This is a genomic window from Mucilaginibacter sp. 22184, from assembly GCF_052045695.1.
GTDB lineage: Bacteria > Bacteroidota > Bacteroidia > Sphingobacteriales > Sphingobacteriaceae > Mucilaginibacter.
The window spans coordinates 115,344-230,686 of sequence record NZ_JBQEPI010000003.1 but is presented as its reverse complement, the minus strand read 5'-3'; the positions used below and the strand labels follow the sequence as shown (position 1 = coordinate 230,686).

Here is a 115,343-nt window from a genome sequence, read left to right as displayed (position 1 = left end):
CTGCATAATAGCATGGCGCAGGCAGTCGTTGTCGTTTTTTGAAAAATCGATGGTTATGGCTATGTGTTTATAAGTAATGGCATCAAGCTCGGTGATGGCACTGGCAATACCATGAGGTGCATAAAATGGCTGATCTTTATGTTTGTATAACATCGGTCTGAAAAATACATATATCAGCAGTAACGCTACAGCAAGAACAATGGGGAAAACCAGGGCATAGATCCAGGCGGCGGCGGATGGGTATTCTTTTATCCAATCAAATAATTGTTCGTATACCAATTTGCCGTTTAACGCAACAATAAGGATGGCGCAGGCCCAGGCCAATACTTTTACTTTAAGACTGATGGCAAATTTACCCATCCGTTTTTTGTCAGATGTAAAGTGGATAAGCGGGATAACCGCAAAACCCAGTTGCAGGCTCAGCACCACCTGGCTTAATATAATCAAGCTACCCAATCCCTCTTCTCCAAAATATATGATGGTGAAAACGGCCGGTACAATAGCCAGCACACGGGTAAGTAAACGGCGCAGCCAGGGCTCAATACGCAGGTTGATGTGGCCCTCCATAATAATTTGTCCGGCAAGTGTCCCCGTGATGGTAGAGCTTTGTCCTGAGGCTATCAAAGCGATGGCGAAAAGTACCGGGGCAACCCTGCCAAAAATATGCTCAAGCAGCTTATAGGCATCCTGTATTTCGGCAACTTTAAAATAGCCGTTTTTATAAAAGGCTGTAGCTGCCAGTATCAGGATTGCGGCGTTTACAAAAAAGGCCAGGTTAAGTGCTATAACGGTATCAAACAGGTTGAATTTAATAGCCGATTTAATACCCGCGTCTGTACGGGTGATTTGCCGGGTTTGCACCAGCGAGGAGTGCAGGTACAGATTATGCGGCATCACTGTAGCTCCAATAATACCTATGGCAATGTAAAGCGCGTCGCCACTTAAATTGCCGGGCGCAAAACCTTTGGCTATTTCAACTACGTTGGGCTGCACAATGAACATCTCTATTAAAAATGAAAGCCCTACAATAAATATCATGGATATGATAAAACCTTCCAGTTTACGCATGCCTTTGTTCATTAAATAAAGCATTAGGATGGTATCGGTTATGGTAAGCGATACGCCCCATATCAATGGCAGGTTAAATAGCAATTTTAAGCCGATGGCCATACCGATGATCTCGGCCAGATCGCAGGCTATAATGGCTATTTGCGCTAATACGTACAGCCAGAAATTCACAAAGCGGGGATAAGCATTTTTGGATGCCTGCGCCAGATCGAGCCCGCGAACAATGCCCAGGCGTGCGCTGAGCGACTGCAGCAGCAATGCGATGAGGTTGGAGGCAAATAATACCCATATTAGTTTATAACCAAAAGCGCTGCCCCCGGCAATGTCGGTAGCCCAGTTGCCCGGATCCATGTAACCTACGCTTACCAGGTAGGCCGGACCCAGAAAGGCCATTATTTTACGCCAGCCTGTTTTATTTTCGGTGCTAACCGAGCTGTGTACATCTCCTAATGATTGGTTATGGGTATCTGTCATAAAGCTATCAGTAAATTATTAGCCACTTCGCGGCTGATGTGTATCTCTTTTTTATTTTCTGTTTGTAAGATCACAGAATGATCAAACTCCACGATTTCTGTGATCGATATTTTTTTTCCCAGCGTAAGCTGTTGCTTTTCGAGGTATTGCAAAAAAGATGAGCTGTGATCACGCACCCCGGCTACGGTTCCGCAATTGTTTACACTTAATGTAGATATGGCTTTTAATTCAGAAGCGTTAAACCTGCCATTACAATCGGGGATGGGTTCGCCATGCGGGTCGTGCTGCGGATAATCCATAAATTCATCAAGCCGGTCAATCAGTTCGGCCGATGATATGTGCTCCATTTCCTCGGCCATATCATGTACCTGGTCCCACTTAAATTTAAGCTTTTCTACCAGGAAATACTCCCAGAGCCGGTGTTTGCGGATGATATTAACAGCGATCTTCTCGCCTGCGGGGGTTAAGCTTACGCCCTGGTAACGCGTATAATTGATCAGCGCCTTATCGGCTAGTTTTTTCAGCATGTCTGTTACCGAGGAAGCCTTGGTATTTAATGACGCGGCAATTTGGTTGGTGCTCACATTTCCGGCATCAATTGACAAATGGTAGATCGATTTTAAATAGTTTTCCTCGGCTAACGTATTCATTTATACAAATCTAATAAAAAATTTAGACTTATCTAAATTATGAAAATCGTGGGAAATATATTTTTGCTGAATTACTTTTAAGAGAAATATAATTTTGTGAACAGAGGAAAACTGTATATTTGCGTACATTATTGTAACCTAATGGCTGCGGAATTAGATAAAATCGATCTTCAAATACTTAAGATATTACAGGAAAACGGAAGAATAACCAACCTTCAACTTTCAAATGAAATAGGCCTTTCACCGGCCCCAACCCTGGAGCGTGTACGCAAGCTGGAGAACGCTGAGTACATCAAGAGTTATCATGCCCTGGTTGACGAGGAAAAACTGGGCCTGGGTATTAAAACCTTTATACAGATATCGCTTGATTTTCACCAGAAAAATACCATTCAAACATTTCTGGATGAGATCAAACACATTAAAGAGGTAACAGAGTGCCACCATGTAACCGGACAGTGCGATTTTTTGCTGAAAGTATACGTACGCGACATTAAATCATACGAACAACTGATCATGGAAAAGATAAGCCGTATCACGGTTGTAAAAACTTTCCAAACCATGATGATCATGTCAACCAGTAAAAAGGAACCAATAGTTCCTTTGGAGTATTAGTCCGAAAAGATGCAAGAGATTAGAGTCAAGAAGCAAGATCAAAACTTAGCTTCTTGACTTTTTTGTTTTACAACCGATCAGCAAGACTCTTGCTTCTTGACTCTAATTTCTTGATTCTCTTTTCAACTTATCTGCCAATTGATCTCTGCTTTTCCTTCTCTTTTTAATATCTCATTGGTTTTTGAAAATGGCTTGCTGCCAAAAAAGCCACGATCGGCAGAAAAAGGTGAGGGGTGGGGCGATTTAAGGATAAAATGTTTATTCTCATCAATTAATGCCGCTTTTGATTGCGCGAAGGCTCCCCAGAGTATAAATACAATGCCTTGTTTTTTGTCGGATATGGTTTTGATCACTTCGTCGGTAAATTCCTCCCAACCCTGTTTCTGGTGCGAACCTGGACTGCTGGCCCTAACCGTCAAGGTAGCGTTTAATAATAGCACTCCTTGTTTGGCCCAGTCTTCCAGGTTACCATGAGCTGGTATCTTAAATCCGGGAATATCGGTTTGCAGTTCTTTATAAATATTAATGAGCGAACGGGGAGTGGCGATGCCTTTTTGCACCGAGAACGAAAGCCCATGCGCCTGGTGTGCACCATGGTATGGGTCCTGGCCAAGTATCACCACTTTTACATCATCAAAATGGGTGGTGTTAAATGCGTTAAAAATTTCGCTGTTTTTAGGGTAAACCACCTGGCCTGCTGCCTTTTCTTTCTGTAAAAAATCCTTTAGTTTTATCATGTAGTCTTTCCCAAATTCGTCTTTCAGAACTTCCATCCAGGAGGGGTCTAATGCATTTGCCATAAATATTGATATAATGTTGATTAAGCGTACAAATTAACGGATATTTGCACTCAATATATAGTATCATAAATTATGTCAAATATTGTTAGGCTAATTATAGCCTGTGTACTGTTCGGTGCGGCGGTTGCGCTTTGTGCCTTCGGGTTTTGGGGCTGGGGAATTTTAGTTTTGTTTTTGGGCGGTATTGTGCTATTGAGCTTCTTCTTTAACGAGAATATGATCGTATCACAATTTTATCTGCGTAAGGAAAACTCTGAAAAAGCCGAAGCCTGGTTAATGAAGATCACTGATTACGAAAAACAGCTGCATAAAAACCAGCATGGCTATTATAACTTACTGATCGGTTTGATCGAATCGCGCAAGGCGCCAATGAAATCTGAAAAATACTTTAAGAAAGCGCTTCAGTTGGGTATGAAAATGTCGCACAATACGGCTTTGGCTAAATTGAGCCTGGCGGGTATCTCTATGGCTAAACGTAATAAACGCGAGGCGCAAATGTACCTTTCTGAGGCTGCCAAGGATGATAAGAATAAGTTACTGGCCGAGCAGATCAAGATGATGAAAACACAGATGGCTCAAATGGATAAGCAACAGGTAGTAAGGGGCGGATATCGCCAGTTCTAACAGGACAAGAAAATAATAAGGATAAAATAAAAAAGGGACGCGAAAGCATCCCTTTTTTATTTCTCGTCGATAGCGCTGAAATAATCGGCAGTAGCAGAATGGTTCTGGTAAGGCGATACTACACGGTCGCTATAAGAATAGTCGCTTTCTTCGGTCGGGTTGGCCACTTCGACCATCTTTAATAAACTCCTGATGAACGATAAGTTGAAGTTACTTCTGTTCAGTTTGATCAGGTATTCGTTCTCGGTGATCTCCAAAATTGAATTGGTCATGACTTTTTTTAATAGTTGTTTATTGCAAGTATAACCAACATAATTAAACACAAAGTACTGTTTATTTTAAGCTTTTATTAATAAATTGTTATTAAATTGCTGATACAGAGTTGGGTATCAAAATAGCCCTGATTATGGCCTCGTTAAGTGCTTGGCCGGGACAAAAGTAGCATAAAAAGGAGCACCAACAAGCGTCCTTTTATTTTTATTTTCAGAACACCTGCATTATAAATAATTCCGGCAACAGACCGACAGCGTTTATCTGTGATACTATTCTTATTTAATGTTGTTTACGATAAGCTACCGGGCTAATACCTGTTTCTTTTCTGAAAAGCCTGGAGAAATAGGGTGGATTTTCAAACCCAAGCTGATAGGCAATCTGCGCTACGGTAAGGTCGGCGCCAATCAGCAGGTTTTTTGCTTCTGTGATCAGATAACTATGGATGTGGTCGATGGCTGATCGGCCTGTTTCCTGTCTTAACAGATCACTGAGATAATGAGGCGACATTTTGAGTTGGGCGGCAATTGCTGTAACGGTTGGCAAGCCATTGGTTTGTAATTCGCCATTCTCAAAATACTGCCGGATAGCTTTATTAAATTTAGAAATTACCTTACCCGTAAGTTCCGCCCTATTCAGGAACTGGCGTTTATAAAAACGCTGAGAATATTTAAGGATAGCTTCAATATGTCCCAAAATGATCTCCTTGGTATACTCATCCTGATTGTTGTTGTATTCCGTCTCAATCTTACGGAACAGCTCCCACATAATTTCTTCCTCTCGGGGAGAAATATGGAGGGCCTCATTGGTTTCGTAATCGAAAAAACTATATTTTTTGATGGTTTGGTGCAACGATTCGCCATTCAGGAAATCAGGATGAAACATGATCGTAAATCCGCTTCCTTCCAGCTGGAGATTTTTAAGTTCGACTACCTGACCAGGTTTAATATAGATCATAGAACCCTGGTTGTGATCATACTTGGTGCGTCCGTAATAAAGACCGCCAGACAGTACCTTCTTAAACGCGATTATATAAAAAACCGTTGTATATTCATTTGAGGCCGTGCCGCATGAAGCCGGACATGTATTTACACACGTCATCAAACTAAGTAAGGGGTTTTCCGATATGGGCCAGCCCCGGGCTTTATGCAGATCGCTTAAATTTTTGAAATGCTTCATTTTGATAAAGATACGGCATCCGGCCAACGGAATGCCGTATCATTTTTTAATTTAACTGATTAATGACCATGTGCTGCCGCTGCAACTTCTTTCCAGGATTCCCAAACCGCCAGCCGGTCGGCATAAACCTGTTGCACACGCGGTAAAGCTACTTTTCCTAAAAGTAAGCGCAATGGTGGCTGATCACTGTCAACCAATTTAATAATAGCAGGTACAGTTGCCTCGGGGTTGCCGACCATTTCAGGGGTAAAGTAGCTATTGAATGTTTCCTTAATACCATCGTACACCGCTATAGATTGTGTTTTGATAGCCGAATCTCCGCTCCAGTCTGTGCCAAAGGCATTTGGTTCAACAAGACTTACATTGATGCCAAATCCTTTTACCTCTGCAGCAAGGCTTTCGCTTAATCCTTCAACTGCCCATTTAGAGGCTACATAGATACTTATAATAGGTGCACCTGTGTGACCCGCCAAACTTGATACTTGTATAATATGCCCATGACCTTGCTCCCGCATAACCGGGATAACGGCCTGGGTCATCCACAACAAACCAAATACATTGGTTTCGAATTGATCCCGGGCTTCCTGCTCGGTAGCCTCTTCAATGGCACCAAACAAACCATAACCAGCGTTATTGATCAGCACATCAATGCCGCCAAAATGTTCATTAGCTTGTTTAACAGCAGCAAAACATTGCTCGCGGTTATTCACATTCAGTTTAACAGGTAATATCGATTCTCCATAAGTGGATACCAGATCACTTAATGAATCAATATTTCGGGCGGTAGCGATTACTTTATCACCACGTTTTAAAAATGCTTCGGCCCATATTTTTCCAAGCCCCCGGGATGCGCCTGTTATTAAAATTACTTTAGATTTCATATCAATTATTTTATGATACAAAATTACAGGCAGCCGGTACCGGCAGACTTATACATATCGCTGAATATCGGATACATATTTTGCCCGGTGTAGAGTTATATTTTCAGTTTCAATAGCTTATCCGCATTGCTATGGGCAATTTTAGCCACTTGCTCATCGGGAAGGTCAATCGCGTTCAGGAATTCAATACCCATTTCGTTGGTACTAAATGGATAATCGATAGAGAACATAATATTATCAATACCGAAAGTATCTAAAGCGATTTTTAAAGGTGGCTGCGTAAAAAAACCACTGGTAGTGATATGAACCTGTTGATGGAAAGTATCGCTAAGGGAACGCTGGTTGGCACCTCCATTGCCGGGTTTAAATGCCCGTTCAGATCGAGCCATCATCATAGGTAGCATTTCGCCCATGTGTCCAATAATCAGGTTTAGTTTCGGATACTTATCGAAAACGCCGGAATATAGCAGGCGTAAAACATGCAAAGCAGTTTCTGCGTGCCATCCCCAGCCGTAACAGGCCAGTGCTTCGGCCATCCCCAAATGATTGGGCGATCCACTGTAATAAATATCGGCTATCCCTTTTGGCGGCAATCCGGGGTGGAGGTAAATGGGTACATCCAGCTTTTCGGCCCTTTCAAATATTGGGGCAAATTCGGGTTGATCTAAAAATTTGTCATTAGTCAGTCCCCTGATCATGGCTCCGCGGAAATGGTATTCTGTCACAGCGCGTTCCAGTTCATCAGCCGCGGCAAGAGGAGCTGTCATAGGGAGATGGGCAAAGGCTGCAAAACGGCTCTCAAAACCGGCTATCCTCTCAGCAATCAGGTCATTATATTGTGTAGCAAAAGCCGGGCCTTCTTCCGGGCTTAAAAGATTGGCCCCAGAACTATCCACAGAGAGTACCTGCATGCTAATGCCATTATCATCCATTGATTTTAATCGCTCGCCGGTAATATCAGCCAGCTTGGGAACCAACTGCTGCATCCTTTCTGATTGACCAAAGCCACCCAAAGCAGCTTTGGGTATTTGATCAGCCATTTCCGGAAAAGAAATATGTTCTTCAAGTGTTACTATTCTCATGTTAAATTGATAAAATGTTTGTCGGGATAGGAGAAACTATTGACTACCAGGGAACCTCGCCTCCGTCTTTAAAAAACTTAGCGGTAGTGTTTGGATGGGATTGTGTTGCCAGTTGTACAATAGGCACTGCGCCTTGCTCTACGGTTTTTGCTCCCTGAAATTGATTTAGATCGGTAGCCGTATATCCTGGTGTAACACTGTTGACGCTAATACCTGCGTCACAAAGTTCATTGGCCAGCATTACCGTAAAAGCGTTTAATGCAGTTTTAGAAGAACCGTATGCATTGTATTTATCCCGGTTTGTGTTTCTTCCTGCGTCAGTGCGCAGGGAGATAGAACCAACTTCACTGGAAACATTGATGATGGATGGTTCAGTTGATTTTCTCAGTAGGGGCAAAAATTCCTGCGTAGTTTGTATAGGGCCAAAAAAATTAACATCGAATACCTTGCGTAGGTTTTCCATGTCACCTGTAGAAAAATCTTGAGGTTGGTCGCCAGAAATACCAGCATTATTGATCAAAATATCTAAAGAATTAATTTTATTCTCCAATTCCTGCTTTGCCTGTCTAACTGATTTAATATCAGCTATATCAATTACAATAGTTTCTACGTTAGTTATACCCAGATCATTTAACTTTTGAATTGCTGCAAGTCCATGTGCTTTATCCCTGCTGCCTAAATAAACAAAATAGTTCAATTGTGCCAGTTGTTTGGCGGTTTCAAAACCGATCCCTTTATTGGCTCCGGTGATTAATACTGTTTTCATAATAATAGTTTTTGACAGATGTATCTTTCTCTGGAAAGAAAGCCCGTTACATTTAGGAAACCCTCCCTGAAATACATCAGCACAAAGAAACGCACACGTGTTTTAAACCGCAATGCATCATTAATGGTACTTATAGGACTATTGTGGGTAACACCATCCCGATTAAGTCCCATTTAAAAGAATTTTTAAATAAAATTTGCGAAACCGATCGGTTGCTTATATATTTGCAACTGATCGGTTTCTTATTTAATTAAAATAACTCATTATGAAAAGTAAAATACTCTTTGTTTTATGCCTGTTGGCTGGTTTGATGTTTATGAATGCGGGCCTGGATAAATTTTTACACTACATGCCCGTGCCTAAAGATATGCCCGAGAAAATGATAAAACACGGGAAGGCATTTATGGAAATTGGCTGGCTTTTGCCCTTGGTTGGTTCGGCCGAATTTGTTGGCGGTTTGTTACTGATCTTTGGCAGAACCAGGGCACTTGGCGCTGTTATTATCGTGCCGGTTTTAACTGGTATACTACTGACCAACATCAGCGTAGCCCCCTCGGGTTTACCTATTGTGTTTGCCTTGATAGCGATTATTCTATGGGTAATTATTGAGAACAGGGAAAAATACCTGCCCATGATCGGGAAATAATTTTTTTCGATGAGGAGAGATATTTTTCAAGCTATAGCAGACCCAACACGCAGGGCTATTATCGCTTTAATTGCCATACAGGCTATGACACCTAATGCTATTGCCGAGCATTTTGATACAACAAGGCAAGCTATTTCAAAACATCTGAGGATATTAACCGAATGCGAACTGGTGGAACAGAAACACCAGGGCCGGGAAATATACTATCAATTAGAAATTGATAAGATGAAAGAAATTGACAAATGGCTGGAACAATTCCGCCAGATCTGGGAAACCCGGTTTCTGCAACTCGATGAACTTTTATCCATTATTAAAAAAACATAGGAATGAAACACAATTTGTACTTTGACTTTATTACTGATAAACAAAAAAATACACTGACCATCAGGCGTGAGTTTTTAGCGGGCAGGCAATTGGTTTGGGACTGTCATACCAAAAGCGAATTGCTTGACCGCTGGTTTGCCCCCAAGCCATTAACCACCAGGACAAAATCGATGGATTTTCGTGAAGGGGGGCATTGGCACTATGCTATGGTAGAGCCAAACAGCACAGAATACTGGGGTTATACATCATACTTAAAAATCAAACCGATCGACTATTATACAACGCTGGATGCTTTCTCTAACGCCGATGGGGAGATAAATGAAGACCTGCCCCGTGCAGAGTGGCTGGTAACTTTTACAGATAAGGGCGAGAACGCCGTTGTAGAAACTGTGGTTACCTACAAATCGCTTTCGGATCTGGAAGCTGTTATACAAATGGGTATGGAGCAGGGGATGCTGGCAACGCTGGAAAAACTGGATGAACTGTTAGTAATCCTGAAAAAATAAAATGAACCATTTGCTGGGGTATGCATGTCGCATATGCCAGCAAATAATCATTATGCTTTAATAATTTGAGTTTAAAAGCTATTTAACGGATTTTAAGAATCGTTGATTCACATAACTCAAAACCGAACGGCCAAACGTTCGCTTTTGTTACAATTTACTCAATGGGTAGTCTATAATATATTATCTGTCAATATATTAGTAAATTGGAACAGCGATTGCGCTATTTAACTCATTGAACCCTTATATATTCCATATCAACCTGTATGATCTGTTCTTTCTCGGAACGATATTTATCGGGCTAACTTTTATCCTGCTGTTAGTAACTACTAAAAGATCCAATCAAGGGGCCAGCCGCTTTCTGGCCCTTGGCCTTGCCACTGTTGTTTTGTGGATGGCCTGGCTATTAGGCACCGACATCCGTTTGGAGAACTATTTTCCACATTGGAGCTGGCTACCAATGCGGTTTTCGTTGGCATTTGGTCCGCTGATTTTTTTTTATGTGCTTAAAATGACCCGGCCGGAATTTAAGTTCCGGTATAAGGATTTGCTCCACTTTAGTCCGTTGTTGCTGGAACTGGGGGCACACGCACTGCAGATAAAGGAGAGTTTGAGAACAAGCCTGGCCACCTACGATACCATGACCTTTCGGCAGTTGAACCCGGTATTGCAATTCCTTGCTTTTATCTCGGTTATTATCTACCTATACCAATGCCATAAGCTTATCCAAAACTACTATCAACAGCTAAAATTTACTGAGGGCGACCGGTACCGGTATGAGTTACGGTGGCTGCAACGCTTATTGATGGGTTTTGGCTTGATATGGCTATTGTGGGTGCCGTATACTGCCATCGATTATTTTTATTACCATGGTGAATTGGACTTACCGGCTTATTATCCTTTGTATCTCCTTTTAGCGGTCGTCTTCATCCGGGTAGCTATTGTGATATACTTAAGACCAGAGGCTGGCGCACCGGCTGAAATACCTTTACTTTCAAAGCCATTGCTCCCGGCAGAACTAAGGCAAAAAGCCACCTGGTTAAAGAAAACTATGAAAACCGGTCTATATTACCAGGATCCGGAACTCAGCTTAAGCTCATTGGCCGGAAAGCTTGATCTAAGTCTTCATGAACTATCGCGCATTATCAACACGGTATTCAAGAAAAGCTTCAATGATTTCATCAATGACTATCGCGTCGCGGATGTTGTTCGGAAAATGCAGGACCCGGCTTATGCCCATCTTACCCTGCTTGGTATTGCATTTGAATCGGGGTTCAATTCCAAAACTACTTTTAACCGCATTTTTAAACAAATAACCGGGAAAAGCCCCGTTGAATATAAAAATGAACTTAAAAAAGAGCGCCCATCTTATAACTTGGGACGTCAATCCCGTTTTGCGCCGGTAATTTCGTTGCATGAAATCGCCCCTAAGTGGTTTCATTGGAAATCAAATCGCAACTTTATGTTTAAGAATTATTTGAAAATAGCACGGCGCAACCTGATGCGTAATAAAAGTTACGCTGCTATTAATATTACCGGCTTAGCTGTTGGCATTGCCGTTTGCATGGTGATATTTATCATTATACAGTTTCAAACAGGCTTTGATAACTTTCATGAAAAGAAAGATCGTATCTATCGTGTGCTAACCGAATATCATCGTTCGGAATCAGCAAATATTTCTTATGGTAAAGACGTCCCTTTGCCAATGCCTACAGGACTGAAAACATCTTTTCCGCAAATAGAACAAGTGGCCCCTATTTTTGCAAGCCGCGATGATGAGTTGCTGATAGGTGATAATAATGGAACCCCAATAAAAACATTTAAAGAACAACGGGGGGTATTTTTTACAGGGCCCTCATTTTTTAAAATATTTGATTTTCCTTTGCTTGCCGGTTCGTATACCTCATTAGAAGATCCGAACAATGTATTGCTTACAAAAGAGATCGCGGAAAAATATTTTGGCGACTGGAAAACAGCAATAGGCAAAACTATTAAACTAAGAGCTGGCGGCTATATATTTGAACATGGCACCGAAGTATTGAAAGTTTCGGGCATTCTTGCCCCCGTACCTGCAAATACAGACTTTCAGCTAAAAGTTGTTGTGGCTTATGGAACAGGTTTTACCGGAAGTATTATAGAAAAATCTACCAATTGGGAGGATAGGACAGGGACTGATTTTGGTTGCTATGTTTTGTTACCGCCGAATATTTCGGTTGATAATTTTAATCAGCAATTAAGAGCTTATTCACAAAAGGTGCAATCTCCGGAAAATAAGGATAGTCATATTGTGCAACCATTAAGCGCGGTGCATTATGATACCCGGGTGGGTAATTACAGTAATATAACCATCAGTCATCAACTGCTCAATGTATTGTGGCTGATAGCGGCATTCATCCTGTTAATTGCCTGTGTAAATTTTATCAACCTCTCTACGGCGCAGGCTGTTAATAGGGCAAAGGAGGTTGGTGTAAGAAAAGTGTTGGGGAGTAGTAAATCTCAATTGCAGATCCAATTCATCGTTGAAACATTTTTGATAGTGATAAGCGCGGTAATGTCTGCAGTGGTTATAACCATATTGGCATTGCCTGCTGTAAGCCGACTTTTAGAACTTTCGCTTTCATTCAATATATTCAGCAATCCGGCAATTATTTTATTTCTTTTGATTGTAACCATTGCCGTAACTGTGCTCGCCGGTTTCTATCCCGCTATTGTTTTGTCGCGTTTCAATCCGGTAAACGCTTTAAAAAGTAAACTGACAGCAAATACCGGAAACGGAATTTCATTAAGAAGGGGGTTGGTGGTTTTTCAATTCATCATTGCCCAGGCACTCATCATCGGGACGCTCATCATTGTAAAGCAGATGGATTATTTTATGGATCAACCCTTAGGCTTTGATAAAGACGCTATTGTAAACGTCCCTTTCCGTACAGATAGTCTTCGTCTTAGTAGAATGGATTATTTGAAAAAACAGCTACTATCGATAAGCGGGGTGCAGGTAGTAAGTTATAGCTCCAACACACCGGTTGAAAATGGTAATGATATGTGGAGTACGCTTAGATTTGACCATGCAACAAAAGAAACAGATTTTAAGGCAATCACCAAATTCACCGATAACGAATATGTTCCCGCTTACAAGCTGACTTTAATAGCCGGAAGAAATTTGCAACCTTCAAATTTAACAAAGGAGTTTTTAGTGAACGAGTCGCTGCTGAAAAGTCTGGGAATAAAAAATCCTGAGGATATATTAAATAAAGAAATAAGCATCTGGAACGACCAGATAAAATGCCCGGTTGTTGGAGTATTGAAAGATTTTAATGACCGATCTTTTCGTAATGATCTTGCACCATTACTTATTACCACAGACGTTGTAATGTACAACCAGGCGGGAATAAAACTGGCAACCAAAAACATTTCCTCCACAATGGAATCTGTTAAAAAAATGTTTGAGCAAACATTCCCGGATTATGTTTATGAGTACAAGTTTTTGGATGATAAGATTGCCAGTTTTTACAAACAGGAAAGTCAGTTAGCGGCTTTGTACAAAATTTTCGCGGTAATTGCCATATTCCTTAGCTGCCTGGGCCTGTATGGTTTAGCTTCATTCATGGCCGTGCAACGGATAAAAGAAGTTGGCATCCGTAAAGTACTTGGTGCCACTGCAGGGAATATTGTCTATCTGTTTTCAAAAGAATTTATAATACTCATTACCATTGCGTTTGCCATTGCCGCGCCCATCGCGTGGTATTACATGCACCAATGGTTGCAGGCTTATGCCTATCGTATAAGCATCAGTTGGTGGTTATTTGTAGTGGGCGGGCTTGCTGCAACAATTATTGCACTGGTAACTATAAGTTTCCAGGCAATAAAAGCGGCAAAAGCAAACCCTGTGAAGAGTTTGCGAAGCGAATAATATAAAAGCCGCTTCTGCGGTAAAGAGCTTGGGTCAAATAAGGTGAGATCTGAGGTTTAGTTGACACGTTAATGTGGTGCGTTCCGGGGTGAGATCCGGAGCGCATTTTTATATTTTAACAGATAGATTTCCAGCTTTATGCCGGCAGATATTTCTGGAGTATTTTCCCGTTTTTGAAGGCGGTTGAACTCTCTAATCGCAGCACTTTTTTATCCTTAAAAATAGAAAGGCCAGTTCCGATAGCAACCGGGTTCCGGATAATGTAATATTCATCAATAAGGTTATGGCTGATGAGAGAGCTTGCAAAGTCGGCGCCTCCATAAACAATAATATCTTTACCCGGTTGTTTTTTCAATGCTTGCACTGCAGTAGCCAGGTCCCCGTTCTCCACTTCTACGTTTTTGCCCTTGATGGTGGTTTGTGTACGGCTGAAAACGATCTTGCGCATACTCACCATACGTTGCGCTAAAGATTGGTGAGGACTGACGCCATCGACAACTAATCCGTTCTCCCAGTGATCAATGAAATCGCGGGTCATTTTGCGGCCCAGCAAAATGGTGTCGCAACTGTCGGCCAGCTCAATCGCTTTGTTGAAACCTGTTTCATCCTGGTCGCCCGGAATCCACATCCAGTCCAGCTCGCCATTTGGCCCGGCTACAAAGCCATCAATGGTCATTTGTACCTGTAATTTTAATTTTCGCATAACATTCGTTTTTAAATGTGATGATGTTTGTTTCCATTATAAATGTCTGTAAACTGCTCTGGATGTTAAGGGCATACACGATATCATTCATAAGCAGTATATAGAAAAGTGAGGCAGACGCTGTTCATTTATTAAATTACAGACAATTATGTAGGCACACGCGCTATGCGTGTACCTACATCAGGGAAGATCATTTTTTCAGTGGCCCAAGATGCTTATAAGTGTTCACGAGCAAGCCAGTAGGTGTGGTTTTCGAATCGACAAAGGCAAGTTCCCTGGCGTCAATACTGTCGGCCAATAAGCGTTTACCCCGACCCAGCAAAACAGGGTAGGTGATGAGTACCACCTCGTCGGCCAGCCCCTGGTCAAGCAATAGAGAGGTTAATGTTGAGCTTCCTACAACGATCAGATCGGGACCGTCTGTTGATTTAAGATCACGGATGGCCTTTATAGTGTCCTCATCCAAACTCTTTACCGGGCCCCATTCCAGGCTGTCGGGCCGGTGGGTTGCAATGTGTTTTGTTGCAGCGTTTATAGCATTCGCCATTGGAAAATCACCAGCAGTAGGCCAAAAGTTACTAAATATATCGTAGGTATGGCGGCCAAGCAGTAGGTCAAAGTTTGGCCCGTATGCTTCAAATAGTAAGGCTGCTCCGGCAGGGCTTCTGTAAGGTGTGGTCCATGCGCCATAGGTGTAATTTCCATCGTGCTCTATCACGCCATCCAGCGAGATGTGTTCGAAAATTCTGATCTTTCTCATGTTGTATCTATAAGTTTTAGTTATTAATCAAATTTAAAGAGTATAAGATACAAACATGCGGTGCAATCGCGACAATATAAGGGGGTTTTTAGCCATTTTCTACCATAGGGGGAATATTTGCAGAGTAAGCGGAGATCAAATACAGGTTGTTTAAATACCAGTAACATTTACCTAAAACATCCCTGTAAATTTTACAGGGGTGTTTTATTACAGATCCTTCAATCTAAAATTAGCTGAGTCGCTAAAATAACTTCCCGCTCCACCAGCAATGGAACTATCTGCCCAATAACAAGCGTTTGAAAATGTTCCGAATTTCGGTGTTCTGCCACGGCTTGTTCATCTGTGTAGCCTTCAAATAATAACAAGGTGTTTACATCTGAATTGCTTTGGTTGATATTGTAAAAGAGGTTCCCTTCTTCCTGGATGCTTTTTTTCGCAACCTCCCGAAGTAAGTTGAGTACTATGCTTAGCTGGCCTTCTTTAACCTGCCATTTGGCGAATACATGAATGGGTTGTTTGCTCATCTTTTTATAATTTTGGTACTGAACCATTTAGTTATACGCTCGGTTAGTAAATTATGCTTTAGTGGCTTCTAAAAGTGCGACTACTTTTTCGCCTACGCCCTTTGCCGAAGCTGGATTTTGCCCGGTTACCAGGTTACCGTCCTGCACACTATTGGCAGACCATGGCGCTGCAACTTGATAAATGGCACCCTGTTGGGTCAATGCGGTTTGCAAATCAAAAGGAACATCCTGCCTGGCGTAATTATCTTCTTCCTCGGTGGTAAAAGATGCGATATTTTTGCCATCCACCAGGTAAGAACCATTGCTCAGTTTTACATTAAGCAAAGATACCGGGCCATGACAAACGGCACTTACAACAGCATTGCGTTCGTAGGTTTCTTTGATTACTTGTTTAAGTAGAGGCGCTTCGGGCATGTCAACCATGGGGGCAAGGCCACCGGGCATAAATATGGCATCATAAGCGCTTACATCTACGGTATCCAGCTTCGACGCCTTTTGCATATCGGCCCAGCCATTACCTGTAAGAAATTTTAAATTATCCGGATCATCGGCCAGATTAAGGGCATCCAGGTAAGGTGTATCGCCCGATAAACTGGCAAAATCTATCTGGTAACCGGCTTTATCAAATTCGGCGTAGGGGTGGGCTACTTCGGGTAAAAAGTTGCCTGTTCTTCTGTTATGCGGGCCAATGGTGTTAGCATTGGAAACGATGATTAAAATTTTCTTTTTCATGACTTTAAATTTTAAATGATCAATTAGTTGTTTTGATATTTCAAATTTCAACATTTGAGCAGCCCCGCCGCGAGGAGGCAAGTCACAAAAAAAGTGTGACGGGAATCACACTCGTTAATGGTTATTTGTTTGCAGAATAGAGCCGGCTTAAGGTTTCTCGACTTACTCCCAGGTATTCGGCGATATATTTTTTGGGGATCTTTTGCATCAGATGCGGATAAAGTTTACCAAACTCTTCATACCGTTGTTGCGGGTTACCGGCAAGCAGGGAGATGATCCTCCGTTGTTGTGCTACGTATCCTTTGGTGAGTTTCACCCTGAAAAAATGCTCCATTTTATGCAGATCGGCCGACAGCTTTTCCCGGCCTTGAAGCGTGAGGTATAATACCTCGGCATCCTCCATACAGGTGATGTACAAGTCGGCCTTTTTTTCATTGAAATAGGCCTGATAGTCGGCCATCCACCAGTTTTCTCCGGCAAATTGTACAATGTGTTCCTTGCCTTCACTATCGAGGTAGAACATCCTGAAAATACCCGACATGATCAAATATTCGAAATTGGCCTGGTCGCCCTCCTGAATCAGGTATTGATGTTTTTTAACCTTTTTTAGCGTGAAAAAGGTTTTAATATGCGCGAACTCTTCATCACTTACCGTAATTATCTCTTCTATATGTTTCCGTAGTTTATCCATGAATAGCAGATGGTTCTGTTTGCAAATTGAATGTAGGAAAAATTAGCAAATGGTAGATAAGAGATATAAAAAAGATGGTTATTCCCATAGTTGCACAGGCACATAGTGCGTGTTTTCCGGCACATAAATATTGATCAAGTGCTTAATTATATCACCCGGTACGGGTGTGTCTGGTGGGGATCTTGAAAGGGCTAATCTGATATGTACTGTTACCGTACACCTGTGATAATTAAACTGTTCGTATTCGCACAACTGACTGTAAAAACGCGTTCTATCCAACTGTAAAACAGTCCATAGGGCTACTGGCATAGTAATTGTCCGGGTCGATAAGCAGATTTAGCGCACTTTTTGAAGTTCGACAAGCTCTACAACTATAAATCAAAATCATAATTATGTTTTCGAACTACTTAAAGATTGCCTTTCGTGTTCTTTGGCGTAACAAAGTTTATGTTATCCTTAACGTAGCGGGCCTTGGCTTTGCTATCGCCTGCTGCATATTGGCTTATCTCAATTATAACTACCGGGCCAATTTCGACCACAATCATACTGGTACCGAGCGGATTTACCGGCTCAATAGTATGCGGTTGGTTGACGGGAGTAAGCAACCCTGGGGTGTTACACCCCTGCCATTAGCTAAGCTCATTGAGAAAGATATATCCGGAGTAGAAGAGGTTGCCCGACTCAGCAGTTCTGCCGTTGTAGTAAAGCATGAGGAAAATACATTTGATGAACATATCCATTACGCTGATAAAAACCTGTTTGATTTTTTTAAATTCCCTGTGAAAAACGGAAGTCTGTCTGGTTTTGACCAACCTGATCAGGTAGTTATCAGTGATGCATTTGCCGGGAAATGTTTTTCTAAGGGAAATGCTGTCGGTCAGTCTCTGACAATCATTGGTTCAGATGGCAGTCCTAAGGTGTATATGGTTGCTGCTGTAGTTCAAAAGGTTCCGGCTAATTCAAGTATTCAGTTTGATATCATCACCTCATTTGAGAACGCGCCTGTTAATAAACTAACAACATTTAATAGCTGGAAGAATCCCGGTCTTGTTACTGCATTTCTCAAATTAAAAGATAAACAGTCTGCTGAATTAATGGCACGCACTTTTAATTCATATGTACAGATCAACAATCATAACAACACCGATTGGCCTGTATCGGGCTTTTTCCTTCAACCCTTCGCTGATTTAGCTACGAGCTCTGATATTGATATGCCAGGATACGTTTATGGTAGTCAGCTTACCGTTAATCCCCGGGGTGTACTGGTCATTGTTCCGGTTATTATGTCTCTTTTTATTTTGCTGATCACTTGCTTCAATTTTACTAATATTTCGGTGGCATTTGCCAGTGGAAGGTTAAAGGAGATCGGCATCCGTAAAGTAATAGGTGGACTCAGGAGGCAGCTGATCTGGCAGTTTCTTACCGAGAATATTGTTCTTTGTCTTTTGGCATCGGTATTGGCGTTGTTTTTTGTGCGATTGCTATTGCCAACAGTTATTCAGCTTACCGGTATCGACCTTTCACCTAACTTTGCCAGAGACTATGGTTTTTGGCTGTTTTTGATACTTATTCCTGCTGTAAGCGCGGTTTTTTCGGGTCTGTACCCCGCTATGTATATCAGCTCATTTGAGCCGGTTAAAATTCTCAAAGGCAAAACAGCCCTGGGTTCTTCCAATCGTTTTACTCGTTTTTTATTGATCGCACAATTCAGTTTGTCGTGTTTTGCGCTGGTAGTTGGTATCGTGATGTCCCAAAATGCCTCATTTCAGAAGAAAGCAGATTTTGGATACGCCATTAATGAGGTAGCTGTGGTAGAAATAAACAGTCCGCAGGAATATACCGCCCTCAGTCAGGTAGTTCAGCAATACCCCGAAATAAAAAGTGTAGCAGGATGTATGCAACAAATTGGCGACGGGACTTATACGCAAACGGTTAAAACCCCGAATGAAAAAATTCCGGTACAGGCCGCAAAAGTTGGCGGAGAAGCCTACCTCAAAACTATGGGTATACAGTTAATTCAGGGACGCCATTTTTATAATACGGGTGCTGATGCTGAGGAATCAATTCTGGTTAACCAAACCTTTGTGCAGCGGTTAGGGTTGAAACAACCACTTGGTAAGCGCATAAGCCTGGATAGTGCCCAATATACCATTGTTGGCGTTGTTAACGATTATAAAGAGTATGGCTTACACGACCTGGTGCCGCTATGTGTTTTGCATATGGCTAAACCTGCCGACTATAAATTTATGGTGGTGCGGGCAGATGAAAATAAATTGATTCAGGTAACCAAGCTCTTGCAAACAGCCTGGCATCAGGTTGCTCCGAATGTTCCATACCGGGGCTACCTGCAATCAGATTTGATTGAAAAAGAGCTCAGGATGACGCAAGGTTTTAAGTCGATTGCGTTTTTCCTGGCTGTAGTTACGTTGCTGCTGTCGGCATCAGGCTTGTTTGCTCAAATTGCGTTGAATATTGATAAACGAAGCAAAGAAATTGGTGTGCGCAAAGTGCTTGGTGCTTCTGTAATGCAAATTATCGGATTAATTAACCGGGAATTTATACGCATTATCCTGATCGCGTTTGTAATTGGCTCGGCATTGGGGTATTTGTTCACCAGTAAATTTATTTTTCAGGTTATCTATAAGTATCACCCCGATGCAGGGCCCGAACCATATATTGGCACATTATTGATCGTCATGCTTTCATGTATTGCCATTATCGGGACTAAGGTTTTTCAGGCGGCTAAAGAAAATCCAATAAAGAGATTACGTGCCGAATAGCTTTTTTTTTTCGTCTCCGCTCCCGCAAGCGCCCCGCTTGTGGTATTTATAAACGGAATGGAAATATTGTACGTCCTCAGCATGGTAACCGCAAGCTGGACGAATGAAGTAGCAAGGCTGTATATATAGAACTTCTATGTTATTTGAATGTAAATACCGTGTTTTCACCTATTGAATTAAAAGAAAATTAATTTCATCTTAAGGCTGTAGTTTATAAAAAAAACAGATCATTAACCTTTAAACCTTAAGCTCATGTTCAAGAAAGCTCCTCTGCCAATACTAACTGCCTGTTGTTTTATCGTTGTTCTTATCAGTAGCTGTCGTAAGGACTTACGGAATCAAAATGTTTTAAAACAAAATGAAATAGCTGTAGAAATGCAAAATTGGTTGCGTACTCAAAGATTCGATACACTAACCAGAATGGCTGTTAATAAATCCCTGAATAATATCAATTGGGAGCAAGCTATATCTCTAACTGGGGATTCATCAATTGTATATGAACTTGTCCCTATAAAGCCAGACACCATTGCCAAATTTGATGATCCACAGCTAACCCTTAGTAAATACTTTGTCTTAACTAAAGTTAACGGGAGCATAACAACAAATGCTTTAGTAAGCGTATTGGGCAATAAAGCCAATATAGAAAGCTTCCCGGCTTCAATTGTAAATTTTAGCCATGACAAACAAGAGAGCTTTACTGGAACAATTTCGTTAAACAGTATTACCGGTGTTTTTAAAGAAAGTAAAACATACGAATTTGGAACAATGAAACGACACTCGGTATTGCAGGCCATAGGTAAATCAACTAACAAAACAATACAGAGTACTAACGGCAAAGTTCTGCACAGTTGTTATAACTATTATTTAGTTACTTTTGATCAATATGGTGGCACTATAAGTGAGCAGTATCTATTTCAGGTTTGCGATCCTAATGCCTGTAATACAACTGCAATCTTTGGCCGAAAGGCTACGTTAAGCTTAGTTTTAAATTGTGGAAGTGACGGTACTGCCAGTGGGGGAGGTCCTCCATCTCGGATTGAAAGTGATGTTAACATCGAAGAATCCGAAAACACAAATGAACCAAGTAATAATCCTGCAAAAATAATGTACGATGCAGTTCTTCATTGTTCCTCTGATCCCAATGGCGGAGGAGCAATCGTGGAATCAGTTTCAAATATGCTAATGTGGGTGGTTAATGGCTCTTCAACAACGTACCTGCCTGACGGCACAGAAGATACCTGGTATACAACATTTCGGAGCCCCCCATCTTATGGTCATAGCGCTTACGGACTTCCAACGATTCAATTAACCTGGAGTGCGACAAAGATTACTAGACATACAATTAATAAACCTGGTCAGCCTACGGTTTCAACAGTTACGCAAAGAGTGGTGAGTAAAACAAAAACATTTAATGCATATTAAATCGTCTATCACTGAAAGGCCAAATCAAAGCATTTTTATTCGGACGGAACACTAAAACGGAAAGAGAATTGTAGACGAACCGTATCTAAACTTACAAAATGATTTTAAAACCAGGTCTAGTAAAAGAACTGGTTTTAAAATTTATCTTCTCGCAAACTATTAATTGCCGTAAGCGCACTCGACTCCAATCCCCTAACAAAATCATTCTCCTTTTCTATTTCTTGTATCGTCTTGAATCCATACTGTTGAAAAAAAACTTCAGTATGCACATAGTATTCCTTTAAAAATTGCTCTATGGACCGCACATCATGCTCAAACCCTTCACTCTCAAAATTAAACCGGGAATGGCTTTCGTAAGAAAGAAGTAGCTCATCATTCTCACCGGCGCAGTAGGTAATATCAAATGTAATGATGAGCGTATTTAATAATTCAACTTTTTTACCGGTATAACCAAAACCAGACTCATAACTACGCTCAATTAAGCTTTTAGCCAAATGCTCTTGGTTGAATATGTATTTGGTTACTTGAAAGGGGCTTATATTAAATATTTTCATTGAAATTTACTTATATTAAATATGTCTTTATAAAGCGTTGTTAATGTGATTAATATAGAGCAAGTTACATAATATTGTTAAAAATATGAGAGTTAATATCATATTTTTAACAATCTAATTACCCATGAGTTCAAAGGTCTACTCTTGAACTTTTGATAGGTGAGCGTCGACGCTCACCGTTTCTTGTTTAAGCGTGGATTCTTAAACAGGCGAAGTTTTAAAATTGCAGTTAAACAAAAAAGAGACGCACATCATGCGTCTCTTCAAAAATCATATCAATCCTTAAATCAAAGTCCGGAATTATGCAAACCAGGCCATTACCTCTTCTTTGGTAGGCAGGGTAATATCCAGTTTTAATTTTTTGCGCATGCCGCCCAGATCATTGAATACCTTGTTGGGGTTGGCGGCTTTGAGCTCTTCAACCGTGTTGAAGCCCATTTTGTTGAGTACGGGTACCCATTCGGTTGGTACGCCAATGTTTACAAAATCCTCGGCTGAAGGCGCTTTCGCTTTTTTCTCGGGGCGCATCTGTGGGAAGAACAGTACTTCCTGTATGGTGCTTTGGTTGGTCATCAGCATCACCAAACGGTCGATACCGATACCCAGGCCCGATGTTGGCGGCATACCATATTCCAGGGCGCGTAAAAAGTCGTCGTCCATGGCCATTGCTTCGTCATCGCCGCGGCCTGCCAGTATCAATTGCTCCTCTAAACGCTCGCGCTGGTCAATAGGGTCGTTCAATTCAGAGTAGGCATTCGCTATCTCCTTGCCGTTCACAAACAGCTCAAAACGCTCTACAAGGCCATCCTTGCTGCGGTGTTTTTTGGCCAGCGGGGTCATTTCGATAGGGTAGTCGGTAATGTAGGTCGGCTGTATCAGGTTGGCTTCTACTTTGGCGCTAAAAATCTCGTCGATCAATTTGCCTTTACCCATAGTTGGGTTAACTTCTATTTTGAGTTCGGCACAGGTTTGGCGCAAAGCAACTTCGTCCATAGCCGATACATCGATACCGGTATATTTCAGGATAGAATCATACATCGACAGTTTTTCGTACGGACCTGCAAAGTTGATCTCGTTGCTACCTACCTGCACTACTGGGATGCCATGTACTGCACGGGCCACGGTTTCCAGGCATTCCTCTACCATTTTCATCATCCATATATAGTCTTTGTAGGCTACATAGATCTCCATGGCGGTAAACTCCGGGTTGTGGGTGCGGTCCATGCCTTCGTTACGGAACATCTTACCAAACTCATACACACCGTCGAAACCGGCCACAATTAAACGTTTCAGGTAAAGCTCGTTGGCGATGCGCAAAAACAGCGGCATATCCAGCGTATTGTGATGCGTAGCAAACGGACGTGCCGCAGCGCCGCCATGTACGGGCTGTAGTATCGGGGTTTCTACTTCCATCCAGCCTTGCTCATTGAAGTAACCACGCATAGCGCTGATCACCTTAGAGCGGCTGATGAATATATTCTTGTATTCGGGGTTAACCGTTAAATCTACATAACGCTGGCGGTAACGCAGCTCCGGATCGGTAAAGCCATCATGTATGGTGCCGTCTTCCTCGCGTTTTACAACCGGCAGGGGTTTCAATGATTTGGAAAGCACGATCAGCTCACGAACGTGAACGGAGATCTCGCCGGTCTGTGTTAAAAATACATAGCCTTTAACGCCAATGTAATCGCCAATATCCAGCAGCTTTTTAAATACGGTATTGTACAGGGTTTTATCTTCATCCGGACAAATATCATCGCGTTTCAGATAGATCTGCACACGACCGGTTGAATCCTGGATCTCGGCAAATGACGCGCTACCCATAATACGACGGGTCATGATACGACCGGCAATCACTACATTTTGATAATTCTCGGGTTTATCCTTAAAGTTATCGGTAATATCCTGTGCCCAGGCGTTAACATCAAAAGCTTCGGCAGGGTATGGGTTAATGCCCAATGCCCTTAATTCTTGTAAAGATTTGCGGCGTATAATTTCCTGTTCGGATAGTGCAATACTCATGCTATAAACGGTATTTTAAATAGTTTGCAAAAATAGTGTTTTTAATGAGTTTGATGGAGGGTTTTTTTAACCCCCTCTAAATCTCCCCCAAAGGGGGAGACCTTTAAAAAATGTTTTTCAAAGCCCTCTCCTTTGAAGAGGGTTGGGTGAGGCCTAAACCGCGACATTGCGTGTTTGCTCTTCTCTCAACATTTTCGTATCTTTATATCAATCAACAGCCCGATACTCTGAAACAAGAGTACCGGGCTGTTGAGTTTAAGAGAAAATAGGATCAAAAATTAACATGTTTTTGTGTAGTTATTTGTTAGTCAATAATTTAATACTTTTTAAAGTTTAAAAAACTGCTCAAAATCACGCTAAAATTTGTTAAAAAGTGTTAAAATGGGGGCTTTTTAAACAATTTCGACCTGTTTTTATGCCGTTTTTGATCAAAAAAGTGTTAAAATTAAAGGTTTAAAAAGTTTTTTGAATGTGTATTTTAACCCGCTGAAACCTAACATAACCATGATGAAGAAACTAATTTCAATATTTCTTTTTTTGATAGTGGTATCAGCCAGGGCCTTTGGCCAGGATGCTACCGACCTGTACGATCCGGGCACCAAACCACAGCTGGTATCCAGGCAATTTTCCTTTACCGAAGGGCCAGCAGTAGATAAACAGGGCAATATATTCTTTACCGATCAGCCCAATAACAAGATCTGGAAATATGATACCGATGGCAAACTGTCGGTTTTTCTGGATAGCGCGGGCAGGTCAAACGGGATGTACTTTGATAAAAAAGGCAATCTCATTAGCTGTGCAGATGCTAAAGACGAATTATGGTCTATCAGCCCTAAAGGAAAAATAACTGTGCTGCTGAAAGATTATGAAGGTAAGCTATTTAATGGCCCGAACGATGTTTGGATTCACCCTAATGGCGGTATGTATATCACAGATCCTTACTACCAGCGCGATTACTGGACCCGCAAAAAGCCCGATCTGGATGGCCAAAAACTGTACTACCTCGCTAAAGGTCAGCATAAAGCAGTTATTGTCGACGCTAAATTTGTACGCCCCAACGGTATTGTAGGTACGCCTGATGGTAAAACATTATATGTGGCCGATATTGGGGATAGCAAGATCTATAAATATGATATCAATAAAGATGGATCATTAAGCAACAGAGCCTTGTTTTTTGCGCAAGGATCAGACGGTATGGCTATCGATGAGCGCGGTAATATTTACCTATGTGGAAAAGGCGTTACCATAGTAAATCCCAAAGGCGAAAAGATAGGCCATATTGATATTGACGAGCCATGGTCGGCCAATGTATGCTTCGGCGGTAAAAACAGGGATATCCTGTTCATTACGGCTTCCAAAGCGGTATACACCATGCAAATGAAGGTGAAAGGCTTTGATTAAAAATCTTGCTTTTCTATAAAACTGGCGATCTGTTGCTGTTCTTCAGGGTTGAGCAGGTCGCCGGTGTATTTCCATTGTTGACGCATGGGTTCTATAATGATGCTGCCCAGGTAATCGGGATTGGCTTCATCTGGGAGGTCGGCAGCACCTTCGGTGATCTCCAGGTCCTCGGTAAATAAGGTCGATTCGTTGTCAATGGCGGTTTTATAGATCTTGTAGGTGCCTGTATCTGTAAGATCTGGCCATAGGATGGGCTCAATAATGATATTTCTTGCACTGCCATCAGCATGTTTTAAAACGAGCGTCGCCGGATTTTTCATGGGTTATTAATTTAAAATAATACAGCAGATTTTAAGCTTTGTTTGCTTGCTAATTTCAAAAATGTATAGAAACAAGAAGCGCCCCTGATGGGCAGGGGCGCGTTCTAACCAATTATAAACCTAAATTATGAGAAGAGTTGCAAGGGAGGAGTCGAACCATCGTTTGCTGCCTGTCAGCTCCTTACAAATAACTATGGGACAAATATACAAAGTATGTTCTATATTGCAATAGTTTCAATGATAATATTTATGTGTTAACAATTTGTTAATCATATAGTATTTAGAATATGATATTAATAATCAATTAAGTGTCTTTTTTACAGCTACACCCTGAATATCAATTAGATTTATCATGTAAGGTATATTAACAATTAGCCCTATAATGGTCAAATTTTATGATCTGAGCATGGATTTGACACTTGGTTTGTAATTTAAATTGCTTTTGGCTGACAAAGTAAAGCCCAAAAACCGAAACATTTCCTTCATAACTGACGTTGCCTCGGCTTTTTAGATAGGTAAATAAAAAAGCTGTCCCAGATGTGAACAGCTTTCCGAATTTTTATGAATTGCATTAAATTATTGCTTTGGAGCAGCGCTGGCCGCAGCGGCAGCTTTTTTCTGATCGTGTTTCGCCTTTTTAGCGGCTTTCAGATCGGCAAAGGTCTTTCTCTGGTCTGCGGTTAAAATAGTATTTAATTTTCGATCGGTTTGTGACTGGATAGCTTTGTGAGCGGCTTTGTTTGCTTTTTTATCAGTTTTATGTGCTTTTAAACTATCCAACCTGGTGGCTTCTGTTAAGAATAGAGCATTCACCTCCTTGGTTTGACTTGTGGTAAGCATCAGCTTTTTCTGTAGGTTTTGTGTTTTATGCGCGGCCTTTTGTACAGGTGTTTTCGCTGGTTGCTGTTGTGCATTGGCCAATACGTTTAACCCGGTTACCAATGTTATGATTAAAATTAATTTTTTCATTACCTTTTATTTATGATTTGTGATGATATGACAAACGGGAGGCTATTTGGTTTAATAAACATAAAATGGAGCATAATTAATGAAAACTTAACACAAAAAACTCAACTTTATGGTTAAACCAAAACGTCATATTAACGTCAAAGTATCTGTAATTCATGATCCTGCGCAAATGATCATCTATGAAAAACACCATAAAGCACATCTGCTGCATCGCGCTACTTAGTCTGGGCATAGTATCGCTTTCCTCGTTTTTTATTGTGCATAGCCACAATTCACCTTTCAGATGGAGATTTCCGTATGAGCGGCAAGGTTTAACAGAAAGACAAGCGGCTGCGCACCTGTTGAGCCGGTTTACTTATGGAGCTACGCCCGGCGAAATTGATGAAGTTGTAAAATCGGGTCTTGAAAACTGGTTTAAGCACCAAATGGAGGCTAATCTTCCTGATGATTCGCTGAAGCGTATGTTATCGCAATATGATGCTCTTAGCTTGAGTAATACCCAAGTGGCTAAGGAGTTTCCGAAAAATGCGCAGGTACTGCGTATGGCTATAAGCGCGGGGGTAGTGAACAAAGATTCGGTGAAGGCCGACCAGAAAGCTTACCGTGATGTGCTGCAAAACTACATGCAGCAAAACGGTATGAAACCTGAGCAAGAGCTATTCAGGCAGTTTATCAATCAAAAAATATTACGCGCTGCTTATACTAATAATCAGTTACAGGAGGTAATGACCAGTTTCTGGTTCAACCATTTTAATGTGTCGCTTACTAAAAACGATTGCGCGCAATTTATACCTGCCTATGAGCGGGATGTGATCCGGCCTAATGCTTTGGGTAAATTCAATGATATTTTGCTGGCTACTGCTAAATCACCAGCCATGTTGTATTACTTGGATAATTTTACCAGCTCAGCTGCTAACAATGATATGCAGGCGGCTAAAAAGCCGATTCGTGCCACGCAACTGCAGAATATGATTGGTCAACCGGTAGATACCGGCAGACGTGCAACCTTAATGACTAAACTGAAAAAAGCAAAAGGTATACAGGGCCTAAATGAAAATTATGCCCGGGAAGTGATGGAATTACACACCCTGGGAGTCGACGGAGGGTATACGCAACAGGATGTAACCCAGGCGGCCAAAGTATTAACCGGCTGGACAATATATCCAATAGGAGAATATGGTAAGCTGGGGAAAAACATTATGGATAAAATAGGGACTGATCGTTTGGAAAAGCGGGGTTTTGTTCGTGATAGTGATTTTCTGTTCAATGCTAATCGTCATGATAAAACGGAGAAAGTTGTTTTGGGTAAGCATTTCGGTCCGGATGAAGGATATCAGGAAGGCGTACAACTACTAACCATGCTGGCCCATAGCCCTGCTACAGCAAAGTTTATCAGTCGTAAAATTGCGGTACGCTTTGTGAGCGATACCCCACCACAAAGCCTGATTGATAAAATGGCCAAAACATTTTTTGATAAAGATGGAGATATTAAACAGGTGCTTATTACGATGGTAAGTGCGCCAGAATTTTGGAGCCCTTCGACCCTGCGTGAAAAAACAAAATCGCCGTTTGAGCTGGCTATTGGCTCTGTTCGCAGCCTGCATGCCACTATCCAGCAACCGTATCAGTTATACAACTGGATCAATAAAATGGGTGAGAAAGTGTATTATTACCAGGCACCAACCGGTTTCCCGGATAAGGGGCAATATTGGATCAATACCGGTTCATTGCTTAACCGGATGAATTTTGGTTTGGCACTGGCAACGGGTCGTATACCGGGTGTAAAGGTAGATCTGGCCGCGTTGAATAATCATCATGAACCGGAAAGTGCGCAGGCAGCTTTAACTATCTACAGTAAACTGATCATGCCGGAGCGTAAGCTAGACGAAACCATCAAACGGCTTACACCATTATTAACCGATCCTAACCTGGCGCAAAGAGTTGATGAAGCGAGCTCGAACAAACTTTACGTAAAAGAAGGGCAGCCTGCCAGCATGACCATGACCGCTCCTGAAAAAATGATGGCAGATAATAAATTGGCCGCGCAGGGTAAGCAACCAAATAATATAACAGCCATGCAGCCAAAGGGCGCTAATAATAACTCCATGTTGGGGCAGGTAGTAGGGGTGATCATCGGTTCACCTGAATATCAACGGCGTTAATCTATAAAAACATACGATCATGGTATCAAGAAGAGGGTTTTTAAAATCAGGCGGTTTAGCCTTATTGGGTGTAGGTTTAATGGGTGGCATTCCAGGTTTTTTAGCCGAGGCTGCCGCGAGCGAAAAGATCATATCTCCCTATAAAAAACGTAAAACGTTGATCTGTATATTTCAACGTGGCGCTATGGACGGTCTGATGGCAGTAACGCCATTTACCGATCAATATTTAAAAGATGCCCGGCCAACGCTGTTTATGTCGGCAGCAAAAACGGGGAATAATTCTCCGTTGATAGATCTGGATGGTAAATTTGGATTGCATCCTTCTATGAAATCTTTTGAGGCCTTATTTCGCGAAAAACGCCTGGGCATAGTGCAAGGTATCGGGTCGCCCAATAATACTCGTTCGCATTTTGACGCGCAGGATTATATGGAGTCGGGCACGCCATTTAACAAGGGTACATCAAGCGGCTGGCTTAACCGGGCGGTTGGTTTACTGGGGCATGATGCCTTAACGCCTTTTACCGCTGTGAGTATGACATCAGCCATGCCGCGGTCTTTTTATGGGGATAACCCTTCGGTGTCTATCAGTAATTTGCAGGATTTCGCCATCCAGATGCGCGGTAATCCCATGGGGGCCAATATGGCTTCCAAAAGTTTTGAAGATCTGTATGATCAAACTTCATCGGGCTTGTTAAAGCAAACCGGTAAAGAAAGCTTTGAGGCGGTTAAAATGCTGCAGAAAACAAATATCAAAAATTATACGCCAGCCAATAACGCGGTATATCCCAATTCGGCCCTGGGTAATTCCTTAAAACAAATTGCCCAATTGGTTAAAATGGAGGTGGGATTGGAGGTAGCTTTTGCCGAATCAAACGGCTGGGATACGCACTTCAACCAAGGAACCGAGAACGGGATATTTGCCCGTAACGTGGCGGATTTGAGTGATAGCATCGCCGCCCTATGGTGTGATCTGGAAGCTTACCAGGATGATGTGACCGTGATGACCATGACCGAATTTGGGCGCACTGTACACCAAAACGGTACCGGTGGCACCGATCATGGCCGGGCGTCATGTAATTTTATCCTGGGGAATGATATTAACGGCGGCTTGGTGCATGGCAATATGCAACCCTTAGCTGTGGAAAACCTGGAAGATGGGCGCGACCTTGCGGTTACCACCGATTTCAGAAGCGTTTTTAGCGAAGTGGCGGATAGGCATCTGAGTATTAACAATGATCATATTCTGTTTCCGGATTGGAAAGGGGATAGGATAGGAGTAATGCGGGGATAATTTCCTATCCCAGTCACGAAATAGGTAGTTTGATATAAAAAACTGTACCACGGCCCACGATGCTTTCCACATCGATGATGCCGTTATGTTTTTCGACTATCTGGCGTACAATGCTTAAACCCAGGCCGGTTGACTCTTCGCCTCTGACGCCTGTTCTGCGTGCTTTTGAAAAGCGGTTAAATATGTCAGGAAGTATATCGGCTGGTATGCCCAGGCCGTAATCCTGTACCTCAATAATCAGTTCCTCGGCTTTTTTATTCAGCCTGACGTCTACACGACTGTTATCTTTCGAAAATTTGATGGCGTTGCTAATCAGGTTGTCTATGGCTCGATGCAACTTTTCCTTATTTACTTTGGCATAAGCCGGATTTACATGGCTGGTAAATATCACATCCGTTTTAAGGTCCTGCTGTATCTCCCAGTCGTTCACGATGCTTTTTAACAATTGATTCAGCTCCGTTCTTTCCATTACAAAAACATCGTTGGTATCATTACGGGCAGCTTCCAGGAGGTCGTCAATAATATTTCGGGCTTTAATGCAGGATGCTTTCATCATGTTAAGATTCTCCTGCATTTCATCGTTTAAGTCATGATCCATTTCCATGATCATGGCCAGTGATTCTACCGCGGCGATAGGGTTACGCAAGTCATGTGCTACCATACCCAATACCTGGTTCTTAAACTCGCCTGCTTTTTCTATCTCTACGTTTTTTTCCCTGATCTCGATCACCTGCTGGTAATAATTAACCTTGTAGGAGAAAAAATACCTGGAAGTAAGGTAAAAGGCCGAAAGCAAAATAGCCGATATCAGCTGATTATACACCATTTGAGTAGAGCTGGTTTGGCTATAGAATAGCAGACCGGTAAACAATATTTCAATAGTTATGATCAATATAATGGTTTCATAATATTCAAATACGTATATAGCACTTATCAAACTTAAGGCAATCAGGTACAAGGTTAAAGCATTACTGGGATCTGATGTGGCAATAAAGCTGGAATACATACCACAGGAAATGATGTAGACCGAAAACAGGAATACCAGGAGTGCCATTGCGGCAGTCGCTTTCTTGTGGCTTTTGAAATTAGCGATCAACAGATTGCTGAAGATCAAAAAAACAGGGGTGATAATAATAAACACCCAATTACTTAAACTAAACTCCGGGAAGTTTTGAGCGCGCGTAAGACTTACCGGGAAAACAAAGTATAATATCCTTATAATAACATTCAGTACAAGAAATATAATGCTTCCAGCTCTTATAGCCACCAGATTTTGATAGGTATAATAGTCCCGGTATGACGCCCTGTATTTTGCCGGCAGGCTATTAAAAAAGAAATGAGTATTCAATGGTATCGCATATAAGGCTGTGTGGCAAAAATATCAAAATTTAATAAGAAATTTTTCAAATAATAACAAGTCAAAATGTCGTTTCAGTTTATATTTACCTGACTTTTTTTCACTTAACATTAAGTGGCAAGCGTTTTGATTAATACTCATCAAACATATCAGTATGAACTTTAACAACTTTACCATAAAAGCCCAGGAAGCTGTACAAAAGGCTTCGGAAATTGCCGTTGGAAATCAACAACAGGCAATAGAACCCGCGCACCTGTTAAAAGGCTTGTTGCTGGTTGATGAAAATGTTATAACCTATTTATTAAAAAAATTAAACGTAAACCTTAACCGGCTAAATGAAACGCTCGATGCGCAGATCAGCTCGTACCCAAAGGTAAGCGGAAGCAATATTTATCTGTCATCAGATGCCAATTCGGCCTTGCAAAAAGCGCAGGGGTATTTAAAAGAATTTAAAGACGAATTTGTTTCGGTTGAACATATACTATTGGGCATACTATCAGCTGGTGGTACTATCAGCTCGTTGCTAAAAGACCTTGGCGTAAACGAAAAAGACCTGAAGAAAGCTATTATAAGTTTACGTGGCGATAGCAAGGTAACCGATCAGAATGCCGAAGCTACTTATAACGCCCTGAATAAATATGCCCGTAACCTGAATGAATATGCCGGATCGGGCAAGCTTGACCCGGTTATCGGCAGGGATGAAGAGATCCGCAGGGTGATCCAAATTTTGTCGCGCCGTACCAAAAACAACCCGATATTGGTGGGAGAACCTGGTGTGGGTAAAACAGCCATAGCCGAAGGTATCGCCTTTAGGATCATTAAAGGTGATGTGCCTGAAAGTTTGAAAACCAAGGTGGTTTATTCCCTGGATATGGGTGCCCTGATAGCCGGTGCCAAGTACAAAGGCGAGTTTGAAGAGCGCCTGAAAGCGGTGATCAAGGAAGTGACTCAAAGCGATGGCGAAATTATCCTGTTTATTGATGAGATCCACACGCTGGTAGGTGCCGGTGGTGGCGAAGGTGCCATGGATGCGGCCAATATATTAAAGCCTGCATTGGCCCGTGGTGAGCTACGGTCAATTGGTGCTACCACGCTTAACGAATATCAGAAATACCTGGAAAAAGATAAAGCACTGGAACGCCGTTTTCAAAAGGTGATGGTGGAAGAACCTGATGCTGCCGATGCCATATCTATTTTACGTGGCTTAAAGGAACGTTACGAAACCCACCACAAGGTGCGGATCAAAGACGAGGCTATTATAGCCGCGGTAGAGATGTCGCAACGCTACATTTCTGACAGGTTTTTACCCGATAAAGCGATTGACCTGATGGACGAGGCCGCCTCTAAATTACGTTTAGAGATGGATTCGGTACCCGAAGTGGTTGATGAACTGGAACGCCGTATTATGCAGTTAGAAATTGAACGCGAAGCTATCAAAAGAGAAAAGGATGATCGTAAAGTAGCCGAATTGAGCGAAGAGATTGCTAATCTCTCGGCTCAGCGCGATTCATTACGTGCCAAATGGCAGGGTGAAAAAGACCTGGTTGACGGTATCAATCAAAAAGTTGAACTCATTGAGAATTACAAACTCGAAGCTGAACAGGCTGAGCGAGCCGGTGATTATGGAAAAGTAGCAGAATTACGCTACGGAACCATTGTACAGGCCCAGGCCGAAGTGGAAAAATTGAAAGCCGCCCTGCTCGAAAATCAAAGCGATAGCCGCATGCTCAAAGAAGAGGTTACTGCCGATGATATTGCTGGTGTGGTGTCCCGCTGGACCGGCATCCCGGTTTCGAAAATGATACAAAGCGAGCGCGAAAAACTGCTGCACCTGGAAGAAGAATTACACAAACGTGTAGCAGGACAGGAGGAAGCCATTGAAGCCATCAGCGATGCTATACGCCGCAGCCGTGCCGGTTTGCAGGACAAACGTAAACCTATTGGTTCGTTTATATTTCTGGGTACAACCGGCGTAGGTAAAACGGAGTTGGCGAAAGCTTTAGCGGAGTATTTGTTCAATGACGAAAGCGCCTTAGTGCGTATTGATATGAGCGAATACCAGGAACGCCACGCGGTTTCCAGGTTAATTGGTGCGCCTCCGGGCTATGTGGGCTATGATGAAGGTGGTCAGTTGACCGAAGCTGTGCGCCGTAAACCTTATAGTGTGGTACTGCTGGATGAAATTGAAAAGGCCCATCCGGATGTGTTTAATATCCTGTTGCAAGTATTAGACGATGGCCGTTTGACTGATAATAAGGGTCGTGTGGTGAACTTTAAGAATACCATTATCATCATGACCTCTAACATCGGCTCAAACATCATTCAGGAAAACTTCCAAACGCTGGAGGATAGCAACCGTGAAGAGCTGATAGCCAAAACCAAGAATGAGTTATTCCAGTTGTTGCGTACTACCATTCGTCCGGAGTTTTTGAACCGTATCGACGAGATCATTATGTTTACTCCGCTGAGTCGTGATGAAATACATGATATCGTGAAACTGCAGTTTAACCAGGTAAAACAAACCTTGGCCGAAATGGGTATCACGATGGAAGCTACCGACGAGGCATTGGATTGGTTGGCCCAGTTAGGTTATGATCCTCAATTTGGTGCCCGTCCATTAAAACGTGTCATCCAGAAAAAGATCCTGAACGAGTTATCGAAACAGATCCTGGCAGGCACAGTTGATAAGGACAGTACCATTAAAGTAGATATGTTTGATAATAACTTTGTGTTTTTAAACACGCCCAAAGCTGCCGACGAACCGGTAAAAGAATAAATAATAATTCTATCATATAGCAAAGGGCCACCCATTTGGGTGGCCCTTTGCGTTTATTCTCCATGTGTCATTGCGAACGTAGTGTGGCAATCCCCTACTTACAGAGTAGCTCCGCTTATTGGGGATTGCCACGCTATCGCTCCAATGACGCGTTTTTTATGAGCTCCAAATTATATAGTTAGATTAAGGTTTTTCCTCGTCGTCTTCTTTACCTTTTTCTTCAACCATTTCAATTAAGGTTTCATTGTCAATAATTCTATCCCTGTTTTTTGATTGGGTTGGTGCTGCCCCGGTAATGGCCACACCGGTAACAGCTAGTAATAACAATACCACCAGGCAAAAAAGCCTGATGATTTTTTTTAGCTTTTTCATGCCGATAGCAATGTGAGCTTAATATGCCCTAAGCATACTAAGCCATTTGATGAAATTTATAAATACGGTGTTAATTGATAAACAGGCAGATTAGCCTATTAGAAGAGACGAGATGTATTGCGTTGATCGGCTGTGCGATACAAGTGATCGATGGTGTATGTGAAGTAATATTTAGCAGATGAAAATATCTGGCTTAAATGCCGGTAGCGGATTACTGCAAGCTTGTTATCGGTAAAGATACTTTGAATAGTATAGCTACTCTTTGCAAAGTAAGGTAATGCATTGCTACGAAAAGCTAATGCAGCTCTTTTATAACTGATCCCGCCTTTTAAAATAAAACTCTTATTGGCAAACAGTTCTGTTGTCGAAACCCTGTTGCCTCCGGGAATGCTCTGGCTTACATGGCCCGACAGCGCAAAAAAACTAAGCAGCAGACTAAATGCCAGCAGGTATTTTTTAAAAGTAGTCTGGATATTGCTATAAACCATATGTAAATATAGCTAAATAAGGTGATTTATGAATGTGTTATATTTTTATTTAAATGCCTTGCACTCATGTTGTTGATAATATTTAATAATATGTTAATATTGTGTAAATGTTTGAGTATAAACTTTTACAGAAGTTTACCTCACAATTATTTAGTACCGACACATATACAAATTTACCGAAAATCACTATGCTTAAATTTACCCAACCCGGGCTATTATTCGTAGCCTCTGCCCTTACCGGAATGCTGGTAATGGGTTGCCAGAAAAACAATGCTCCTCAAAGCCAAACTCCTGATGCGGCTACCGGAATCAGCAAAAACATCAAAACACAAGCGGTATCGCTTACCCAGGGTTTTGAAGTTGGCTCAACCAGCCCTAAAACAGCTTATGACGTAGCACCAGCCGGCTCAAGCAGTGGCGACAACGTTACCCTGTCTGGCAATTCATGGAACATGTTCGATGCGCTGATAGGTAACCTGGCCGCAGATCAAAAAGCAGGCTCATGGAGCGCCCGTATACGCAATACTGGTAAAATTACCATGTTATTTGATGTAACCGGTGGCATAAGCACTGTTACCATTAAATCCGCAACTTATAATGGTGATACTGCCAGCCAGTGGGGATTGTTTTACTCTGTTGATGGTGGCACCACCTGGGCTCAATCGGGTTCAAACGTAACAACCGGCGCATCATTGGCTTTACAAACTTTTACTATTAATGTAACCGGTAATGCACGTTTAGAAATCCGCAAATTAACAGGCGGCAGCAACCGTATCAATATCGATGATATCACTATTAATGATAACGGTGGTGGTACAACTCCTCCAGTGGTGGTTACAGGTAAAAAATACCTGTTTGATGCCAGTCATCTGGAAAACGCCGGCAGCGCCGATTGGCAGATAGATGCTGATGGTACCGAAAACGTGCCAATTTATACTGGTGGTACTACTGTTGAAACCAAAGCACAACGTATCCCAACCCCGTCATATACTGGTATCACTGCCAGCACTCCCGAAACTTACTGGAAAGGTGGAATATCATCATGGGCAGTTTCATTGGTGAAACTGGGCGAACTGGTTGAAACTTTACCGGTGGGTACAGCAATTACTTATGGTAATTCATCAAACCCTCAGGATTTGAGCAACTATGATGTATTTGTTGTAGTTGAGCCAAACCGTTTATTTACCGCTGCAGAAAAAACTGCTTTAATGAACTTTGTTTCAAACGGCGGTGGTTTATTTATGATTGCAGACCATACCGCTGCTACCACGGCCGGAACCGATGCCAATGGTTATAACCCATCTGACAGAGATGGTGATGGTTATGATTCACCACGTGTATGGAACGACCTGATGACCAATAACGGTATTAACAATAGCAATCCATTTGGTTTCAATATCAATTATGTTGATATCAGCGAAGGTCCATCAACCAATGTTTATACCGGTACTAATGCCAATGCGCAAAAAGTATTGAATGGCGCTACTGGTACAGCTTCAAAACTGGCTTTCTATAATGGTTCAACAGCCACTTTAACGCCAACAAATAACTCAAGCGTACAAGGTTTATTCTGGCGTAATTCAGCCACAAACGGTGGTAACAATAACGTAATGGCTTTATTGGCTACTTACGGAAGCGGTCGTATCGTTTGGATAGGTGATAGCTCGCCTGCCGACGACGGCACAGGCGATACTGGCGATAATCTGTTTAACGGCTGGTCTGGTGATTCACCATCTGGTTTTACCTCACACCCGGCTTTACATTTAAATGCTTCATTGTGGTTAGCTAAAGCTATATAAACTCTTTTGGATCCCGGAAGGGAGATTTCTAAAAACATCCTGAAAACTTACGAAGTTTCAAAAACTTCGTAAGTTTTTTTGTTTTAAACCCGGCTTATTCAAACAAGGAAGATGTTTTATGGTTGTACATGTAAGCAGCTTATGCTGAATCCTGTTACATTAAACAACCATCACCACCATGAGAAGTTACGAAACCTTAGTGGATGCCACTAACGATCTTATAAAAAGAGGATATACCGCCAACCTGAGTCTGGATGGTGATACCATAGATGATAAAGCACAGAATATCCACATGAGTGCTGATGATTTTGAAATTGATGAATTTTATCGCTTCGAAGGAGCCAGTAATCCAGACGATATGTCGATAATTTATGCTGTATCATCACCTAAGTATAATATTAAAGGTGTATTGATCAACGCTTATGGGACTTATGCGGATAATAGCGAATCGGCTATTGCCGCAAAGCTAAATCATCACCAGGTAAGCCATAATCTGCACAGAGAAGACAGGCCAACTTCGGATTAAATCAAAATTCAAAAGTAAAAAGTCAAAAATTGAAACTAGCTTGGTTATCTAAATTACAGATATAACGGATTTTAAAACTTTTGACTTTTTACTTTTGAATTAACTTCAGCGTATTTTTCGCGGCCGATCGCATACCTGCGCTCTTGTTGCAGAGGAATATTTTGAGCTGACCTTCTAATTCTTCTGCTATCCAATCATAACGGTCTTTTAAATTAAAAAGCGCTTTACCGGCAAAGGCTTTTACAGCCACCTTAACTTTGGGATCAATCATCCAGTCAAAAAGCTGTTCAACCACGGGCTCCAGGTCAATAGTTTGAAGTTGTTGCTTTACCGGGACCGGTGATGTAGTGTCGGTCATGTGCATGATCAATTTGGTATAGTGCCGCATGCAGCTGGGATTTTTCACCTCTTTGAAACGGGATGCAAAGTATTCCAGGTCATTAAGATAATGTTCCGGATCTTTCAGATACATATTCTCCAATATCCACACTGCACGAAACCCGATCACCTTATCCGGATGAAAGGTAATATCGATCAGATCGCGCAAGGCAAAATGCTGTTCCTCTAAGATGCGAGTCAGTTTCAATACTTTGGTTTTACCCAATGTGTGCGATAATTCTTCAGTAAGTTGTTGACGGGTAAGCATCTGATACAAATTTAAGACTTTTAATATAATCGAAGATGTTTTATTGGTCTGAAAATTGCTGGTTTTTCAAGTCACCTAAAACATATGTCATGAAACCGTATCTGCCATTACTGATCTGTTTGTTGTTTTCAATTAATCTTTTTGGTCAGGTAAATATTGCACCTATTCCGGGGTGGAAAATGGATGTAAGTAATGGCCATTATTCTTTCACCCCACCTGCTGGCAATGGGAGTTATGGGTTTAAGTATGAAATATTTCCTCCGGCAAATAATAAAGGCGATTTGATGGAATGGCTTAAAACGGTTACAATACAGGATCTGCGAACATCCGGATATTCGGCTCCTTTACCCGGCGAACCTCAGGAGGCTAAAGATATTCAAACGTTAACTACTTATTCTGTTATTGTTCAGGACGCCTCAAAGCGTAAAATAACAGCAATGTATTTCGCTTATTTAAGGCCCGATCATACTATCCGCTACGGAAAGGTGATGCGTTTGCGTGAATATTCCGGTAATTATATCAATATTGCTGCTACTCATTTTGTGTCGTTGGTGAAGCAAGAGGCTCTAACTCAAAATAGTGCTAATGGAGCCATAGCATCTGCCCCTCAGCAAAATACGAGCGCCTCCCAATCAATGCCTCAAATGAGTGGGAAAGGCATGTCATCTGCAGATATAAAAGGTATAGTATTACACAGCGAGAGTAGCTATGGCGTTGGCGGTATGCTTATATTTATATATAAACCATATATTTTGTTCAATAACGGCAGTCTTTACGAACATCCTGAAGTCAGTCCGAATGATTTAAATGTAACCCAATCCCGCCAGTCAGAACCCGAAAAGTGGGGCACCTGGAAGCTGAATGGAAAAACTTTAACTATTGTACATGGCAGTAAAAATGGCCCAACGGGCAAATCCAACAATTGGACAGGCGGCTGGACATGGGCTGCCCCAGCCAAAAAAGGCGAGAAACTAACCGCCACTTACGGCAGCATTTCTGGAGGGGGTAATACGGCTATAGGTGGTGGTTCTATTACGGTATCATCCAAATACATTACGTTTAACAATCAGGGGCAGTTTACTTATGAAACTGTAGGAGGGGGGAGTTACCATGATAACAGTGGCGGCGTATCAGCCTATTCGGCAAGAAACACCGCCGGGACATACCTGCTCGACGGCTATTCCATAGAATTTCGTTTTAACAATGGGAAAGTACAACGGCAATGTTTTTATTTTTATAACGAAGGCGATAAAGAAATATTTGGCATTGGTAACCGGCCCTATACCATTTCTAAATAAATTAATCAATCGGAGGTATTAATTTATCTATCTGTTTTTAAGCTTTTTGTAATTTATACTTTGTAAGTATATACACCCAAAGCTAAAAATTATACCTTTACCCGTTTTTAAATTAAAATTACTACATGGTTAAATTCAACCGTTTCACACTGGATAATGGTCTTCGGGTTATTGTTCACGAAGATAATACGACACCTATGGCGGTGCTTAACATTCTGTATGATGTAGGCGCCCGCGACGAAGATCCCGAGCAAACCGGTTTCGCGCATTTGTTTGAACACCTGATGTTTGGTGGATCTGTAAATATACCCAGCTACGATGAGCCCTTGCAAAGGGTAGGAGGCGAAAACAATGCCTTTACCAGTAACGATATCACTAACTATTATATCACGCTTCCGTCGGCTAATATCGAGACCGCCTTTTGGTTGGAGAGTGATAGAATGCTGAGCCTGGCTTTTAGCGAAAAAAGCCTGGAGGTACAGCGTAACGTGGTTATAGAGGAATTTAAGCAACGTTACCTGAACCAGCCCTACGGCGATGTGTGGTTAAAATTGCGCCCACTGGCATACAAACATCATCCGTATCGTTGGGCTACCATTGGTAAAACCATTAAACACATTGAAGATGCCCGCATTGAGGATGTAAAAGCCTTCTTTAAAAAACACTATAACCCTCAAAATGCCATTATGGTAGTTGGGGGTGATGTAACTACCGAGCAGGTAAAACAGCTTGCCGAAAAGTGGTTTGCGCCGATCCCCGCTGGTGAAAAATATCATCGTAACCTGCCGCAGGAACCGGAACAGCATGAAGAACGCCGCGAAACGGTTACCGCTAAGGTGCCGTTGAACGATGTTTATATTAGTTTTCAGATGGGTGGCCGATTGGATGATGACTTTTATGCAACAGAGTTATTGTCTGATGTGCTTTCCCGCGGTAATTCCTCACGTTTATACCGCAGTTTAGTTCAGGACAGACAGATATTCAGCGAAGTACACGCGTACATCACCAGTAGCCTGGATAAGGGCATGTTTATACTGGAAGGCAAGCCGCTTGAGCATATCAGCATTGAACAGGCGGAGGCCGCTTTGTGGGAGGAATTAGAGAAAGTTAAAAATGAAGAGATCCCGGCTGATGAACTGACCAAAGTGCAGAACAAAACTGAATCGACGATGGTTTTTTCGGAAATGTCTTTATTGGATAAAGCGATGAACCTGGCATCGTTTGAGTTGTTGGGTGATGCCGAAATGCTTAACCAGGAAACATCTAAATATCTGGCGGTAACAGCTGCTCAGATAAAAGATACAGCCACTAAGATATTCAGAAAGGATAATTCTTCAACCCTCGTTTATTTAGCCGAAAAAACTGAATCGGCGTTGGCTTAAAAATAGTCTGAATCAGAATTTACAGGATTAATGAATTTACGGAATAATGAGGTCATATTTAATTCTGTAAATTTTTAAATTCAGTAAATTCTGATTCTGACAACTAAACAAACAAAATATGATCGATAGAAAATTAGCCCCGGATTTTAAGGCTATTGAAAATATAAACCTCATCAAACCCGAACATAAAAAGCTGGATAACGGCTGTAATGTTTATTGCTTTAACTCGGGCGATCAGGAACTGGTGCGGATAGAATGGATATTTAACAACCTGCGTTTTGACGCGGCTAAGCCATTGCTTAACATGGCTGTAAATACCATGCTTACAGAAGGCACAACTACCTTATCGGCCTCTGAAATTGCCGATAAAATTGATTTTTATGGCGCTTTTTTACAGGTTGATTACGGGTATGAAAATTCTCTGGTTACCTTGTACAGTTTAAATAAGCATTTACATCATACGCTGCCCGTAATTCTGGATATTCTTACAAATTCTGTATTCCCCGAAAAGGAACTGGAAACTTTTAAGCGTAATCAGCAACAAAAATTGCAGGTTAGTCTCCAAAAGAATGATGTAGTTGCCCGCCGCGATTTTAATAAAGCTATTTACGGCGAAACTATCTATGGACTGGGAGCAACCTTTGATAATTACAAAAGTTTACAGCGCGAAGACCTGCTGGCACATTTTAAACAAATGTACCAGCCATCAAACTGTACCTTGATCATCGCCGGAAAAATTGAGCCCGAAACCTTAACGCTCATCAAAGATACTTTTGATAAAAACTGGACAAATGGTCCTGTTGCTGCAGATACCAGCCAGCCTGAGTTAAAACCAGCCACCGAGTTGTTTTACTTTACCGAGAAGCCGGATGCCCTGCAATCAGCTATCAGGATAGGGTTACCAACTGTTAATCGTAACCATCCCGATTTTCAACCTTTACAGGTATTGAACACCGTATTAGGTGGTTATTTCGGATCACGACTGATGGCTAATATCCGTGAGGATAAAGGATATACCTATGGTATAGGCTCTGGGCTCAGCTCATTTAAACAGGGTGGCGCTTTCTTTATCGCTACCGAAGTTGGTGCTGATGTATGTAAAGCCGCCGTGGGCGAAATTGAAAAAGAGCTCGGACTGCTCAAAACCGAATTGATACCTGAAGAAGAATTATCACTGGTTCGCAATTTTATGCTGGGATCTTTATTAGGCAGCTTGGAGAATGTTTTTTCCCATGCTGATAAATTCAAAAGCATTTATTTTGCCGGTTTAGATTATGATTATTACGACAGGTATGCAACTACAGTAAAAACAACAACCGCTGTTGAATTACGTGACCTCGCCAATAAATACCTCAACTTTAATCAGTTTTACAAAGTGATTGTAGGGAAATATTAAGATTTACTAATATGAAATTGTCATTCTGAGCGGAGCGAAGAATCTTTGGGACGCTATGCAAGTCTTTGAAAAATAGATCCTTCGTTCCTCAGGATGACAAATAATAAATTTAAGGGCAATCAAATCCGAAATCGAACATCCGAAATCCGAAATAGAGATTTATCATATAAAGGCAATTTTCCCTGTACTTTTAAATAAATCCGAAATCGAACATTTGAAATCCGAAATATTTATTACCTTTGCCCGGCAAATAATAACTCCAAAATAATTATTTGCTATGCAGTTAGACCCATCAAAATTTGTTGCCGAAGGATTAACTTACGACGACGTTTTACTACTCCCGGCTTATTCAGAAGTTTTACCGCGCGAAGTTAACACCAGTACTTTTTTAACAAAAAGCATTCGATTAAACATCCCAATTATCTCAGCAGCTATGGACACCGTTACCGAATCTGGTTTGGCTATTGCTATTGCCCAGGCTGGTGGTATAGGCATGTTGCACAAAAACATGACCATACAGGCCCAGGCCGACGAGGTACGCAAAGTTAAACGTTCTGAAAGTGGCATGATACAGGATCCTGTAACACTATTGGAAGATGCGCTGCTTGCAGATGCTTTTCAGATCATGAAAGAGTTTAGTATTGGTGGTATCCCGGTAATTGACGCTGACCACAAACTGAAAGGTATCATCACCAACCGCGATCTTCGTTTCCAGAAAGATATGTCGGTGCCGGTAAGCGATGTAATGACCAAAACAGGTTTGATCACAGCGCCCGAAGGTACTACGCTGACTGAGGCTGCTGCTATTTTACAAGGTAACAAAATTGAAAAGCTGCCTGTAATAAACAAAGATGGTAAACTGGTAGGTTTGATCACTTACAAAGACATACAAAAAGTAAAAAACTTCCCTAATGCCTGTAAAGACGAATTTGGTCGGTTACGTGTAGGTGCCGCTGTTGGAGTTGCTGCGGATAACATTGATCGCGTTACAGCGCTGGTTAATGCCGGTGTGGATGTGGTTACGGTTGATACGGCCCACGGTCATTCAAAGGGAGTTATTGATATGGTTAAGGCGGTTAAAAAATTATATCCAAACTTACAGGTTATAGCCGGGAATATAGCAACCGGCGATGCTGCGCTTGCACTTGCTGACGCCGGTGCAGACGCTGTAAAAGTAGGTATTGGTCCGGGTTCTATATGTACTACCCGTATTATTGCTGGTGTGGGCGTTCCACAACTTTACGCAGTTTATGAGTGTGCCAAAGCACTGGAAGGCCGTGGTATACCGGTAATTGCCGATGGAGGTATTAAACAAACCGGTGATATTGTTAAGGCTATCGCTGCGGGTGCAAGCTCTATCATGGCTGGCTCACTGTTTGCCGGTGTTGAAGAATCACCGGGTGAAACCATTATCTATGAAGGCCGTAAATTTAAATCATACCGGGGTATGGGTTCGGTTGAAGCTATGGCTAAAGGCTCAAAAGATCGTTACTTCCAGGATGAAACCGATGTGGTTACCAAATTGGTTCCGGAAGGTATCGTTGGTCGTGTGCCGTTTAAAGGCAATATGGCCGAGGTAATATTCCAGTACATTGGTGGTTTACGCGCAGGTATGCACTACTGTGGTGCTGCCAATATCGAAGATCTGCAAAGAGCCAAATTTGTACGCATCACCGCAGCTGGTATGCGCGAGAGCCATCCGCACGATATTACGATCACTAAAGAAGCACCAAACTATACCAGCAGGTAATTTCAGGAAAGAATGTAATAAAAATAATAGAAAGGAAGCCGGCTGGTTTCCTTTTTTTATGCCTGTAGAAACCGTATTTTAAGCGCCAATATCTATTCATAGCATGAAAATTATCTCCCCGAAATTAACTTACCGTTTATTGATTGCGTTAAGTGCCAGTGTTACAATTTATTTACCCCTAAAAGCCCAAACAGTAAGCAATACAGACAGTCACGAAATAGTGACCAAACTTGCCGATAAACTGGTTGATGTGTACCCTTTTCCCGAAATCAGCGCGAAATACAAGGAGGCACTTTTAAAAAATGAAGCTTCGGGGCGTTATAATGGTTTAACCGAAGATGAACTTGCCACAAAGTTAACAGCAGATTTGCGCACCACCCATAAGGATGTTCATTTGAGGGTTATGCGCAATGAAGCCACCTATAAAAATATGACCGCTCCACGCAGCGAACGTGGCCATAATCAGGAAGATAATTCAGAAGCGAAAGCTAACTATGGTTTTAAAAAAGTAGAGATAGACGGTATAACATCAACGGCGTATATTGATGTTCCTGGTCCGTTTTATGGCTCGCAGGAAGCGTTCGAAATGGCTGCTGCAAGTATGAACATGGCTGCTTACAGTAAAAATATTATTATCGATATCCGCCATAATCCGGGAGGTACAGGACAGATGGGCCGCTTTTTAGCCGCTTATTTCTATAATCCTGGCCAGGAGCAGTTTTATCTTAACGGGTTTTATAAAGATCGCAAGCATGATGAACAGGAATGGACTTATGCTTATGTGCCCGGCAAGCACATGCCCAACGCCAATGTATATATCCTGGTAGGTAGGGGTACGGGCTCAGCCTCTGAAGGTTTTGCTTATGCGATGCAAAAATTGAAGCGGGCAACCCTGGTAGGCGATACCACAGCAGGCGCGGGAATAGCCGGTACCTTTGTTGCACTTAAAAATAACCTCATTGTGTTTACTCCGTTTAAAATGGTTGTTGGCCCTAACAGCAATGTGGGCTGGGAAGGAACGGGTGTAATCCCCGATGTGCAAACCGGCAAAGAAGATGCCTTACTTATTGCTCGTAAACTGATCCTGGAAAATATGCTGAAAACTTCGGCTGATTCGGCTCAGCGAGAAATTGCCCAATGGCTGGTGGATGACAGTAAAATTCCCGTGAATTCATCGGTGAATATGAAAGCCAAATACGGCGCTATTATCGGGAAGTATAATAATAACATCACCGTAACCTACGCTAAAGGAGATTTGCTCTGGAACCGGGTTGAACCTGGCAAACCGGTTGAAAGTTTTGTAATTAAGGAAGTTAAGCCAGATGTATTGGTGATAACTGGTCTTAATGGCAATATCGGGCCAAACGTATCAAGAGCTTATATCAACCGGGATGCTAAGGGCAATATAGAAAGCATAACCCGTAAAACGCTATTGGGCAATGGTACTATATCTGCAAGTTCACAGCTCTTAAAAAAGATTAAATAAATAAATGGCAGCCAGCTGGCTGCCATTTATTTTCACTGACCATTTCCAACAGGTGATAAAATACCGCCGGTTATAATGATTTTTAACGCCTGGTCCTGCGCAAAACCTTCTTTTACCAGCGCCTGGAAATATTGATGTGTCAATTTCGCTATTTCGGCAATTTTGCCTGGTTGTTTGTAATAATCAAGACGGGCATTCAGCATGGCTTTGGCCATATTGCCATACACAGGGCCCATGGCATTTTGCATATCTGTTTCTTGTTGTGATAACCCGCTAACTGCATCCTGGCGTTCCACCGGCGGTGGGGGTAACAATACCACGTCGGTTACTTTTACTTTCCGGGTAGATCCGGCAGGCAATGATTGGGTAAGACTTACATTATAATAATTGAAAAACTTGATGCCGTCGCTTCTGTAGCCTGGTCTTTCAATAATGTCGATAGTTTTAGCGGTGGCAGGTATTTTTTTAAAATAGATCTTAAAAGCCAGTTTATCGCCGGCTTTGGCAAAAGTATGCTTGGCCGGTACCATCGCTATATTATCTGATTTTATGTAATTATAATGCTCATTGTCTACATCGGTTTGAATAAAAATTTCCTTATTAAGCTGTACCCAAGAACTGTCGCTGCGGGCCGTATATTCAAAGCTAACAGTTGTAAATTGTTTGTCGGTCTCTATTTTGGTTATTCTGCAGTTCCAGTCTTCGGGAACCCCCACCGAGGGGTTTTCAATACTTTGTGCAAAAGAGGTGAATCCTGTTATCAATAGCAGCAGGGTTGCTAAGGCGAAAAACTTTCTCATTATAGATAATTTATGATTTGGTTTAAGATGTATAAATGTAAAGGTTAAATGTACTACTGACAAATAAAATATATGCATTATTCCTGTTTTCATAAGCTTCAAAACAAACAGGTCTGATATATTTGTGGTATGAAAGCTATCTGTGTATTCTGTGGCGCCAACTTTAATGGCGACCCGGTATTAAAACAAGCGGTTGAACAACTGGCCGAACTCATGGTGAATCGTAACATCACCCTGGTGTATGGTGGTGGTAAGGTAGGTATAATGGGCCTGCTGGCTGATAATGTTCTGCAACGGGGAGGTAAAGCCATTGGTATTATCCCACAGTTTCTGATGGATAAGGAGGTTGGCCACACCGGTTTAACTGAGTTACATATTGTTGAAAATATGCACCAACGCAAACAAATGATGAATAATCTTTGTGATGCCATCATTACTTTGCCAGGCGGTATAGGGACACTCGAAGAATTTTTTGAGGTGTTAACCTGGCTGCAATTAGGACTGCATAAACACCCGATAGGTTTACTCAATGTAAATGGTTTCTACGATTTTCTGCTTAAACAGTTGGATGTAATGGTTGAGCAAAAATTTATGAAACCCGCCAACCGCGACCTGGTGATCACATCGGGCGATCCTATCGAGTTAATTAACCTCATGGACGGTTTTAATGTTGCACCAGATGAAGTTTGGTTTAAAGATAGAAACCTTACGTAGATGTGCAAATTTGCGGATATGATGTGCAGATGAAAAACAGGAACCTCATTTAGAGGTTGCGAATGTGTATATTTCAGATGTTTTGATTCTTTTATCTGCATATCCGCACATCATCTGCACATCTCAAATTTATTCCCCGCCTTCCGGGCCGTAAAAAATAACCCAGGTGGCAAAATCATCGGTGAAGTTTTCAAAACGGTGTTCAACTCCCGCTTTAACAAACAATACATCACCCTGCTGAAAACTGGTGCGAACACCATCGTTCAGAAATTCGCCGTAACCACTGATGATCACATATAATTCATCCTGCAAATGCGGTTTTTGAGGGTCGATGTTTACCGGCCGGTATATTTCAACCGACATACTACCATGCTCAATAACTTTAACAAATAAATTTTCGGGCTTATTGCTTAAATGCTGCAACGCTTTAATGACCGATGATTTCATTTTTATAGGGATTAAAATGCTGTACGTTTTACGTGGTACGTATTATGTTTAAGTAATTCGTGTTGAATTTGTATAACACATTGTACATTATATTATAAAACGTATAACGTAATACGTGCAACGGAAAAAAATTATGCTACCTGGCTAATGGTCCAAAAATCGTCGGCCAGGTTAGTACTGGTAATGTAGTCATAAGGCATATAAAAATAGCCTTTAAGTCCCCAGCTATCACCCCAACTGTTACGTACAATAAATGCGCTCTTTTGATCATCGTAGCCTACCGCCATTACCGCGTGCCCGCCTATTACACTCTCTGCATCTGAAGGCATTGGTAAAACGCCGCTTTTGGCTACAGCATCACCTTCAAAACTTTGATACGCCGTAAAACCAAACACAAACGGATTGCCACCAGCAAGGCAGGTTTTTAACTCATTAATTGCGGCGTTATTTAAGCGGGTGTATTGCAGTGCTTTGTTTTTCAGGGCGCTTGTATATAACGTTTTAGTGGGTTTCGTAGCAAATTTACTCACATTATATGGCCACAGGCTTTCGTCGCAAACACCAAGGGTAGCAACAGACTTAACACCATCACGTAATTGCGCGCCGCTATCAGCTTTAACATGCCCTTCTAAAACCCGTTCATTATAATAAATGAATAAACGTGATGGACTAAATACCGTCAGTTTTTGCTTTATGAGTTCAAACTGAAAGGCTGCTGCTATGGCGTTGGCTGTGCATGATCCTAATTCGCCCTGATCGTAAACCGGCGGACACTGCGCGCGCAAGTCGACCAATGGGGGAGTAGGTTGAGCAAGGGCGGCGTGGCGTACAACTGCATATTGAAAATCGCGGTGATCGGGCAGGTCGGGTAACCAGCCATAACGTTTGGTTTGTTGTATCATATAAGGGATAAAATATTTATGCAATAAAGGTATAGCGTTTGGCAATAATTCAGGTGCGTGTTTTTACGTTATCTGGTACGTGCTACCACCTGAATATTTAAACAAGATAAATAGTTGATTAGCAATGTCAAAGATTTGTTACTCAGTAATGTGTAAAACAAATCGGCAATTGATTAGCTTTTGATCCTTTAATTTTTCCTATTTTACATTTTTCCCATTATAAACCAATTATGGATATCGCATTCAATATCAATGAGGATATAAACAAACAGCTTGTTTATGAGCTCAATACCAGGCTCAAAAAAATACACGAGGGCGGGGGCGAAAAGGCCGCGGCCAAACAAAAAGAAAAAGGAAAAATGCTGGCCCGCGAGCGTGTGGCCTATCTGATAGACGATAACAAACCCTGGCTGGAAATTGGCGCATTTACTGCCGATGGCATGTATGCCGAACATGGCGGCTGCCCATCAGGCGGGGTAGTGTGTGGCATTGGTTATGTATCGGGAAGGCAGTGTGTGGTGGTAGCTAACGATGCCACAGTGAAAGCCGGTGCCTGGTTCCCGATAACCGCTAAGAAAAACCTGCGCGCGCAGGAGATAGCCATGGAAAACAGGTTACCTATTATTTACCTGGTTGATTCTGCCGGCGTTTATTTGCCCCTCCAGGATGAGATATTTCCTGATAAAGAACATTTCGGGCGCATCTTTCGCAATAATGCCATCATGAGCAGCATGGGTATTATCCAGATCTCGGCCATTATGGGTTCCTGTGTGGCAGGTGGTGCTTATCTGCCTATCATGAGCGATGAGGCTATGATTGTGGAAGGCACCGGTTCGGTTTTCCTTGCGGGATCATACCTCGTAAAATCGGCCATCGGTGAAGATGTGGACAACGAAACACTGGGCGGCGCCACAACCCATTGCGAAATATCAGGTGTTACCGATTATAAACAACCCAATGATAAAGCCTGCCTGGATTCTATCCGCAACATCATGAGCATGGTTGGCGATTATAACAAAGCCGGTTTTGATCGTATAAAACCTGTCGCTCCAAAGCTCAACGAGAAAGATATATACGGCATCCTGCCTGATAACCGCGAAAAAGCCTATGACATGAAAGAGATCATTTTACGCTTGCTGGATGATTCGGCTTTTGAGGAGTATAAGGAAGGCTATGGCCAGTCTATTATTTGCGGCCTGGGCCGTATTGATGGTTGGGCGGTAGGTATTGTGGCCAATCAGCGCAAGGTGATCAAATCAAAAAAAGGCGAGATGCAGTTTGGTGGCGTTATTTATTCCGACTCGGCCGATAAAGCCACTCGCTTTATTATGAACTGTAATCAAAAGAAGATTCCCCTGGTGTTTCTGCAGGATGTTACCGGCTTTATGGTTGGCAGCCGCTCAGAGCAGGGAGGTATCATTAAAGATGGCGCCAAAATGGTGAACGCGGTAGCCAATTCGGTAGTACCTAAATTTACTATTGTAGTTGGCAATTCTTATGGTGCCGGTAATTACGCCATGTGCGGCAAGGCCTATGATCCCAGGTTGATATATGCCTGGCCATCGGCAAAAATCGCGGTAATGGGAGGCGGACAAGCTGCCAAAACCTTGTTACAGATACAGGCAGCCGGACTAAAAGCCCGGGGCGAGGTTGTTGATGAAGTAAAAGAAGCCGAGCTGCTGAAACAAATAACAGACCGGTACAATAGCCAGACAACCCCATATTATGCCGCTGCAAGGCTTTGGGTTGATGGAATTATCGATCCGCTGGAAACCCGCAAGGTGATCTCGATGGGTATTGAAGCCGCCAATCACGCACCTATTGATAAAGCATTTAATGTAGGAGTGATACAGACGTAAAGTTATGAATGCCACCATCGATGAACTCCTGTTACTTGCCGGCGGTGCTTTTTTAGTCGTATTAGGTATAGGCAAACTAAATGAGCGTCGGAAATTGCTTAAAACCGGTGCCAAAGTAGAAGGTGTGGTTTTTAGCCTGGAAGAGGAGTGGGGTATAGGGGAAAAGCGCTCAAAATTGTATTACCCGGTGATCAGATTTGTGACCATAGAAAAAGAGTGGGTAACCAAGCGCCATGGAATTGGTACATACCCAGCAGCGTATACCGAAGGTGATAAAGTTATTGTGATTTATGACAAGTTTGATAATGAGCATTTTATATTAGATAACACGCTAACCAAGTTACTTGGTCCTTTATGTATAGTTATAGGGGTTCTGCTGATGCTTGGTGTGGGCGTCTATTACATTTTAAATCAATATCAACAGGTTTAAACAGATCGTCATTCAACGAAATCATCTAAATCAAAAAAATCAACGGTCAAAACCTTATCTTGAAATATGAAAAAACGGTTACTCCCTTTCCTGCTGATCTCTTTAAAACTTTCGGCGCAAAACGCACAGCAAATACATCAAAAAGCCATCCTGATAGATACGCATAACGATGTGTTGTCAACACAACTGATCACCAAAAACGATCTGGCCAAACGGCAAAGCGTGGGTAACTTCGACTTGGTGCGGGCTAAAGAAGGCGGGCTCGATGTGCAGATATTTTCGATCTGGTGCGGCGAAAAATATGGTAAGGGGACAGCTTTTGCTCAAGCCAATCAGGAGATTGATTCCTTATATGCGCTCATCAAACGCAATCCTGATAAAATAACACTGGTGCGTAATAGTGCCGAGCTGAAAAAAGCCGTTGATCAGAAAAAGCTGGCCGCACTGATAGGTGTGGAAGGTGGGCACATGATCGAAGACCGGATGGATTATATCGATAGTCTGGCCAAGCGGGGCATGAGCTACCTTACCCTTACCTGGAACAACAGTACCTCCTGGGCTACATCCGCTCGCGACGAGGTAACCAAAAAAGATAGCTTGAAACATCTGGGCTTGACTGATTACGGTAAACAAATTGTACATCATTTAAATGATCTGGGCGTAATGGTAGATATATCGCACGTAGGCGAACGTACTTTTTATGATGTGTTAGCTACTACCAGTAAACCGGTTATCGCCTCACATAGCTGCGTGTATAATATCGATCCGAATAGACGCAATCTGAAAGATGACCAGCTTAAAGCCCTGGCAAAAAACGGCGGCGTAGTATGTGTGAATTTTTACAGTGGTTTTGTCGATAGCGCATACACTCCAAAAGTGACTGCCTTTTATTTAAAGTATAAAAAGGAAATCGACTCACTAAGCAAAGTATATAATGATGCCGACCTGGGATTTATAAAGGCAAGTTCCCTGCACCAGGCCGAGGCCGACAAATTACGTCCGCCTTTAAGCATGCTCATCCAACACATTGATTACATCGTTAAGCTGATTGGGGTTGATCATGTGGGTATAGGATCTGATTTTGATGGTTCTGAGTCATTCCCATTGGGTATGGATAGCGTGGCCGATTATCCCAAAGTAACCGCGGAACTGCTTAAGCTTAACTATACCGAAAAAGATATCGACAAAATACTGGGTGGTAATGTATTGAGGGTGCTCAAAGCTAATACAGGTAAATGATGGCACAGCATTGACCATTCGCCCCTTGCCTGATAAACAGATAAATCGTAAATTCGCCTACATTTTTTTATAACAATGTCTCAAGAAACTGAACACATCAAATGCCTTATCATAGGCTCAGGGCCGGCTGGTTATACCGCCGCTATATATGCTTCAAGGGCCGATCTGAAACCCGTTATGTACACTGGTTTATTGGCCGGAGGTCAACTTACCCAAACTACCGAGGTTGAAAATTTTCCCGGATATCCTGAAGGTATCATGGGTCCCGAAATGATGGAAGATCTGCGTAAACAGGCCGAACGTCTGGGCACCGAGATTCGTTTTGGTTACGCCAGCTCGGTTGATTTTTCAAGTCTGCCCCATAAAGTGGTTATTGATGAAACCAAAACCATTACTGCCGATACGGTGATCATTGCTACCGGTGCGTCAGCTAAGTGGCTGGGCCTGGAGTCTGAACAAAAATACAGCGGTTTTGGTGTTTCGGCATGTGCTGTTTGTGATGGCTTCTTTTTCAAAGGACAGGATGTGGCCATTGTAGGCGCCGGTGATACCGCGGCCGAAGAAGCTACTTACCTGGCTAAACTTACACGCAAGGTTTATATGATCGTTCGCCGCGATGAGTTCCGCGCCTCAAAAGCAATGGTACACCGCGTGTTGAATACCCCTAATATCGAGATATTATATAATACCGAAACCAAAGAAATCCTTGGCGACGGGCAAAGTGTAACTGGTGTAAGAGTGGTTAATAACCAAACCAACGCCGAAACCGATCTGGATGTTACCGGATTCTTTGTCGCTATAGGTCACCACCCGAATACCGATATTTTTAAAGGCTGGTTAAATATGGACGAAACCGGCTATATCCTTACTCGCCCAGGATCAACAGAAACCAATGTAGAAGGTGTGTTTTGCTGCGGCGATGCCCAGGATCATATCTACCGCCAGGCAGTTACCGCTGCAGGTACAGGCTGTATGGCCGCTATTGATGCTGAGCGTTACCTGGCCGCAAAAGAGCATGTAGTAACCGCGTAATAGCACCACCCAACCCTCCCCATCCCGATAGCTATCGGGAGAAAGGGCTTTCTAAAATATAGCAAAGCGCCAACTGGAAACAGTTGGCGCTTTTGTTTTAATTAATGTGAGTTCCATACAATTAGCTCTCTAAGCCATTTCAATCAGTATTAACGAACAAAAGTGGGTTTACACTGTAAACCTACTTTTTAACATTAAAATAAATTAAATTATTGATTGTTAGGTTTTTATGTAAATGTAAACCATGAAAAGTGTAAACCATGTAAACCCACTTTTGAAATCTCTTCCGAACGGCGAAGTGCGCATGTAATAATTCCCCTCCCATTGCCTGTGTCCTCACAGGCAATTTTAATACAAGCTGCCTGTGAGGGCACAGGCATCGGTTTAGAATTTTGCAAACCCTATCGGGGTTAAAGCCTTGTAGGAGAAGGTTAATTTTAATATCAGTGCCGTAGGTACTGCACTCAGGTTGCATACCTACGGCATGCTAATCACTCATTTCCGTTTTCTACAAAGCTTTTACTCCTACAGAGTATCTCTAACTTACTGACATTGATGGGGCGATGGCCTGTGCAATGATAGGAAAGAGAGGAAAGCGATTCGGTAAAAATGCGATAATCGGCTACAAATACGTTTTAGCACACATTTTTTACACATCAAACTTCTTGTATTTTTTTAAAAACATCTATATTCACCATTCAGTACCAACCTGATTAATAAATATGTACAAAAAAGCATCTTCCGTGCTTTTTGCAGTGTTTACAATATTTGTAACCATGGCAAAAGCTCAGGAATCCGATCCTAATCTGGGTATCATCCCGGCTCCCGTTTCATTGAAAAAAGCTTCCGGTCAGTTTGTATTGAGTGAGGAAACCATTATCCAGGCCGATTCGCCCTCCAACAAAGCGGTTTTGTTTTTTAAAGATTACCTGGCCAATAATATGCGCTATCGTAAGTCGGTTGTGGTGAAGGCGATGATGAAAAATCATCCAAACGCCAATTTTATCAAACTAACAGCAGAAGGGACGGATAATTTGCCTGCCGAAGGTTATCGCTTAAATATTACTCCCGAAAAAATTACCATTGCAGGTAAAGGCTCGGGCCTTTTTTATGGGATACAAACGCTTTTACAGTTGATGCCATTGGAAAGGAGCGCTACCGCTAAGTTTCCGTGCTTACAGATAGAGGATTATCCGCGTTTTGGTTATCGCGGGGCGATGCTGGATGTAGGGCGACACTTTTTCTCGGTCGAGCTGGTTAAAAAGTACATTGATCTGTTGGCCGCTTACAAACTGAACACTTTCCACTGGCACCTGACCGAAGATCAGGGCTGGCGCATCGAAATAAAGAAATATCCAAAGCTTACACAGATCAGCAGCCAGCGCGCACAAACCTTAATTGGTGGTTATCGCGATCGTACCCCGCAGCAGTTTGATGGAATACCTTACGGCGGTTTTTACACCCAGGATCAGATCCGCGATGTGGTCAAATATGCGTCGGACAGGTATATTACCGTTGTTCCCGAAATTGAGATGCCTGGCCACTCTTCAGCGGCTTTGGCTGCCTATCCCGAATTAGGGTGCGATCCAGGTACGCCAGTTAAAGTAGCCGAAACCTGGGGTGTTTTTCCGGATATCTATTGTCCATCTGATAAAACATTCGCTTTTTTGGAGGATGTGTTAACCGAAGTGATGGCGCTTTTCCCAAGTAAATATATCCACATCGGCGGTGATGAAGCACCAAAAGATGCCTGGAAAAAATCGGCCTTTTGTCAGGATCTTATCAAGAAGTTAAAACTGAAGGATGAGCATGGCCTGCAAAGCTATTTTATCCAAAGGATCGAGAAATTCCTGAACTCCAAAGGACGCAGCATTATTGGCTGGGACGAGATACTGGAAGGCGGCCTGGCTCCTAATGCTACTGTAATGAGCTGGAGGGGTGAAGAAGGCGGTATTGCAGCTGCTCAGCAAAAACATAATGTGATCATGACCCCGGGAAGCGGTGGTTTGTATATTGACCACGGTCAGGGTAAACCAAGCCAGGAGCCATTGAGCATTGGTGGTAACGAGCCTTTATCAAAAATATACAGCTATAACCCAACTCCGGCCGTGTTAACTGCCGAAGAACAAAAATATATAGAAGGCGTACAAGCCAACTTATGGACAGAATATATCCCGACTGATGCCAAGGTGGAATACATGCTGTTGCCGCGATTGATGGCCCTGTCGGAAGTGGCCTGGTCTCCTTTGGCTAACAAGAATTTTAAAGATTTTTCGGAAACCCGCTTACCCGGTCATTTAGCCTGGCTGGATAAAAACAATATCAATTACCGTGTGCCGGTGGCTATTGGCGCTAAGGATACGGTGATGATAGGCTCGCAATTGAATGCCACCTTAAAACCATCGGTAGAGGGAGCAACGATATATTACACTATCGACGGCTATACCCCGCGTGAAACGGATCTGATCTATACTATCCCGCTGAGCTTTTCCATTCCGCCTGATCAGTATCGGGAGTTACAAACCATAGTGATCACTCCATCGGGTAAAAGGAGTGTGGTGACGCGTACCGTGGTGTATAATAAAGCGCCGATGGCAGCCGTTAATTATACAGGATCAGCAAGAGGGGTAAAATACCAGTTATTTCCGGGTGCGTATACGGCTACCAGCCAGTTAACCAATTTGCCGGCTGCAGACAGCGGCGCTGTTAAAACATTCAGCACTATTGATTTCCGGAAAAGCAAAGGCAAATACGGTGTCATCTATTCGGGTTATTTGAATATTGATGCCGACGGTAATTATGGGTTTTCGACCCTTTCTGGCAACGGATCGGTATTACTGATTGACGGGCAGCCTGTGGTTGATAACGATGGTAAGCATGCGGTTACCGAACAGGCAGGCGCAGTGCCTTTATTGAAAGGGTATCATAAGCTTACTTTAAAATATGTTGATGCTGGCGGCCCGAATACTTTAAAAGTATTTATCAATGCGCCGGGCAAACAAAAAGCTGAATTAACAGCCGATACTTTATATAATTAATATCCTGCAAAATAAAATGACTAATAGATTTTATCTTTTCGCGTTATTAATAGGTGCTGCAATTACCGGTTGTGGTGGTAACGAAAAAAAGCCTCTATCTACTGTGCCGGTAGCTAAAAAACCGGAGCTGATGCCACCTTTCAGGTTTCATAAATTGATAGAAGTATCACCCGGTCAAAGCTATGATATATTGAGCTGGGGACGTGGTTCGCAGGACGCGGGATCGTTTATGATTCTGCATTCCGATTCATCGGCCATCAAATATACCACCACTACCGGCGACCTGGATGGGACTATAGTGGATGTGTACAACGCCGATATGGATGTGGATGGTAACCCCGAAATATTAATTCAGGCTAAGTCAAAAGATACTACCAATTACGCCAGTATCTATGCTTTTGAGTTCAGTAACAACAAAGCCAATAAGCTCGATTTTCCACGGCTGAACAACTCACAGCGTAAAGGCTACCGGGGTAATGATAATTTTTACATTCGCGATGGCAAGTTGATGCGCGAATTTCTTATTTACAGCGGTACCGGAAAGGAGGCCAAACCCACAGGCGCCAAACGCCAGCTGGAATATGGCTTGCGCGGCAATGAGTTCACTGTAAAACAACTCAGCAAAGATTCAACCGATGTGGTTGATAAAAAAGGGACAGTGGCAACTCCGCCTGTTAAACAAAACGAGGAAAAGAAAAGCACCAGCGCAAAAAAATCTGAAAAGAAAAGCAAATCCTCTTCGTCAAAATCAAAGAAAAAGAAGAAACACAGGAGAAGGCATCAGGCTGATGAATAAAAAAGAGCGGCACCCTTGGGGTGCCGCTCTTTTTTATGTAATTATATTTTTGTCATCCTGAGGAACGAAGGAGCTTCTTCAAAATGCAAAAGGCCTGTCAGTCTGAGCTTGTCGAAGACTCGTGCCTAGAGGCCTGCCCACCATGGTTCGACGGGGCTCACCATGACACCCTTATTTTAGCATTACAATTGGGGTATGTTCAGAAATTACCCCACAATCTCCAGATCGCCCAACTGGTTATTGATAAATTCCATTTCCTCGCCATTGATATGTATCTCGATAGCCTTGGCATTTTGTTTGGCCTGTGCGGCATTACGGGCGCCTACAAGCGCTATGGTAATGCCCGGATGGTTGATGGTCCAGCGGATTACTAACTGTCCCAGGGTGGCGCCTTTTTCATCGGCCAGGGGTTTTATTTTGGCAAGGAATTCGTTGGTACGTTTAATGTTCTCTTCCTGAAAATATTTTACACCAGCGCGATGATCGCCCGCTTCAAATTGGTGCCCTGGTTTTATTTTACCGGTCAATAAACCACGTTCCAGCGGACTATAAGCCAAAATTGACTTTTTATTTTCGATGCAGTAGGGGATCAGTTCATCTTCAATATCCCGGTTCACCATACTAAAAGGCACCTGGTTGGATGCCAGCTTGACGGTTTTTTCGGCGGTAGCCATTTGTTGTAAATCGTAGTTACTTACGCCGGCCTCACGTATTTTGCCCTGTTCTTTAAGCCGAAGCACGGCTTCCATAGTTTCATCGATAGGTGTGCTGGCATCCGGCCAGTGGATCTGGTACAGGTCAATATAGTCGGTACCCAAACGTTTCAGGCTATTTTCGCATTCCAGTATGATGCTTTCCTTGCCTGCGTATTTATAAACATCAATATCCTTACCACCATTATCCTGGCTTTTAAAGCCAAAAGTGCCTTTAGCTAAATCCCAGCGCATGCCGTATTTGGTGAGCAGCTGTACTTTATCGCGCGGTAAACCTTTTATGGCCTCGCCAACCAGTTCTTCGCTTTTGCCCTGCCCGTAAATAGGGGCGGTGTCAATAGAGGTAATGCCCATATCGTAAGATACGCGCATGGCTTCAATGGCTTCTTTATCGTCATTACCACCCCACATCCAGCCACCAGCGGCCCAGGCGCCAAATGTTATAACCGAAACAGCAAGCTTAGTTTCTCCTAATCGTCTAAATTCCATAGATAAATAAGTGGTTTAAAATCCGGCAGCAAAATGTATTTAATTGTTGAGATTAAAAAATTATTTAACCAACGAAATCATATCATTTGCGTTACCCACGCCAACCGCGTCAAAATCATTATTAAAATAAAACCAGGCCTCGCGGGTACCGGGATTTTGTTTTACGGCGTTGATGATTTTTTGGAGAAAACCTTTAGAATAGGGCGAACGATACAACACCGGTACACCATGAAATCTGTAGTAAACAATAGGTGTATTTTGTATCACGTCGTCGGGTAAACTGGGATGGCTCATGCCGCAAAAGGTAATATGATGTTTGGCCAGTTTTTGATAAACCAAATCATTCCACCAGCTTACATGACGTAGTTCCAATACGTTTTTAAATGAAGGGTTAAGGCTGTTGATGATCCGTTCAAGCTTCTCCTCATCATAACTAAAACTCGGCGGCAGCTGAAACAACACCGGCCCAAGTTTCTCCCGTAATCCCTGGTTAATGGTATCATAAAAACTGGTGATGAGCTCAGTGGTATCGTTAAACTTTTTGTAATGGGTAATGGCACGCGGGGCCTTTACCGCAAAACGGAAATCGGCCGGACTTTTACCATACCAGTTTTGCAGGAACGAAAGCTGTGGGAAACGATAAAAGGTTACATTGAGCTCCAGCGTTTTAAAATGCTCGCAATAATAATCGAACCATTTGCGCTGCGGCAGATCCTCCGGGTAAAACTTACCCTTCCAGTCCTTATAGTGAAAACCCGAACAACCGATATGCCACTCCATTCTGTATAAAAGAATGCGAGTGGCGTTTTGTTTTAAAACTTAACCAATGATGTTGAGGAAGAAATCGATGGCTTTTGACGAATGCAGGGCCTCGGTTGATTCCATAGTGATCATGGCTGTTTCACTGGCCCGTGACCGCATCTGCTTTTCGTAAGCAGCAATGGCCGATTGCGTATCAGCAAAATCATCACTGAGCAGGCATTCACTCAGTTCAAGGGCATCCAGCATAGCCATGTTTACGCCCTCGCCGGCATAGGGGGGCATCAGGTGCGCGGCGTCGCCAAGCATGGTGAGATTGGGTAATGCTTCCCAGGTTTGATCAAAAGGCATGCAATATTGTGGGCGGGGTACAAAGGCATAACTGGCGTTCTCGAAGAGTTCAAGCCATACGCTATCCCAGTCGGCATAATCTTTTTTGAACCAGGCAAGTACCTGAGCTTTGTCGCTAAAATCTATCCCCGAATCTTTAACCCAGTTCTCATCGGTTTTTAAGCCTGCATAAAACACCAGGCTGCCGTCGCCTTTGGAACTTACCAGTAGCGTTTTTTCATTACTCATGCCAAATATTTTACCACCTTTTAATAGCTGGTGTATTTTTGGGCTGGCTGTTTCTGAATGGGCCACCGCGCCTTCTATGGCCGTTACCCCTGAGTAGAAAGGCTTAATAGGCGTAATGTATGGACGTAGTTTGGAGTTTGCCCCGTCGGCAGCGATCACGATATCAGCAATAACCGAAACGCCGTTCTTGAATTCCAGTTTCCAGGAACTGCCTTCAGGTAGCATGCTTAAAAAATGACTGTCCCAAACAACCGTACCCGGCAGTAAAGAATCCAGCAGGATATTTTGCAGCGGGCCACGGTCAATTTCGGGCCGGTCCATAGGGCGTTTAGCATCTGTATGTTCATCGAGGATGATGTTCGCGTCTTTGTCAATAATACGCACCCGGTCGGCATCAGGACGGTAATTCGCCTCAAAGGCATCCATCAGCCCGGCTTCCTGGAGGGCTTTCAGACCCGATTCTTCATGCAGATCAAGCGTAGCGCCCTTTGCCCGGGCATCTTTGTGAGCGTCGCGTTCGTAAACTTTTACAGCGGCGCCGTTCATTTGCAGCAGTCGTGCCAGGGTTAATCCGCCCGGGCCGCCGCCCACTATGGCTATCTTTTTATTTTTAATGTGGTTCATTTTTTGTGTTTTAATTTATTTGGTCATCCCTTTGATCACGGCATCGCAGCATCGCAGAAGTGTTTCTTCGGTAATAATTTGTTCGGGCCTTTCCTGGTAATCAAAATATTCGCTCATGAGGTCTGTCAAAGGCGAAAACAGCAAAGCCCGTTGTATATCATGATGAAAATTATGGATAGTACCGGCAGAGGCATGATGCTCCAGGAAACGGATGATAGGTCCAAAAAAATCACCCTGTTTAATGTTTTTTTGCTGGTAAGCCTTGTTGAGCAGGGGCGATGATTTGCCGTATTGGATCAGCGCAAAGGCATGCCGGTTATTTTTAAAATAGGCAAAGCCGTTGAGCCAAAGCTTTTTTACGCCTTCGGCAAAGCCCATGTCAAATCTGAAATCATGCAATATAGCCTGCTCATAATTACCCAAAACCTCTTCAATAAAAAGCTTTACCAGGAGATCCTCCTTATTGTCGTACTTGATGTAAATAGTACGGGGCGATATATTGGCCGCCTTAGCCAGCTTCTGCATGGTGAGGTTTTCCAGGCCTTCCTCGGCAATAATTTGCAGGGCTATGGTGCGGATGGCTTCTTCTTTTTCTAAGTTCTTTGGTCGCATAATGCCGGTATTTTAAATGTCGATACAAAAATAAGTAAATGTTTATTTACTTATAAATATTTTATTTGAATTGCTCTTAAATAGAAATATCTCCTAAATCCTCTCCAAAGGAGAGGACTTTACCTGGCACGTGTTTTTACTCCCTCTCCAAAGGAGAGGGTTGGGGTGAGGTCTTTCCGCCGCAGGCGAAGAGCGGGATGGCAAGCGCAGCGATGCCAGGGTGAGTCGACTTTTCGCATCCGCGCATTTGCATATCCGCACATCTGAAATCTGCACATTTATTCGCACATTTGTATATCTGCCTATTGCACCGATAAAATATGCGCTTTATATACCCGGCTTTTTTATTTGCACTGCTCACGTTAGCTATCCCGGTTATCATCCACTTATTCAACTTCCGTAAGTTTCAGAAGGTGAATTTTAGCAATGTGCAGTTTTTAAAAGAGATCCAGGAGCAGCAGGCATCGCGTCGTAATTTAAAGGAGAGGCTCATCCTGGCCGCCAGATTGCTGGCCCTGCTTTTCCTGGTGATGGCTTTTGCCAGGCCGTATCTACCGGGGCAAAATGCCGCCAATACCGGCCGGCAAAACGCGGTAAGTATTTTTGTGGATAACTCCTACAGTATGGAAACCCTCAACCGGGAGGGTTCGCTGCTGGATGATGCCAAACAAAAAGCCAAGGAGATTGCCTCGGCTTATAATATCAACGATCGTTTTCAGCTGCTTACGCAGGATTTTGAAGGCAAACACCAGCGCCTGTTGAGTCGTGATGAATTTAATGACGCTGTTGACCAGGTGAAGATCAGCGCGCAGAGCCGTACATTACAGCAGATCATCGCTCGTCAGCAAAGCCTGTTGCTTACTCAGCAAGGCACTATCAAATCGACCTATATCATTTCTGATCTTCAAAAAAACATGGCTGGTAAGCCGTTAAAAACAGATAGCGGCATAGCCACCAGCCTCATACAATTGAAAGCCGTAAACCTACCCAATGTGGCGGTTGATTCCGTTTGGCTATTAAGCGCCGTTCATCGCCCCGGAGAAAACGAAAAGCTGGTAGTACGCCTGCATAATTATGCCGGTGAAAAGGCGGAGAGGGTACCGTTGAAGGTAACGATCAACGGCGCGCAAAAAGCTTTGGGCAGTTATACCATTCCCGCTCGTACTGTACAAACCGATACGTTGGCCTTTATGGGCTTGCAAGCCGGCTGGCAGCAGGGCCTGGTTGAGCTGCAGGATAACCCGGTTACGTTTGATAATAAGTTTTACTTCAGTTTTAATGTAAGTGCGCAAATGCCTGTGTTGCTGATAGATGGTGGTACACCCAACCCATATCTGAAAGCCGTATTTGCTTCCGATCCGTTTTTTGCCGCCCGGCGCGTGCCCGATGGTAATGTAGATTATGCAGGGCTCAATAGTTTGCCCATTGTAGTCATCAGCGATGTAAAAGCTATATCTACAGGACTTGCACAGCAATTAAAAACCTATGTTTCCAAGGGCGGAACGCTGGTGGTTTTCCCGGCCGCGGATGCCGACCTGCCTAATTATCGCGCATTTCTACAGCTGATGAATGCAGCCTGGCCAGAGAAATTAGTAACGGAAGCTACCAAAGTATCAACCCTGAACAGGCAAAGTCCGGTGTTTAAAAACGTGTTCGAGAATTTTCCTGATAATCCCGATCTGCCCACGGTTAAAAAATATTACCAGTTAAACACCTCGGGTGCAGGGGGCGATAACTTGATGAAACTAAGCGGCGGGCAAAGCTTTTGGGCTGGTTATAACCATAGCAGGGGTAAGGTGTATGTAGCCGCTGTACCGCTTGATGAGGCATACAGCAGCCTGCCCAGGCACGCTCTTTTTGTGCCTACGCTATTCCGCATTGCCCTGTTGAGCGGGCACGATCTGCCGCTGTTTTACACTCTGGGCCAGGACGAAACGTTGGAGATACCACCCGTACAGGTGACCGAAAAGCAATTGCTCAAGCTGGTGAAAGGCGATCAAAGCACCATTCCGGATGTGCGGCAGCAGGAGGGGAGCACTTTGTTATACCTCTCTGATCAGTTACATGAAACCGGGATCTATACGCTAAAAAAGCAGGATAGTACGCTGGCCACGCTGGCCTTTAACGATAACCGCAGCGAATCTGACCTGAGTTATTTGAGCCAGGCCGATCTGAAACAGCTGATGCCTTCATCAACCAGCTTATTAACAGGCACAAAGGCTTCCTTAAAAGGTATTGTAGCCGAAACAAATTTTGGCACACAATTATGGAAACTTTGTATAATTTTGGCATTGATTTTTCTGGCCGCCGAAATTTTGTTGATCAGGTACTTTAACCCGGGTAAACAAGCCATCAAGCAGCCTGTTTGATCTATACAAATCCTTAAAGCAGTGCACATGAATTTGCTTATCAAATCTGCCACCATTCTTGATCCCGGATCAGCCTTTCATCAACAAGTTACCGATATTTTAATTGAAAACGGGGTGATCACCCGCATTGCCGAAGATATAGAGGCCGATGCCGAAGTGGTAGATGGCGAGGGCAAATATGTATCGCCCGGTTTTTTCGATCTCAACTGTAATATAGGCGAATTGGGACTGGAAACCAAGGAGGATATGCACTCGGGCACACGCGCTGCCGCTGCCGGTGGTTTTACAGGTGTTGCGTTAATGCCCAATACCACGCCTCCGGTTCACTCCAAAGCCGAAATTGAATACCTGCTTAACCGCGCCAAAAATAACCTGGTTGATGTTTATCCACTGGGAACCATATCGCACAAACGTGAGGGTAAAGACCTGGCCGAAATGTATGATATGTACCAAAGCGGTGCCCGCGCCTTTACCGATGGCAACCGCCCGGTGCAGGATGCAGGTTTGATGGAACGCGCCTTACTATATGCCCAGGGTTTTGACGCCCTGGTGTTCTCGTACCCGGAAGATACCGCCATTGCCGGTAAAGCCAAAGTGAACGAGGGCGAGATAAGCACACTGCTGGGCATGAAGGGTATACCATCACTGGCCGAAGAGCTGATGATAGCTCGCGACCTTTACCTGGCCGAGTATACCGTATCAAAAATACACTTCAGCACCGTATCAACCGCCCGTTCTGTGGAGCTTATTCGCGAAGCTAAACGCAAAGGACTGGAGGTTACCTGCGATGTGGCCGCGCATCACCTGGTACTTACCGATGAGGCCCTGATGGGTTTTGACAGCATGTACAAGGTTAAACCGCCCCTGCGTACCAAAGATGATGTTTTGGCGTTGATAAAAGGACTTAAAGATGGTACCATTGATGCCATTGTAAGCCAGCATACCCCACACGAAGTGGAGTTTAAGGATGTAGAGTTTGAAGTAGCCGAATTTGGTATAACCGGATTTCAGACCGCGTTGCCGCTGGCGCTCAGGTCAGGTTTACCGGTAGAAGTACTGGTTGAAAAACTGGCTATAAATCCACGCGAGATACTGGGCGTAGTCGTACCCGTTATAGCCGAGGGCGAAAAGGCCAACCTGGTACTGTTTGACACCGAAACGGAATGGGAATACAGTAATAAAAATAATCGTTCCAAATCGGTTAATTCACCGTTCTTTGGGCAGCATTTAAAAGGAAAAGTACAGCTAACCTACAATAAAAAACAAATCTTTAAATAACGACAATCATGATCGATCCAAAAATAGAAACCGCCTTTGAGGCCGCATTGGAGGCTTTTTCTAAATACAGTGTTTTTGACGCTACAGGTTTGCGCAATAGCTTCGGCGAAGTTTTCGCGCTCGACGAGGATTTTTTGACCAAGGTTGACGCCCTGGACGAAGTATTTGACAATAACCCGGCCATCGAATCATTGCGCGAGGTTTTTTTTGACCTCCTGCTCGTGAACTTCTTTAGTGCCGATGTTAAAAAACTGGAAGAGGATTACCTCGACTCGGCCGAATGGGAAGATATTGAAGAGCAAACGCTTGACCGCGGTACTGAGCTCCTGAACCTGCTGCTGTACCTGAACGAATGTGAGGACGAAGATATTGAGCCTGAATTGGAAGATTACCTGAAGGAATTTTTATTGGTTGATGAAGACGAGTTTCAGGACGAATACCGCATTTATGAACCGGTTATAGCTAACCAGATCCTGATCGAAAGCCCGGTTTCGGAAGTAAGCAAGGTAGCTCAAAGTCTTCCGCAGGATTCGGAGTTGAAAGAACTTTTTTACCCGATGATCTGCTTTTTCCAAACCATCGATCCAACCGACGAAACCAAGGCAGAGATTGCCGAATACGCCTTGGATAAGGAATTTGATATGGCCGTTTTAGATATATTAATCAATTTTTAGTAATCAATGGCCCTCGAAGTTGACAAAAAACGGTTAAGAACAACCGGTATTACCTTTGGTGTACTGTTGGGCGTGGTATTAACCGTATTGAGTATCATATCCTATTATATCATCCTGTGGGCCACATCGGTTGTGTTGATATCATCTACACCTTTTTTATTTTCGGTACTGTTACCCATTATACTGGTAGTGGTACTTTGTTTAAATTTCAGAAAAAGGGTTGGCGGCTGGTGGACTATGCGTGAAGCCGCTACCGGTATATTTATTATGTTTTTTACAGCCTTTGTCATACAGTTTGCCCTGCGCGATCAATTGTTTGCCAAAGTAATAGAACCACACATGGCCGAAAGAACACAGGCCGCCATGACGGCATCGGTAAGTAAATTCCTTACGGAAAAGAAAACCAGCCCGGATATTATCAAAAAAAAGCTGGATGAAATACACCAGGAGTTTGAGGCTCAAAAAGATGTTACCCTGGGCAGGCAAATAGTAAGTTTGGGTTTTTCCATTATCTTCATGTTTGTACTGGCCATTATTTTTGCCGCTTTCTTTAAAAAGGAAGCACAGGTTTATAACCCGCCTGCGGCCTGATTGAGATCTTATTGAAATGACACAAAAGCGGCTTCCTTTTAAGGGAAGCCGCTTTTGTTTTGTGTGTTTTTCAAATAGTAGATGTTATCACCACGCCAATGTTGGTGTTGTCACCAACATTCTACTGGTTTGTCGATGATAATAAGTTGTTGGTGACAACACCAACAATGGCACGAGAAATAAAAAATATGTCATTTCGAACGAGGAACGAGGAGAAATCTTCTACGATTTGCAACGGAGGGCTTATATAATGCAAAAGATTTCTCTTTCGCACAACGCTCATCCCCACCCTTTGCTCTATCGAAATGACATTTTTTACGGAAATATAATCATCCTTACATCTATGGTGTTATCACCGCAATGTCTGTAGGCGTTTTACCAAACTTTTTCTTAAAAGAATGACAAAAATGGGAGAGGGTCTCGAATCCCAGATCAAGATAGATGGCAGACGGTTTTTTATTCTTGGTTTCTATCAGGTGCCGGGCTTCCAGCAGGCGTTTTTCCTGTAACCAATGCCGCGGAGCCATGCCGAATACCTTTTGAAAGTCGCGCTTAAAACCCGCGAGGCTTCTGCCGGTAAGCTGCGCGAATTTTTCGACAGGTACATTGAAATGAAAGTTGTTAAGCATAAATTTTTCAATGTCTATCTTATAAGGTTCGGAAAAATCGAACAGGAAATCTTTGAGCTCGGGCATAATGTGTAAAAGCAATAGTACAACTTCTTTTACCTTGAGCATACCCACCGCATGAGTTATCTTTTCTTCTGAATGCCGCACATAGGGAATTACCGATTGAAAAAAGGCCTTAAGAAAATCATTCCCCGGAATAAGGATGTTAGGGGCGCCTGTGTATTTTTTTCCTTGTTCTATTTGTTCTTCCAGTGCGATCTGTCTGAGCAGGGGTTCTTTCAAACAAATCACTATGGTTTGGTAATCCTCACCATTTAAAGGGGTTTTAGTGAGCTCTCCCAATTGATTTCGTCGGATGAGCAACATTTCGCCTTGCTCCATCGAAAGCTTTTCGCTGGCAGTTTCTAATGTAAAGCGGCCCGAAACCTGTAATACCAGGGTATTATGTTCTAAAAACGCTACTTTATCCTTTCGCGCAGAAGCGTGATAGGAATAAAATAGGACTCCCGGAATTATTTCAGTCGGATTTATCATTACGTAAATATATAAAATAGGTGGGGCTTAAACAGCCCCACCCGGTTAACGCTGCAGATATGTACCTCCGAGTATGGAGCCCGGAGAAAAATGAGTGTTAAGGGCATTCATTTCTTCGGGAGTAAAAACTATCTCCATTGCCTGCATATTTTCTGGCAACCTTAATCTTCGGCTCATGCTCACCAATGGCATAATATGATCTCCCTGGGCATTCACCCAGGCTATAGCCAGTTGTGTTGGAGTATATCCTTTTTCCTTTGCCATTTGTTTTAATGCCTCAACTTTCTCCAGGTTCTTTACCAGGTTATCGCCCTGAAAACGCGAGAAGTGATTATGATAATCATCGGCAGCCAGCGGGGCTTTCATTTCGCCGGTAAGTAACCCTTCAGCGGTATTGGCAAAGGCTATTACACCTATACCCAATTCTTTTGCCGTAGGGAGCAAGTCGCTTTCTATCTGGCGGTCGGCCAGTGAATAGCCTATTTCCAAAGCGGTTACCGGGTGCACACTGTGGGCCTTGCGTAATTGATCGGCGGTAATTTCAGAAACACCGAGGTGACGTACTTTGCCTTCTTTGATCAGATCGGCTATGGTACCGATTATATCTTCTACCGGGACACTGTTGTCCATCCTGCAGGGTTGGTAAAGGTCAATAGTATCGATACCCAACCGTACCAATGAGTAGTTGATGAAATTTTTGATGGCTATAGGGCGTAGATCCAATCCAAGCCACTGACCGCCATAGAAGATAGCACCAAATTTTACACTGATAAAGGCATCATCTCTTCTGCCTTTAATGGCTTTGCCTACCAGTAGTTCGTTATGACCGGCGCCATAGAAATCGCCGGTATTCAGGAAATTAATGCCGCTGTCTAAAGCTGATTGGATAGTAGCGATACTTTCACTTTCATTATTTGCCGGGCCGCCCCAAACGGGCGACATGCGCATGCAGCCTAAGCCGAGTTTAGAAACAAGCGGGCCATTTTTGCCGAGGGCTATTTTTGTTATGTTTGACATTGCTGTATTTTTAATAAGTTAACGATACAAATATCAGTCTTATAGCTGATGACAGATGTCGTTCACGGCTCAATTTACTTGTCTGTATGGCTCGGGCTGATTTTATAATGGAAGGTGTTACCGCCCTGCCGACTGCTAAAAAGGTCTGAAATAAGGCCGGCTCGTAAGCGGTGAAAATGCCCAGGGAATAGAGGTAATAATGAGAACCAGTGCGATACTGAACCAGACGGCCATCGTTTTGAATTTTTCTTTATCTGTGGTTTTTCGCTTTGCTTTTGCTGAACCTATGGTAATTAAAACGATACTGATCAGCATCACCGTAATGTGCTCCATGCCAAAAAAGCGAATCTGCCGTTCATGAACGGCTGTATTAAAATGGCTAAGAAAATAGTGAACGATAGGACTGATACCATATAACCCAAGCCCAATGATGAGTTGGATATGCGCTATAGTAACAGTTATGAGCCGTATAGTATCATCAACCTTTAAAAACGGCTTATTAAGCAACCAACCTCTGTAAGCCCGGCCAATGGAAAAAATTAAACTAACTAATACCAGCCACCGGGTTAATGAATGTAAGGCTAATAGTATGGTATACATGAGGCTCAATGTTAAGAATTAAAGATAGAGTTAAGATGATCCAAATTTAATTTATAGTGATAACACTGACTTCAGGCGGAAGTAAAAAGTCAGACATAATTATCACTTTGTCCGATACATATTCGCCCGGATTTTTTGAATAGGCGGGAATAATAATTACTTTTAATAAATCATAAACCAATACAATATCATGGAAATACAAAAAACAAGTCCAATGCCGGTAATTATTAAATGGGGGGCTATATATGTAATAGCCTCTATTTTAGTTACTTATATTATTCAGTTTTTGGATATCGATCCAGATTCGCCTATTAAATGGTTAAGTACCTTATTGTTTATCGCCTTCATGTTCCTGACACAAAAAGAGTATAGGGATTTAAATGGGGGTTATTTAACTTTTGGTGAAGGGTTTAAAGCGGGATTTTTGTTTGCGATATTATCAGGTATTGTATTGTCGGTATTTACTTACCTGTATTTCGCGGTATTGAGCCCTGGAATGCTCCAAAAACTAACTGCCTCTACCGAGGCAAAACTGGCGGCAAAAGGCATGTCGCAAGAGCAGATAGACCAGGCGATGTCCATCACCAGCAAATTTCTTAGCCCGGTAGGTATTACTATCAGCGCGCTTATCGGCGCGGCTGTTATGGGAGCAATTATAGCGCTTATTGGCGCGGCTATCTTTAAAAAGGATCGCCCCCCGGTTTTAATAGCTGATGCTGATAATTATAAGGATCCAGCCGAGCCAACAGTTTAACCTGTCTTGAAACATTGTACCTGATGCAGTTCTAAAGATTTAGTATCTCTATAAAAAGCAACAGCCCGGTTCTTTTACAAAAGAGAACCGGGCTGTTTGGTTAAAGGAGCAACCGGCTCAAAAATTGCCCATTTAGTGTGTTGTTAAATTAATACTTTTTAAACTTTTCAAAGCCAGCCAAAAATTTGTTAAAAAGTGTTAAAACGCATTGAAACGTTATTAAAACTGATAAAAACGAAGCCGTTTTGCCCCATTTTTAATCTAAAAATTGTTAAAATTTAAGCTTTAAAAAGTTTTTGCCTGATAGACTAAGCTGTTGCTACCAATTTACTGATGCTCCGGTAAACATAGTTGTTATAAATATGTCTGCGGGCAAAACGTCCGGGAGAGTCGGCGTTGATCAGTTTGATATAAACCGCCTTGGGTACATCAAAATACTCGTAAGTATTTCCATCCAGAAAACTGATCTTCAATACTTGTGATTTGTAATCAAAATCGGCTATGTTTGAGGTAGTTGTGGTAATGGTGTACTCGGCAAATGATTGTTCGCGGGTTTCCGGGGCGATACTCACCAGGAAATGATAAGCTTCAATAATGGTCTTGCTTTTTTCTTCGGCTTCGAGTTTACTTTCCGGGCTGTCCTGAAATTTATCCGGGTGCCAGGCCTTCATCAGGCTGCGGTATGTTGTTTTTAATTCCTGCAGTTCGGCAGCCTCAGTTACACCCAAAAGCTTGCGATAGTCGACAATTTTTTTCATTGTATTGATTAATAAGTATTTATTGTCGTTGAATAGTTAAGCAAATGGAAGTATGCCTCTTTTCAGGAAAATAATTGCGCGAAGGTACGCTTTTAAAGCTTATAAAAAATTGTGTAAGGTAAAGTTAGCGTAATGGCTGTTTTACTAAATTGCTCAAAAGGATGAGTATGGTAACAAAAAAGCCCCGGAAATCAATTTTCCAGGGCTGTAAATATGATGAGTTAAATGGCTTATTTTTTGACGATGATTTTCACTATATCGTTGCCAAAAACAAAAACCATAAGCGTAACCAGTATAACAAAACCAACAATTTGAGCACGTTCCAGGAACTTATCGCTTAGTGCTTTGCCTTTGATCATCTCGATGATCAGGAATACGGCATGGCCACCGTCAAGCGCCGGGATGGGTAACAGGTTCATCATAGCCAATGCCATAGATAAAAAGCCAACCAAACTCCAGAAACGTACCCAATCGATATGGCTGCCGAATAGATTGGCTATAGCAACAGGGCCACTTACTGCCTTGTTGAGCTTAACATCACCTTTGAATATTTTGCCCAGGCCTTTAGCATTGTCGGCAAATTGTCCCCAGGCCCTTGAAGCACCTACCGGCAATGAACCAAAGAAACCGTAGTAAATGGTTTTTACTTCGGGCAGGTCGTTTTTTGACTGAGCAAAACCAAGGGTTCCATCGGTGGTTACCTGTGCTTTTAAAGTGATCACCTGGTTGTTACGTTTTACCCCCAGGTCAACCGTTTTGCCTTTGTCTTTAAATAATTCAGTTTTCAGCTCGTCGTAAAAAGCGATAGGCTGGTTATTGATAGCTACAATGCTGTCACCCTTGGCCAGACCAGCTTTTTGTGCATTGCTTTTGGGTAATACAGAGTCTACAATGAACTTACTGCGGGGAATTCTGCTGATAAACTCCTCAATGTTGTGATCAGATAGATCATTCAAAATGGTACGCGGTATAGTAACGCTTACAGTTTCGGATCCGCGCTTTATAGTAAACACGGTGTTTTCCAATAATACTTTAGTGCTGGTTAGGTCGTCAAAGCGTTTAACATCTTTGCCGTTGATCTTTATAATTTTATCGCCAGCTACAAGACCTATCTTTTTACCTATCTCGCCGGGAACAATACCGTATTTGGCACTTGAGTTAGGGATATAGCTATCGCCAAAACGCATGGTGAGCACCCAGAATATCAATACACCCAGGATAATGTTTACAGTAACACCTCCAAGCATTACAATTAAACGCTGCCAGGCTGGTTTTGAACGGAACTCCCAGGGTTGCGGAGGGCCCGCAAGCTGATCAGTATCCATTGATTCATCTATCATACCGGCAATTTTAACATAGCCCCCCAGAGGTAGCCAGCCAATACCGTATTCAACTCCTTTATAGGTAAATTTAAAAAGGCTTATGTTCCAGGCATCAAAAAACAGGTAGAATTTTTCGACCTTGATACCGAATGCACGCGCTGCTAAAAAATGTCCCAGCTCATGCAGGATTATTAAAATTGAAAGGCCCAATATGAGCTGGCCCACCATGATCACTATACTCATTATCTAGTTTTATGTATATTAAAATTGTATTGCCTTTACCGGCATTTTTTCTATTAAATTTTGCGCAAAGATGCGTGTTTCTTTATCAGTATTCAAATAATCGGTTAAGGTTGGTTGCTTTATAAAATTTATCTTTTGCATGCACTCCTCAATAATTGTGCTCATAGCTAAAAAGCTGACAGACTGGCTTAAAAAGCCTGCAACTACTACTTCGTTTGCCGCATTGATAATGCATGGCATATTACCGCCTTGTTTTAACGCGGTATAAGCTAAACTAAGATTACGAAAAGTATCGAGATCTGGTTTTTCGAATGTAAGGGTGGGGTAGTCGGTAAAGTTAAACCGCTTAAAATCGTTTTTTATTCTGTTTGGATAAGTTAAGGCGTATTGGATGGGCAGTTTCATATCGGGTAAACCCATTTGCGCTTTGATGGAGCCATCCTTAAACTGAGCCATAGAGTGGATGATAGATTGTGGATGAATGATCACATCGATCTGATCGGCCTCTACATCAAACAGCCACCGGGCCTCTATCACTTCCAGTCCCTTATTCATGAGCGAGGCCGAATCGATAGTGATTTTGGCTCCCATTACCCAGTTGGGGTGTTTAAGCGCGTCTTGTGGCGTTACATGAGCCAAAAAATCAAGATCGCGCCCGCGGAATGGCCCACCCGAGGCGGTAAGTATTAGTTTTTCAACCGGGTTATGCTCTTCGCCGGCAAGGCATTGAAATATGGCCGAATGTTCTGAGTCGACTGGTAAAATCCTTACGTTGTGTTGTTTGGCCAGTCCGGTTATCAGTTCGCCTGCCACTACCAGAGTTTCTTTATTAGCCAGAGCTATATCTTTATCAGCCTTTATGGCAGCAATGGTAGGTTCAAGACCGGCAAAGCCAACCATGGCCGTTAGCACTATTGTAATATCCGGATGGGTTACTGTATCAACAATGGCCTGATGACCAGCCAATACTTTAACCGGTAAATGCGCAAGAGATGTTTTAACATGCTGATATTTACCTTCGTCGCAAATAATGACGTACTCAGGCTTGAATTCAATAGCTTGTTGGATAAGCAGATCGGCATTGGAATGCGCGGTGAGTAAAAATGCCCTGAACAAATTGCTATTGCTCCTGATTACCTCCAGCGTTTGCGTACCTATACTTCCCGTAGAGCCAAGAATGGCAATGTTTTTTATATGATTAATCAATGATATATCTTGTTTCAATTTTTATTCAGATGAACGGTTGTTTGATGAAACTGTTTAACTGAACAATGTCAAATTTACTTATTATATAGCGTATTCTTTCAATACGTCGGCAATCTTCCTGTCGTTGGCTAATCGCGGTACTTTATTTTGTCCCCCAAGTTTCCCTTGAGAACGCATATAATTAATAAACGCGTCCTTCTGCAGGCTTTGGATGATCAGTGGTTGTAAAATGTTACCTTCAATGAGGTCAAAATAGTAAATATTTTTCTTTTGTAAAGCTTTATCTACTTTAAGCGCAAAGGCTTTTAAATCAGCCGGAGCAGCACCAAATTCAACGAACCATTCATGGTAGGGCAGTTGTCCTGGCTGCGGATTAACCTGCGGAGCTACAGTAAATTCCACCACATCAACACCTTCCTGCTGCGCTACTGTCATTAATGATTGTTCTACTTCCTCTCCTATCACATGTTCGCCAAAAGCCGATATGTAATGTTTGATACGGCCTGTTACAACTATCCGGTAAGGGTTTTTTGATACAAACTTAATGGTGTCGCCCAGACTATAACCCCATAAACCCGCGCTGGTATTCATGATAAGTGCATAGTTTTTATCCAGCTCAATATCCTTCAGATTAATGCGGGTAGGGTTTTCATTGAAATATTCTTCGGATGGGATAAACTCATAAAATATACCCGAGTCAACAAGCAGCAATAGCCCTTTTTCTTTCTGCGAATCCTGGAAGGCGATAAAACCTTCGGATGCAGGGTAGGTTTCAATAGCATCTATCTTTGCGCCGATGCTTTCTTCCATGCGGGCACGATACGGTTCGAAATTTACGCCGCCATGCACATACAGTTTAAAGTTGGGGAATATATCCTTTACTTTTTTGCCACCGGCTTTGGCAGATAGCCTGTCAAAATACATCTGGCACCAGGGTGGTATGCCCGATATGAGGCGCATATCCTGGTTGAAAGTTTCTTCTACTATGGCATCAACTTTTTGCTCCCAATCCTCAATGCAATTAGTTTCATAGCTGGGAAGGCGGTTTTTTTGCAGATAGGCGGGTACGTGATGGGCTACAATGCCTGACAGTCTGCCGGTTGATATACCTGCTTTTACTGTAAGTATAGGACTGCCTTGTAAAAATATCATTTTGCCATCCACAAAATTGGCATTGCCGGTTTCATGAATATAGCTCAACAAGGCGTTGCGCGCTGCTTTGATATGCTCGGGCATACTTTCCCTGGATATCGGGATGTATTTTACACCCGATGTGGTACCCGATGTTTTGGCCAGATAAGCGGGTTTTCCGGGCCACAGTACATTTTCTTCTCCATTAACAACACGATCAATATAAGGGCGCAGGTCCTCATAATCATGTATAGGTACGTTACGTTTAAAATCGTTATAGTTATTGATGTCAGCAAAACGGTGTTCGCGACCAAAAGCAGTGTCTTTGGCTGCATCTACCAGATCGGAAAAAGTATCTTGCTGCAGTGCTATGGCGTTTTTGCGCAGCTTGTTTAGCTGCCGGTTCACTGCGGCTGCAAATACCTTGCTTAGTGCAGATTTTAGTCCCATGTGCTAATTAGTTTCGGCAATATCATCATCCACATCAAGGTGGCTGTAAACCAGTTTGCGGTAAGCCACTATCAATATGATATTTACAAATGGAATAACCAATATTAACCCTACAACAGTTATAGCGCCCAGTATCATAAGTGCTTCTATCACTAAAAATATTAAGAAATATTTAAAAAAATTCCCCCTGATTAAGTGAAAACTCTGGGCTAAGGATTCAAGAGGACCGGATGCATCATCTACAATAAAGCAGGTGCATATGGGGAAATAAAACAGGAAGAAGAACTGTACAATTAAGCCGAGAATAAAGTTGAGAAAGTTTTTGACGTTAAGCACATTGATATTTTCAATCAGGTGGGTAACCAGAACCGCGAGCGTACTTACCAATACCAATAAAGTTAAATAGCTTACAAGCATTCTGAACTTAGGGATGATCTCGCTAAAATCAAAATCATAATAAGCTTTGTCCATGAGTTTGAACCCCAGCTTTATAAATGCTAAAAAAATAAATGTGATCTCGACCAATAAAACAATAAAGCCAACCGAACTAACTACAGCATCATCGTCAAAGTAAAACACCAGGAACCCGGAAATAAAAACGATAGCGAAGGCAATTACCGAGTATACTGTAATTGTAGCGAAGTTTTTCTTTAATACATTCCATGCAGTTTTAATGGTTTCTGCAACAGAAAATGGGTGGTACATAGGTTCTTATGATCTGTTAAAAATTACACGCTTCCAAAAATCCTGCATAAATCCTAACCCGTAGGCAATAAGTTGGGTGAAGGCGGCTATAATGCTCAAAAATGCAATTTTTAATGATTTATTTTTCCACCAGGCATGAAAAAATATTAACAAAATGTAAACTGCTAATACCAGGTTACTCAATAGGGCTATTTGCCAACCTAACAGGTTAAAAATAAGCGTAAGTATAACCCCAATAGTAAATACCGCCGGAAAAAAGTGCACTGCTTTTAACTCCTTTGGAAAGAATTTATAAATATTGATACGGGCCCTGCCAAAAAAATGAAGCTGTTTATAAAACTGTGAAAAGTTGGTTCGCCGTTTATGATAAACTATAGCATCGGGTATCAAGCCTATTTTAAAGCCCAGCGAATGAATGCGGATACTGTATTCAATATCCTCGCCCAGGCGGGTAATGATAAATCCGCCTGCTTTTTCCCATACCTGGCGCGATATACCCATGTTAAAACTGCGCGGATGAAATTGTCCGATAGCTTTTTTATTGCCCCTTATACCGCCTGTTGTAAAAGGAGAGGTCATGGAGTAGCTGATAGCCTTTTGTGTGGGTGTAAATGAACTGTGTGCACCATCCGGGCCGCCGTAGGCATCCAGGTAGTTGGTGGTAAGTGAGTTATTTACAATTTCGAGATAATCAGCAGGGATCAGGCAGTCAGAATCAAAAATGATAAAGTAGTCGCCTTTGGCGCGCTCAAAACCAAAATTACGGGTAAAACCCTGACCTTCATTGAGCTTTTTGAAATAACGTAAGTTAAGCGAACCCATAAAACTGTTGGCTATGGCTTCGGCATCCTGAACAGAACCATCCTCTATCACCAAAACTTCAAAGTTCCTGTAGGTTTGCAACACCAGGGTTTCCAGCAGTTCTTTGATCTCCTGCGGGCGATTATATAAAGGAATGATGATGGAAAAAAACATGTTTTAAAATAGAGTCAAGAAACAAGAGCCAAGAATCAAGAAATAAGAATAAAAAATGTCCTGATTCTTGGCTCTTTATTCTTGTTTCTTCAATTATATTATCTCTTCTATCTGGTAATTATTGCGTTCGCTTGAGTTTCTGGAAACCAGCTCGGCAACAAAGCCGGTTAAAAATAATTGGGAACCTAAAATAATGGCTACTATAGCTATATAAAACCACGGATTATCAGTTGGTTGGCGTACAGTTATATTATGGGCCAAATTATATAGCTTTTCGCTGATGAGCCATATGGCAATGATCAATCCTGCAAAAAAGCTCAGTGTGCCCATAGTGCCAAAAAAGTGCATCGGGCGTTTGCCAAATTTACCTACAAAAAATATCGAGAGCAGATCCAGAAAACCATTAACAAAACGGCTCATGCCAAATTTGGTTTTACCGTATTTGCGTGCGCGATGCTCAACCACCTGTTCGCCTATTTTGGTAAAGCCAGCCCATTTGGCCAGTACGGGTATATAGCGGTGCATTTCGCCGTAAACCTCAATGTTTTTAACTACAGCTTTACGATAAGCTTTTAAGCCGCAGTTAAAATCATGCAGGTTATCAATACCACTCATTTTGCGGGTTGCCGCGTTAAATAGCTTGGTGGGGATGGTTTTACTCAGCGGATCATACCGTTTGGCTTTCCAGCCCGATACCAGATCATAGTTTTCTTCAGTAATGCGGCGGTACAGTTCCGGAATCTCATCGGGGCTATCCTGCAAATCGGCATCCATAGTGATAATCACATTGCCATTGGCGGCTTCAAAACCCGTATTCAACGCCGCCGATTTACCATAATTGCGCCTAAACTTAATGCCCTTTATAAAAGGGTTGTTCAGCTGCAGTTTCCTGATCATTTCCCATGAGCCATCTTTACTGCCATCATCAATTAGCACAATCTCGTAAGTAAAACGGTTTTCGTCCATTACCCGGCTTATCCATGAGGTTAGCTCTGGTAATGATTCTATTTCGTCATAAAGTGGTACTACTACTGATATATCCATTTATTAGGAATGTGATTCGGAGCGGCGGTTTTGCGTGCTCGCAATCATCCGCAAAAATATAAAAAATAGATAATGGTTACACACTGTTTTTAGGGAAGCATATTAGTCTTTAAGAAGCATGTAACAGTAATGATATGTTAAAATATGTTATAACGGCCCAATTGTCATAAGGGCATCATCATAATTTTGATATATTGGCGTTCATTTATGATAAATCACCTACATGAAGCCTTATAGCCTAACGCTTTGTATACTGCTGTGTGCCATAACCTTTAAAGGATATGCGCAAAATACCGACCAGCCTGCTGTAAAATACGATCAGCACAAAGTATTCAACCCTAATTTCTATCCCGAAAAAGGTAACGCGTTCAGGAACGCCGGTGGGGCACCGGGCTCCAAATACTGGCAAAATAAGGCAGATTATAAACTGAATGTTACTTTAGATACGCTGAAACATCGGATTGACGGTACCGCGCTGATCACCTATACCAATAACAGCCCCGATGCACTGGGTTTTTTGTGGCTGCAGGTAGAGCAAAATATTTACCGGGAAGATTCAAGGGCCGAAGCTACCAGCCCAATAACCGGCGGCCGGTTTAACAATCGTACTTATACCAAAGGCGATGAGATAAAAGCCATATTCATCACTAAAAATGGCAAAACCGAAAAAGCAGATTATCTGGTGACCGATACGCGTTTGCAAATAAAGCTGAAAGATTCTTTACGTGCCGATGGGAGTAAACTGCAGATCAGGATTGAGTATGGGTTTGATATTCCCCAATACGGAACTGATAGGATGGGGCGCCTGCTTACTAAAAATGGCTGGATATATGAATTGGCACAATGGTATCCCCGTATGGAAGTTTATGACGACGTGAGCGGATGGAATACCCTGCCATACCTTGGAGCCGGGGAGTTTTACCTGGAATATGGCAATTTTGATTATACAATTACAGCTCCGGCCAGTCTGTTAGTAGTGGGATCGGGCGAATTACTTAATCCCAACGAAGTATATTCCCCAACTACACTGAAACGTTTGGCCGAAGCCCGCAACAGCGATAAAACCATCATGATCAAAGACTCCGCAGATGTTTTGCGAAAAGATGATTATCCTAAAAAGCCAAATCTTACCTGGCACTTTCTATGCAAAAATGCGCGTGATGTGGCCTGGGCTGCTTCAAAAGCATTTATATGGGATGCAGCGCGCATTAATCTGTCTGGTGGGAAGAAAGCGCTGGCGCAGTCAGTTTATCCGATTGAAAGTAAGGGAAAGCAAGCCTGGAGCCGCTCAACCGAATATGTGAAAGGCGCTATTGAACTGTACTCCAGTCAGTGGTTTGAATATACTTATCCCGTAGCTACCAATGTGGCTGGTACCGTTGGCGGTATGGAATACCCGGGCATCGTTTTTTGTAGTTCCGAAAGTAAAAGTAGTGATCTATGGTCGGTAACGAATCATGAGTTCGGCCACAATTGGTTCCCAATGATCGTAGGGTCAAACGAGCGTAAATACGCCTGGATGGACGAAGGTTTTAATACGTTTTTAAATAATGTAGATACCAAAGTGTTTAACAATGGTGAATATTATGTGAAACCCGATGAACAAAAAACAGCTATAGAACAGTTTGGCCCCGATGCCGAGCCCATCATGACGATACCGGATGTTCTCCAGGATAATTTTTTAGGAGTAGCTGCTTATAGTAAACCGGCACTGGGACTTGCTATCCTGCGTGAACAGGTTCTGGGCGAGCAACGTTTTGATTATGCCTTTAAAACTTATATCAAACGCTGGGCATTTAAACATCCTACACCATGGGATTTTTTCCATACCATGGATAATGCCGCGGGAGAGGATCTGAGCTGGTTTTGGAACGAATGGTTTTTTACCACCTGGAAACTCGACCAGGGTATAAGGGATATTACTTATCCCGATGGCGACGCCTCCAAAGGAGCCCTGATCACCCTGGAAAACCTGGAAGAGATGGCCCTGCCCATAACCATACAGATCAAAGAAGAAAATGGTAAAACCGCCATAGTGAAACTCCCTGTCGAAATATGGCAGCGTGGCGGGCTTTGGACATTTCATTATAAATCGACCTCAAAGATTGTTTCGGCTGTGGTCGACCCTGATCATCTTTTGCCTGATATTAACCCCGAGAATAATTCATTCAGCGGTTTGCCTGTACCGGCCGGTACAACTGCTTCCAGTGTTATCAAAACGTATATTGACGCTATAGGCGGAACCGAAAAGTTAAAAAATATTAAAGATCTGCAAATATCGTCAACAGGTACCATTCAGGGATCCGAAGTGCAAATGGTTAGTCGGTACAGGGCACCCGATATGTATTTTCAGCAAATAACCGTGCCATCATACAATAATTTGGTTGTAACCCATGTTTTGGTAAACGGCGAGCGTGTGAGTGTACAACAGTTAAGTCGCGAAATACCGCTGGATGAAGCCGGTAAAAAGATAATAAAAGCCAAGAGCAAACCTTTCCCCGAACTTGAATATGAAAAGGGGGGCTACACGATGGAACTCGATTCCACGCTTAAAATAGTGAATGGCGATCTGGCTTATGAAATTGATATAAACCTGGCAGAAGGAACCCAGATCAGGAATTTTTATAATCAGAAAACCGGTTTGAAGATAAAGCAGGTGGTTGAAGGCTCCGTAAACTCGGTAATTGAATTTGGCGATTATGAGGGCATCAACGGCGGCATCCGTATACCCTTCCTTATCAAAACTACCCTGCTGGGCCAATCAGCCGAATTTAAGGTGAAGGAAACTGCTGTAAATAGCGGTATGACTGCAGGGGGCTTTCAGTAGAAATGGCTCTTTAATTTGATAGCTCCTTTTTGTATATTTCAGTTTTAATACTATAGCCGGAGCCATGCGCAGTTTTTTCTACCTTCTTGTGATTATATTCATTTTTTGCACCGAAAAGGCAAGCGCCCAACGCGATACAGATTGGGTATACATGAAAAATGTTGGGTGGAATAATAACGTAGAAAGATCGGTAATGGCAGAAAATAAAGACAGCGCTGATTTTATACGCATGATCACCTCTCCTGATACAAATATTGACAGGAGCCTTTACCCCATAAATGATTTTTACCTAAATGGAAAATTAAAGCGAAGGGCGCTATCAACGGTTCAGATAGCTGCTTATGCCGTTTTTCAGGGTCCCTGCCTGGAATATTATCCAGATGGACAAAAAAAAATGATCTGTAATTTTGAAAATGGTCATCTGGAAGGCGCTGCCATTACCTATTACCCTAATGGTAAAATGTATATTTCCGGTAGTTATCACCAGGACACTTTTACATTCAATGGATGTAGTGATTCTACAGGAATGGTATTGGCCGAAGATGGAAATGGTAAATGGATCAAATACAGTAGTGATTTTAAACAAATTATTGAGCAGGGTTTTGTAAACGACGGCTTGAAGGAAGGTAACTGGACTGGTCGTTTAAATGATAGTGTGGATTACCGATGCACCTATTTGAGGGGGAATTTAACTTCGGGAACGAGCTTTGTTAAAAACGGACATCAATACGAATTCAAAGCAACAGAAGTTATTCCAGAATTTGAGGGTGGGATTGACGCATTTGGACATTTTTTAACCAGGAATGTAAGGTATCCACAATACGCCAGAGAACATAAAATACAAGGTAGGGTAATCATAACATTTGTAGTAGAAAAAGACGGCTCCCTTCAGGGTATTAAAGTTGCTAGGGGAGTAGAGAAAAGCCTTGATGATGAGGCTGTCAGAGTTATTAAAATGTGCCCCAAATGGTCGCCCGCCTATTTCTATGGAATCCCGGTAAGGGTTCAATACTCGGTGCCGATTAACTTTACTGTTGACAAAGGAAATCAAAATCACAGGGCTTTTAACAAGTTAAACTAAACCAAGCCAAATGTTTTACTTGTGCCGGCCCTGGTAATCTGAAATCTCTCGCAGAATACCCTGAGGTATTAAGCTTGGCTAGCCTCCTCATGATTCCTTTGAAGGCCCCCAAAGTGGGTTTACATGTAAACCCACTTTTTGATAATAAAATTTATATAACTATTTGATTGATAATTATTTATAACAATGTAAACCATAAAAAGTGTAAACCATGTAAACCCACTTTTTTTACAAAATGGTATGCCTGGTTAGGGAATCTGTCCTAATCCTAATACCCGGCTCGTTCTGGCCCGGGTAACTTCGCTCAGCGCTTCATCATTAGCTAATGACTGTCCGTATGAGGGTATCATCTCTTTTAGTTTTTGTTGCCACTCATCGGTTTTAATATGATTCTTAAAACAGCGTTCTATCAGATGTATCATGATAGGTACCGAAGTTGACGCACCCGGTGATGCTCCTAATAAGGCCGATATACTGCCATCGGCAGAGGTTACTACTTCGGTTCCAAATTCAAGTACACCGCCATGTTGAGCGTCTTTTTTAATTACCTGTACACGCTGACCGGCTATGTCCAGGTCCCATTCGTTGGCTTTGGCTGTGGGCATGTACTCCTGAAGGGCTTTTAAACGGTCGGCAGGCGATTGTAATACCTGGCTGATAAGATATTTGGTTAGCGGCCAGTTGTCGCGCCCTACGGCAAGTAAAGGCCATATGTTATTTAACTTGATAGAGCAGAAAAGATCAAGCAATGAACCTTTCTTCAGGAAGCGTGTAGAAAATCCCGCGTACGGGCCAAAAAGTAATTCTCTTTTACCATTGATAACCCGGGTATCCAGGTGCGGTACAGACATTGGCGGCGATCCTACAGATGCTTTACCATATACTTTGGCTTCATGGCGGGCAACAACATCCGGGTTGTTACATACCAGCCATTGTCCGCTTACCGGGAAGCCGCCAAAGCCCTTGCTTTCGGCAATGCCCGATTTTTGCAGCAGGGGCAAAGCGCCGCCTCCGGCGCCAACAAACACAAAGCTGGAGGTTAGTTTTCTTTTTTGCCCTGTTGTTTTATCTTTTACGGTTATTTGCCAGCTATTATCCTGATTGCGTTTAATGTTGCGCACATCGTGGTTCAGACTTAGCGAAACCCCATTTTTTTGTTTAAGCTGATTAAGCAGGCTGCTGGTTAAGCTGCCAAAGTTTACATCGGTACCTAAACCCATAAATGTGGCCGAAACTTTTTCGTTCTCGTCACGTCCTTCCATCACCAGTGGGATCCATTGCTGAAGCTGTGCTTTATCTTCAGAATACAGCATCCCCTTAAAAAAATGGTGTTTGGTCAGTGCTTCCTGGCGTTTTTTAAGATAGCTTACGTTTTCGGGCCCCCAAACAAAGCTCATGTGAGGTACCTTACGAATAAAACTTTCCGGCGATTGGATGTATTTTTGTTCGATGAGGTATGACCAGAACTCTTTGGAGATCTCAAATTGCTCGGCAATTTTAATGGCTTTTTTTATTTCGACTGTTCCGTCGGGTAACTCAGGGGTATAATTCAACTCGCAAAAGGCGGAGTGACCGGTGCCCGCATTATTCATCGGGGCCGAGCTTTCGGCAGCTATAACATCAAGTCGTTCAAAAATTTCAATAGTTAAATCGGGTTGCAGTTCTTTAAGCATTACCCCCAGTGTTGCGCTCATGATACCCGCGCCAATTAAAACTACGTCAACCTTTGTTTCTGAAACTTTATCGCTATTAGCCATCTTTTTTATAATACCTGTAGGGGTATGCTCGAGTTAAATTATACCAGGTATAACCCGGTTTTTTAAAAATTGTTGTGATGATTAAGTCCTGCAGGCATGTTTAGCAGCAAGGGAAAATTAAATCAGACAATTTTAAGAAATTTTTATAAAAAACAGGGCCTGTTCATGTCCATTAAATGCAATAAATAACTTGTTTAAATTAAAATGGCAAGGTTTTACAGCTTTTGGCCAATGTTGTTTACATCGGGTTAACACAAAAAGCTTCCGTTGCTGTATATACAATAAATAACTGACGGATCCGGCATGAGGATATTAATATGGAATACTTGTTTTTGTATAATGATGATAGCACTATCTGCTTGCGAACACGCCAAACCAAAACCAATAATTACGAAGGCTATGGTGCTGGTGGAGGGGAAAAAGGATAGGGCAATCGATAATCCTCAAAAACAACATGGGACTTCTACGGTGACAGCTCCTTGTGTAAAGTGCTTGCTGCAAGTGATACAGACCAGCAAAAGTTATAAACAAAACACAGCATCGATATCATCGCAAAATATAAGTTATACGGTTAACTGGATCAGGTCGGTACCAGCCGAATCCGCTGGTAAATCAAATATGACAGATGGCCTGAGAATAGATGTGCGAAAAAATGAAGACGGAGAAGAACATAATTTATGTTCCTATGTCTACAATGATCAAAGCGGCGCACTGTACCAGCTCAATAATGAAGGTAAATATCAACAAGCCATATCAGATATAACACCCGATATATTGAAAAAGATCAGAAACAGTTGCTATTAGTGAGTAGTGAGTAGTGAGTAGTGAGTAGTGAGTAGTGAAAAATCGCCCGTCAATTTAATCAAAAACGGGGATAACACTTTAATTCGGAAAATCGTAATTCAGATAAAGTTATCAATGGTCAAAAAAATAGCGATGGATTTAGATCCATCGCTATAGTTAAAAACATATTTAATGTTGTGCTAACTGCCAGCTGTTAGGTAGTATAGCCCAGAATTTTCAGTACTTGTTTGCTGTTTTGCTCTTCGCCAAATACCTCAAAGTTGAATGTTTCATCGCGGTTGCGGCGAATGATCACGTGTTTGGGCGAAGGGAGTAAGCAATGGTGTATACCACCATATCCGCTTAATACCTCCTGGTAAGCACCTGTGTTAAAAAAGCCCAGGTATTGTACTTTACGGGTTTTAGGCATAAAAACACTGTTCATGTGGGCTTCCTGGTTGTAATAATCCTGGCCATCGCAGGTAATACCACCAAGGTTTACACGCTCATATTCCGAATCCCAGTTGTTAATAGGCAACAGGATATATTTTTGATTCAGGGCCCAAACATCGGGTAAATTGGTGATGAATGAACCATCCAGCATCAACCATCTTTCGCGGTCGTTTTGTTGCTTCCGGCCTAATACTTTATATAGAATGCCCGAAGCTTCTGCCACGGTGTATTTGCCAAATTCGGTAATAATATCGGGTTCAACGGTATCGTTATCAGCACAGATCTCTTTGATACGGCTTACGATCTCATTGATCATATACTCGTAATCAAAATCAAATACCAGCGAATCTTTGAATGGCATACCACCACCAATGTCCAGTGTATCCAGGTGTGGATTCACTTTTTTGAACTTGCAATAAAGGGTTACGTATTTCTCCAATTCGTTCCAGTAGTATGGAGTATCAGAGATACCGGAATTGATAAAGAAATGTAACAGTTTTACCTGGAAATTAGGATTTTCTTCGATCTTGTTATGATAAAAGTCGATCACATCTTCCATACGTACGCCTAAACGTGAGGTATAAAACTGGGAGTCGGGTTGCTCTTCAGCTGCTATACGGATACCCAGGTTACAAGGGGTATCCATTTCAATCTCATCATCGTACAGATTAAACTCTTCCTTATTATCCAGTACCGGAATGATGTTTTTAAATCCATCATGCAGCATGTCGATAATATAGGTTTTATATTGAAAAGTTTTAAACCCGTTGCATATTACGGTGATATCTTTAGTTACCGCTCCTTTTTTCTCCAGGGCATCGATCATCGGCATATCAAAAGCTGATGATGTTTCCAGGTGGATCTCGTTTTTCAACGCTTCTTCCACAATGTGCCTGAAATGTGAACTCTTGGTACAATAACAGTATTTGTAACTGCCGCGGTAATTGTTTTTGATGATAGCTTGCTGAAACAACAACTTAGCCTGTTGTATTTTCTTGGTTATCATGGGCAGATAAGTAAAACGTAGCGGTGTGCCATACGTTTCGATCATCTCCATTAAATTAAGGTCTTGAAAGTATAGTTCATCGTCGATGATCTCAAAACCATCCTGCGGGAAACCTACACTCAAATCAAGAAATTCCTGGTAACTCTGCATCCTTAAAAAATTTGGGGCAAAAATGTGATTTTTAAACGGAATTAACGGCTAATTGTTGGGATAATTTTTATAGTTTAAATGTAATGTTTTAGTTAAGTTCAGTTATTGAGCTTTAAGCTTAATATTTTAAGAGCAAAAAATTGATAATCAGTTTATTTGAATTTAATGATAAGTTGGTTAAATTAGTTGTGCAACCAAACTTTATCCCATATGTTCAACCTGCCACTACCAACTGATAGCCTGTATAAATTCGCTTTTATGTTTGGGTTATTATTAATTGTTTTTTCAATCTATTATAATGATAAACATTCAAATACTTATAACAGTGGTTCAACTGCATATCGCATAGATTCTCTCCAAACAATTAAGCGGGGAATTAAATATGTTCGATATAAAGACTCCGTTAAATTCATTGAAATAAAAGAGAAGTTTAACGAAAATAGGGATAGCACGAATGTTCTGGCAAAAATTTCAGTCAATATAGCTGCGTTCAAACAATATAAAATTCAATCGAAAGCAGAACAAGATCAATTTGAGGGCTTTTTTAATGAATTTGACAATAACTCCAATGGTATCGTATCTCAGGTTGAAAAAGCATTAAAAAAGTTAGAATCTCAAATCAAAGAAGTGAATAGCGCAAGGATATACTATATAGATAACGCTATAAAATTTTACGAGAAAAAGCTCGCAAAGGAATTTTGGATTTCTTTAACATTAACCGCAGCTGGGATATTCCTGTTTGTGACAGGAGGAATGTTTTGGTATTTTAAAGTGCAAATGATACAGGACGAGCTATTGAAATTACAATTAAAAGAAACTCGTATAAAAACGGCGGAGATAGCGAGAGATAAAACCAGTTATAATCGCAAACATTTTGAGCCTCAAATTTTACCACGAACTCCATTAAGGCACCGTTTATAAATTAAAAAAATGTTTGTTGTTTTACGATGCAATTAATTCGGTAGTTAAAAATATTTCAATTATTCCGCAACAGGCAAATGCACCTCGGCCATCATGCAACGGGCACTGCCACCTCCATTGGTCTCAATAGTATTGATATCAGCATAAACCAGTTTGCCATATTTTTGCAGTGTGCTTTTTTGTTCTTCAAAAAGCGCTTCAAACGCGTTTTTCGACATCACTATCAACGTTTCATCAGTCTTGTTTTTTACCTCCAGCATATTGCCTGCAAAGCGGTTCATCTGTTCAAATGATATTTCAATAATTTCTTTTTGGGTTGATCGCAGTGATTCCAGAACTTCTATCTTTTCATGCGGATTAGGAATACTATCAGTACAAATAACCACGTATTTACTACCCACACACATCAATACATTCGTATGGTAAATGGCTTTTCCATGTTCGTCAACTGCATCAAAACTAACGGCCCTATATTCTGCCTGTTCACAAAACAACCCAAATACTTCTTTATCTGTACGGGGAGAAAGGCAGGCATAAGCGATTTTGTTTTCCCTGTCGAGCACCATGCTGCCTGTGCCTTCCAGGAATTTATTTTCATCCTCAAAACGACTTAAATCTATTACGTGATTTATCTTGAAACGATCTTCCAGTTTGCTAATGATATCTTCCCTGCGCTCCAACCGGCGATTCTCGGCCTGCATCGGGTATAAAAATACCTGACCATCGGCATGAAAAGATACCCAGTTATTCGGGAAGATAGAATCAGGTGTATGCGGTTGGGGAGTATCATCAATTACAGTAACTTTTACCCCATTTTCTCGTAGTACTTTTACAAAGCCGTCAAACTCGGTTAGCGCTTTATCCTGAACAGCCTGCTGATCTGCTTCACGGTTCTGAAACGCATTACTTCCCGCCGTTTGTTCGTTAAAGCCGAAACTTACCGGCCTGATCATTAATATATTATTGGTTGATTGATTGTTGATCATTTTATTTAAATTTTTGTCTGAATCAGAATTTACAGAATTAGGAAATTAACAGAATTATTATGGTATTCTTCTGTAAATCCTTTAATTCTGTAAATTCTGATTCAGACAATTTTATCCCTTAAAAGCGGCATGCTCATGCAATGGAAACCACCACGGGCCCTTGAAAGTTCTGCCGATGGCATTAAAATTAAAGTGTTGGTCAGTTTTTGCGGATCAAGCTCGCCCGACTCAAATTTCTGCAGCAGATCGTTCACCCGGATCACATCAAATCCATTTTGTTTAAAAGCCTCAACTGTTTTATCATTACGGTCGTACCCTAAAACCACACCTTCTTTTATAGCCAGCAGGTTGCAGGAATCTGTCCATTGTTCGCGTGCATCAAACGGAAAAGTGTTATTGCCCGAATAAATGAACTTTGTTTTATTATCGCTTTTGAGATCATTTTCACTGATATCGGCTAACAGATCTTCAATGCAAGCAAATAATCTTGGCTTTTCATCTTTTTCAAACTGTACAATTTCTGGCCGCTCCTTTTGTTTTTTATCAGCAAACCAGGACATAGGTTCCTGTTCTTCGATAGGAGCTTCGGCCACCGCCAGTGAGCGCAGCAATACCCAGGTGTCGCGTCGAACCTGTGTAAAAACCGTATCAATATGCATGTAATCGCGTTTGTGAGGGATTTTTACAATGGTTACTTTCTTAACTACATCGTTATCAAACAAGAGTTTAATGGCCTCATTGGCACCGCTGATAGAAGTGCGTTCGCTGCAACCGATAACCAGGTGCTGCGGACTTACCATCATCACATCACCACCTTCAAGTGTTGTTTTTTCGAGATTGTCTTCGCCGGGGCGTAAAAAGTGCTGGGCGGTTTCTGGTATCTCCAAAATGTTGTTGCGGTATTCGGCAAATAATGGGTGATTAAAAAATATGTATCGCGCCAGTAACGTTTCGCGGAAACGGGCCTTTTTTGCAGGCTTATTCAACAGCATATGATTGTTGATGGCTATGCCAATATCCCTTGAAAAAATAAGGTTAGGTATAGGGGCAAAGATCATCTCTTCGGTACTTAACGAACCTGATATGAAAATTTTGGATAGTTCAATAGGGTCGGTATCTATTAGTTGCTGCTGCAAACGATAATTGCAGCTTTCAATAGCGCAAACCGATGCTACCAGTTTTTCGCGGATATCGGCTTGTTTTAAAATATCAGCCAGTAAAGTTTGTATCTCAATTACTTTTCCCGAAGCATGAAAGCCAGGGTTATCAGGTTTAAAAAACGTGCGCTCGGTATCATTATCAACTTGGTGCAGTTTTCCTTTAATCTTATCCTGATCTAAGAAATAAAGCAACAGTTTTACGTAATAATCATATTCGTTTTTACGCATGGTGTCCAGGTGCACAATGTCTTCAAAAAGCCAGTCCTGAGCTTTTGACGGTACTACTTTACCCAGGCCGCTATCGGGGCTATGGATGAGTAGGGTGCGGAGCGTTCCTATTTCGGAGGTTACATCTATTTTAAAATCGTTGTTTTTAAGTGTCATAAATAGGTATGAGAAGAGCAAATCTATTGAGAATAATCAACATTTTATTATAACAAGGATATTAGCAATTTAATTAATTTTGCCGAATGGATTTTATCATTGAGGCGGCTGTTAAAGCAATAAAACAACTATATCAAACAGATGTAGCCCCGGCTGCTATAAGTTTACAGGAAACCCGGAAAGAATTTGAAGGGCAAATAACCATAGTTACATTCCCTTTTACTAAATTTTCGCGTAAAGGGCCCGAACAAACCGGCGCCGAGATAGGTGAGTATCTTAAAAATGAAGTAAAGGAGATTGCCTCATTCAATGTGATCAAAGGTTTTCTGAATATTTCTGTAACTGACGAGTATTGGATAGGACAATTATATAACCGCATACTACCTGACGATTTTGCTGTTGCAAAGCCCAACGGACAAAAGGTAATGGTGGAATACTCATCACCAAACACCAACAAGCCACTACACCTGGGCCATATTCGTAATAACCTTTTAGGTTATTCAGTAGCGCAGATATTGGGCGCTGCTGGATACGAAGTAGTAAAAGCAAACCTGGTGAATGATCGTGGTATTCACATCTGTAAATCCATGTTGGCCTGGCAAATGTTTGGCAATGGCGAAACTCCGGAATCATCGGGTATGAAGGGCGACCATTTGGTGGGTAAATACTATGTGCTTTTTGATAAGGCCTATAAAACCCAGATTGAAGAGCTGAAAGCCGAAGGCCAAAGTGAAGACGAGGCCAAAAAGAATGCCCCTGTTATAAAAGAAGCCCAGCAAATGCTTCAAAAATGGGAGGCTGGTGATAGTGAGGTGATCAACCTGTGGAAAACCATGAATGGTTGGGTATATGCCGGTTTCGCGGAAACCTATAAACAACTGGGTGTTGATTTTGACAAATATTACTACGAATCAAATACTTATCTTTTAGGGAAAGACATTATAGAAGAGGGGCTTGAAAAAGGTGTTTTCTTCAAAAAAACCGATGGTTCCGTTTGGATAGATCTAACGTCCGATGGACTCGATGAGAAACTGGTACTACGGTCAGACGGTACATCGGTTTATATCACCCAGGATTTGGGTACAGCCCAGTTAAAATATAACGACTTCCATATGGATAAATCTATCTACGTGGTTGGTAACGAACAGGACTATCACTTTAAAGTGCTATTCCTCATATTGCGTAAATTAGGCAAAGCCGGGGCAGATGGTTTGTTTCACCTGTCATACGGCATGGTCGATCTGCCATCGGGAAAAATGAAGTCTCGTGAAGGTACCGTAGTTGATGCCGATGACCTGATGGCCGAAATGGAAGCTACCGCTAAAGAACAAACCGAGGCTATGGGTAAAGTTGATGGTTTTAGCGAGGCTGATAAATTGCAGCTGTATCATACTATCGGCATGGGTGCGCTCAAATATTTTCTGCTCAAGGTTGATCCGAAGAAGCGCTTGCTGTTTGACCCCAATGAATCTGTCGATTTTCAGGGGCACACCGGGCCATTTATTCAATATACACACGCCCGTATCAAATCGGTACTGAGCAGGGCAAATTATGAGGTGAATACCAAAATTGAGGTAACTGAACTTGCCGGCGTGGAACGTGACTTGATTGTGCTGCTAAATCAGTTTCCTGATGTGATCAATACAGCGGCTAATGATTATAGTCCAGCAGTTATAGCCAACTATGTTTATGAATTGGCTAAGGTGTACAATAAATTTTATCATGAAAAATCGATTATCCAAGCTGAGGACGAGATATCAAAGCAGTTCCGCTTGCAGTTATCGGCATCATCGGCCAAAGTGATTAGCAAGGCCATGAACCTGTTGGGTATTGACGTACCCGAGCGGATGTAGTTTGATGTGTAAATGTGCGGGTATGCAGATGTGCAAATGAGTAAACGATTATTTACCCATCATTTGCACATCTACATATTTGTAGCTTATCTCCAATATCCTCTGTGCCATGCATAGCCACGATGAACCGGGTGCCAATATCCCTGCACATAAACACGACCAGGACGCGGGTGAACATAGTAGCCGTTAATATAAGCATATCTTCCGCCGCGCCATGCCCATTCACCGGGCACCCAATATGCCCCGGCATATGGAGCTACAGGACGTACATAAACGGGTTCGACCGGACGTTCTGCAACATAATAATCGGCAGCACAAGAGCTGAATAAAGTGCCTGTTAAAGCTAATAATAATCCTATTTTCAATATCTTTTTCATCTGTAAAATGGTTTAATTAGAAATATTTACAGATTATAGACCATTGGAATAATTATAGGTTTAATGAATTTTTGGTGAATTTGTCGGCTATAATCAATTCCTTACTGCCGGCTGTATACTTGTAAAAACCGCTACCCGATTTTGCACCCAGATGGCCTGCAGTTACCATGTTCATCAGCAAGGGGCATGGCGCGTATTTCTGATTGCCAAAACCAGTATACAGTACTTTTAGAATGGCGAGGCAAACATCAAGGCCAATAAAATCAGCCAATTGTAAGGGCCCCATTGGGTGGGCCATACCCAACTTCATTACGGTGTCAATCTCTTCAACCCCGGCAACTCCTTCATACAGCGTATAAATAGCTTCGTTAATCATCGGCATTAGGATGCGGTTGGCTACAAATCCTGGGTAGTCATTTACCTCAACCGGATCTTTACCCAAAGCTTTGGATAGCTGCATCACAGTTTGTGTAACCTCATCGGTGGTGGCGTAGCCTCTGATCACCTCTACTAGCTTCATTATCGGTACCGGGTTCATAAAGTGCATACCGATCACATTGCCCGGATTTTTGGTAACCGCGGCAATTTGTGTAATGGATATGGATGATGTATTGGAGGCAAGAATCACTTTATCACTACAAATATTACTGAGCTGTTTAAATAGCTCCAGTTTGATTTCCTGATTTTCGGTAGCAGCCTCTATTACAAGATCCGCATTTGCAGCTCCAGATGGCAGGTCAGTAAAGGTTTTGATACGACCAAGCGTGTCGGTTTTTAACTGTTCGTTAATGGTTCCTTTTTTTAATTGACGATCAAGGTTATTGGTGATAGTTTGTACAGCCTTATTCAAAGCTTCTGCATTAATATCAACTAATGACACTTTAAAGCCATGTTGGGCAAAAGTGTGCGCTATGCCATTGCCCATTGTTCCTGAGCCTATTACGGTAATATTTTTCATCGTATGTGCTTATATCCTAAAAACTAAGTTGGTGCAAATTATTTGTTTGGCAAAATATTGTCTTATTATAAAGTGATATAAGTTCCCGCTTCAATAATTGCTTTGGGATTGATGTTATCAAAAGAGGGTACATGCCCCAGCTCTGTTACCCCGGAATAATTGAGGATGAATGTTTTTGAGTAAATGTCCTTATCACCATTAAATACGATGCCCATTACCGGTATATCGTATTGTTTAAGCATACTAAGTGATAGCAATGTATGGTTGATACTACCCAGGTAATTTTGTGATACCAGTATTACCCGTGCTTTTAATTGTTTGATGAGGTCAACAATCAGTATATTATCATTCAATGGTACCATCAGGCCGCCCGCCCCTTCAATGACTAATTGGTTATTGGTTTGTGGCGGAGCGATATTTTGAATGTTTATTACTATTTTATCAATAGCTGCCGATTTGTGCGGTGAAAAGGGCTGTGTTAGCCGGTAAGCTTCGGGATAGAAACGCGTAGCTTTGTTGGATACAAGATTTTGTACCTTTAGTGTATCGCTGTTATCCAGATCGCCAGATTGTATAGGTTTCCAGTAGTCGGCCTTTAATTTTTCTGTTATGATAGCCGAAATAATAGTTTTACCAACTCCGGTGCCTATACCAGTAATGAATATGGGTTGTTTATCAGACATTTATAAACTGATTAATAATGGTGGCAAGTTTGTTTATCTCATCGGCTGTATTAAACGAGTGCAGACATATCCTTACCCTTTCTGTTCCGGCCGCAACGGTGGGGCTTAGTATAGCTCTTACATCAAATCCTTTATTTTGTAAAATGTTTGCCATGTCACGGGCTTTGTTGTTACTTTTTAATACGATACATTGAACAGGACTGTCGCTGTTCAATAATAAGTATAAGCTTTCGAGGCTGATCTGTTCTTTAAATAATTTGATGTTGTTTTTGAGAGTGGAAATCTCCTGTTCTGCACCATTTAATAACTGGTATGCCATTTTTACCGCCGCCAGCTGATGAAAGGAAGCCGCCGTGGTATAAATAAAAGAACGAGCAAAGTTGACGAGGTATTGTCTTAATGTATCGCTGCCTAATACAATTGCCCCATGACTGCCCAGTGCTTTGCCAAATGTAGCCAACGATGCGAAGACCCTGTTTTGCAAGCCGAGGTCAGCTATCAGGCCTTTAGGATATAGACCAACTGCATGAGCTTCATCAACAATTAAATGAGCGCCATATTTTTCGGTGATATTCAATATATCCAATAGTGGGGGAGTGTCTCCGTCCATGGAGTAAACACTTTCTATTACAACATAACAATTTCCTTTAGCCAGTTTTAGTTTGGCCTCCAGGCTTTCAATATCATTATGTTTGAAACTATAACGATTGGCGTAGCTTAGCCGGGCGCCATCAATAGCCGAGGCGTGAATCAATTCATCCAAAATAATAGTATCACCCCGTTGAGCTAGTGATGATAGCAGACCAATGTTAGCATCATATCCCGAATTGAAAAGAAGACCCGCCGCATACTGATGATGCGCGGCAATGCTTTTTTCCAGATCTTCAGCATATTTTAAGTTACCTGATAATAACCGCGATCCGGTTGATCCGTTTAAACTACGTGGGTGATTTTGTATTTCCTGATCAATACTGTTTTTTAAAACGGCAGATCGGGCAAAACCAAGATAATCATTAGAACAGAAGTCAAGAAGCTCGTTCTCGGACTTTAATGTCCGGTAAATACCCGATGATTGCCTTTCGTCAAGTTTACTTTTAAGATATATTTCTGCCGCCGTCAAATGAAAATGATTTGTGCAAAAATAAAAAAAGCGGCTTAGTGCCGCTTTTTATTATCAATTAATTTTGCGAGCTGCCTCCGCCGCCGCCTTGTCTCATTCTGCCCATTCTTTCTTTCATCCAGGCATCATAAGCTGTAGCTTGTTCCGGAGTTAAAACAGCTTTAACTTTGTCGTTGGTAGCTTTCATCATCGGCATCATGGCGCTTCTCATGGCATCCCTGTCACCGTTTGCGGCGGTTCTTACACTGTCCATTTTGGTAGCCTGCTCTTTATATATAGCTGTTATTTTAGTGGTTTGATCGTCACTGAGTTTTAGCTGTGTTTGCAGGTCTTTAGCTCTTTCTTCCGGACTTTTTCGCATGCCACCACCTTGCGCGTGGCTTACCGCTGAAATTCCCATCAGGAAACAGCACATTAACAATAATTTTTTCATAGCTTTTTTAAATTTATTTACGTTTTTATAATCTTAGGATAAAGATATATCGTAATGGTTTAAATAAGCCGATGTAACTTAATTGTTGCTTTGTTGCAAATTGGATATAGAGCGCTGCATTTGGGCCATCATGGCAGTAAGACTTTCCATAGTAGGCTCCGGTGTTGGTTGTGGTAGCTGGGTAGAAATGTAGCCTTTTGCTTTCCATATCTCCAGCACGTCATCTCCATTTATTTCATAAGGTTCATAAACGGGGTTATCAGATATTAGCTTGAGCTTTTTATTTTCCTTAAATTTATTGCCGATGCGTTTATATACTACGCCATCGTTTTTGGATATCACAACATAAGTTTCACCACTTTTAATATCGGCCCAATTTTCCAGGTACTCACCTATAATAATATCACCAGATAATATAGGTAACATGGAATCGCCTTTGATTTCGAAAGCTCGGTAAGTGCCTTGCTTAAACATAGGCAGATAAAATTTAGGTAATTGAGATACATATTCCGGATCGGCGTAGCCATTCAAATAACCAGCGCTTGCTTTTAGCGGTACCATTTCAATATTTTCGTTATCCTCTTTATCAACAGAGATACTTAATATACGCAGGTTGGCCGGATTGCCTTTAGGCTTAGGAGCCCATTTTTCATCGATGGTTTCATTAATAAAGTCATCAATGGTAACGTCAAAAAATATTGCTAAAGTTTTTAGTAGTTCGTATTTTGGTTCGGCTCTTTCTTCTTCATATGCGCCTACTAATGAACGTTTTATACCTAACTGATCGGCAAATTGTTGCTGGGTTAAACCCTTCTTTTTGCGGAGAAACTTAATATTTTGTGAAATTATTGACATAAAATTTGCATTTGCTAAAATTATTAGTAATTTTATGCTCATAAAGTTAGTAATAAATATTGGTTCACCAAAATTTTTATCATAAAATGAAACGTTTTGTATATATCATCACCGACAGAAACAGGAAAAATCTTCACGTTGGTTTATGCTCAGATCTTGTAAAAACACTGCAATTTTACAGCGATATGCCTACCTTATTTTTCGACAGTGCGCAGCAGCTTAACCGTTTGGTTTATTTTGAAGAGATCAATACTGAAGAACAAGCTATGGAACGTTTCAAAGTAGTAAGCACTTACACACGGCCTCAAAAAGAAAAAATGATCAGACCTGTTAACCCCGACTGGGTAGATCTGACCATTGGTTTAAAATATGAAAATGGTTTACGCGTACGCCCGCAATTGCGTCCGTCTGTAAATGCTAATCGCCGGGCGGTTACTTTTTAATAAATTTTAATGCCCCTGAATTCATGCAATATCTTTTGCCGCCACGATCTGCAGGACCGTCATCAAAAACATGACCCAGGTGTAAACCTGTACTTTTTTCAATAACCTCGTCGCGGCTCATGCCATAGCTGTCATCATGTACAATGGCAACTTTTTTGGGGTCGACAGGTTTAACAAAGCTTGGCCACCCTGTACCGCTGTCAAACTTATCATCGGAGCTAAATAATATCTCTCCGGTGGCGGCGCTTACATAAACGCCTTTTTGATGATTGTTCCAGTAATCGTTTTGGTAGGGAGGTTCTGTTCCGCTTTCAACCATGATGTGGTATTGGTTGGATGTTAGCGTTTTTTTCCACTCTGCTGCTGGTTTGCTCAACTTTCTTTTGGTATCCTGTCCACTGCTGTTCTGACAGCCAAATGCCGTTACAACCAATAATATCGCTATTGCTAAAACTAACCTTTTCATTTCTAAGTATTTAATTCATATAAATAAAACAATGAGCCATCACTCATCGTACCTCTGTACGTTTAGTCGTTATTAACAACTAAACCTTACAATTCATTATATCTTAAATACGCAGTACTCATTCGGGCAGATTGTCAGCCGTCTGTATTATTAATTATTATACAGCCTTAGGCTTGGGTAGCAATACCTTATTGATGATATGTACCACACCGTTACTTTGGGCAATATCAAACCGACTGATGATACATTGGCCACCGGTTTCATCCTCTAAAACGATGTTATTATTAGCGTCCACTTTCGCAATTAGTTTGCCTCCACTAATAGTAGTTAAAGTGGTTGCCCCTTTATGCTTATGGATTTGTTTATGTAATTCTTTAGCGCTCAATTTCCCGGCGACAGCATGGTATGCAATGAGGTGGGTTAATTCCCAAACATGTGAGGGTTTTAAAAGCGTATCGAGTTTGCCAGTAGGTAAACTTTCAAATGCTTCATTAGCGGGCACAAATATGGTGATTGGGCCTTTACTTTTATAGGTATCGGCTAAATTGGCCGAATTAACAAATTGATAAAATATGGACAGGTCTTTATCTGCAGCTATATTTTGTACAATATCGTTGGCGGGTTGCATGCTGTTGCCTGCCATGCTTTTCATTGAACCTGAGGCTGGAACATTACTAACCGGATCGGTATCAGCTGTCTGGGCGAGTACGGCGAAACCACACATTATCAGAACCAAACTCAATAACAGTATTTTTTTCATATCAGGTTGCAAATATAAACAGATATTATTTCATAACTATTTGGAGTCGTTTAGGTTTTAAATAAAAAAAAGCGGCTTTAGCGCCGCTTTTGCTTTTATTGCTTTTATATGATCATTATCCTACCATCCGGGTGTAAAGCCTATACCAAATAATGGCTTTTTAACATCCGTACGGTTAAACGGAACGGCCAGGTAGGGCTCCAATACAAAAGCTCCAAATACATTGATCCTTAGTGATATACCTGCGCTTAGTGCCGGAACCCGGCCATACACTGGTTCGGTAACCGGTTGCCCGTTCACTACAGAAGGTGTACCATCATCATTAAGTACCGGTTTTTCGCCTATTACTGGTGGATTTTTCTGAAAATAAATATGGTCGCCGGCGTTCCAGGCTAAGCCCGCATCGAAAAATAAGTTGAGATCGGTAAACAGGAATTTTGATTTGATCTGGGCCAATTTTTCCGGACCTGTAAAAGGTAAACGTACCTCGAAATTGAACACTGCTATGCGGCTTCCTGATAACTGATCAATGGTGAAGCCATTAGTTCCTGCTTTCCCGTTGTTGTAGAAAGTTTGCCCTTCGTAACCGCGTATATAAAACGGATAACCTACATATAATGGATAAAGCCCGGTGGCATCGCCGCCGAAGCGACCGTAACCATAAAATCTGGCAGCAAAGGTAACCGGTTCAACCCGTACATATTTTCGCAGATCGATAGTTGGCGCGAAGAAATGGTAAGTGCCGAAGTTGTATTCAGCTTCCAGGCGATACCTGAATCCATTGAGCGGCGCGGTTACACCAAAGAAGGAATTATCACCCACTAAAGCTGTGGATACCTGGAATAAAGAGTATGATTTTAAGCTGGTGCCAATTAATTTACTTTCGTCATCATTGGATACCTTTTTCTTGTCAGATGTTAAATAATTTGTGGTGATGGTTTTGCTTTTATCAGCATTTACAGTAGTATCCAGGGCATAATAATCGCTGTAACGATCAACCCGGTAGGTGTTATATGATGCGCCGGCACCAACTTCAAAACGTGTGGTTTTTGAAATAGGATAGGAGGTAAACACCCTGGCTGCATCCTCAAAGTTGCGGATGATGTCGATATTGTCTGACAGCACGGTTTCGTTTTTGCCGCTCACACTTTTTGTAGGGAAAGTTCTGGTTTGGACACCAAATTGGTAAGGGATATGTGATATACCAAAGCCAAGGTTCCAGCGGCCGGTTTGGTTTACATAAGTTATAGCCGCTCCCGAATCATAGATTTGCCCGTTAACCGAGGCCGCTGCGAATATCTGGTTACGACCCAATATATCACTAAATACTCCCTGTATGCCACTTGATAAACTTGTGCCGTAAAAACTACTTACGCCAATGCCAATACCACTACCTGCTAAATAATCAAGCTTAAATTTGGGTTTGTAGGCGATGTTGACAACTGAATCGGCAGGGATCTTTTTATAGGCCAGGTAATTATTCAGATTAGAGTTGATCAGATCGACGCCAACAGCGCGCGCCGGTGGCAATATACCTGCACTAAAGTTTACATCGGTGGCCTGCAAAGTAGCGGGTTTAAAGTCGGAAGCTTTGGCATTATAGATAGCATATTTTTGGGCCCGATAGTAAGAGTAAACTATATCATCGTGACTGGAGATACTTAACGCCGGCGAATACTCGGTGATACCACAGATGCCAGTAAACAGATCGGTCATTTGCTCAATTTTGCCGTTGCTGAGGGTATAACGGTACATATTGCGGAAACCATCGCGGTTGGATAAAAAATAGATCTGTGAGCCGTCGGCAGAGTATTGTGGGTTGAGGTTATTGGAGCCGTTGAATATTTTGATGTCAGTTATCTTTCCGGTTGCAATATCAAGTTCGGCCAGGTTAAAGGGGATATCCTGCTCTAAGGATTGGTCATAAGTGGTTCTATCACTCGAGAAAATGATCTTTTTACCATCTCTGGAATAGCTTGGTTGGTAATCGGAATATTTATCGTTGGTTAATTGGGTAACCTTTTTAGTATCAAAATTATAAGAGTACAAATCGCCCTGACCTTCGGATAAGCCTTGGAAAACAATATCCTTTCCGGTAGGCGACCAGGATAGATTACTGAACTGCTCTGCTTTTTCCATCGACACGTCATTGAGCGTATTACCGTTGGCTACGTCAACCACGATCATACGATTTCGGCCCTTGCTGAATACGCTAAAGGCAAAACGCTTCCCATCAGGCGACCATGCACCTGCCGACTCAATAAAGTTAAACTCGTCAATATGCGTGTTGGATACCTTGCTCGTGAGCTTTCGTAAGATGCGTCCCGTGTGTGCATCGGCGAGATAAAGGTCAATAGAGAACAAACTTTTAGCCGATAGGAAAGCCACGTAATTGCCATCCGGGCTCACTGCCGGTGCCACCACCAGGTCGCCACCGGTTTTGCTGTCCACCAGTTTAAGGCCTACGGGTTTTTGAACCGTATCTTTTAAAAAAGGTTTATAGGTGTTTTCTATCGATGTTTTCCAAAGGCGCGATAAAGTCTTGTCGTCATATCCAAAGGTGCGCCTGATGCCATAATTAAGACCGTAGCGGGCCGTATTTTTAAAGAATGGTACAATTACCGTATCACCATAGGTTGAGCCGAGGAACGACCAGAAAGCCTCGCCATAGCGGTATGGGAAATACTTATTGCTTTCTGTAAGGTCACGTACCGAGGGTATATCATGGTTAAGGTAGGCATCACGCATCCACATAGCCGTGTACGAATCTTTTTTACCCAGTGAAAGATACTCGGCCATACCCTCGATCATCCATAGTGGAATGTTGTTGATCTCCTCAAAATTATCGCCCTCGCCACCTTGCAGTGCCCGGTATTGAAAAGCGTGCACCAACTCGTGCCCGATAACGTGGCGGGTAGTTTGATTAGTTTCCATCACCGGCATCACTACCCGGTTTTTTAAGCCTTCGGTAACACCTCCGGTACCCACACCAATTTCGCCGTCGATGGCTGTAGTTTGCTGGAAATCGGGGTGATTGGCATATAAAATGATGGGGTTGGCGGTCTTAAATGTGTCTTTAAATACCTGCTGATGTAAAGTATACCACAACTCACTTTCTTGGGCAAATCGCTTTACCATACTATCATTTTTTAGGTAATAGTAAATTTCAAAATGCGGAGTTTTGTAAACATTAAACTTTAGGTTTTTATAACGAACCTTATTTTGCCCGAAATACTGGGCATAGGCACCCGTACTTATCAATAAAGAACCTATAAAACAAAGGAATATAAACGTGAGCTTTTGGGCCTTATTTGATAAGGAGTAGTGTTTATTCATAACTTAACTAAATAGATATTGCTAATTTAATGAAAAGCATCAAGACTCAAGATATTAGAATCAAGAGTCAAGATGGGTGCAAAACAGTTCATTATAAAAGTACTTTTATAAGTGCAACGCTAACCTTTTATTCCTGACTCTTGATTGTAATATCTTGACTCGCTATTTACTGCCCCGGCGGTGTACCTTCCGGGTTTTCTGGTGTAGTGGTTGGTGTTGCCGGTGTAGGTAATACGTGCGTTGTGTCAATAGGGTTGCTTGTGCTGTCGACAGTGGCGGTATCGGTTACTATTCTTGGCGATGGACAATTGTACTCCTTAGTGATTTTTACCCAAGGTTTCGGGAACGAACCATAAGTATAGCCCGATTTTGGATCGGCATAAACTTTTTCCATAAAGCGCCCAAAAATAGGTAGCGCCGTATGCGATCCCTCACCGGTTTCGGAGGTGGTAAAGTGTACACTGCGGTCATCAGCACCAACCCAAATACCGGTTACCAGGTCTTTGGTAATACCCATATACCAGCCATCTACATAGTCAGATGAAGTACCTGTTTTACCACCAATCTGGTTATCTTTTTTCCACAGGCCAGGATATTCCCATAAAGCCTGTGAAGTGCCTCCCGGTTCTTCCATACCACCGCGGAACATGTATAGCATCAGCCATGCCGTTTCCGGACTGATAACCTGCTCTTGTTTTAAGGTAAACTCTTTCAATACGCTGCCGTCCTGATCCTCAATTCTGGTTACCAATATGGGGTCTAATTTCTGACCTTTATTCAGGAAGGTGCTGTATGCCCTTACCATTTCAAAAACCGAAACATCATTTGAACCCAATGATACCGATGGTACTGATTTAAGCGGACTTTCGATGCCGCATTTATGGGCATATTGCACAATTTTATCCCAGCCTACTTTTTCGGTCAGCTGAGCGGTAATAGAGTTTACCGATTTACCCATGGCCCAACGCAGCGACATTTCGCGGTACGAGAAATTAAAGTCGGCATTGTTGGGTTGCCAAACTTCATCCTTGCCGTTATCCTTATATTTTATGGTTACAGGCTTATCCGTGAATTTATCGCAGGGGGTAAAGCCATTATCCAGCGCGGTTAAATAAGCGAAGGGCTTAAATGTTGAACCCGCCTGGCGACGTGCCTGGTTTACGTGATCGTAATTAAAAAAGCGATGATCGATACCGCCTATCCAAACCTTTATTTTGCCTGTTGATGGCTCCAGGGTCATCATACCGGTATTCAGGATCTTCGCGTAATATTTGATCGAGTCGATGGTGGAGAAGGTGGTATCCTTTTCGCCGTTCCAGGTGAAAACGGTCATCCGTTTTTTCTGTTTAAAATATTGCTGAATCTGAACGGTATCGCCCTTATATTTCTTTTCCAGTAAACTGAATATAGGCAGGCGTTGTTCGTTTTTGAGGATAAAATCTTTGATCTCGACACCCTTGGAGTCGCGCCATGGGTTTTTATTACCCCAAAGGTTGTTGAAACGCTTTTGCAGCATTTTCATTTTTTCGGCAACTGCCTCTTCAGCATATCGCTGCAGGCGGGAGTCGATGGTGGTATATATCTTTAAGCCATCCTCATACAGATTATAGCCATTCTCTTTACACCATTTGTCCAGCCATTTTTCTACCGCGCGGCGCAGGTAGGAGTCGCCATGTGAGTCCTCTTCCACATAGCTGAGGTTAAGCTTTATAGGCGATTTGAAACTGGTATCATAGCCGGCTTTAGTCAGGTAGCCATATTTCTGCATCTGTCCTAAAACTGTATTCCGACGCTCCAAAGCGCGGTCGGGATTTTTAATCGGATTGTAGCTCGAAGTAGCTTTAAGCATCCCGATCAATAAGGCGGCTTCGGCCGGTGTAACCTTATCCGGGGTTTTATTAAAATATTTTAACGATGCGGTTTTAATACCGAAAGAGTTATTGCCGAAAGGTACCGTATTTAAATAAAGCGTAAGTATTTGCTCTTTGTTATAAACGTGTTCAATTTTAAAAGCGGTAAGCCACTCTTTGCATTTATAAACTATGGTGCGGATAACCGGGATATGCTTAATAAAGCCTTGCGATTTGCGTTTGCGGGTCTCGAACAGATTCTTGGCCAGCTGTTGTGTAATGGTACTGCCCCCGCGGCGTTCGCCTTTGGCGGTGGATAACATACTGGTAAAGAACGAGTAGAAATCAACCCCGTTGTGTTTGTAAAAACGGACGTCTTCAGTAGCAACAAGTGCGTTGATGAGGTTGGGGGAGATGTTTTTGAGCTCTACAGGTGAGCGGTTCTCTTTATAGTACTGGCCTATTAGCTTACCATCGGCTGTATATACCTCAGAACCAACGGACATTACAGGGTTTTTAATGTCCTGCATATCAGGTGAGTAACCCGAAAGCCAAAGGAAATTGAGTTCGATACAACAAAAAAAGATGATGACGAAGTAAATAAATATGGCGAAATATCTTAAAAATCGGTTTCGTATACGTCGGAACATTGGGTAAAGATGTAAAATAATGACACTAAATCATAGTGTCAAACAAATATTAATATATACAGTTTACATAAAAGTTACAGTATACCCGTCACCAACCTGTTTGCAAGTATAAGGTATTAAATTTTCAGTACCTTAAAACCGTTTTATTATAGGTCTGGTCAAATCGAATTGGCCTTTTGGTGCGGATATTTATAAATTTAAATAAACAGCATTATTATCAACGCAATTTTAACATCTAAATTTTAAGCTGGCAAAAGGTAAAGCAATTTCTTTGATATGAGTAACATAATTAACAAGTTTAAGATTGATAACGGCAAAGGGTTTTCGCTCAAAGATCAGGACTCTGCTTATGCCGATGGTTTTGAAAAGGACGATGCCAAAGATGTGCTTACCGCGCTGATAGCAGAAACATTTGACCTGCAAACCGAGCTTTACGCTGCCAATAAATACGCGCTGCTCATCATTTTCCAGGCGATGGACGCAGCCGGTAAGGATAGCGCCATAGCACATACGTTATCAGGCTTAAATCCGCAGGGCTGTCAGGTGTATAGTTTTAAACAACCCAGTACCGAAGATTATGAACACGATTTTTTATGGAGGCATTACAGATCGCTTCCCGAGCGCGGGCGTATTGGTATCCATAACCGATCGCATTATGAAAATGTGCTGGTTACCAAAGTTCACCCAGAACTGATATTAAAAGAGAATTTACCCGGTATTCAAGATGTAAAACAAATAGATGGCAAATTTTGGGATAAGCGTTACCAAAGTATCCGGGCCTTTGAGGAACATCTTACCGGTAATGGAACGGTGATCATTAAATTTTTTCTGAACGTATCAAAGGGAGAGCAAAAGAAACGGTTTTTAGAACGAATTGATGACCCAAAGAAGAACTGGAAATTTTCGGCTGCTGATATCGAAGAACGTAAACGTTGGGGCGATTACATGGATGCTTATCAAAGGGCTATCCAGGAAACAGCCACCCCAAACTGCCCATGGTATGTGATACCGGCCGACAAAAAATGGTTTACCCGTATAGCCATTTCAACCGTTATTCTTCAAACACTAAAAGATCTGAAATTAAAATATCCGGTGTTGCCCAAAGAGGAAAAGGAAAAGTTGGACGAAGCGAAAAAGCTGCTGGAAAAAGAGTGAGGGGCATTAGCGCATAAGAAATACCTGCAAAGTTTTTAAAACTTTGCAAGTATTAAAATATAAAAGGGTGATACCCTTTGTTCATTAGAAATGCCTTATATATTCGAGAACATTGTTTGTGCTCTTTCGCCGATAAGCGGTATTGGTTTACTTTCGCCATTAATGGCACCAATAAAGCCTATCACCCATAAAATAAATAACCCAACGCGTACTATCCAGAAAAGTGAGTAACCAATAGTATATCCTCCGGAGAAAAATATGGCCGCGAAGATGGCCGAGGCCGCCCAGTAAATAACTATGGAAACGATGTGAAATAATAACGTTTGTCTTAACTGATAGCTCGCCTGTGCGGTTTTATTATCCTTATACATAGCAAAATAAGCGATAAGCCAGCCGATGATAAAAAAGTAACTTACAATTCCGGCTGTTTTGCCGTCGTCTTTTGATGGAATGTCATTCATGGTGATTAATGATTTAGATTTTACTGTTTATTAATTAAAGCTAACCATATTTTGCCATCAAATGTTTGAATTTTTTTTTAAATCATAGCTTTTGAGGATGTAGTGGGGAGATGAGAACTAAAGAAAATCATCTTTAACTTGTTTCAGGATCTCGCAGGACAGGTTAATCATGATGTTGTGTAAGCCTGCATGTGGGATGCCGAAATAAATTCGGCATGCCGTATTCTTAATTTTCCTTCACAAAACTAGCCTCATCAACAAAGCTGCTTTTACCGTTTACAATGGCTATGGCTTTAACCATTGTACTGGCCGATATAGTGACCGGCGTGTTATACAAGGTTGACGAGGCTGTTGGTGCCGATCCATCGAGCGTGTAATATATTTTAGCATCGGCATCCGAGCTTTTGATCTGGATGCTGAATGGTTGTTTAAACGTTTTGGATGGCGCTATGATGTAAGGATTGGCCACGATGAGGTTATCAGTAATGGAGGATATGGGTTTTTCCAGATCTTGTAAAAACAGTTTGTTGGATAGCCGGCCGGTAAATACTTCAAATTCGCCGCCATCAGCCATGTCACTGTAGTTTAAATACAGTTTATTATATGATTTTTTGGCCAGGCTCATGCCCTGCAAATAGGTATTGGCCCTGCTTATACCCGCGCCCGAATTGGTGATAGTGAATTTTTTGCCATTCTCCAGGTAAACAGTAGCCTTATCAAACTGGGGTATCCCCACCAGGAACTGGTTTTGCCCCGGCGCGATGTTATAAATGCCCAGGGAGCTCATCACATACCAGGCCGACATTTGACCGCAATCTTCATTACCAGCCAGTCCATCCGGTTTTTCGCTGTATTCCTCGCGCAGGATACGGTCGATATAAAACTGGGTTTTATCAGGCGAATCGGTAAAGTTATACAGGTAAGCCATATGATGGCTCGGTTCGTTACCGTGCGCGTATTGCCCGATCAAACCGGCCACATCGGGTGGCGTGTTACCGCTCAGTTTGGAATCGGTGGTAAATAGTTCATCAAGCTTAGCCTCAAAAGCCTGTTTACCGCCCATGCGGGTTATCAGACCATCGACATCCTGTGGTACCAGGAACGAGTATTGCCAGGAATTGCCTTCGGTATAATTGTGGTTGATTTCGGTAGGATTAAAAGGAGCAAACCAGCCGCCGTTAACACGGGCCTGCATAAACCCATTTTGGTTGTTATATAGGTTTTTCCAGTATTGGGCGCGTTGTATGTATTCTGCATAATCCTGGGGCTTATCCAGCATTTTAGCCATCTGGGCAATACACCAATCGTCATAAGCATACTCGAGCGTTTTCGAAACAGACTCCTTTTGCGCATCGGCCTGTACAGCACCATTTTTACGATAATTATCCAAACCAAACTGGTCGCGGTTTACAGCGGCCTTCATGGCTGTAAAAGCCTCGGCAGCATCAAAATCACGGATGCCTTTGGCATAAGCGTCAACAATAACCGGGATAGAATGGTTGCCGATCATACAATAGGTTTCGGAACTGGCCAGCGGCCATATCGGCAATAAACCACCCTGCTCATACATCGCCAGGAAAGTTTTGATAAAATCGTGTGTCCGTTTTCTATCTATCAGCGTTAACAAAGGGTTTTCGGCCCGGAAGGTATCCCATAATGAAAACACAGTGTAATAATTAAAACCCTGCGCGGTATGTACCTCTTGATCAAGCCCAAGATATTGCCCGTCCACATCGTTGTAAATGTTGGGCGCCAGCATGGCGTGGTATAAAGCGGTATAGAAAATGGTTTGTTTAATGCGGGAATAATCGGGCACTACCGGGCGTTTTTCTTTAGGTACACGACCAGTACCGCCGCCGCTGGCCCTAAGCTCTGTTTGAGCGGTTTGCGTGGCCTGGGCAACAGTAGGGGCGCCACCTTCTACTTGTATCTTGTTCAGCTCGATATTCCAGGTGGCCCTGGCAGCTTTTTGTACTTTTTTAAAGTCAAAATCGGGCATTTCGGCATCCAGATTTTTTAATGCCCCCTCTGCACTTACCGAGGATATACCCACTTTTGAGATCACCTCGCCAGGGTTATCAAACTGCAGGTACATCTTGACGTTTTTGCCTTCCACCTTTTTCTGGCCTTCCTGTAATTGGTCGTTGCTGGCTATACCATAAGTTTTAAAAGGTTTAGAGAATTTAGCGTAGAAATAAACAAGCTGACCTTTGGCCCATGAGCTGGATTTACGAAATCCCCGCACTTCATGATCGTTCACCACTTCTATCCAGGAATTAATAACCGCGTCGCGGTGTTGCAGATCAATAATAATATTAGCCTTTGCGGTACCGGGATAATCATAACGGTGAACGCCAACCCGGGTAGTGGCGGTAAGTTCTACGCCGATGTTATATTTATCAAGCAGGGTTTTATAATACCCTGGCGAGGCCAGTTCGTTCTTCTTTTTAAAGCCCGAGCTGTAATCGGTGTTTTTAAATTGCGGATCGCCGGTGGTGGGCATAAACAATACATCGCAATAATCGGCAATACCGGTACCACTCAAATGAGTATGTGAAAAGCCATAAACCACGGTATCGGTAAAATGATAGCCTGAGCAACCATCCCAGCCGGTCAAACGTGTATCCGGACTTAGCTGCACCATACCAAAGGGCAATACCGCACCGGGATAAGTATGCCCATGCCCGCCGGTACCAATAAAAGGGTCAACCAGTTGCGCATAATCTTTCTCCTTTTTCTTTTCGGCCTTTTGGGCTATCGCAAGAGATGCCGAGGCTAACAATAAAGAAAATGTTAAAACATTACGTAGTGCAAATTTTGTAACGGGCATACAGGTAAATGCTGTTTATTATATCACGCAAATTAAAACTTAAAAGTCACAATCAAAAAACGCAAATTAAGTGAGTGGGGATTTTGGGAACAACGAGTAAGGGCTTTCAAAGTAATGAGTAAAATGCCGGGTAGGTTGCTAATCAAATCCTGAGAATTATTAAATTCTGAAAACCCTGATTCAGATGATTTCTGTACATATAACAAGAGTCCCGGTTTCCTTGAATAATGGAAAATCGGGACTCTTTAGTTAAGATCTACGAGGGATAAAACCGACCGTTTGGTATGTAGTTATTAATACTTTTTAAACCTTTTAAAACCCGCCAAAAATTTGTTAAAAAGTGTTAAATTGGTGTTAAAAATTCGTTAAACAGGGTAAAAAGAGGCCCTTTTTGTCCTGTTTTTGATCAAAAAGTGTTAAAATAAAAGCTTTAAAAAGTTTTTAAGCATTGCGCACCATCCCCATTTTTTTCAAAAGTTTACGGTTTTCACGGCGATGGATAAGACGGTAAACAATGGCATAAATGATTGGCAAAATCAGTAATGTCAAAATAGTTGATGTCACCAGGCCACCTATCACCACAATAGCCAATGGCTTTTGGGTTTCGGAACCGATACCGGTTGATACTGCTGCGGGCAATAAACCAATAGCAGCCATCAGCGCAGTCATCACCACCGGGCGAACCCTGGAAATCACGCCCTCTAATATGGCTTCATTGAGATGCATTTTTTCTTCGAGGTTCTTTTTGAAAACCGATACCAGGATCACACCATTCTGAATACAAACACCAAACAAGGCTATAAAACCTATACCTGCCGATATACTGAAGTTGGTGCCGGTAATATGCAGGGCCAGGATCCCGCCAATAAGTGCAAATGGTACGTTCATGATAACCAGTATAGCATCCTTGGCATTGCCAAAGGTGATAAACAGAATCAGGAATATAACCAGTAAACAAACAGGCACTACATGAGCCAGCGTGTTTGAAGCGCGGATCTGGTTCTCAAACTCACCGTTCCAGGTAAAGGAATAGCCCTGGTCGAGCTTAACGGCGGAATTTACTTTTTGCTGTGCTTCGGCGATGGTACTGCCCAAATCACGACCACGAACCGAGAATTTAACCGCTATATAACGCATGTTATTGTCTCGGTAAATAAAGGCCGGTCCGGTTTGGGTGGTGATGTTGGATATTTCCTTGATAGCGATCTTAGAACCATTCATAGTAGGTACCATCAGGTTTTCGATTTTATCCTGAGTATCTCTGAAGGGCTTTTGGTAACGGATCCGGATATCGAATTTGCGCTCGCCTTCGTAAAGTGTAGTGGCCGCTTTACCACCAATGGCCATTTCAATAACGGCGTTGGCATCGGCAGTTGATACGCCATAAAGGGCCATTTTGCGCTGATCGAGTTCAATCCTGAACTCGGGCTGACCCAAGTTGCGAAGTATGCCCAGGTCTTCAACACCTTGTACGTGTTTGAGCACCTCCATTACAGAATCAGCCTTATGGTCAAGTACATTGAAATCCGGGCCGAATATTTTTACAGCCATAGAAGCAGGTACACCAGCAACTGCTTCAGCCACGTTATCAATAATAGGTTGCGAATAGTTGAAGATGATACCAGGAAACTGGCTGAGTTTTTTATCAATATTGGCGATCAATTGCTCCTGGGTAAGCCCGCTTTTCCACTGGTCTTTAGGTTTCAGATCCACCTGTATCTGTACGTTAAAGAAACCCTTCGGATCGGTACCGTCGTTAGTACGACCAACTTGCGATAGGGTCTGTTTTACCTCGGGAAAGGTGGCCAGTACATCGCGCATCTTGTTGGTCACGTTTACCGAGCTTTCCAGCGATGTGCTCATCGGTAACTGTGCTGTTACCCATAATGCGCCCTCATTAAGCTGCGGTAAGAACTCAGAACCTAAGAACTTGGCCGAAAAGAAGGTGACCGCCATAAAGGATACTGCCACTAGTAAACTTAACTTTTGATTGCGATAAGTATAATTAAACATCCTGCGGATGCCTTTCTCGAAAAATATAACTATTGGGTTATGTTTTTCCCTAACGTTTTTGCTCAATAATATACTGGATAGGGCCGGTACTAGGGTAAGGGTGAAAATCAATGCTCCCAATAAGGCGAAGCCTAAGGTGTAGGCCAATGGCGAGAACATTTTACCTTCAACCTTTTGGAAGGCGAAAATCGGCACTAAACAGGTTAAAATGATGAGTTTGGAGAAGAATATGGCTTTACCCATTTCGGAGCCTACATTTTTAAACAAGCCCAATTTGGCGAGGCCGTTAAACTTCTGCATGCCTACTTCTTTGGCGCGATGGTCAAGGGCCACAAATATCCCTTCAACCATTACCACGGCGCCATCAATGATGATACCAAAATCGACGGCACCCATCGAAAGCAGGTTGGCGCTCATGCCCTTTAAGCGTAAACATATAAATGCAAATAGTAGTGCAAGCGGTATAATGATGGCCACAATGAGCGTTGTACGCCAATCGGCCATGAACAGGAATACGATAACTGTAACCAGGATGATACCCTCACACAGGTTATGGATAACCGTTTCAGTACAAAAATCCATCAGGTTGGTACGATCGTAAAAAGTATCGATCTTCACATCCTTGGGTAATACGTTATTGTTTAGGTCGGCTACTTTATCACGGATGCGTTTTAGGACTTCGGCAGGATTTTCACCTTTGCGCATTACTACAATGCCTTCAATAACGTCGTTATGCTTATCGCGCCCTACCTGTCCTAAACGGGGCAAACCGCTTTCTTTAATTTCGGCAACGTCTTTGGCCAGGATTGGTACGTTGTTTACATTTTTGATGATGATGTTCTGGATCTCATCAATATTATTGATCAAACCAATACCACGCACAATATAGGCCTGGTCGTTCTTTTCAATAATATCGCCACCTACGTTAATGTTGCTGCGGTTGATAGCGTTGTATACGTCCAACGAGGTAAGGCCATATTTTTGAAGTAAGGAAGGATTAACACTTACCTCGTAAGTTTTTTCCTCACCGCCAAAGCTGTTTACGTCGGCCACACCTGGTACCGATTTGAACTGACGATCCAGGATCCAATCCTGAATAGCGGTCAGATCATGAATGGTTTTGGCACGGCTTTTAAGCGTATAACGGTAAATCTCGCCGGTAGGGCCGTAGGGTGGTTCTACTTCGGGTTTTACACCGTCGGGTAGGTCGGCATTTCCCAGGCGACTTAATACTTGCTGTCGGGCGAAGGCATCGTCCACATCGTCATCAAAAATGATACGCACATAGGATAAACCAAATGAGGAAGTAGTACGCAGGTTAGCCTTTTTTTGTACCGAGTTTAAAACGGTCTCCATGGGTATGGTGATCATTTTTTCAACCTCCTCGGCGCTGCGGCCAGGCCATTGCGCTATGATGATGATCTGCGTATTGGTAACATCGGGGAACGTTTCAATAGGCGTATTCATGTAGCTCCATATACCGAGCACTACCAGTACCAGTGTCATAAAAAACACGAAGTAACGATGCCTTAACGAAAAGTAGATTATATTTTTAATGAATTTATTCATTGCAGTATCTTGTAGTTAAGTTAGTATCGAGTAGTTAGTATCAAGTATCAAGATCTTTTGGAGACTATAAATATCACGATTAGGGTCATGATACTTGATACTAGCTACTTGATACCAATAAAAAATCTATTTATCACCCATTAGCGCATCATAAAACAATAGCTGATTTTTAGAGATGATCTTATCGCCGGCATTTAAGCCCGATGAGATGTAGCTTACATCATCAACCGTTTTAATTACACTTACTTCGCGTACTTTTAAATCACTTTTACTGTTGTATACCACTACGTAGTACTTACTGTTATCGAAAATAACTGCTTTTGCAGGTACAGCTACTGATTGAGCCTTGTCATTATTAGAGATCACCACATTAGTAAACATTTCCGGCTTCAGCAGCATATCTGTGTTCGGTAATACGATCTTGATTTTCATTACCTTGTTATCAGGGTCAAGCACCGAGCTGATGGCGTCAACCTTGCCGGTAAATACCTTACCCGGATAGGCTACTGTAGTTACCTTTGCGGTATAGCCGGGTTTTACCTTGCTGATATCAGATTCAAACACGTTGGCCCATATCCAAACATCTTTCATGTTAGAGATAGTGAACATGTTGCCGCTATTATCAGGGCGTATAAAGCTTCCGGCCGTGATGTTTTTTTCAACGATAAAACCACTCTCCGGCGCCTTAATGATCAGGGAACCACTTGCGGAGGTGTTACCACCGCCGTTGATGGCGATTTGCTGTTGAACCTTGGTACTGGCTGCAGCTGCTTTGTTGTAGTTTTCTTTAGCTTCGGTATAGTCGCGCTCGCTTGAAATGCCATTTTTGTACAAGTATTCTGCTTGCTCCAACTGGCGTTTGGCAATAGCGAGATCCGATTTGGTAGCTGTTAAATCGGTGTAATTACCGGCAATATCAGCACTGCGCATTACCGCCAGCGTTTGGCCTTTTGTAACTTTATCACCCAAGGACACTTTTACTTCCAGTATCTGACCACCAGCAAAAGGGAATACCTTGATCACGTTATTATCATCATAAGATACTTCACCCGAAAGGCTAAGCTCATCTTTCATGGCGGTAGTTTTTGCTGTGTCAATAGTGATCATACGCGCCATAGAGTCGCTTACAGTAACAGGCAGGTTTTCTGCCACAGGCTGGGGCTTGCCTTTGCAGGCGGCAAGTAATAGTAAAGCGGAGATGCCGGACAACAGCGTTTCTCTTTTCATCATTATTTTATATTTATAAAAATTATCAGGATTTAATTACAGGAATACCAATAGCAAAATTGAGATCAGCAATAGATTTTTGCAGATTATACTGCTGTTGCAATATCTTGAGCTTGGTGTCTTTATAGGTATCAAAAAAGTCAACAAATTCAATCAGGCTGATCTGTCGTTGCTGAAAGCTTTTGAGCATGCTGCTAAATAATTTATCATACTGCTCATTAAATTCAACCTGCTGTGTAGTAAACAGCTGCTGATTTAATTTATATTGATTTACAGCAGCAACAACATCATTTTTAAGCTGTAGTTCGCTTTGTTTTAAAGTGCTCTCCTGGCTCTGGATGTTATACTTAGCCGATTTGATATTACCCTGGTTGCGGTTAAAGAAGGGCAGGGGTAAGCCAATTTCCAGGCCATAATAGTTTGGTGCGTAGTTACTGTTTTTATCATATGATGCACCGATGGTAATGTCTGGAACTGCCAGTGCCCGCTGATAGGCCAGGTTATGCGTGGCTGAATTCAGTTGGTACTGGTTCGACAGGTAATCGGGTCTGCTGGCTTTAGCCTGTTCAATTAACGACGGAATATCAAGCGACACGTTCTCTGTTGGGTTATCATTAATGATCGGGTCTACAAAAGCAGTCTCTTTGGTTTGCAGTAAGGTTTTTAGCTCGGTTTGAAGATCATTGATCTGGCGGTTGTTCTCTACCATGTCGTTCTGCAGGCCGAAAAGTAAAGCTTTAAGCCTGATCAGATCTTTCATGGAGGTATTACCCGCATCATATGATTTTTGGATAGCCTTCACGAGGTTGGTTGCAGAAGTGATCTCGTTCTGATAAACTTTAGCCTGGGCGTTCAGCGTAGCCAACTGACTAAAATCAAGGCGGAGATTATAACGCAGGTTGCGCATCAGATCATTAAAAGCAGCCTCCTGCACCATGGCATCATCTTTGGCCATTTGTACCTGTTTGCCGCGTTTACCGGCTGTGGTAAATACCTGGTTTAACTGTACAAATACTTGTCCTTGGCCTTTACTATGGTCAAAGAATTTGTTGCTGCCACCGGTATGGATGTTTTGATCGGTGCTTAATACGGGATTGTCCCAAAGTTTGGCCTGTTGTATGAGCGCCTTCGACGCTTCTATGTTATACTTTTGGGCTAAAAGGCTTAAGTTGTTTTCAAGAAATTGTTTTTCTGCATCCTGAAAGGTAAGCTTAACGGTGTCAGTTTGGGCCTGGGCCCGGGTGGTACTAAAAGTAAAAAGTACGACTGATAAAAAAAGCAGGGGTTTTATCTTATACATAGTCCTAGTCTATTCAACACTACAAAAATTCATAATAGGTATGAATTTTATATGAAGATGGGTTAATGATAGCATTAAAAGAACGTTGATACAAATACGGGCGATACAATATAATATATCGGGCAGTGATAAAGTGTAAATACAGTTAAATATAGAGGTTATCAGAATGTCTTACGTAAAGTTTTCAAAATAAGTTCGGCAAAAGGCTTACCAAAAGTTTTTGGCTTGAAAGTTATCGATGGGGAATTTTTAAGAAGCTTGTAGCTAATTTCCTAAAGCATAATTTTAAAAAAAATGGGACTATTTTATTAAAAAAGTGGGTTTACATGGTTTACACTTTTTTATGGTTTACATTGATTTAATTAATTGATAATCAAATTATTGAGTATATTTTATAGCCGTAAAACAGGTTTATGTGTAAACCCACTTTATGACGATGAAAGCGATCTTAGGAGGAGATACGTTAGTCTTCAGGATTCTATGCGAGAACCCTGGCGATATTGTAAATGGGTTCGATATTGGAAATTAAAAATTCATTATTCGATACGAATTCTCTTATTCCTGATTGGGTTAACAACAGTTAAATTTCTATCTCAAATCCATCGGCGTCCTTTAAGAAAGGCAGAGCCCGGCGGGCTTTTTGAACTTCATCGGCTATAATGGAGAAGGTGTACACATCATCTTCGTCGCGTTTGTAATATACCACATTGCCATTCGGATCGATACAAGTGGAATCGCCGGAGTGATAAACCTCATTGCCATCATGGCCTACACGGTTTACGCCAATTACATAGCTCTGGTTTTCCACGGCGCGCGCAGGCAATAGTGTACGCCAATGTAAGGCGCGGCGTTCGGGCCAGTTGGCTACTACAATGAGCAGGTCATAAGCGTTTTCGTTTATATTACGAAGCCATACCGGGAAACGAAGGTCGTAACATATTACGGGGCAAATTATCCATCCGTTAAGTTCAACAAAAAGCTTTTTATTACCTGCTGTGTAAGTATGGTGTTCTTTACCCAGTGCAAAAAGGTGACGCTTATCGTAATGATTATAAGCGCCATCTGGTCGCATCCAGATGAGGCGATTGTAAAACTTATCACCTTCTTTTATAATAATACTGCCGGTTACTACGCAATCATATTGCTGAGCGGTTTTAAGCATCCATTGCATGGTTTTACCATCCATGGGTTCTGCCAGTTTTTCGGCATCCATAGTAAAACCCGTGCTAAACATTTCGGGTAATATAATGAGATCGGTTTTCTCGCGTATTCCGCCTGATAATCTCAAAGAAATGTTCTGTAAGTTTTTATCGGTATTTTCCCAGAAAAGGTAGCCTTGAAAAACAGTAATTTTAAGATTATCCATAAGCAGTATTTTAATAGTTAGTAGATGGACAGGTGGTTGTAAAAATAAATTACAATTATTCTACCTTATTGCTATTCATCAAAAGTATGATTTATAGACAATATATTTAACCATAAATTAAACCTTCAATAATCTATCAACGGCTTTATCCAAGGTTTCTTGCCTTTTGGCAAAACAAAATCGCAATACATGATGATCGATGCCTTTGGTATAAAAGGCCGAAACGGGTATAGAAGCCACCCCGTTTTCCTTAGCCATACGGATAGCAAAGTCAGCGTCTTTTTCATCCGTTATGGCACTATAACGTACTGATTGAAAATAGGATCCGTGGCAGGGCAATAGTTCAAAACGGGTTTGTTCAAGCCCTTTCCGGAAGTAGTCTCTTTTTTGCTGAAAAAAATCAGGTAAGCCTAAATAAGTCTCTTCATTTTTTAAATGTTCGGCAATGGCATATTGTATAGGCGTATTCACCGCAAACACTAAAAATTGATGGATCTTTCTAAACTCTGTCATCAGATGCTCCGGGGCCATGCAATAGCCAATCTTCCAGCCGGTAGCATGAAAGGGTTTACCAAATGATGCAACTATGAAACTCCTTTGCTGTAATTCGGGGTACCGGGCCATGCTATGATGGGTTTCGCCATCATATATCAGATGTTCATATACCTCGTCGCTCAATATCAATATGTCCTGATTTTTAACTAAGGCGCTCAACTCGTCAATATCCTGCCTGTGTAATATGGTGGATGTTGGATTTTGAGGTGAGTTAAGGATGATCATTTTAGTTTTGTGATTGATCAGTCTTTTTACCATATCCCAGGCAATGCGATAGTTTGGCGGTTCAAGCGCCAACGACTTTACAACGCCTCCCATCAATTTAATGGCAGGGGCATAACAATCAAAAGCCGGCTCAAAAATGATCACTTCATCATTGGGGTGAATAACCGCGCTAATGGCCGTAAATATAGCTTGGGTGCCACCAGCGGTTATCGTGATCTCGGTATCCGGATTATAAACGGCTCCGTATAGTTTTTCTGTTTTCTCAGCAATTTTTTCGCGTAAGCCCATAACACCTGCCATGGGCGCATACTGATTATGGCCATTTTTCATAGCCTTGTTTACCAGTTCAATAAGTTCTGGTGAACAATTATAGTCAGGAAAACCTTGCGAAAGATTTATTGCACCAACCTCGTTGGCCAGGGCCGACATGACGGTGAATATGGTTGTGCCAGTTTGGGGGAGTTTTGAAACAACAGGTATCATTGGGGTTAAAAATAAACAAAAAACAGTAACCACACATGCGTAAAAACACGTTTTTTTTGTTTATTGAAATTATTTATTCTTATATGAAAATTAATTACGCCCAATGTATCACCGCATAAAGCGCACTGGCAGATATGGCTATCCATAATAATATGCTT

Annotated in this window: 99 protein-coding genes (2 of these 99 cut by a window edge); 38 read left to right on the top strand and 61 right to left on the bottom strand. The window is 42.2% G+C overall.

All coding sequences use genetic code 11. The annotated features are described in order from the left end of the window. Together ACTJKG_RS08460 and ACTJKG_RS08455 are read right to left on the bottom strand one after the other, a co-directional pair. A protein-coding gene (locus ACTJKG_RS08460) for an Nramp family divalent metal transporter (RefSeq protein ID WP_172335011.1) crosses the window boundary here: on the bottom strand, positions 1 to 1,542 show its 5' portion. Its footprint begins 342 nt before the window's first position; only the first 1,542 of its 1,884 coding nucleotides appear in the window; its start codon is at positions 1,540 to 1,542; its stop codon lies off the left edge, out of view. After that, on the bottom strand, positions 1,539 to 2,192 hold the full coding sequence (locus ACTJKG_RS08455) for a metal-dependent transcriptional regulator (protein ID WP_440738942.1): 654 nt from the start codon (positions 2,190 to 2,192) through the stop codon (positions 1,539 to 1,541). The genes ACTJKG_RS08460 and ACTJKG_RS08455 overlap by 4 nt, the downstream gene beginning before the upstream one ends. 141 nt (positions 2,193 to 2,333) lie before the next feature. Between ACTJKG_RS08455 and ACTJKG_RS08450 the strand changes: the two genes are divergently transcribed. Continuing rightward, entirely contained in the window at positions 2,334 to 2,804 is a 471-nt protein-coding gene (locus tag ACTJKG_RS08450) for an Lrp/AsnC family transcriptional regulator (protein ID WP_090465496.1), read from the top strand. Between the two features lie 122 nt (positions 2,805 to 2,926). On the opposite strand, the gene ung is transcribed toward ACTJKG_RS08450, so the two are convergent. After that, a complete protein-coding gene (gene ung / locus ACTJKG_RS08445) occupies positions 2,927 to 3,604 on the bottom strand; it encodes a uracil-DNA glycosylase (protein ID WP_172335009.1) in 678 nt (225 codons plus the stop codon). Between the two features lie 72 nt (positions 3,605 to 3,676). Between ung and ACTJKG_RS08440 the strand changes: the two genes are divergently transcribed. Then, entirely contained in the window at positions 3,677 to 4,228 is a 552-nt protein-coding gene (locus ACTJKG_RS08440) for a DUF2892 domain-containing protein (protein WP_172335008.1), read from the top strand. 56 nt (positions 4,229 to 4,284) lie between these two features. On the opposite strand, the gene ACTJKG_RS08435 is transcribed toward ACTJKG_RS08440, so the two are convergent. The 6 genes from ACTJKG_RS08435 to ACTJKG_RS08410 all read right to left on the bottom strand — a co-directional run bounded on the left by ACTJKG_RS08435 (position 4,285) and on the right by ACTJKG_RS08410 (position 8,579). Next, positions 4,285 to 4,500, bottom strand: coding sequence for a hypothetical protein (locus ACTJKG_RS08435; protein ID WP_076375321.1), 216 nt, complete (start codon positions 4,498 to 4,500; stop codon positions 4,285 to 4,287). Positions 4,501 to 4,780: 280 nt separating this feature from the next. Continuing rightward, positions 4,781 to 5,677: a helix-turn-helix domain-containing protein gene (locus ACTJKG_RS08430; RefSeq protein ID WP_440738941.1), complete on the bottom strand. Its 897-nt coding sequence runs from the start codon at positions 5,675 to 5,677 to the stop codon at positions 4,781 to 4,783. A gap of 59 nt (positions 5,678 to 5,736) precedes the next feature. Then, entirely contained in the window at positions 5,737 to 6,558 is an 822-nt protein-coding gene (locus ACTJKG_RS08425) for an SDR family NAD(P)-dependent oxidoreductase (RefSeq protein WP_172335006.1), read from the bottom strand. A gap of 95 nt (positions 6,559 to 6,653) precedes the next feature. Next, positions 6,654 to 7,640: an amidohydrolase family protein gene (locus ACTJKG_RS08420; RefSeq protein ID WP_172335005.1), complete on the bottom strand. Its 987-nt coding sequence runs from the start codon at positions 7,638 to 7,640 to the stop codon at positions 6,654 to 6,656. Positions 7,641 to 7,683: 43 nt separating this feature from the next. Next, complete coding sequence (locus ACTJKG_RS08415; protein ID WP_172335004.1) at positions 7,684 to 8,406, bottom strand: SDR family oxidoreductase; 723 nt, start codon at positions 8,404 to 8,406, stop codon at positions 7,684 to 7,686. Further along, a complete protein-coding gene (locus ACTJKG_RS08410; RefSeq protein WP_440738940.1) occupies positions 8,403 to 8,579 on the bottom strand; it encodes a hypothetical protein in 177 nt (58 codons plus the stop codon). Before ACTJKG_RS08410 ends, ACTJKG_RS08415 begins: the two co-directional genes overlap by 4 nt. A 92-nt stretch (positions 8,580 to 8,671) precedes the next feature. On the opposite strand from ACTJKG_RS08410, the gene ACTJKG_RS08405 reads away from it, so the two are divergent. The 4 genes from ACTJKG_RS08405 to ACTJKG_RS08390 all read left to right on the top strand — a co-directional run bounded on the left by ACTJKG_RS08405 (position 8,672) and on the right by ACTJKG_RS08390 (position 13,789). Further along, positions 8,672 to 9,052, top strand: a complete 381-nt coding sequence (locus ACTJKG_RS08405; protein WP_440738939.1) for a DoxX family membrane protein — start codon at positions 8,672 to 8,674, stop codon at positions 9,050 to 9,052. 9 nt (positions 9,053 to 9,061) lie between these two features. Next, positions 9,062 to 9,376, top strand: coding sequence for an ArsR/SmtB family transcription factor (locus ACTJKG_RS08400; RefSeq protein ID WP_440738938.1), 315 nt, complete (start codon positions 9,062 to 9,064; stop codon positions 9,374 to 9,376). A gap of 2 nt (positions 9,377 to 9,378) precedes the next feature. Next, positions 9,379 to 9,882 carry an SRPBCC family protein gene (locus tag ACTJKG_RS08395; protein WP_440738937.1) on the top strand — a complete coding sequence of 168 codons (504 nt, stop codon included), beginning with the start codon at positions 9,379 to 9,381 and terminating at the stop codon, positions 9,880 to 9,882. Positions 9,883 to 10,114: 232 nt separating this feature from the next. Further along, positions 10,115 to 13,789 (top strand): ABC transporter permease, encoded by a 3,675-nt coding sequence (locus tag ACTJKG_RS08390; protein WP_440738936.1) that lies wholly within the window; start codon positions 10,115 to 10,117, stop codon positions 13,787 to 13,789. Positions 13,790 to 13,925: 136 nt separating this feature from the next. Here ACTJKG_RS08390 and ACTJKG_RS08385 read toward each other — a convergent pair whose 3' ends face one another. From ACTJKG_RS08385 to ACTJKG_RS08365, 5 genes are all read right to left on the bottom strand, one after another. Then, entirely contained in the window at positions 13,926 to 14,492 is a 567-nt protein-coding gene (locus ACTJKG_RS08385; protein ID WP_172334999.1) for a dihydrofolate reductase family protein, read from the bottom strand. Between the two features lie 190 nt (positions 14,493 to 14,682). Continuing rightward, positions 14,683 to 15,252 (bottom strand): dihydrofolate reductase family protein, encoded by a 570-nt coding sequence (locus ACTJKG_RS08380; RefSeq protein WP_440738935.1) that lies wholly within the window; start codon positions 15,250 to 15,252, stop codon positions 14,683 to 14,685. A gap of 218 nt (positions 15,253 to 15,470) precedes the next feature. Next, positions 15,471 to 15,776: a putative quinol monooxygenase gene (locus tag ACTJKG_RS08375; protein ID WP_172334997.1), complete on the bottom strand. Its 306-nt coding sequence runs from the start codon at positions 15,774 to 15,776 to the stop codon at positions 15,471 to 15,473. A 51-nt stretch (positions 15,777 to 15,827) separates the two neighbouring features. Beyond that, positions 15,828 to 16,508, bottom strand: a complete 681-nt coding sequence (locus ACTJKG_RS08370; protein WP_172334996.1) for a type 1 glutamine amidotransferase domain-containing protein — start codon at positions 16,506 to 16,508, stop codon at positions 15,828 to 15,830. Between the two features lie 121 nt (positions 16,509 to 16,629). Further along, positions 16,630 to 17,199 carry a Crp/Fnr family transcriptional regulator gene (locus ACTJKG_RS08365; RefSeq protein WP_440738934.1) on the bottom strand — a complete coding sequence of 190 codons (570 nt, stop codon included), beginning with the start codon at positions 17,197 to 17,199 and terminating at the stop codon, positions 16,630 to 16,632. Between the two features lie 392 nt (positions 17,200 to 17,591). Here ACTJKG_RS08365 and ACTJKG_RS08360 point away from each other — a divergent pair, with 392 nt between their 5' ends. Both ACTJKG_RS08360 and ACTJKG_RS08355 read left to right on the top strand, forming a co-directional pair. Beyond that, positions 17,592 to 19,979, top strand: a complete 2,388-nt coding sequence (locus tag ACTJKG_RS08360) for an FtsX-like permease family protein (protein WP_440738933.1) — start codon at positions 17,592 to 17,594, stop codon at positions 19,977 to 19,979. Between the two features lie 252 nt (positions 19,980 to 20,231). Further along, positions 20,232 to 21,401 (top strand): hypothetical protein, encoded by a 1,170-nt coding sequence (locus ACTJKG_RS08355; RefSeq protein ID WP_440738932.1) that lies wholly within the window; start codon positions 20,232 to 20,234, stop codon positions 21,399 to 21,401. A gap of 134 nt (positions 21,402 to 21,535) precedes the next feature. Here ACTJKG_RS08355 and ACTJKG_RS08350 read toward each other — a convergent pair whose 3' ends face one another. Continuing rightward, positions 21,536 to 21,955 (bottom strand): hypothetical protein, encoded by a 420-nt coding sequence (locus tag ACTJKG_RS08350; protein WP_440738931.1) that lies wholly within the window; start codon positions 21,953 to 21,955, stop codon positions 21,536 to 21,538. A gap of 300 nt (positions 21,956 to 22,255) precedes the next feature. Next, complete coding sequence (gene lysS, locus ACTJKG_RS08345) at positions 22,256 to 23,977, bottom strand: lysine--tRNA ligase (RefSeq protein ID WP_440738930.1); 1,722 nt, start codon at positions 23,975 to 23,977, stop codon at positions 22,256 to 22,258. A 504-nt stretch (positions 23,978 to 24,481) separates the two neighbouring features. Between lysS and ACTJKG_RS08340 the strand changes: the two genes are divergently transcribed. Next, positions 24,482 to 25,378: an SMP-30/gluconolactonase/LRE family protein gene (locus tag ACTJKG_RS08340; protein WP_172334992.1), complete on the top strand. Its 897-nt coding sequence runs from the start codon at positions 24,482 to 24,484 to the stop codon at positions 25,376 to 25,378. On the opposite strand, the gene ACTJKG_RS08335 is transcribed toward ACTJKG_RS08340, so the two are convergent. Next, positions 25,375 to 25,698, bottom strand: coding sequence for a hypothetical protein (locus ACTJKG_RS08335; protein WP_172334991.1), 324 nt, complete (start codon positions 25,696 to 25,698; stop codon positions 25,375 to 25,377). The two genes, ACTJKG_RS08340 and ACTJKG_RS08335, sit on opposite strands and share 4 nt — an antisense overlap. A 576-nt stretch (positions 25,699 to 26,274) precedes the next feature. After that, the gene (locus tag ACTJKG_RS08330) at positions 26,275 to 26,667 is read right to left on the bottom strand and encodes a hypothetical protein (RefSeq protein ID WP_172334990.1); all 393 of its coding nucleotides are present in this window, start codon (positions 26,665 to 26,667) and stop codon (positions 26,275 to 26,277) included. 179 nt (positions 26,668 to 26,846) lie between these two features. On the opposite strand from ACTJKG_RS08330, the gene ACTJKG_RS08325 reads away from it, so the two are divergent. Continuing rightward, positions 26,847 to 28,829, top strand: a complete 1,983-nt coding sequence (locus ACTJKG_RS08325) for a DUF1800 domain-containing protein (protein WP_440738929.1) — start codon at positions 26,847 to 26,849, stop codon at positions 28,827 to 28,829. Between the two features lie 19 nt (positions 28,830 to 28,848). Beyond that, a complete protein-coding gene (locus ACTJKG_RS08320; RefSeq protein WP_172334988.1) occupies positions 28,849 to 30,120 on the top strand; it encodes a DUF1501 domain-containing protein in 1,272 nt (423 codons plus the stop codon). Between the two features lie 13 nt (positions 30,121 to 30,133). Here the strand turns inward: ACTJKG_RS08320 and ACTJKG_RS08315 are convergent, their stop codons facing one another. Then, positions 30,134 to 31,468, bottom strand: coding sequence for a sensor histidine kinase (locus tag ACTJKG_RS08315; RefSeq protein ID WP_440738928.1), 1,335 nt, complete (start codon positions 31,466 to 31,468; stop codon positions 30,134 to 30,136). A 163-nt stretch (positions 31,469 to 31,631) separates the two neighbouring features. Between ACTJKG_RS08315 and clpB the strand changes: the two genes are divergently transcribed. Next, positions 31,632 to 34,253: an ATP-dependent chaperone ClpB gene (gene clpB, locus ACTJKG_RS08310; RefSeq protein ID WP_172334986.1), complete on the top strand. Its 2,622-nt coding sequence runs from the start codon at positions 31,632 to 31,634 to the stop codon at positions 34,251 to 34,253. 183 nt (positions 34,254 to 34,436) lie between these two features. Here clpB and ACTJKG_RS08305 read toward each other — a convergent pair whose 3' ends face one another. Continuing rightward, positions 34,437 to 34,625 (bottom strand): hypothetical protein, encoded by a 189-nt coding sequence (locus ACTJKG_RS08305; RefSeq protein WP_172334985.1) that lies wholly within the window; start codon positions 34,623 to 34,625, stop codon positions 34,437 to 34,439. A gap of 98 nt (positions 34,626 to 34,723) precedes the next feature. Next, positions 34,724 to 35,113 carry a hypothetical protein gene (locus tag ACTJKG_RS08300; protein WP_172334984.1) on the bottom strand — a complete coding sequence of 130 codons (390 nt, stop codon included), beginning with the start codon at positions 35,111 to 35,113 and terminating at the stop codon, positions 34,724 to 34,726. A gap of 188 nt (positions 35,114 to 35,301) precedes the next feature. On the opposite strand from ACTJKG_RS08300, the gene ACTJKG_RS08295 reads away from it, so the two are divergent. Both ACTJKG_RS08295 and ACTJKG_RS08290 read left to right on the top strand, forming a co-directional pair. After that, positions 35,302 to 36,912: a hydrolase gene (locus ACTJKG_RS08295; RefSeq protein WP_172334983.1), complete on the top strand. Its 1,611-nt coding sequence runs from the start codon at positions 35,302 to 35,304 to the stop codon at positions 36,910 to 36,912. Positions 36,913 to 37,090: 178 nt separating this feature from the next. Then, positions 37,091 to 37,438 (top strand): phosphoribosylpyrophosphate synthetase, encoded by a 348-nt coding sequence (locus tag ACTJKG_RS08290; protein WP_172334982.1) that lies wholly within the window; start codon positions 37,091 to 37,093, stop codon positions 37,436 to 37,438. Positions 37,439 to 37,526: 88 nt separating this feature from the next. Here the strand turns inward: ACTJKG_RS08290 and ACTJKG_RS08285 are convergent, their stop codons facing one another. After that, positions 37,527 to 38,084, bottom strand: a complete 558-nt coding sequence (locus ACTJKG_RS08285; protein ID WP_440738927.1) for a hypothetical protein — start codon at positions 38,082 to 38,084, stop codon at positions 37,527 to 37,529. Positions 38,085 to 38,173: 89 nt separating this feature from the next. Here ACTJKG_RS08285 and ACTJKG_RS08280 point away from each other — a divergent pair, with 89 nt between their 5' ends. From ACTJKG_RS08280 to ACTJKG_RS08260, 5 genes are all read left to right on the top strand, one after another. Next, positions 38,174 to 39,382, top strand: a complete 1,209-nt coding sequence (locus ACTJKG_RS08280; RefSeq protein ID WP_172334980.1) for a hypothetical protein — start codon at positions 38,174 to 38,176, stop codon at positions 39,380 to 39,382. A 125-nt stretch (positions 39,383 to 39,507) separates the two neighbouring features. Next, positions 39,508 to 40,764, top strand: a complete 1,257-nt coding sequence (locus ACTJKG_RS08275; protein WP_440738926.1) for a M16 family metallopeptidase — start codon at positions 39,508 to 39,510, stop codon at positions 40,762 to 40,764. A gap of 118 nt (positions 40,765 to 40,882) precedes the next feature. Continuing rightward, positions 40,883 to 42,160, top strand: coding sequence for a M16 family metallopeptidase (locus ACTJKG_RS08270; protein WP_172334978.1), 1,278 nt, complete (start codon positions 40,883 to 40,885; stop codon positions 42,158 to 42,160). 277 nt (positions 42,161 to 42,437) lie between these two features. Beyond that, positions 42,438 to 43,910 carry an IMP dehydrogenase gene (gene guaB, locus ACTJKG_RS08265; RefSeq protein WP_172334977.1) on the top strand — a complete coding sequence of 491 codons (1,473 nt, stop codon included), beginning with the start codon at positions 42,438 to 42,440 and terminating at the stop codon, positions 43,908 to 43,910. A gap of 103 nt (positions 43,911 to 44,013) precedes the next feature. Next, on the top strand, positions 44,014 to 45,396 hold the full coding sequence (locus ACTJKG_RS08260; protein WP_172334976.1) for a S41 family peptidase: 1,383 nt from the start codon (positions 44,014 to 44,016) through the stop codon (positions 45,394 to 45,396). A gap of 32 nt (positions 45,397 to 45,428) precedes the next feature. Here the strand turns inward: ACTJKG_RS08260 and ACTJKG_RS08255 are convergent, their stop codons facing one another. Beyond that, positions 45,429 to 46,196: a hypothetical protein gene (locus ACTJKG_RS08255; RefSeq protein WP_440738925.1), complete on the bottom strand. Its 768-nt coding sequence runs from the start codon at positions 46,194 to 46,196 to the stop codon at positions 45,429 to 45,431. Between the two features lie 129 nt (positions 46,197 to 46,325). Here ACTJKG_RS08255 and ACTJKG_RS08250 point away from each other — a divergent pair, with 129 nt between their 5' ends. Then, positions 46,326 to 46,910, top strand: coding sequence for a TIGR00730 family Rossman fold protein (locus ACTJKG_RS08250; protein WP_440738924.1), 585 nt, complete (start codon positions 46,326 to 46,328; stop codon positions 46,908 to 46,910). 129 nt (positions 46,911 to 47,039) lie between these two features. Here the strand turns inward: ACTJKG_RS08250 and ACTJKG_RS08245 are convergent, their stop codons facing one another. Both ACTJKG_RS08245 and ACTJKG_RS08240 read right to left on the bottom strand, forming a co-directional pair. Beyond that, positions 47,040 to 47,357, bottom strand: a complete 318-nt coding sequence (locus ACTJKG_RS08245; protein WP_440738923.1) for a cupin domain-containing protein — start codon at positions 47,355 to 47,357, stop codon at positions 47,040 to 47,042. A gap of 131 nt (positions 47,358 to 47,488) precedes the next feature. Beyond that, positions 47,489 to 48,259 carry a C1 family peptidase gene (locus ACTJKG_RS08240; protein WP_440738922.1) on the bottom strand — a complete coding sequence of 257 codons (771 nt, stop codon included), beginning with the start codon at positions 48,257 to 48,259 and terminating at the stop codon, positions 47,489 to 47,491. A gap of 230 nt (positions 48,260 to 48,489) precedes the next feature. Between ACTJKG_RS08240 and ACTJKG_RS08235 the strand changes: the two genes are divergently transcribed. The 6 genes from ACTJKG_RS08235 to ACTJKG_RS08210 all read left to right on the top strand — a co-directional run bounded on the left by ACTJKG_RS08235 (position 48,490) and on the right by ACTJKG_RS08210 (position 56,653). Beyond that, the gene (locus tag ACTJKG_RS08235; protein WP_440738921.1) at positions 48,490 to 50,118 is read left to right on the top strand and encodes an acyl-CoA carboxylase subunit beta; all 1,629 of its coding nucleotides are present in this window, start codon (positions 48,490 to 48,492) and stop codon (positions 50,116 to 50,118) included. 4 nt (positions 50,119 to 50,122) lie between these two features. After that, entirely contained in the window at positions 50,123 to 50,548 is a 426-nt protein-coding gene (locus ACTJKG_RS08230; protein WP_440738920.1) for a DUF3592 domain-containing protein, read from the top strand. Positions 50,549 to 50,614: 66 nt separating this feature from the next. Next, positions 50,615 to 51,787, top strand: coding sequence for a dipeptidase (locus ACTJKG_RS08225; protein WP_440738919.1), 1,173 nt, complete (start codon positions 50,615 to 50,617; stop codon positions 51,785 to 51,787). Between the two features lie 75 nt (positions 51,788 to 51,862). Next, positions 51,863 to 52,819 carry a thioredoxin-disulfide reductase gene (gene trxB, locus ACTJKG_RS08220; RefSeq protein ID WP_172334969.1) on the top strand — a complete coding sequence of 319 codons (957 nt, stop codon included), beginning with the start codon at positions 51,863 to 51,865 and terminating at the stop codon, positions 52,817 to 52,819. Between the two features lie 776 nt (positions 52,820 to 53,595). Next, positions 53,596 to 55,857, top strand: a complete 2,262-nt coding sequence (locus tag ACTJKG_RS08215; RefSeq protein WP_440738918.1) for a family 20 glycosylhydrolase — start codon at positions 53,596 to 53,598, stop codon at positions 55,855 to 55,857. A gap of 16 nt (positions 55,858 to 55,873) precedes the next feature. Further along, positions 55,874 to 56,653, top strand: coding sequence for a hypothetical protein (locus ACTJKG_RS08210; protein WP_440738917.1), 780 nt, complete (start codon positions 55,874 to 55,876; stop codon positions 56,651 to 56,653). 206 nt (positions 56,654 to 56,859) lie between these two features. Here ACTJKG_RS08210 and ACTJKG_RS08205 read toward each other — a convergent pair whose 3' ends face one another. The 4 genes from ACTJKG_RS08205 to ACTJKG_RS08190 are packed head-to-tail and all read right to left on the bottom strand — an operon-like array spanning position 56,860 to position 60,429. Continuing rightward, positions 56,860 to 57,855 carry an aldo/keto reductase gene (locus ACTJKG_RS08205; RefSeq protein WP_440738916.1) on the bottom strand — a complete coding sequence of 332 codons (996 nt, stop codon included), beginning with the start codon at positions 57,853 to 57,855 and terminating at the stop codon, positions 56,860 to 56,862. Between the two features lie 60 nt (positions 57,856 to 57,915). Beyond that, positions 57,916 to 58,635 (bottom strand): DUF72 domain-containing protein, encoded by a 720-nt coding sequence (locus ACTJKG_RS08200; RefSeq protein ID WP_172334965.1) that lies wholly within the window; start codon positions 58,633 to 58,635, stop codon positions 57,916 to 57,918. 39 nt (positions 58,636 to 58,674) lie between these two features. Then, complete coding sequence (locus ACTJKG_RS08195; protein WP_440738915.1) at positions 58,675 to 59,817, bottom strand: FAD-dependent oxidoreductase; 1,143 nt, start codon at positions 59,815 to 59,817, stop codon at positions 58,675 to 58,677. Between the two features lie 15 nt (positions 59,818 to 59,832). Continuing rightward, positions 59,833 to 60,429, bottom strand: coding sequence for a TetR/AcrR family transcriptional regulator (locus ACTJKG_RS08190; protein ID WP_172334963.1), 597 nt, complete (start codon positions 60,427 to 60,429; stop codon positions 59,833 to 59,835). Positions 60,430 to 60,749: 320 nt separating this feature from the next. Here ACTJKG_RS08190 and ACTJKG_RS08185 point away from each other — a divergent pair, with 320 nt between their 5' ends. The 4 genes from ACTJKG_RS08185 to ACTJKG_RS08170 are packed head-to-tail and all read left to right on the top strand — an operon-like array spanning position 60,750 to position 65,341. Continuing rightward, positions 60,750 to 62,798: a BatA domain-containing protein gene (locus tag ACTJKG_RS08185; protein ID WP_172334962.1), complete on the top strand. Its 2,049-nt coding sequence runs from the start codon at positions 60,750 to 60,752 to the stop codon at positions 62,796 to 62,798. Positions 62,799 to 62,825: 27 nt separating this feature from the next. Further along, a complete protein-coding gene (locus ACTJKG_RS08180; protein WP_172334961.1) occupies positions 62,826 to 64,076 on the top strand; it encodes a dihydroorotase in 1,251 nt (416 codons plus the stop codon). An 8-nt stretch (positions 64,077 to 64,084) separates the two neighbouring features. Next, on the top strand, positions 64,085 to 64,750 hold the full coding sequence (locus ACTJKG_RS08175; RefSeq protein WP_440738914.1) for a hypothetical protein: 666 nt from the start codon (positions 64,085 to 64,087) through the stop codon (positions 64,748 to 64,750). A gap of 6 nt (positions 64,751 to 64,756) precedes the next feature. Beyond that, positions 64,757 to 65,341: a DUF4199 domain-containing protein gene (locus tag ACTJKG_RS08170; RefSeq protein WP_440738913.1), complete on the top strand. Its 585-nt coding sequence runs from the start codon at positions 64,757 to 64,759 to the stop codon at positions 65,339 to 65,341. A gap of 341 nt (positions 65,342 to 65,682) precedes the next feature. Here ACTJKG_RS08170 and ACTJKG_RS08165 read toward each other — a convergent pair whose 3' ends face one another. The 3 genes from ACTJKG_RS08165 to ACTJKG_RS08155 all read right to left on the bottom strand — a co-directional run bounded on the left by ACTJKG_RS08165 (position 65,683) and on the right by ACTJKG_RS08155 (position 68,121). Then, a complete protein-coding gene (locus ACTJKG_RS08165) occupies positions 65,683 to 66,504 on the bottom strand; it encodes a helix-turn-helix domain-containing protein (protein WP_440738912.1) in 822 nt (273 codons plus the stop codon). A gap of 45 nt (positions 66,505 to 66,549) precedes the next feature. Continuing rightward, positions 66,550 to 67,521: an aldo/keto reductase gene (locus ACTJKG_RS08160; protein WP_440738911.1), complete on the bottom strand. Its 972-nt coding sequence runs from the start codon at positions 67,519 to 67,521 to the stop codon at positions 66,550 to 66,552. 135 nt (positions 67,522 to 67,656) lie between these two features. Beyond that, entirely contained in the window at positions 67,657 to 68,121 is a 465-nt protein-coding gene (locus ACTJKG_RS08155) for a hypothetical protein (protein WP_172334956.1), read from the bottom strand. A 190-nt stretch (positions 68,122 to 68,311) separates the two neighbouring features. On the opposite strand from ACTJKG_RS08155, the gene ACTJKG_RS08150 reads away from it, so the two are divergent. Continuing rightward, positions 68,312 to 68,875 carry a DUF4199 domain-containing protein gene (locus ACTJKG_RS08150; protein WP_172334955.1) on the top strand — a complete coding sequence of 188 codons (564 nt, stop codon included), beginning with the start codon at positions 68,312 to 68,314 and terminating at the stop codon, positions 68,873 to 68,875. Between the two features lie 308 nt (positions 68,876 to 69,183). Here the strand turns inward: ACTJKG_RS08150 and ACTJKG_RS08145 are convergent, their stop codons facing one another. The 7 genes from ACTJKG_RS08145 to ACTJKG_RS08115 all read right to left on the bottom strand — a co-directional run bounded on the left by ACTJKG_RS08145 (position 69,184) and on the right by ACTJKG_RS08115 (position 76,709). Continuing rightward, the gene (locus tag ACTJKG_RS08145; protein ID WP_172334954.1) at positions 69,184 to 69,633 is read right to left on the bottom strand and encodes a KTSC domain-containing protein; all 450 of its coding nucleotides are present in this window, start codon (positions 69,631 to 69,633) and stop codon (positions 69,184 to 69,186) included. Positions 69,634 to 69,863: 230 nt separating this feature from the next. Then, the gene (rseP, locus tag ACTJKG_RS08140) at positions 69,864 to 71,198 is read right to left on the bottom strand and encodes an RIP metalloprotease RseP (protein WP_440738910.1); all 1,335 of its coding nucleotides are present in this window, start codon (positions 71,196 to 71,198) and stop codon (positions 69,864 to 69,866) included. An 18-nt stretch (positions 71,199 to 71,216) separates the two neighbouring features. Beyond that, positions 71,217 to 72,392, bottom strand: a complete 1,176-nt coding sequence (locus ACTJKG_RS08135) for a 1-deoxy-D-xylulose-5-phosphate reductoisomerase (protein WP_172335323.1) — start codon at positions 72,390 to 72,392, stop codon at positions 71,217 to 71,219. A 93-nt stretch (positions 72,393 to 72,485) separates the two neighbouring features. Further along, positions 72,486 to 73,985, bottom strand: a complete 1,500-nt coding sequence (locus ACTJKG_RS08130) for a GH3 auxin-responsive promoter family protein (protein WP_440738909.1) — start codon at positions 73,983 to 73,985, stop codon at positions 72,486 to 72,488. Positions 73,986 to 73,988: 3 nt separating this feature from the next. Further along, positions 73,989 to 74,690: a hypothetical protein gene (locus ACTJKG_RS08125; RefSeq protein ID WP_172334951.1), complete on the bottom strand. Its 702-nt coding sequence runs from the start codon at positions 74,688 to 74,690 to the stop codon at positions 73,989 to 73,991. A 6-nt stretch (positions 74,691 to 74,696) separates the two neighbouring features. Further along, the gene (locus ACTJKG_RS08120; protein WP_172334950.1) at positions 74,697 to 75,665 is read right to left on the bottom strand and encodes a glycosyltransferase; all 969 of its coding nucleotides are present in this window, start codon (positions 75,663 to 75,665) and stop codon (positions 74,697 to 74,699) included. Between the two features lie 93 nt (positions 75,666 to 75,758). Then, positions 75,759 to 76,709, bottom strand: coding sequence for a glycosyltransferase family 2 protein (locus tag ACTJKG_RS08115; RefSeq protein WP_172334949.1), 951 nt, complete (start codon positions 76,707 to 76,709; stop codon positions 75,759 to 75,761). Between the two features lie 223 nt (positions 76,710 to 76,932). Here ACTJKG_RS08115 and ACTJKG_RS08110 point away from each other — a divergent pair, with 223 nt between their 5' ends. Both ACTJKG_RS08110 and ACTJKG_RS08105 read left to right on the top strand, forming a co-directional pair. Beyond that, a complete protein-coding gene (locus tag ACTJKG_RS08110) occupies positions 76,933 to 79,536 on the top strand; it encodes a M1 family metallopeptidase (protein WP_440738908.1) in 2,604 nt (867 codons plus the stop codon). A 151-nt stretch (positions 79,537 to 79,687) separates the two neighbouring features. Continuing rightward, positions 79,688 to 80,617 carry a TonB family protein gene (locus ACTJKG_RS08105; RefSeq protein WP_440738907.1) on the top strand — a complete coding sequence of 310 codons (930 nt, stop codon included), beginning with the start codon at positions 79,688 to 79,690 and terminating at the stop codon, positions 80,615 to 80,617. Between the two features lie 248 nt (positions 80,618 to 80,865). Here ACTJKG_RS08105 and ACTJKG_RS08100 read toward each other — a convergent pair whose 3' ends face one another. Then, a complete protein-coding gene (locus ACTJKG_RS08100; protein ID WP_172334946.1) occupies positions 80,866 to 82,374 on the bottom strand; it encodes a malate:quinone oxidoreductase in 1,509 nt (502 codons plus the stop codon). A gap of 339 nt (positions 82,375 to 82,713) precedes the next feature. Here ACTJKG_RS08100 and ACTJKG_RS08095 point away from each other — a divergent pair, with 339 nt between their 5' ends. Continuing rightward, on the top strand, positions 82,714 to 83,178 hold the full coding sequence (locus tag ACTJKG_RS08095; RefSeq protein ID WP_172334945.1) for a hypothetical protein: 465 nt from the start codon (positions 82,714 to 82,716) through the stop codon (positions 83,176 to 83,178). Between the two features lie 193 nt (positions 83,179 to 83,371). On the opposite strand, the gene ACTJKG_RS08090 is transcribed toward ACTJKG_RS08095, so the two are convergent. Then, positions 83,372 to 84,766, bottom strand: a complete 1,395-nt coding sequence (locus ACTJKG_RS08090) for an arginine decarboxylase (protein ID WP_166094420.1) — start codon at positions 84,764 to 84,766, stop codon at positions 83,372 to 83,374. A gap of 210 nt (positions 84,767 to 84,976) precedes the next feature. On the opposite strand from ACTJKG_RS08090, the gene ACTJKG_RS08085 reads away from it, so the two are divergent. Further along, on the top strand, positions 84,977 to 85,687 hold the full coding sequence (locus tag ACTJKG_RS08085; protein WP_440738906.1) for a hypothetical protein: 711 nt from the start codon (positions 84,977 to 84,979) through the stop codon (positions 85,685 to 85,687). Positions 85,688 to 85,746: 59 nt separating this feature from the next. On the opposite strand, the gene ctlX is transcribed toward ACTJKG_RS08085, so the two are convergent. Both ctlX and ACTJKG_RS08075 read right to left on the bottom strand, forming a co-directional pair. Next, positions 85,747 to 86,673: a citrulline utilization hydrolase CtlX gene (gene ctlX, locus ACTJKG_RS08080; RefSeq protein ID WP_440738905.1), complete on the bottom strand. Its 927-nt coding sequence runs from the start codon at positions 86,671 to 86,673 to the stop codon at positions 85,747 to 85,749. A gap of 101 nt (positions 86,674 to 86,774) precedes the next feature. Continuing rightward, on the bottom strand, positions 86,775 to 88,217 hold the full coding sequence (locus ACTJKG_RS08075) for an arginine deiminase family protein (RefSeq protein ID WP_440738904.1): 1,443 nt from the start codon (positions 88,215 to 88,217) through the stop codon (positions 86,775 to 86,777). An 86-nt stretch (positions 88,218 to 88,303) separates the two neighbouring features. On the opposite strand from ACTJKG_RS08075, the gene argS reads away from it, so the two are divergent. After that, positions 88,304 to 90,070 carry an arginine--tRNA ligase gene (argS, locus tag ACTJKG_RS08070; RefSeq protein ID WP_440738903.1) on the top strand — a complete coding sequence of 589 codons (1,767 nt, stop codon included), beginning with the start codon at positions 88,304 to 88,306 and terminating at the stop codon, positions 90,068 to 90,070. Positions 90,071 to 90,156: 86 nt separating this feature from the next. Here argS and ACTJKG_RS08065 read toward each other — a convergent pair whose 3' ends face one another. From ACTJKG_RS08065 to ACTJKG_RS08040, 6 genes are all read right to left on the bottom strand, one after another. After that, positions 90,157 to 90,447: a YXWGXW repeat-containing protein gene (locus ACTJKG_RS08065; RefSeq protein WP_172335321.1), complete on the bottom strand. Its 291-nt coding sequence runs from the start codon at positions 90,445 to 90,447 to the stop codon at positions 90,157 to 90,159. A 52-nt stretch (positions 90,448 to 90,499) separates the two neighbouring features. Then, positions 90,500 to 91,405, bottom strand: coding sequence for a 3-hydroxyacyl-CoA dehydrogenase family protein (locus tag ACTJKG_RS08060; protein WP_440738902.1), 906 nt, complete (start codon positions 91,403 to 91,405; stop codon positions 90,500 to 90,502). A gap of 65 nt (positions 91,406 to 91,470) precedes the next feature. Next, positions 91,471 to 92,088 (bottom strand): dethiobiotin synthase, encoded by a 618-nt coding sequence (gene bioD, locus ACTJKG_RS08055; RefSeq protein WP_440738901.1) that lies wholly within the window; start codon positions 92,086 to 92,088, stop codon positions 91,471 to 91,473. Then, positions 92,081 to 93,208 (bottom strand): aminotransferase class I/II-fold pyridoxal phosphate-dependent enzyme, encoded by a 1,128-nt coding sequence (locus ACTJKG_RS08050; RefSeq protein WP_172334940.1) that lies wholly within the window; start codon positions 93,206 to 93,208, stop codon positions 92,081 to 92,083. The genes bioD and ACTJKG_RS08050 overlap by 8 nt, the downstream gene beginning before the upstream one ends. Positions 93,209 to 93,266: 58 nt before the next feature. Further along, complete coding sequence (locus ACTJKG_RS08045) at positions 93,267 to 93,641, bottom strand: hypothetical protein (RefSeq protein WP_172334939.1); 375 nt, start codon at positions 93,639 to 93,641, stop codon at positions 93,267 to 93,269. Between the two features lie 78 nt (positions 93,642 to 93,719). Further along, on the bottom strand, positions 93,720 to 94,496 hold the full coding sequence (locus tag ACTJKG_RS08040; RefSeq protein WP_172334938.1) for an XRE family transcriptional regulator: 777 nt from the start codon (positions 94,494 to 94,496) through the stop codon (positions 93,720 to 93,722). An 86-nt stretch (positions 94,497 to 94,582) separates the two neighbouring features. On the opposite strand from ACTJKG_RS08040, the gene ACTJKG_RS08035 reads away from it, so the two are divergent. Continuing rightward, positions 94,583 to 94,939, top strand: a complete 357-nt coding sequence (locus ACTJKG_RS08035) for a GIY-YIG nuclease family protein (protein WP_172334937.1) — start codon at positions 94,583 to 94,585, stop codon at positions 94,937 to 94,939. Here ACTJKG_RS08035 and msrB read toward each other — a convergent pair. The 4 genes from msrB to ACTJKG_RS08015 all read right to left on the bottom strand — a co-directional run bounded on the left by msrB (position 94,929) and on the right by ACTJKG_RS08015 (position 102,001). Then, a complete protein-coding gene (msrB, locus tag ACTJKG_RS08030) occupies positions 94,929 to 95,405 on the bottom strand; it encodes a peptide-methionine (R)-S-oxide reductase MsrB (protein ID WP_172334936.1) in 477 nt (158 codons plus the stop codon). The two genes, ACTJKG_RS08035 and msrB, sit on opposite strands and share 11 nt — an antisense overlap. Before the next feature lie 157 nt (positions 95,406 to 95,562). Then, a complete protein-coding gene (locus ACTJKG_RS08025) occupies positions 95,563 to 96,165 on the bottom strand; it encodes a fasciclin domain-containing protein (RefSeq protein ID WP_172334935.1) in 603 nt (200 codons plus the stop codon). A gap of 120 nt (positions 96,166 to 96,285) precedes the next feature. Beyond that, positions 96,286 to 99,501, bottom strand: coding sequence for a tolB protein precursor (locus ACTJKG_RS08020; protein ID WP_440738900.1), 3,216 nt, complete (start codon positions 99,499 to 99,501; stop codon positions 96,286 to 96,288). 166 nt (positions 99,502 to 99,667) lie between these two features. Then, complete coding sequence (locus ACTJKG_RS08015) at positions 99,668 to 102,001, bottom strand: penicillin-binding protein 1A (RefSeq protein WP_172334933.1); 2,334 nt, start codon at positions 101,999 to 102,001, stop codon at positions 99,668 to 99,670. 276 nt (positions 102,002 to 102,277) lie between these two features. On the opposite strand from ACTJKG_RS08015, the gene ACTJKG_RS08010 reads away from it, so the two are divergent. Next, the gene (locus tag ACTJKG_RS08010; protein ID WP_440738899.1) at positions 102,278 to 103,156 is read left to right on the top strand and encodes a polyphosphate kinase 2 family protein; all 879 of its coding nucleotides are present in this window, start codon (positions 102,278 to 102,280) and stop codon (positions 103,154 to 103,156) included. Between the two features lie 95 nt (positions 103,157 to 103,251). Here the strand turns inward: ACTJKG_RS08010 and ACTJKG_RS08005 are convergent, their stop codons facing one another. The 8 genes from ACTJKG_RS08005 to ACTJKG_RS07970 all read right to left on the bottom strand — a co-directional run. Next, positions 103,252 to 103,617 carry a hypothetical protein gene (locus tag ACTJKG_RS08005; protein WP_172334931.1) on the bottom strand — a complete coding sequence of 122 codons (366 nt, stop codon included), beginning with the start codon at positions 103,615 to 103,617 and terminating at the stop codon, positions 103,252 to 103,254. Between the two features lie 226 nt (positions 103,618 to 103,843). Next, positions 103,844 to 106,447 carry a GH92 family glycosyl hydrolase gene (locus ACTJKG_RS08000; protein ID WP_440738898.1) on the bottom strand — a complete coding sequence of 868 codons (2,604 nt, stop codon included), beginning with the start codon at positions 106,445 to 106,447 and terminating at the stop codon, positions 103,844 to 103,846. 441 nt (positions 106,448 to 106,888) lie between these two features. Further along, positions 106,889 to 110,029, bottom strand: coding sequence for an efflux RND transporter permease subunit (locus ACTJKG_RS07995; protein ID WP_440738897.1), 3,141 nt, complete (start codon positions 110,027 to 110,029; stop codon positions 106,889 to 106,891). 126 nt (positions 110,030 to 110,155) lie between these two features. Continuing rightward, the gene (locus tag ACTJKG_RS07990; RefSeq protein WP_253952212.1) at positions 110,156 to 111,259 is read right to left on the bottom strand and encodes an efflux RND transporter periplasmic adaptor subunit; all 1,104 of its coding nucleotides are present in this window, start codon (positions 111,257 to 111,259) and stop codon (positions 110,156 to 110,158) included. Positions 111,260 to 111,281: 22 nt separating this feature from the next. Then, entirely contained in the window at positions 111,282 to 112,556 is a 1,275-nt protein-coding gene (locus ACTJKG_RS07985; RefSeq protein ID WP_172334928.1) for a TolC family protein, read from the bottom strand. A 580-nt stretch (positions 112,557 to 113,136) separates the two neighbouring features. Next, on the bottom strand, positions 113,137 to 113,922 hold the full coding sequence (locus tag ACTJKG_RS07980) for an amidohydrolase (RefSeq protein ID WP_172334927.1): 786 nt from the start codon (positions 113,920 to 113,922) through the stop codon (positions 113,137 to 113,139). A gap of 117 nt (positions 113,923 to 114,039) precedes the next feature. Further along, positions 114,040 to 115,185: a methionine aminotransferase gene (locus ACTJKG_RS07975; RefSeq protein ID WP_172334926.1), complete on the bottom strand. Its 1,146-nt coding sequence runs from the start codon at positions 115,183 to 115,185 to the stop codon at positions 114,040 to 114,042. 94 nt (positions 115,186 to 115,279) lie between these two features. Further along, positions 115,280 to 115,343: the 3' end of a YeiH family protein gene (locus ACTJKG_RS07970; protein WP_172334925.1), read on the bottom strand. The gene runs 914 nt beyond the window's last position; only the last 64 of its 978 coding nucleotides appear in the window; its start codon lies off the right edge, out of view; it ends in the stop codon at positions 115,280 to 115,282.

Bases quoted from the DNA above. Each gene is read 5' to 3' on its own strand.
- ACTJKG_RS08065 (WP_172335321.1), bottom strand. From the start codon at position 90,447: ATGAAAAAGATATTGAAAATAGGATTATTATTAGCTTTAACAGGCACT.
- ACTJKG_RS08365 (WP_440738934.1), bottom strand. From the start codon at position 17,199: ATGGATAAACTACGGAAACATATAGAAGAGATAATTACGGTAAGTGAT.
- ACTJKG_RS08435 (WP_076375321.1), bottom strand. From the start codon at position 4,500: ATGACCAATTCAATTTTGGAGATCACCGAGAACGAATACCTGATCAAA.
- ACTJKG_RS08250 (WP_440738924.1), top strand. From the start codon at position 46,326: ATGAAAGCTATCTGTGTATTCTGTGGCGCCAACTTTAATGGCGACCCG.
- ACTJKG_RS08275 (WP_440738926.1), top strand. From the start codon at position 39,508: ATGGTTAAATTCAACCGTTTCACACTGGATAATGGTCTTCGGGTTATT.
- ACTJKG_RS08355 (WP_440738932.1), top strand. From the start codon at position 20,232: ATGTTCAAGAAAGCTCCTCTGCCAATACTAACTGCCTGTTGTTTTATC.
- ACTJKG_RS08395 (WP_440738937.1), top strand. From the start codon at position 9,379: ATGAAACACAATTTGTACTTTGACTTTATTACTGATAAACAAAAAAAT.
- ACTJKG_RS08430 (WP_440738941.1), bottom strand. From the start codon at position 5,677: ATGAAGCATTTCAAAAATTTAAGCGATCTGCATAAAGCCCGGGGCTGG.
- ACTJKG_RS08450 (WP_090465496.1), top strand. From the start codon at position 2,334: ATGGCTGCGGAATTAGATAAAATCGATCTTCAAATACTTAAGATATTA.
- ACTJKG_RS07990 (WP_253952212.1), bottom strand. From the start codon at position 111,259: ATGATGAAAAGAGAAACGCTGTTGTCCGGCATCTCCGCTTTACTATTA.
- ACTJKG_RS07995 (WP_440738897.1), bottom strand. From the start codon at position 110,029: ATGAATAAATTCATTAAAAATATAATCTACTTTTCGTTAAGGCATCGT.
- ctlX (WP_440738905.1), bottom strand. From the start codon at position 86,673: ATGATCAACAATCAATCAACCAATAATATATTAATGATCAGGCCGGTA.
- ACTJKG_RS08340 (WP_172334992.1), top strand. From the start codon at position 24,482: ATGATGAAGAAACTAATTTCAATATTTCTTTTTTTGATAGTGGTATCA.
- ACTJKG_RS08290 (WP_172334982.1), top strand. From the start codon at position 37,091: ATGAGAAGTTACGAAACCTTAGTGGATGCCACTAACGATCTTATAAAA.
- ACTJKG_RS08075 (WP_440738904.1), bottom strand. From the start codon at position 88,217: ATGACACTTAAAAACAACGATTTTAAAATAGATGTAACCTCCGAAATA.
- ACTJKG_RS08180 (WP_172334961.1), top strand. From the start codon at position 62,826: ATGAATTTGCTTATCAAATCTGCCACCATTCTTGATCCCGGATCAGCC.
- ACTJKG_RS08025 (WP_172334935.1), bottom strand. From the start codon at position 96,165: ATGAAAAAAATACTGTTATTGAGTTTGGTTCTGATAATGTGTGGTTTC.
- ACTJKG_RS08330 (WP_172334990.1), bottom strand. From the start codon at position 26,667: ATGAAAAAATTAATTTTAATCATAACATTGGTAACCGGGTTAAACGTA.
- lysS (WP_440738930.1), bottom strand. From the start codon at position 23,977: ATGAGTATTGCACTATCCGAACAGGAAATTATACGCCGCAAATCTTTA.
- ACTJKG_RS08300 (WP_172334984.1), bottom strand. From the start codon at position 35,113: ATGGTTTATAGCAATATCCAGACTACTTTTAAAAAATACCTGCTGGCA.
- ACTJKG_RS08230 (WP_440738920.1), top strand. From the start codon at position 50,123: ATGAATGCCACCATCGATGAACTCCTGTTACTTGCCGGCGGTGCTTTT.
- ACTJKG_RS08095 (WP_172334945.1), top strand. From the start codon at position 82,714: ATGATGATAGCACTATCTGCTTGCGAACACGCCAAACCAAAACCAATA.
- ACTJKG_RS08120 (WP_172334950.1), bottom strand. From the start codon at position 75,665: ATGTTTTTTTCCATCATCATTCCTTTATATAATCGCCCGCAGGAGATC.
- ACTJKG_RS08185 (WP_172334962.1), top strand. From the start codon at position 60,750: ATGCGCTTTATATACCCGGCTTTTTTATTTGCACTGCTCACGTTAGCT.
- ACTJKG_RS08210 (WP_440738917.1), top strand. From the start codon at position 55,874: ATGACTAATAGATTTTATCTTTTCGCGTTATTAATAGGTGCTGCAATT.
- ACTJKG_RS08110 (WP_440738908.1), top strand. From the start codon at position 76,933: ATGAAGCCTTATAGCCTAACGCTTTGTATACTGCTGTGTGCCATAACC.
- ACTJKG_RS08105 (WP_440738907.1), top strand. From the start codon at position 79,688: ATGAAAAATGTTGGGTGGAATAATAACGTAGAAAGATCGGTAATGGCA.
- trxB (WP_172334969.1), top strand. From the start codon at position 51,863: ATGTCTCAAGAAACTGAACACATCAAATGCCTTATCATAGGCTCAGGG.
- ACTJKG_RS08280 (WP_172334980.1), top strand. From the start codon at position 38,174: ATGAAACCGTATCTGCCATTACTGATCTGTTTGTTGTTTTCAATTAAT.
- ACTJKG_RS08125 (WP_172334951.1), bottom strand. From the start codon at position 74,690: ATGTACCACCCATTTTCTGTTGCAGAAACCATTAAAACTGCATGGAAT.
- ACTJKG_RS08415 (WP_172335004.1), bottom strand. From the start codon at position 8,406: ATGAAAACAGTATTAATCACCGGAGCCAATAAAGGGATCGGTTTTGAA.
- ACTJKG_RS08060 (WP_440738902.1), bottom strand. From the start codon at position 91,405: ATGAAAAATATTACCGTAATAGGCTCAGGAACAATGGGCAATGGCATA.
- ACTJKG_RS08130 (WP_440738909.1), bottom strand. From the start codon at position 73,985: ATGGGACTAAAATCTGCACTAAGCAAGGTATTTGCAGCCGCAGTGAAC.
- ACTJKG_RS08325 (WP_440738929.1), top strand. From the start codon at position 26,847: ATGAAAAACACCATAAAGCACATCTGCTGCATCGCGCTACTTAGTCTG.
- guaB (WP_172334977.1), top strand. From the start codon at position 42,438: ATGCAGTTAGACCCATCAAAATTTGTTGCCGAAGGATTAACTTACGAC.
- ACTJKG_RS08155 (WP_172334956.1), bottom strand. From the start codon at position 68,121: ATGTATACCATACTATTAGCCTTACATTCATTAACCCGGTGGCTGGTA.
- argS (WP_440738903.1), top strand. From the start codon at position 88,304: ATGGATTTTATCATTGAGGCGGCTGTTAAAGCAATAAAACAACTATAT.
- ACTJKG_RS08190 (WP_172334963.1), bottom strand. From the start codon at position 60,429: ATGCGACCAAAGAACTTAGAAAAAGAAGAAGCCATCCGCACCATAGCC.
- msrB (WP_172334936.1), bottom strand. From the start codon at position 95,405: ATGAAAAGGTTAGTTTTAGCAATAGCGATATTATTGGTTGTAACGGCA.
- ACTJKG_RS08405 (WP_440738939.1), top strand. From the start codon at position 8,672: ATGAAAAGTAAAATACTCTTTGTTTTATGCCTGTTGGCTGGTTTGATG.
- ACTJKG_RS08100 (WP_172334946.1), bottom strand. From the start codon at position 82,374: ATGGCTAATAGCGATAAAGTTTCAGAAACAAAGGTTGACGTAGTTTTA.
- ACTJKG_RS08045 (WP_172334939.1), bottom strand. From the start codon at position 93,641: ATGAAAAAATTATTGTTAATGTGCTGTTTCCTGATGGGAATTTCAGCG.
- ACTJKG_RS08160 (WP_440738911.1), bottom strand. From the start codon at position 67,521: ATGTCAAACATAACAAAAATAGCCCTCGGCAAAAATGGCCCGCTTGTT.
- ACTJKG_RS08200 (WP_172334965.1), bottom strand. From the start codon at position 58,635: ATGGAGTGGCATATCGGTTGTTCGGGTTTTCACTATAAGGACTGGAAG.
- ACTJKG_RS07985 (WP_172334928.1), bottom strand. From the start codon at position 112,556: ATGTATAAGATAAAACCCCTGCTTTTTTTATCAGTCGTACTTTTTACT.
- ACTJKG_RS08225 (WP_440738919.1), top strand. From the start codon at position 50,615: ATGAAAAAACGGTTACTCCCTTTCCTGCTGATCTCTTTAAAACTTTCG.
- ACTJKG_RS08015 (WP_172334933.1), bottom strand. From the start codon at position 102,001: ATGTTCCGACGTATACGAAACCGATTTTTAAGATATTTCGCCATATTT.
- ACTJKG_RS08335 (WP_172334991.1), bottom strand. From the start codon at position 25,698: ATGAAAAATCCGGCGACGCTCGTTTTAAAACATGCTGATGGCAGTGCA.
- ACTJKG_RS08195 (WP_440738915.1), bottom strand. From the start codon at position 59,817: ATGAACCACATTAAAAATAAAAAGATAGCCATAGTGGGCGGCGGCCCG.
- ACTJKG_RS08040 (WP_172334938.1), bottom strand. From the start codon at position 94,496: ATGTCAATAATTTCACAAAATATTAAGTTTCTCCGCAAAAAGAAGGGT.
- ACTJKG_RS08150 (WP_172334955.1), top strand. From the start codon at position 68,312: ATGGAAATACAAAAAACAAGTCCAATGCCGGTAATTATTAAATGGGGG.
- ACTJKG_RS08385 (WP_172334999.1), bottom strand. From the start codon at position 14,492: ATGCGAAAATTAAAATTACAGGTACAAATGACCATTGATGGCTTTGTA.
- ACTJKG_RS08380 (WP_440738935.1), bottom strand. From the start codon at position 15,252: ATGAGAAAGATCAGAATTTTCGAACACATCTCGCTGGATGGCGTGATA.
- ACTJKG_RS08240 (WP_440738922.1), bottom strand. From the start codon at position 48,259: ATGATACAACAAACCAAACGTTATGGCTGGTTACCCGACCTGCCCGAT.
- ACTJKG_RS08295 (WP_172334983.1), top strand. From the start codon at position 35,302: ATGCTTAAATTTACCCAACCCGGGCTATTATTCGTAGCCTCTGCCCTT.
- ACTJKG_RS08000 (WP_440738898.1), bottom strand. From the start codon at position 106,447: ATGCCCGTTACAAAATTTGCACTACGTAATGTTTTAACATTTTCTTTA.
- ACTJKG_RS08255 (WP_440738925.1), bottom strand. From the start codon at position 46,196: ATGAGAAAGTTTTTCGCCTTAGCAACCCTGCTGCTATTGATAACAGGA.
- ACTJKG_RS08320 (WP_172334988.1), top strand. From the start codon at position 28,849: ATGGTATCAAGAAGAGGGTTTTTAAAATCAGGCGGTTTAGCCTTATTG.
- ACTJKG_RS08375 (WP_172334997.1), bottom strand. From the start codon at position 15,776: ATGAGCAAACAACCCATTCATGTATTCGCCAAATGGCAGGTTAAAGAA.
- ung (WP_172335009.1), bottom strand. From the start codon at position 3,604: ATGGCAAATGCATTAGACCCCTCCTGGATGGAAGTTCTGAAAGACGAA.
- ACTJKG_RS08455 (WP_440738942.1), bottom strand. From the start codon at position 2,192: ATGAATACGTTAGCCGAGGAAAACTATTTAAAATCGATCTACCATTTG.
- ACTJKG_RS08010 (WP_440738899.1), top strand. From the start codon at position 102,278: ATGAGTAACATAATTAACAAGTTTAAGATTGATAACGGCAAAGGGTTT.
- rseP (WP_440738910.1), bottom strand. From the start codon at position 71,198: ATGAGTATAGTGATCATGGTGGGCCAGCTCATATTGGGCCTTTCAATT.
- clpB (WP_172334986.1), top strand. From the start codon at position 31,632: ATGAACTTTAACAACTTTACCATAAAAGCCCAGGAAGCTGTACAAAAG.
- ACTJKG_RS08260 (WP_172334976.1), top strand. From the start codon at position 44,014: ATGAAAATTATCTCCCCGAAATTAACTTACCGTTTATTGATTGCGTTA.
- ACTJKG_RS08350 (WP_440738931.1), bottom strand. From the start codon at position 21,955: ATGAAAATATTTAATATAAGCCCCTTTCAAGTAACCAAATACATATTC.
- ACTJKG_RS08175 (WP_440738914.1), top strand. From the start codon at position 64,085: ATGATCGATCCAAAAATAGAAACCGCCTTTGAGGCCGCATTGGAGGCT.
- ACTJKG_RS08440 (WP_172335008.1), top strand. From the start codon at position 3,677: ATGTCAAATATTGTTAGGCTAATTATAGCCTGTGTACTGTTCGGTGCG.
- ACTJKG_RS07980 (WP_172334927.1), bottom strand. From the start codon at position 113,922: ATGGATAATCTTAAAATTACTGTTTTTCAAGGCTACCTTTTCTGGGAA.
- ACTJKG_RS08005 (WP_172334931.1), bottom strand. From the start codon at position 103,617: ATGAATGACATTCCATCAAAAGACGACGGCAAAACAGCCGGAATTGTA.
- ACTJKG_RS08145 (WP_172334954.1), bottom strand. From the start codon at position 69,633: ATGAAAAAAATTGTCGACTATCGCAAGCTTTTGGGTGTAACTGAGGCT.
- ACTJKG_RS08235 (WP_440738921.1), top strand. From the start codon at position 48,490: ATGGATATCGCATTCAATATCAATGAGGATATAAACAAACAGCTTGTT.
- ACTJKG_RS08245 (WP_440738923.1), bottom strand. From the start codon at position 47,357: ATGAAATCATCGGTCATTAAAGCGTTGCAGCATTTAAGCAATAAGCCC.
- ACTJKG_RS08090 (WP_166094420.1), bottom strand. From the start codon at position 84,766: ATGCAGAGTTACCAGGAATTTCTTGATTTGAGTGTAGGTTTCCCGCAG.
- ACTJKG_RS08165 (WP_440738912.1), bottom strand. From the start codon at position 66,504: ATGATAAATCCGACTGAAATAATTCCGGGAGTCCTATTTTATTCCTAT.
- ACTJKG_RS08425 (WP_172335006.1), bottom strand. From the start codon at position 6,558: ATGAAATCTAAAGTAATTTTAATAACAGGCGCATCCCGGGGGCTTGGA.
- ACTJKG_RS08085 (WP_440738906.1), top strand. From the start codon at position 84,977: ATGTTCAACCTGCCACTACCAACTGATAGCCTGTATAAATTCGCTTTT.
- ACTJKG_RS08400 (WP_440738938.1), top strand. From the start codon at position 9,062: ATGAGGAGAGATATTTTTCAAGCTATAGCAGACCCAACACGCAGGGCT.
- ACTJKG_RS08270 (WP_172334978.1), top strand. From the start codon at position 40,883: ATGATCGATAGAAAATTAGCCCCGGATTTTAAGGCTATTGAAAATATA.
- ACTJKG_RS08410 (WP_440738940.1), bottom strand. From the start codon at position 8,579: ATGGGACTTAATCGGGATGGTGTTACCCACAATAGTCCTATAAGTACC.
- ACTJKG_RS08035 (WP_172334937.1), top strand. From the start codon at position 94,583: ATGAAACGTTTTGTATATATCATCACCGACAGAAACAGGAAAAATCTT.
- ACTJKG_RS08305 (WP_172334985.1), bottom strand. From the start codon at position 34,625: ATGAAAAAGCTAAAAAAAATCATCAGGCTTTTTTGCCTGGTGGTATTG.
- ACTJKG_RS08360 (WP_440738933.1), top strand. From the start codon at position 17,592: ATGTTTTCGAACTACTTAAAGATTGCCTTTCGTGTTCTTTGGCGTAAC.
- ACTJKG_RS08215 (WP_440738918.1), top strand. From the start codon at position 53,596: ATGGCAAAAGCTCAGGAATCCGATCCTAATCTGGGTATCATCCCGGCT.
- ACTJKG_RS08115 (WP_172334949.1), bottom strand. From the start codon at position 76,709: ATGGATATATCAGTAGTAGTACCACTTTATGACGAAATAGAATCATTA.
- ACTJKG_RS07975 (WP_172334926.1), bottom strand. From the start codon at position 115,185: ATGATACCTGTTGTTTCAAAACTCCCCCAAACTGGCACAACCATATTC.
- ACTJKG_RS08205 (WP_440738916.1), bottom strand. From the start codon at position 57,855: ATGGAATTTAGACGATTAGGAGAAACTAAGCTTGCTGTTTCGGTTATA.
- ACTJKG_RS08170 (WP_440738913.1), top strand. From the start codon at position 64,757: ATGGCCCTCGAAGTTGACAAAAAACGGTTAAGAACAACCGGTATTACC.
- bioD (WP_440738901.1), bottom strand. From the start codon at position 92,088: ATGTCTGATAAACAACCCATATTCATTACTGGTATAGGCACCGGAGTT.
- ACTJKG_RS08285 (WP_440738927.1), bottom strand. From the start codon at position 38,084: ATGCTTACCCGTCAACAACTTACTGAAGAATTATCGCACACATTGGGT.
- ACTJKG_RS08370 (WP_172334996.1), bottom strand. From the start codon at position 16,508: ATGAAAAAGAAAATTTTAATCATCGTTTCCAATGCTAACACCATTGGC.
- ACTJKG_RS08420 (WP_172335005.1), bottom strand. From the start codon at position 7,640: ATGAGAATAGTAACACTTGAAGAACATATTTCTTTTCCGGAAATGGCT.
- ACTJKG_RS08020 (WP_440738900.1), bottom strand. From the start codon at position 99,501: ATGAATAAACACTACTCCTTATCAAATAAGGCCCAAAAGCTCACGTTT.